This window comes from Marinilabilia salmonicolor JCM 21150, assembly GCF_000259075.1.
Classification (GTDB): domain Bacteria; phylum Bacteroidota; class Bacteroidia; order Bacteroidales; family Marinilabiliaceae; genus Marinilabilia; species Marinilabilia salmonicolor.
The window spans coordinates 1-115,343 of record NZ_AJKI01000008.1; the positions used below are offsets into that span (position 1 = coordinate 1).

General features: G+C 40.2%; 98 protein-coding genes and 2 tRNA genes (1 of these 100 running past the window's edge). 56 read left to right on the forward strand and 44 right to left on the reverse strand.

The features are described 5' to 3' along the window. Positions 1-195: 195 nt before the first annotated feature. The gene (locus tag W7W_RS22810) at positions 196-1,980 is read left to right on the forward strand and encodes a transporter substrate-binding domain-containing protein (RefSeq protein ID WP_010662868.1); all 1,785 of its coding nucleotides are present in this window, start codon (positions 196-198) and stop codon (positions 1,978-1,980) included. 83 nt (positions 1,981-2,063) lie between these two features. On the opposite strand, the gene W7W_RS0105750 is transcribed toward W7W_RS22810, so the two are convergent. From W7W_RS0105750 to W7W_RS0105765, 3 genes are all read right to left on the reverse strand, one after another. Continuing rightward, positions 2,064-2,315 (reverse strand): hypothetical protein, encoded by a 252-nt coding sequence (locus tag W7W_RS0105750; RefSeq protein WP_010662869.1) that lies wholly within the window; start codon positions 2,313-2,315, stop codon positions 2,064-2,066. Positions 2,316-2,490: 175 nt separating this feature from the next. Continuing rightward, positions 2,491-2,862, reverse strand: coding sequence for a phage holin family protein (locus W7W_RS0105760; protein WP_010662871.1), 372 nt, complete (start codon positions 2,860-2,862; stop codon positions 2,491-2,493). A gap of 235 nt (positions 2,863-3,097) precedes the next feature. Further along, positions 3,098-3,376, reverse strand: coding sequence for a YtxH domain-containing protein (locus W7W_RS0105765; protein WP_010662872.1), 279 nt, complete (start codon positions 3,374-3,376; stop codon positions 3,098-3,100). 344 nt (positions 3,377-3,720) lie between these two features. Here W7W_RS0105765 and W7W_RS0105775 point away from each other — a divergent pair, with 344 nt between their 5' ends. From W7W_RS0105775 to W7W_RS0105795, 4 genes are all read left to right on the forward strand, one after another. Beyond that, complete coding sequence (locus W7W_RS0105775; RefSeq protein ID WP_010662874.1) at positions 3,721-5,943, forward strand: RelA/SpoT family protein; 2,223 nt, start codon at positions 3,721-3,723, stop codon at positions 5,941-5,943. Between the two features lie 223 nt (positions 5,944-6,166). Further along, the gene (locus W7W_RS0105780; protein ID WP_010662875.1) at positions 6,167-7,291 is read left to right on the forward strand and encodes a universal stress protein; all 1,125 of its coding nucleotides are present in this window, start codon (positions 6,167-6,169) and stop codon (positions 7,289-7,291) included. Between the two features lie 339 nt (positions 7,292-7,630). Continuing rightward, complete coding sequence (locus tag W7W_RS0105790; protein ID WP_010662876.1) at positions 7,631-8,662, forward strand: threonine aldolase family protein; 1,032 nt, start codon at positions 7,631-7,633, stop codon at positions 8,660-8,662. A gap of 72 nt (positions 8,663-8,734) precedes the next feature. After that, entirely contained in the window at positions 8,735-9,388 is a 654-nt protein-coding gene (locus W7W_RS0105795) for a rhomboid family intramembrane serine protease (RefSeq protein WP_010662877.1), read from the forward strand. A gap of 84 nt (positions 9,389-9,472) precedes the next feature. Here the strand turns inward: W7W_RS0105795 and W7W_RS0105800 are convergent, their stop codons facing one another. Both W7W_RS0105800 and W7W_RS0105805 read right to left on the reverse strand, forming a co-directional pair. After that, positions 9,473-11,020 carry an oxaloacetate decarboxylase subunit alpha gene (locus tag W7W_RS0105800; RefSeq protein ID WP_010662878.1) on the reverse strand — a complete coding sequence of 516 codons (1,548 nt, stop codon included), beginning with the start codon at positions 11,018-11,020 and terminating at the stop codon, positions 9,473-9,475. 23 nt (positions 11,021-11,043) lie between these two features. Beyond that, entirely contained in the window at positions 11,044-11,424 is a 381-nt protein-coding gene (locus tag W7W_RS0105805; RefSeq protein WP_010662879.1) for a biotin/lipoyl-containing protein, read from the reverse strand. Positions 11,425-12,436: 1,012 nt separating this feature from the next. Here W7W_RS0105805 and W7W_RS0105810 point away from each other — a divergent pair. The 16 genes from W7W_RS0105810 (at position 12,437) to W7W_RS0105890 (ending at position 28,427) form a co-directional block, all read left to right on the forward strand. Continuing rightward, on the forward strand, positions 12,437-13,684 hold the full coding sequence (locus W7W_RS0105810) for a CinA family nicotinamide mononucleotide deamidase-related protein (RefSeq protein WP_010662880.1): 1,248 nt from the start codon (positions 12,437-12,439) through the stop codon (positions 13,682-13,684). 135 nt (positions 13,685-13,819) lie between these two features. Continuing rightward, positions 13,820-14,062, forward strand: coding sequence for a 50S ribosomal protein L28 (rpmB, locus tag W7W_RS0105815; protein ID WP_010662881.1), 243 nt, complete (start codon positions 13,820-13,822; stop codon positions 14,060-14,062). Positions 14,063-14,079: 17 nt separating this feature from the next. After that, positions 14,080-14,268 carry a 50S ribosomal protein L33 gene (rpmG, locus tag W7W_RS0105820; RefSeq protein WP_010662882.1) on the forward strand — a complete coding sequence of 63 codons (189 nt, stop codon included), beginning with the start codon at positions 14,080-14,082 and terminating at the stop codon, positions 14,266-14,268. 11 nt (positions 14,269-14,279) lie between these two features. Next, entirely contained in the window at positions 14,280-14,432 is a 153-nt protein-coding gene (locus W7W_RS23120; RefSeq protein ID WP_010662883.1) for a DUF4295 domain-containing protein, read from the forward strand. 163 nt (positions 14,433-14,595) lie between these two features. Beyond that, complete coding sequence (locus tag W7W_RS0105830; protein ID WP_010662884.1) at positions 14,596-15,300, forward strand: C39 family peptidase; 705 nt, start codon at positions 14,596-14,598, stop codon at positions 15,298-15,300. A gap of 31 nt (positions 15,301-15,331) precedes the next feature. Beyond that, the gene (locus W7W_RS0105835; RefSeq protein WP_010662885.1) at positions 15,332-16,843 is read left to right on the forward strand and encodes a RimK family protein; all 1,512 of its coding nucleotides are present in this window, start codon (positions 15,332-15,334) and stop codon (positions 16,841-16,843) included. A gap of 11 nt (positions 16,844-16,854) precedes the next feature. Beyond that, positions 16,855-18,090, forward strand: a complete 1,236-nt coding sequence (locus W7W_RS0105840; protein ID WP_010662886.1) for a carboxylate-amine ligase — start codon at positions 16,855-16,857, stop codon at positions 18,088-18,090. 207 nt (positions 18,091-18,297) lie between these two features. Further along, the gene (locus W7W_RS0105845; protein WP_029510393.1) at positions 18,298-20,340 is read left to right on the forward strand and encodes a TonB-dependent receptor; all 2,043 of its coding nucleotides are present in this window, start codon (positions 18,298-18,300) and stop codon (positions 20,338-20,340) included. A gap of 436 nt (positions 20,341-20,776) precedes the next feature. Beyond that, complete coding sequence (locus tag W7W_RS0105855; protein ID WP_010662888.1) at positions 20,777-21,070, forward strand: hypothetical protein; 294 nt, start codon at positions 20,777-20,779, stop codon at positions 21,068-21,070. Between the two features lie 9 nt (positions 21,071-21,079). After that, positions 21,080-21,370, forward strand: a complete 291-nt coding sequence (locus W7W_RS0105860; RefSeq protein ID WP_010662889.1) for a cell division protein ZapA — start codon at positions 21,080-21,082, stop codon at positions 21,368-21,370. Positions 21,371-21,495: 125 nt separating this feature from the next. Next, a complete protein-coding gene (gene rny / locus W7W_RS0105865) occupies positions 21,496-23,025 on the forward strand; it encodes a ribonuclease Y (RefSeq protein ID WP_010662890.1) in 1,530 nt (509 codons plus the stop codon). An 81-nt stretch (positions 23,026-23,106) separates the two neighbouring features. Beyond that, positions 23,107-24,099: an SDR family oxidoreductase gene (locus W7W_RS0105870; RefSeq protein ID WP_025006913.1), complete on the forward strand. Its 993-nt coding sequence runs from the start codon at positions 23,107-23,109 to the stop codon at positions 24,097-24,099. A gap of 114 nt (positions 24,100-24,213) precedes the next feature. Next, complete coding sequence (gene gmd, locus W7W_RS0105875) at positions 24,214-25,329, forward strand: GDP-mannose 4,6-dehydratase (RefSeq protein WP_010662892.1); 1,116 nt, start codon at positions 24,214-24,216, stop codon at positions 25,327-25,329. After that, entirely contained in the window at positions 25,329-26,417 is a 1,089-nt protein-coding gene (locus tag W7W_RS0105880; protein ID WP_010662893.1) for a GDP-L-fucose synthase family protein, read from the forward strand. The genes gmd and W7W_RS0105880 overlap by 1 nt, the downstream gene beginning before the upstream one ends. A 24-nt stretch (positions 26,418-26,441) precedes the next feature. Continuing rightward, positions 26,442-26,891, forward strand: coding sequence for a DUF4625 domain-containing protein (locus W7W_RS0105885; protein WP_010662894.1), 450 nt, complete (start codon positions 26,442-26,444; stop codon positions 26,889-26,891). Between the two features lie 360 nt (positions 26,892-27,251). After that, positions 27,252-28,427: a MalY/PatB family protein gene (locus tag W7W_RS0105890; protein ID WP_010662895.1), complete on the forward strand. Its 1,176-nt coding sequence runs from the start codon at positions 27,252-27,254 to the stop codon at positions 28,425-28,427. A gap of 394 nt (positions 28,428-28,821) precedes the next feature. Here W7W_RS0105890 and W7W_RS0105895 read toward each other — a convergent pair whose 3' ends face one another. Beyond that, the gene (locus W7W_RS0105895) at positions 28,822-29,727 is read right to left on the reverse strand and encodes a DMT family transporter (RefSeq protein WP_010662896.1); all 906 of its coding nucleotides are present in this window, start codon (positions 29,725-29,727) and stop codon (positions 28,822-28,824) included. A 280-nt stretch (positions 29,728-30,007) separates the two neighbouring features. Here W7W_RS0105895 and W7W_RS0105900 point away from each other — a divergent pair, with 280 nt between their 5' ends. Further along, on the forward strand, positions 30,008-30,631 hold the full coding sequence (locus W7W_RS0105900; RefSeq protein ID WP_010662897.1) for an energy transducer TonB: 624 nt from the start codon (positions 30,008-30,010) through the stop codon (positions 30,629-30,631). 3 nt (positions 30,632-30,634) lie between these two features. On the opposite strand, the gene ndk is transcribed toward W7W_RS0105900, so the two are convergent. Next, the gene (gene ndk / locus W7W_RS0105905) at positions 30,635-31,060 is read right to left on the reverse strand and encodes a nucleoside-diphosphate kinase (protein WP_010662898.1); all 426 of its coding nucleotides are present in this window, start codon (positions 31,058-31,060) and stop codon (positions 30,635-30,637) included. A gap of 213 nt (positions 31,061-31,273) precedes the next feature. Here ndk and W7W_RS0105910 point away from each other — a divergent pair, with 213 nt between their 5' ends. The 10 genes from W7W_RS0105910 to trpB all read left to right on the forward strand — a co-directional run bounded on the left by W7W_RS0105910 (position 31,274) and on the right by trpB (position 44,260). After that, on the forward strand, positions 31,274-32,305 hold the full coding sequence (locus W7W_RS0105910; RefSeq protein WP_010662899.1) for a DHH family phosphoesterase: 1,032 nt from the start codon (positions 31,274-31,276) through the stop codon (positions 32,303-32,305). After that, positions 32,302-32,838: an FKBP-type peptidyl-prolyl cis-trans isomerase gene (locus W7W_RS0105915; protein WP_010662900.1), complete on the forward strand. Its 537-nt coding sequence runs from the start codon at positions 32,302-32,304 to the stop codon at positions 32,836-32,838. Before W7W_RS0105910 ends, W7W_RS0105915 begins: the two co-directional genes overlap by 4 nt. Positions 32,839-32,934: 96 nt before the next feature. Further along, the gene (locus W7W_RS0105920) at positions 32,935-33,474 is read left to right on the forward strand and encodes an FKBP-type peptidyl-prolyl cis-trans isomerase (protein ID WP_010662901.1); all 540 of its coding nucleotides are present in this window, start codon (positions 32,935-32,937) and stop codon (positions 33,472-33,474) included. Positions 33,475-33,621: 147 nt separating this feature from the next. Next, complete coding sequence (locus W7W_RS0105925; RefSeq protein ID WP_044084526.1) at positions 33,622-34,314, forward strand: NigD1/NigD2 family lipoprotein; 693 nt, start codon at positions 33,622-33,624, stop codon at positions 34,312-34,314. 211 nt (positions 34,315-34,525) lie between these two features. Further along, positions 34,526-35,962 (forward strand): MFS transporter, encoded by a 1,437-nt coding sequence (locus W7W_RS0105930; RefSeq protein ID WP_010662903.1) that lies wholly within the window; start codon positions 34,526-34,528, stop codon positions 35,960-35,962. Between the two features lie 75 nt (positions 35,963-36,037). Beyond that, positions 36,038-37,015 carry an ROK family protein gene (locus W7W_RS0105935; protein ID WP_010662904.1) on the forward strand — a complete coding sequence of 326 codons (978 nt, stop codon included), beginning with the start codon at positions 36,038-36,040 and terminating at the stop codon, positions 37,013-37,015. A 605-nt stretch (positions 37,016-37,620) separates the two neighbouring features. Then, positions 37,621-38,187: a TetR/AcrR family transcriptional regulator gene (locus W7W_RS0105940; RefSeq protein ID WP_010662905.1), complete on the forward strand. Its 567-nt coding sequence runs from the start codon at positions 37,621-37,623 to the stop codon at positions 38,185-38,187. Between the two features lie 241 nt (positions 38,188-38,428). After that, positions 38,429-40,984, forward strand: a complete 2,556-nt coding sequence (locus W7W_RS0105945; RefSeq protein ID WP_025006912.1) for a TonB-dependent receptor — start codon at positions 38,429-38,431, stop codon at positions 40,982-40,984. Positions 40,985-41,009: 25 nt separating this feature from the next. Then, the gene (locus W7W_RS0105950) at positions 41,010-42,821 is read left to right on the forward strand and encodes a hypothetical protein (RefSeq protein ID WP_010662907.1); all 1,812 of its coding nucleotides are present in this window, start codon (positions 41,010-41,012) and stop codon (positions 42,819-42,821) included. 227 nt (positions 42,822-43,048) lie between these two features. Further along, on the forward strand, positions 43,049-44,260 hold the full coding sequence (gene trpB, locus W7W_RS0105955) for a tryptophan synthase subunit beta (RefSeq protein ID WP_010662908.1): 1,212 nt from the start codon (positions 43,049-43,051) through the stop codon (positions 44,258-44,260). 128 nt (positions 44,261-44,388) lie between these two features. Here trpB and W7W_RS0105960 read toward each other — a convergent pair whose 3' ends face one another. Beyond that, a complete protein-coding gene (locus tag W7W_RS0105960) occupies positions 44,389-45,279 on the reverse strand; it encodes a tetratricopeptide repeat protein (protein ID WP_010662909.1) in 891 nt (296 codons plus the stop codon). Between the two features lie 331 nt (positions 45,280-45,610). Here W7W_RS0105960 and W7W_RS0105965 point away from each other — a divergent pair. The 4 genes from W7W_RS0105965 (at position 45,611) to W7W_RS0105980 (ending at position 48,470) form a co-directional block, all read left to right on the forward strand. Continuing rightward, positions 45,611-45,683: transfer RNA gene (locus W7W_RS0105965), tRNA-Trp, on the forward strand. A 10-nt stretch (positions 45,684-45,693) separates the two neighbouring features. After that, positions 45,694-45,781 (forward strand) — tRNA-Ser (locus W7W_RS0105970). 249 nt (positions 45,782-46,030) lie between these two features. Beyond that, positions 46,031-47,245, forward strand: a complete 1,215-nt coding sequence (locus tag W7W_RS0105975) for a site-specific integrase (RefSeq protein ID WP_010662910.1) — start codon at positions 46,031-46,033, stop codon at positions 47,243-47,245. A gap of 304 nt (positions 47,246-47,549) precedes the next feature. After that, positions 47,550-48,470, forward strand: a complete 921-nt coding sequence (locus tag W7W_RS0105980; RefSeq protein ID WP_010662911.1) for an MBL fold metallo-hydrolase — start codon at positions 47,550-47,552, stop codon at positions 48,468-48,470. Between the two features lie 388 nt (positions 48,471-48,858). Here W7W_RS0105980 and W7W_RS0105985 read toward each other — a convergent pair whose 3' ends face one another. Then, entirely contained in the window at positions 48,859-49,377 is a 519-nt protein-coding gene (locus W7W_RS0105985) for a hypothetical protein (RefSeq protein ID WP_010662912.1), read from the reverse strand. A 521-nt stretch (positions 49,378-49,898) separates the two neighbouring features. On the opposite strand from W7W_RS0105985, the gene W7W_RS0105995 reads away from it, so the two are divergent. Further along, positions 49,899-52,877, forward strand: coding sequence for a DEAD/DEAH box helicase (locus tag W7W_RS0105995; protein WP_202947197.1), 2,979 nt, complete (start codon positions 49,899-49,901; stop codon positions 52,875-52,877). Positions 52,878-52,907: 30 nt separating this feature from the next. Here W7W_RS0105995 and W7W_RS0106000 read toward each other — a convergent pair whose 3' ends face one another. The 5 genes from W7W_RS0106000 to W7W_RS0106020 form a co-directional block, all read right to left on the reverse strand. Further along, positions 52,908-53,429: a type II toxin-antitoxin system VapC family toxin gene (locus W7W_RS0106000; protein WP_010662914.1), complete on the reverse strand. Its 522-nt coding sequence runs from the start codon at positions 53,427-53,429 to the stop codon at positions 52,908-52,910. A gap of 4 nt (positions 53,430-53,433) precedes the next feature. Further along, the gene (locus tag W7W_RS0106005) at positions 53,434-53,781 is read right to left on the reverse strand and encodes an STAS-like domain-containing protein (RefSeq protein ID WP_010662915.1); all 348 of its coding nucleotides are present in this window, start codon (positions 53,779-53,781) and stop codon (positions 53,434-53,436) included. 4 nt (positions 53,782-53,785) lie between these two features. Then, positions 53,786-54,649, reverse strand: a complete 864-nt coding sequence (locus W7W_RS0106010; RefSeq protein WP_010662916.1) for an ATP-binding protein — start codon at positions 54,647-54,649, stop codon at positions 53,786-53,788. A 231-nt stretch (positions 54,650-54,880) separates the two neighbouring features. Beyond that, the gene (locus tag W7W_RS0106015; RefSeq protein ID WP_025006911.1) at positions 54,881-55,060 is read right to left on the reverse strand and encodes a hypothetical protein; all 180 of its coding nucleotides are present in this window, start codon (positions 55,058-55,060) and stop codon (positions 54,881-54,883) included. A gap of 25 nt (positions 55,061-55,085) precedes the next feature. Further along, entirely contained in the window at positions 55,086-55,718 is a 633-nt protein-coding gene (locus W7W_RS0106020; RefSeq protein WP_010662917.1) for a DUF6266 family protein, read from the reverse strand. Positions 55,719-56,215: 497 nt separating this feature from the next. Between W7W_RS0106020 and W7W_RS0106030 the strand changes: the two genes are divergently transcribed. The 8 genes from W7W_RS0106030 to W7W_RS22820 all read left to right on the forward strand — a co-directional run bounded on the left by W7W_RS0106030 (position 56,216) and on the right by W7W_RS22820 (position 67,473). Beyond that, positions 56,216-57,754, forward strand: a complete 1,539-nt coding sequence (locus W7W_RS0106030) for a type I restriction-modification system subunit M (protein WP_010662918.1) — start codon at positions 56,216-56,218, stop codon at positions 57,752-57,754. After that, on the forward strand, positions 57,751-59,388 hold the full coding sequence (locus W7W_RS22815) for a restriction endonuclease subunit S (RefSeq protein ID WP_010662919.1): 1,638 nt from the start codon (positions 57,751-57,753) through the stop codon (positions 59,386-59,388). The genes W7W_RS0106030 and W7W_RS22815 overlap by 4 nt, the downstream gene beginning before the upstream one ends. A gap of 140 nt (positions 59,389-59,528) precedes the next feature. Next, positions 59,529-59,924, forward strand: a complete 396-nt coding sequence (locus W7W_RS0106040) for a GxxExxY protein (RefSeq protein WP_025006910.1) — start codon at positions 59,529-59,531, stop codon at positions 59,922-59,924. A gap of 26 nt (positions 59,925-59,950) precedes the next feature. Then, positions 59,951-60,676: a DUF3800 domain-containing protein gene (locus W7W_RS0106045; RefSeq protein ID WP_010662921.1), complete on the forward strand. Its 726-nt coding sequence runs from the start codon at positions 59,951-59,953 to the stop codon at positions 60,674-60,676. Further along, positions 60,663-61,172, forward strand: a complete 510-nt coding sequence (locus W7W_RS0106050) for a hypothetical protein (protein ID WP_010662922.1) — start codon at positions 60,663-60,665, stop codon at positions 61,170-61,172. Before W7W_RS0106045 ends, W7W_RS0106050 begins: the two co-directional genes overlap by 14 nt. 130 nt (positions 61,173-61,302) lie before the next feature. Further along, on the forward strand, positions 61,303-64,509 hold the full coding sequence (locus tag W7W_RS0106055; RefSeq protein ID WP_010662923.1) for a type I restriction endonuclease subunit R: 3,207 nt from the start codon (positions 61,303-61,305) through the stop codon (positions 64,507-64,509). Between the two features lie 12 nt (positions 64,510-64,521). Further along, entirely contained in the window at positions 64,522-65,040 is a 519-nt protein-coding gene (locus W7W_RS0106060) for a hypothetical protein (protein ID WP_010662924.1), read from the forward strand. A gap of 12 nt (positions 65,041-65,052) precedes the next feature. Further along, the gene (locus W7W_RS22820; RefSeq protein WP_010662925.1) at positions 65,053-67,473 is read left to right on the forward strand and encodes an exonuclease domain-containing protein; all 2,421 of its coding nucleotides are present in this window, start codon (positions 65,053-65,055) and stop codon (positions 67,471-67,473) included. 5 nt (positions 67,474-67,478) lie between these two features. Here the strand turns inward: W7W_RS22820 and W7W_RS0106070 are convergent, their stop codons facing one another. From W7W_RS0106070 to W7W_RS0106140, 13 genes are all read right to left on the reverse strand, one after another. Further along, positions 67,479-68,420, reverse strand: coding sequence for a DUF1643 domain-containing protein (locus W7W_RS0106070; protein WP_010662926.1), 942 nt, complete (start codon positions 68,418-68,420; stop codon positions 67,479-67,481). A 29-nt stretch (positions 68,421-68,449) separates the two neighbouring features. Then, positions 68,450-69,067: a restriction endonuclease gene (locus tag W7W_RS21795; RefSeq protein ID WP_010662927.1), complete on the reverse strand. Its 618-nt coding sequence runs from the start codon at positions 69,065-69,067 to the stop codon at positions 68,450-68,452. Positions 69,068-69,126: 59 nt separating this feature from the next. Next, the gene (gene istB / locus W7W_RS0106080) at positions 69,127-69,846 is read right to left on the reverse strand and encodes an IS21-like element helper ATPase IstB (RefSeq protein ID WP_010662928.1); all 720 of its coding nucleotides are present in this window, start codon (positions 69,844-69,846) and stop codon (positions 69,127-69,129) included. Beyond that, a complete protein-coding gene (locus W7W_RS21800) occupies positions 69,833-70,618 on the reverse strand; it encodes a Mu transposase domain-containing protein (RefSeq protein WP_010662929.1) in 786 nt (261 codons plus the stop codon). Before W7W_RS21800 ends, istB begins: the two co-directional genes overlap by 14 nt. A gap of 149 nt (positions 70,619-70,767) precedes the next feature. Beyond that, positions 70,768-71,787, reverse strand: a complete 1,020-nt coding sequence (locus tag W7W_RS0106090) for a tyrosine-type recombinase/integrase (protein ID WP_010662930.1) — start codon at positions 71,785-71,787, stop codon at positions 70,768-70,770. Then, entirely contained in the window at positions 71,787-72,707 is a 921-nt protein-coding gene (locus W7W_RS0106095; RefSeq protein ID WP_157202445.1) for a tyrosine-type recombinase/integrase, read from the reverse strand. The genes W7W_RS0106090 and W7W_RS0106095 overlap by 1 nt, the downstream gene beginning before the upstream one ends. 52 nt (positions 72,708-72,759) lie before the next feature. Further along, positions 72,760-74,019: a site-specific integrase gene (locus W7W_RS0106100; RefSeq protein WP_010662932.1), complete on the reverse strand. Its 1,260-nt coding sequence runs from the start codon at positions 74,017-74,019 to the stop codon at positions 72,760-72,762. A 71-nt stretch (positions 74,020-74,090) separates the two neighbouring features. Then, positions 74,091-74,927 (reverse strand): IS21 family transposase, encoded by an 837-nt coding sequence (gene istA / locus W7W_RS21805; RefSeq protein WP_010662933.1) that lies wholly within the window; start codon positions 74,925-74,927, stop codon positions 74,091-74,093. A 288-nt stretch (positions 74,928-75,215) separates the two neighbouring features. Next, complete coding sequence (locus tag W7W_RS21810) at positions 75,216-75,641, reverse strand: restriction endonuclease (protein WP_010662934.1); 426 nt, start codon at positions 75,639-75,641, stop codon at positions 75,216-75,218. A gap of 314 nt (positions 75,642-75,955) precedes the next feature. Further along, positions 75,956-78,319 carry a DUF262 domain-containing protein gene (locus W7W_RS22825; protein ID WP_010662936.1) on the reverse strand — a complete coding sequence of 788 codons (2,364 nt, stop codon included), beginning with the start codon at positions 78,317-78,319 and terminating at the stop codon, positions 75,956-75,958. Between the two features lie 11 nt (positions 78,320-78,330). Beyond that, positions 78,331-80,106 (reverse strand): DUF262 domain-containing protein, encoded by a 1,776-nt coding sequence (locus W7W_RS0106130; protein WP_010662937.1) that lies wholly within the window; start codon positions 80,104-80,106, stop codon positions 78,331-78,333. A 90-nt stretch (positions 80,107-80,196) separates the two neighbouring features. Continuing rightward, on the reverse strand, positions 80,197-81,813 hold the full coding sequence (locus W7W_RS0106135; protein WP_010662938.1) for a PDDEXK-like family protein: 1,617 nt from the start codon (positions 81,811-81,813) through the stop codon (positions 80,197-80,199). Between the two features lie 212 nt (positions 81,814-82,025). Then, positions 82,026-83,213 carry a leucine-rich repeat domain-containing protein gene (locus tag W7W_RS0106140; RefSeq protein ID WP_010662939.1) on the reverse strand — a complete coding sequence of 396 codons (1,188 nt, stop codon included), beginning with the start codon at positions 83,211-83,213 and terminating at the stop codon, positions 82,026-82,028. A 121-nt stretch (positions 83,214-83,334) separates the two neighbouring features. On the opposite strand from W7W_RS0106140, the gene W7W_RS0106145 reads away from it, so the two are divergent. Continuing rightward, a complete protein-coding gene (locus W7W_RS0106145) occupies positions 83,335-84,987 on the forward strand; it encodes an ATP-binding protein (RefSeq protein ID WP_010662940.1) in 1,653 nt (550 codons plus the stop codon). Between the two features lie 107 nt (positions 84,988-85,094). After that, positions 85,095-85,754, forward strand: coding sequence for a metallophosphoesterase (locus W7W_RS21820; protein WP_157202446.1), 660 nt, complete (start codon positions 85,095-85,097; stop codon positions 85,752-85,754). Between the two features lie 67 nt (positions 85,755-85,821). Here W7W_RS21820 and W7W_RS0106155 read toward each other — a convergent pair whose 3' ends face one another. From W7W_RS0106155 to W7W_RS23450, 9 genes are all read right to left on the reverse strand, one after another. Beyond that, positions 85,822-86,196, reverse strand: coding sequence for a GxxExxY protein (locus tag W7W_RS0106155; protein WP_010662942.1), 375 nt, complete (start codon positions 86,194-86,196; stop codon positions 85,822-85,824). 72 nt (positions 86,197-86,268) lie between these two features. Then, positions 86,269-86,922 (reverse strand): FtsZ/tubulin family protein, encoded by a 654-nt coding sequence (locus W7W_RS0106160; RefSeq protein ID WP_010662943.1) that lies wholly within the window; start codon positions 86,920-86,922, stop codon positions 86,269-86,271. A 199-nt stretch (positions 86,923-87,121) separates the two neighbouring features. Further along, the gene (locus W7W_RS0106165) at positions 87,122-88,018 is read right to left on the reverse strand and encodes a helix-turn-helix transcriptional regulator (RefSeq protein WP_010662944.1); all 897 of its coding nucleotides are present in this window, start codon (positions 88,016-88,018) and stop codon (positions 87,122-87,124) included. A gap of 103 nt (positions 88,019-88,121) precedes the next feature. Continuing rightward, positions 88,122-89,651 carry a hypothetical protein gene (locus W7W_RS0106170; protein WP_010662945.1) on the reverse strand — a complete coding sequence of 510 codons (1,530 nt, stop codon included), beginning with the start codon at positions 89,649-89,651 and terminating at the stop codon, positions 88,122-88,124. Between the two features lie 11 nt (positions 89,652-89,662). After that, positions 89,663-90,523, reverse strand: a complete 861-nt coding sequence (locus W7W_RS0106175; RefSeq protein WP_010662946.1) for an FtsZ/tubulin family protein — start codon at positions 90,521-90,523, stop codon at positions 89,663-89,665. A 223-nt stretch (positions 90,524-90,746) separates the two neighbouring features. Further along, positions 90,747-91,799 (reverse strand): DUF6371 domain-containing protein, encoded by a 1,053-nt coding sequence (locus W7W_RS0106180; RefSeq protein ID WP_010662947.1) that lies wholly within the window; start codon positions 91,797-91,799, stop codon positions 90,747-90,749. Positions 91,800-91,921: 122 nt separating this feature from the next. Continuing rightward, positions 91,922-92,983, reverse strand: coding sequence for an AAA family ATPase (locus tag W7W_RS0106185; RefSeq protein ID WP_010662948.1), 1,062 nt, complete (start codon positions 92,981-92,983; stop codon positions 91,922-91,924). Between the two features lie 31 nt (positions 92,984-93,014). Next, positions 93,015-93,134 carry a hypothetical protein gene (locus W7W_RS23125; RefSeq protein WP_234408667.1) on the reverse strand — a complete coding sequence of 40 codons (120 nt, stop codon included), beginning with the start codon at positions 93,132-93,134 and terminating at the stop codon, positions 93,015-93,017. 26 nt (positions 93,135-93,160) lie between these two features. Further along, positions 93,161-93,301 carry a hypothetical protein gene (locus tag W7W_RS23450; protein WP_157202448.1) on the reverse strand — a complete coding sequence of 47 codons (141 nt, stop codon included), beginning with the start codon at positions 93,299-93,301 and terminating at the stop codon, positions 93,161-93,163. A gap of 367 nt (positions 93,302-93,668) precedes the next feature. Between W7W_RS23450 and W7W_RS21825 the strand changes: the two genes are divergently transcribed. From W7W_RS21825 to W7W_RS0106215, 4 genes are all read left to right on the forward strand, one after another. Beyond that, positions 93,669-93,905: a DUF4248 domain-containing protein gene (locus W7W_RS21825; RefSeq protein ID WP_010662949.1), complete on the forward strand. Its 237-nt coding sequence runs from the start codon at positions 93,669-93,671 to the stop codon at positions 93,903-93,905. 542 nt (positions 93,906-94,447) lie between these two features. Further along, the gene (locus W7W_RS0106205) at positions 94,448-94,942 is read left to right on the forward strand and encodes a hypothetical protein (RefSeq protein ID WP_010662950.1); all 495 of its coding nucleotides are present in this window, start codon (positions 94,448-94,450) and stop codon (positions 94,940-94,942) included. After that, positions 94,935-95,348, forward strand: coding sequence for a helix-turn-helix domain-containing protein (locus W7W_RS21830; protein ID WP_010662951.1), 414 nt, complete (start codon positions 94,935-94,937; stop codon positions 95,346-95,348). The genes W7W_RS0106205 and W7W_RS21830 overlap by 8 nt, the downstream gene beginning before the upstream one ends. A gap of 10 nt (positions 95,349-95,358) precedes the next feature. Beyond that, the gene (locus W7W_RS0106215; RefSeq protein WP_010662952.1) at positions 95,359-95,781 is read left to right on the forward strand and encodes a hypothetical protein; all 423 of its coding nucleotides are present in this window, start codon (positions 95,359-95,361) and stop codon (positions 95,779-95,781) included. A 230-nt stretch (positions 95,782-96,011) separates the two neighbouring features. On the opposite strand, the gene W7W_RS21835 is transcribed toward W7W_RS0106215, so the two are convergent. From W7W_RS21835 to W7W_RS0106260, 8 genes are all read right to left on the reverse strand, one after another. Continuing rightward, the gene (locus W7W_RS21835) at positions 96,012-96,257 is read right to left on the reverse strand and encodes a type II toxin-antitoxin system TacA family antitoxin (RefSeq protein ID WP_010662953.1); all 246 of its coding nucleotides are present in this window, start codon (positions 96,255-96,257) and stop codon (positions 96,012-96,014) included. Between the two features lie 132 nt (positions 96,258-96,389). Next, complete coding sequence (locus W7W_RS0106225; protein ID WP_010662954.1) at positions 96,390-97,337, reverse strand: HipA domain-containing protein; 948 nt, start codon at positions 97,335-97,337, stop codon at positions 96,390-96,392. After that, entirely contained in the window at positions 97,330-97,668 is a 339-nt protein-coding gene (locus W7W_RS0106230; protein ID WP_199898062.1) for a HipA N-terminal domain-containing protein, read from the reverse strand. Before W7W_RS0106230 ends, W7W_RS0106225 begins: the two co-directional genes overlap by 8 nt. Next, positions 97,658-97,870, reverse strand: a complete 213-nt coding sequence (locus W7W_RS0106235; RefSeq protein ID WP_010662956.1) for a helix-turn-helix transcriptional regulator — start codon at positions 97,868-97,870, stop codon at positions 97,658-97,660. Before W7W_RS0106235 ends, W7W_RS0106230 begins: the two co-directional genes overlap by 11 nt. A 989-nt stretch (positions 97,871-98,859) precedes the next feature. Then, entirely contained in the window at positions 98,860-99,966 is a 1,107-nt protein-coding gene (locus W7W_RS0106240; protein WP_010662957.1) for an MBL fold metallo-hydrolase, read from the reverse strand. Positions 99,967-100,458: 492 nt separating this feature from the next. Beyond that, positions 100,459-102,786: a glycoside hydrolase family 20 protein gene (locus tag W7W_RS0106250; RefSeq protein ID WP_010662958.1), complete on the reverse strand. Its 2,328-nt coding sequence runs from the start codon at positions 102,784-102,786 to the stop codon at positions 100,459-100,461. Between the two features lie 207 nt (positions 102,787-102,993). Beyond that, the gene (locus W7W_RS0106255) at positions 102,994-103,371 is read right to left on the reverse strand and encodes a RidA family protein (RefSeq protein ID WP_010662959.1); all 378 of its coding nucleotides are present in this window, start codon (positions 103,369-103,371) and stop codon (positions 102,994-102,996) included. A gap of 760 nt (positions 103,372-104,131) precedes the next feature. Continuing rightward, a complete protein-coding gene (locus tag W7W_RS0106260) occupies positions 104,132-106,846 on the reverse strand; it encodes a putative LPS assembly protein LptD (RefSeq protein ID WP_234408666.1) in 2,715 nt (904 codons plus the stop codon). A 222-nt stretch (positions 106,847-107,068) separates the two neighbouring features. Here W7W_RS0106260 and W7W_RS0106265 point away from each other — a divergent pair, with 222 nt between their 5' ends. The 5 genes from W7W_RS0106265 to abc-f all read left to right on the forward strand — a co-directional run. Further along, positions 107,069-108,199 carry an N-acetylmuramoyl-L-alanine amidase family protein gene (locus W7W_RS0106265; protein WP_010662961.1) on the forward strand — a complete coding sequence of 377 codons (1,131 nt, stop codon included), beginning with the start codon at positions 107,069-107,071 and terminating at the stop codon, positions 108,197-108,199. Positions 108,200-108,347: 148 nt separating this feature from the next. Further along, positions 108,348-109,595, forward strand: a complete 1,248-nt coding sequence (locus tag W7W_RS0106270) for an MlaD family protein (RefSeq protein WP_010662962.1) — start codon at positions 108,348-108,350, stop codon at positions 109,593-109,595. A 297-nt stretch (positions 109,596-109,892) separates the two neighbouring features. Beyond that, a complete protein-coding gene (gene dnaA / locus W7W_RS0106275; RefSeq protein ID WP_010662963.1) occupies positions 109,893-111,344 on the forward strand; it encodes a chromosomal replication initiator protein DnaA in 1,452 nt (483 codons plus the stop codon). Between the two features lie 673 nt (positions 111,345-112,017). After that, entirely contained in the window at positions 112,018-114,468 is a 2,451-nt protein-coding gene (locus W7W_RS0106280) for a PBP1 and LysM peptidoglycan-binding domain-containing protein (RefSeq protein WP_010662964.1), read from the forward strand. An 11-nt stretch (positions 114,469-114,479) separates the two neighbouring features. Further along, a protein-coding gene (gene abc-f, locus W7W_RS0106285; protein ID WP_010662965.1) for a ribosomal protection-like ABC-F family protein crosses the window boundary here: on the forward strand, positions 114,480-115,343 show its 5' portion. Its footprint extends 1,107 nt past the window's final position; 864 of the gene's 1,971 nt are visible here — the first part of the coding sequence; it begins with the start codon at positions 114,480-114,482; the stop codon falls past the right edge of the window.

Here is a 115,343-nt window from a genome sequence, read left to right on the forward strand (position 1 = left end):
GTAAGCATTCATTGAGGTAGATTGCATCAGAGTAAAATGGGACTGGTGTCACCACGTGAATCCGGAATCGAAGCCATTTAATAGCAAGGCAGTCTGACAAATAAAGCAAAACTTTGTTCTATACGGATATAAAAAATAAAACTTTTAGTTGTCCTGTTTCGTAGATGAAAAAGCCTGAAACTAAATTATACTTTTTTGCTTCGATTTTTTGTTATATCTGTCTCTTTGTGGTTATTCACTCCTGTTTGGCCGGGGTGTAAAGCACAGGCAATTGATTTGAGTAAGGACGAAAATCCGGATTCCAGCACATTGTCATATCCTGAGTGGCAGGATTCGGTAATTCATGTCATTGGTGACCACAATTATGCTCCATATGAGTTTTTGAATGAAAATGGGGAGCCGGACGGATTTACAGTGAACATCATCAAAGCGGTGGCTGAGGTTATGAAACTCAATGTGGAGATTGAGTTGATACCCTGGAGTGAGGTGAGAACCTCTGTTGATAAGGCAGATTTTGATGTGGTTTCAGGCATGTACCAGACTCAGAAAAGGGATGCCAAAGCCGATTTTTCCATACCTCATTTTATAAGCTCTTATTCCTTCTTTGTTCGTCACGGAACAAGGTTGAATAATGATGAGGATTTTAACGATAAAGTAGTCCTTGTTCAGGAAGGAGATTTGGGACATGATTACATGGTCGAAAAGTATCCTCAAGCCCGACTGATTACATTTACCGATTTTGGAGATTTGTTTATAGCGCTTTCCGAGGGGATTGGTGATTGTGCTTTTCATTCAAGGCTTCAGGGATTGAGGTTTCTAAAAGACAATGGTATTGATAATGTGGTGGATGTTGGAAAGGCGGCCATTCAGCAAAAATACTGTATGGCTGTGGCTGAAGGAAACACTCAGTTACTGGCTGTTTTAAACGAAGGACTTAGCATTATCAAAACCAATGGAACTTATGATGCCATCTATCAGGAATGGTTCGGAGTGTATGAAAACACCTCCTTTTCCTGGAGGAGAGTAATGGTGATTGTGCTTTGGATTATTGTCCCCCTGGTTTTACTTGTTTTGATTTTTATCTTTTGGTCATGGTCTTTGAAAAAACAAGTTCGAAGGAGTACATCTGACCTGCAGGAAGAACTACAACGCAGGCAGACGGTACAGCATGAGTTGGAACTGTCACAAAGCAAGCTTGAGAATCAAAATATTCAACTTCAGCAGCACAATCTCAGGATTGCCACGATGAATGATGAATTAAAGGTCGCAAAACTTCATGCCGAAAAAAATGACAATCTTAAAACCGCTTTCCTGGCAAATATGAGTCATGAAATACGGACGCCAATGAATTCAATTATAGGTTTTTGTGAATTGCTTGAAATTGAGGCTGAAGAGCCAAATGTTCAAAAATATACCAGCATTATCTCTAATAGTGCTCAGCGATTGATGCGTTTGCTGGATGATATTATTGATATTTCAAAGATTGAAAGTGGGGTTATTGGTTTTTCTTTTTCCAATGTTCGTTTGAAGTTTTTAATTTCGGAACTGACCGATCAGTATCGGTATATAGCAGAAAATAAAGGTGTTAAGTTTGTCCTGGCAACCGATGAGGCTTGTAAGAATCTTGTTGTAAATACCGATGCCAGTCGTTTGGTTCAGGTTCTAAACAATTTTCTGAGTAATGCCATAAAACACACTGAAACAGGCTCAATAACACTGGGATGCCGCATGGAAAAGAACCATCTCAGGTTTTGGGTTGCCGATACCGGAAGGGGGATTCCCCGGGAGGATTTACCGCATGTTTTTGAGCGCTTTTATCAGGCTGGTAACCATCATGCAGGCGGAACCGGTCTGGGACTGGCGATTGCCCGCAGTATTGTTGAATATCTGGGAGGTGAGATAGAAGTGGAAAGTCAGGAAGGCAAAGGCAGCCGGTTTGGTTTTACTCATCCGCTTGATTTGAATCCCAAAATTCTTTAGCCTGTTCTTATTTTCGGTTTTCTCGGAGATCTTAATTAATAATTGCTGATCAATACAGGTTACGGATAAATATTTCTGCTTGATTACTTTCTTTTGCGACCAAAAAAGTACTCTTTAATTCTGTTTTTTAGCTCCATCAACATAGGTTGGGCCCATTCTGTCACCAAGGATGGAACCAGTCGAACGGGGTGCAAATAGTACCCAATTTCAAGTAATCTTATTTCCAGCTGCTTCTCTGTGTATTTGGCTTTATAGGCCAGATGCGTTTTTTGAGCTACGAGGTCACGGTAACTTTTTATGTGTCTGTAGTCGTTATTTTCTTTCTGTTTTTTCATAATTGAGAAGATTCGTGTCTTTGGTTTTATGTGTAACAGACAATTTTTTATGAATCCCAACCGAGCCTTTTGTGGGAAGATATCCTTTTATTGCTTGATCGGGTGATTCCTTTTTACAACATTTTTTTACGTTAAAAAAAAAGAGATAGTGGACCTCAAACAATTCATGTTGGTATTAATATTTGGAGTCGTCATCCTCGAACTTAGGAAACATCAATTCAATAAATCGATGAACAACGTGACGCTCGATAAGCTGTTTTCTCAGCAGCCAGAAAATAAGGGCCGCTAATAAGAATACTCCTCCCATTATGGCAAATCCCAGAGCATAAGAATCTAACCAGGTTCCAAGCAATAAGGCCGCTGCCAGAGAAAAAAACATGAAAACAAAGAAAAACAGGTAGAGCAAAACTGTTTTCGTCATGAAACTTGAAAAAAAACGGGATAATTCCCCTGCAATATGCAGTTTTACCAGATCCACACGAATTTGTAAATATTCCTCAAGCTCCTTTTTTAGTTCATCAATTTCGCTCGTTATACTTTCCTTCATCAGTATGAATTTTATCTAAGTTATTGGTCGGATGAAGCGCACATAAAAGCACTTACCGGTGTTCTTGTTGTGGCAAACTTCACCATGCCGCCTCATCAGTATTTAGTTTGTTTATTTGGAGTAAAGGAAACAATTTTCTCCTTAATGATGATTGCCAGATGCAATGTGCGAATTTTTCCTAAAATAAAAAAGTTGCTCCGTTAAGAACAACTTTTTTGAAGTCTTTTCTTTTTAATTATTTGGCTTTTTCAGGAGCTTTCCTGTATTCTTCCATTAGTTTTTCAATTCGGTTTTCCAGATCCTGAACTCTCTTACGGGCATCCTCTTTCATTTCAGTACCTTTTTCTTTAAGTTTATCCCGCATTTTATCCAGTTCTTCTTCCAATTCGTCAATTTTTATTTTTATCTGACGTCTTGTGTCCTCACCTGTTTGTGGTGCATATAAAAGTGCAAGGGCAGCTCCGGCTGCGGCTCCCAGTATAAGTCCTCCTAAAAATAATCCGGTATTCTTCATAATTTATTGGTTTTTACAATTTAACATTCAATTAATTTAAATATAGAGTTTTTTTTTGAGAATGTCAAATATGAAAGTGCAATCAGTTAATAGGATAACCCATAAAAAAGAGGATTGTTTTTTAAAAGTCCGCATTTTTAATTATTAGGTTATAATTCCGCTTTGATGCATTCCGTTTTCCTTCATAAAAAGCGGATGGTATTTGAAGAATAGACCAGGGATTTGCCCTTTGATGATGGTTTATATTTTGCTGTCGTTTTGGAGCCGTACGACCAGGTTTAACATTATTTTTGTCCCGGTCATCCATCGATTGTTTTATCTTTACCATTCAAAAGTATTTTGATATGCCCAATCTGAATAAACCGATATCACCGCAGGAGAGGAAGGATATATTACAGAGTTATAAATCCTTATTGGAAGCATCTGAAGCTATTATTCAACCTGGAGATGTAAAAATGATTCGGGAAGCTATTGCTGTTTCACTAAGAAAAGCCACCCATATCCGGCGCATTTCAGGAACTCCTGCATTGTTGCACTCTCTGGAAATCGCCCGTATTGTAGTGGAAGAGGTTGGTCTGGGCAGAACTTCCCTTATTTGCTCCCTGCTTTATGACGTTCTTCGCAATGGTGAAATTACCATTGAGGAGATTCGGGAGCAGTTTGATGATCATGTGGTTTTGATTATGGAAGGGTTGCATAAAGTCGCTGATTTGTACAATCGGAATACATCCATCAAAAGTGAAAATTTTCGAAAGCTGCTGCTCACCTTTGCACAGGATGTGAGGGTTATTCTGGTAATCATTGCCGACCGGTTGCGCACGATGCGTACGCTGGAACGTTACGACCGGCAGAGTCAGGAGGTTATTTCATCGGAGGTTGCCTATCTCTATGCGCCAATGGCCCACCGGCTTGGTCTTTATACCATCAAGTCAGAAATGGAAGATCTGGTGATGAAGTTTACCAATCGTGAAATGTATAAATTCATTGCCAAAAAACTCAATGAAACCAAACGGGCCAGAGATAAATACATAAGTGAGTTTATTGCTCCGCTAAAAAAGGAATTGAGTGATCAGGGACTGGATTTTGATATCAAGGGGAGGACCAAGACCATCAATTCCATTTTCCATAAAATGCGGAAGCAGAATGTAGAGTTTGAGCAGGTTTATGACCTTTTTGCCATCCGTATTATCATAGATACTGACATTAAAAAAGAGAAAGCAGAATGCTGGAAGGTTTATTCTATTGTTACAGACAAGTATCAACCCAACCCCAGTCGTTTACGCGACTGGCTTTCTGTTCCCAAGAGCAATGGTTATGAGTCGTTGCATACGACGGTGCTGGGGCCGAATCACAAGTGGATTGAAGTACAGATACGTACCAAAAGAATGGACGAGATTGCCGAGAAAGGACTGGCTGCCCACTGGCGCTATAAGGGCATCAAAAGTGAAAGAGGATTGGATCAGTGGCTTACCAATGTGCGTGAGATACTTGAAAATCCGGAAGTTAATGCAGTTGATTTCATTGATGACTTCAGGTTGAATCTTTACGAGGAGGAGGTTTTTGTTTTTACTCCGAAAGGCGATTTGCGGCGGTTACCTAAAGGTGCTACGGTGCTTGATTTTGCTTTCGATATCCACTCCGAGGTTGGGAAAAAGTGTGTGGGAGCCCGGGTCAATCAGAAAAATGTTTCCATTAAATATGAACTGAGAAATGGCGATCAGGTGGAGATCCAGACCTCCTCGAATCAGGAACCCAAACGTGACTGGTTGAGTGTGGTTAGCACTTCCAGAGCACGCACCAAGCTAAAACAGGCTCTGCGGGATATTGAATATAAGGAGGCTGAAATAGGCCGTGAGATGCTTGCCCGTCGTCTGAAAAACTGGAAAATGGAGCTGACCGACCAATTGATTGGTCAGTTGGTGAAACATTTTAGGTATAAGTCGGTGCACGATTTTTTCCGGGACATCGCCGAAGACAATCTGGATGCTGTTGCTGTGAAGGATTATATCCTGAAAGAGAGAGAGAAGGAGAAGGAACAGGCTGAGAACCAATTGGCCGGGCGAAGTGCTGAGAACTTTGTGACGCCGACAGATCATGAGGAGGAAGTCGGTCATGATGTCCTTTTGATTGATAAAAATCTGAGCAATGTAAACTTTCAACTTGCCAAGTGTTGCAACCCAATTTTTGGAGATGACATCTTCGGATTCGTTTCAGTCAATGGTGGTATTCGTATTCATCGTAAAAACTGCCCCAATGCACCTGATATGCGTCAAAAATACGGTTACCGCATTGTCCCAGCACGCTGGACCGGCGAAGCCGGAGGTTCTTATCTGGCTGCCCTTAGGGTTACCGGAGAGGATGATATAGGTATTGTAACCAATATTTCTCAGGTGGTTTCAAAAGATATGGGGCTTAAAATGCGCTCTATTAATGTCAATTCACACGATGGGGTGTTTGAGGGAACACTTTCGGTATTTGTGAATAACAAGCAGTTGCTTAATACTTTGATGAAGAAAATAAAGAACATCAGAGGCGTTTTTGATGTTTCCCGGTTTGATGCTGTTTAATTTCCTCAATAGTATTGTTTATCTCCATTGCCCGGTAAAACTATTTTTTTTTAACGAGATTGCTTCGCTTTGTTCGCAACATCCTGCAAAGTCCCGTCATTGCGATCGTAGTGAAGCAATCTCATTTTTTTCCCCGGACATCAATGATAGTTTATTTCTTTTCCTGTTGATTTTATCCTCGTTTTTTTCTAACTTAATTGAAGATAATTCAAAAATCTAAGCTATGAAGGACGATAAAATTATAACACTGGCTACCCGCACATTCGGACATGCAGAGATTATTCGATCTTTACTTGAAAGTGAGGATATTGAATGCTTTCTGGAAAATGTGAACCTGATTCAGGGGGCTGTCTCTGAGGGAGTGAAAATCAGAATCCGGGAAACGGATCTTGAAAAGGCCGTACAACTCATGGAAGAGGTTGAGAAACCTGAATTGATGAAGGCTGAGGAGCGGAAAAGAGGGCGTCCCGGTCGGTCTCGTATTTTGTTACCCATTGACTTTAGTGATTATTCTTCCAAAGCTGCGGAGATGGCACTCGATTGGGCTGCACGTTTAGACGCAGAAATTTTGGTGTTGCATGTATATTACAACCCCGTAATAAACACTCTGCCTTTTACGGAAGCTTATGTGTACGATACGAGTATGGATGAAATGCTGATTGATCTGGAGGAAAAAGCTAAAGAGGATATGAAGGGTTTTATGAGCCACATGAAGAAACGTAAAGCTGAAAAATCTTTCGACAATTTGACGGTTAAATCAAAGCTTTTAAGCGGGGTGGCGGAGGATGAAATTATTCATTTCAGCGAGGAATATCATCCTACCGTTATTATTATGGGCACCCGGGGGAAAGATCGTAAGGCTTCTGACCTGATTGGGAGTGTGACTGCGGAAGTGATGGAAGGGGCTAAGGTACCTGTCCTTGCGGTTCCTGAAGACTTCAACTATAAAGGGATCGACCAGATAAAGAAAGTATTGTATGCTACCAATTTTGAAGAGTCGGATTTTGTGGCATTGGACAAATTGGAGAAACTGGTTAAACCGTTGGATGTGTCCATTACTTTTGCTCATGTTTGTGAGAAATCATCAGCCAAATGGGACAACCTGAAAATGGAAGGCTTAAAAAAATATGTTTCTGAAAAGTTTCCCAAAACTCAAATTGATTTCGATCTGGTGAAGAATGAAGACTTTTGGGTCGGAATGGAGAGTTATGTCAGAAGAAAAGATGTGGATATTATTAGCCTGACCACGCATCGAAGGAATATTTTCTCACGAATTTTTAATCCCAGTGTTGGCAAGAGAATGTTGTTTCACTCTACTACACCATTGCTGGTTTTTCATGCCAGATAGTCCGAAATAGGCCTGCTTAATTTATGAATTGTTGTTTTTCTCAGATAGTTGGGCATCGGAATAAATAGTTTGTGAATAAAGTTGGTTAGAAATGATAAAGCCTGTTTTGTATGTTTTTTGCCTGCAATACAGGCTTTTTTGTGTCAAATATCTTCCGGGTGTGAAACAAGTATGACAAGGTTTGTTACAAAAGAACCTCTATAAAACCTGATCATGGGAGTTTCATCCGATCTTAATGAATGAATTTTATATGGATGAAAGTGGTCATTTTCGAAAAAGTAAAAAAGCATTACATTCGCATGACCTCCCGCCCGGTAAAAACTTATAAACAATACACAAATGAAGGGATTTGCAAGTGATAATAATTCAGGGGTTCATCCTGATGTAATGAATGCAATTATTGAAGTAAATATTGAGCATGCGGTCGGATACGGAGGTGATGAGGTTACATCCCGTGCGGAGGTACTTTTTCAGAAGGTTTTTGGTGAGCAGGCTAGGGTGTTCTTTGTTTACAATGGTACAGGAGCCAATGTCATTGCGCTTCAGACGATGACACGGCCATTTAACGCAGTGATTGCTGCGGATACAGCTCACATAAATGTGGACGAGTGCGGAGCTCCTGAAAAGCATACCGGGTGCAAAATGCTGACCATTAAAACACCGGATGGTAAGCTCACGCCGGAATTGATCACGCAACATTTACATGGTTTTGGTTTTGAGCATCACTCTCAGCCTGGAGTGGTATCCGTTACTCAATCCACCGAAATGGGGACTTTATATACCATTGAGGAGTTGCAACGATTGTCTGATTTTGTGCATTCCAAAGGACTGTTTCTTTACATGGATGGAGCTCGGATTTCAAATGCTGCTGCCGCGCTTGGGTGCGAATTCAGGGACATGACTACAAATGTGGGGGTAGATGTACTTTCTTTCGGGGGTACCAAAAACGGACTGATGTTTGGTGAGGCAGTGGTTTTTCTAAATCCTGTTTTTGTGGAACACGCAAAATACATTCGTAAACAAACGACTCAACTTCATTCCAAAATGCGGTTTATTGCTGCCCAGTTTGAGGCTTTTATGACTGAGGAGTTGTGGCGAAAAAATGCAGAGCATGCCAATTCTATGGCTGCGCTTTTGGCTCGTGAACTGGAGTCGGTAAAGGAGATTCAATTAACCCAAAAACCTCAGGCCAACGGAGTATTTGCCATCGTTCCGCCACATATTATTGAACCTTTGCAGCAAAAGTATTTTTTCTATATGTGGGATGAATCCAGAAATGAAGTGCGCTGGATGACCTCTTTTGATACCACAGAGGAGGAGATTAAAGGATTTGTGACTGAAATAAAGCTGTTGGTAGAGAATAGGGAATAGTCAGTAGGACTAAACTAAGAGCTGACAGCCACGAGCTATCAGCTAAGAGCTAACAGCCAACAACCAAATGTAATGACCAGCTTATCTGAACAACATATTAAAGCAGAACGGAAAAAGATACTATACAGTGGTGTTTTTCCTTTGTTTATGTTGTTATTGATGTTTCTGGTACATTCGGTTCAGGTGCTGGAGGATACACACTGGTTTTTTCTGGGGGTTAAACCTTTGTCAGTGGAGGGGCTTCCCGGGATATTTTTGTCGCCATTTATCCATGCCGACTGGGGCCATCTGGGTGCCAATGCAGGGCCATTTCTGGTGTTGACTTCCGTGCTTTTTTATGTGTATCGGGATATTGCGCTTAAGGTATTTCTTTGGATTTATCTGCTGGCAGGTATCTGGTTGTGGTTTGGTGCCCGTGATGCATGGCATGTGGGAGCGAGCGGACTGGTTTATGGAATAGCTTCATTTCTTTTCGTCAGCGGTATCATCCGTAATTATGTTCCGCTGATTGCACTTTCCATGATGGTGGTATTTTTGTATGGCAGTTTGTTTTGGGGAATTTTTCCGGTGGAATGGTTGGTGGATTATTCATGGGAGGCCCATATGTGGGGTGCTTTGGCCGGGGGCGTAACTGCTGTGGTATTTCGCAAAGAAGGTCCGCAAAAACCACCCCCTCCCGTGGAGGATGAATGGGAGGAAGAATCTTGGGAAAAGATTTCTGATTAGGTTTTTTTTAGCACCAACAATAAACAAAAACGCCCGGCTTTTACCGGGCGTTGCTGCTTTTAAACCAATAAGGAGAATTAGCTTTTAGCGGTTCAGGCGACCTGACAGTACCCACGGGCTAACAACCTGTCTGAAACCCCGAACGGCATACTGGGTGCCCGGTTCTGCTTGCGCAGCAACAGCTGCAGAAATCACAGCTGCCAATTCTTCCTCATTCTCTTCTTCACCATTGTTTTCTGCTGCAGGAGCTGCTTTTGCTGCAGGTTTTGGCTCTTCCGGCGCAGTCAGCGTGCCGTTCTTCCGCATTTCGAAGAACTTTTTAGCGACCTGCGGCAAAAGTGCATAGGTGAGTACATCTTCATCCTGAGTGATGAGATCTTTTATTTCTTCTCTGGTTTTATCAAGTTCCGGGGCAATAAGATCGGCCGGTCTGCATGTAATCGCCTCTTCGTCTCCCAGAATTTTTTTCTTGATTTCATCAGAAATGGGTGCAGGAGGGGTTCCGTATTCTCCTTTTACCACACCTTTTGACTCCTTTGGAACCATCTTGTAACGTTCCCCCATCAGTACGTTGAATACTGCTTGTGTACCAACAATCTGACTGGAAGGAGTTACCAGCGGCGGATAACCAAAGTCTTCGCGTACACGGGGCACCTCTTCAAGCACAGCTTCGTATTTGTCCATGGCATTGGATTGCTGAAGTTGCGATACAAGGTTGGACAACATTCCGCCTGGTACCTGATAAATCAGTGCATTGGCATCCACTCCCAGCATTTTGGGGTTGAGAAGGCCAGATTCCAGCCATTTGTCTTTCAGTGGACGCATATAAGCCGCAAGTTCACTCAGCTTAACAAGATCCAGGCCGGTATCCCGCTCAGTTCCCTGAAGAGAGGCAACCAAAGGCTCTGTTGCTGGCTGGGAAGTTCCGCCGGCCATAGGAGAGAGGGCTGTGTCTACAACATCTACTCCTGCTTCAATGGCTTTCAGGTAAGTCATGGAAGCCACTCCACTGGTATAATGTGTATGGAGTTGAACAGGCACTTTAACGGTTTCTTTAATCGCTTTGATGAGATTATATGCATCATAGGGCTTCAGAAGTCCTGCCATATCTTTGATACAGATAGAGTGTGCGCCCATGTCCTCCAGCCGCTTGGCATCCTTGGCGAACATTTCCAGATTGTGCACAGGGCTGGTGGTGTAACTGATACATCCCTGAGCGTGTCCACCTTCTTTGATACACGCTTTAATGGCGGTCTCCATATTCCGGGGATCGTTCAATGCATCAAAAATACGGATGATGTCCATTCCGTTGGCCACCGCTTTCTGGACGAAATACTCAACTACATCGTCGGCATAATGCTTGTACCCAAGGAGATTTTGTCCGCGCAGCAACATCTGCAGCGGAGTTTTTTTGGCCTTAGCTTTGATTTTCCGCAGACGTTCCCATGGATCTTCATTCAGGAAGCGAATGCAGGCGTCGAATGTTGCACCACCCCAGGCCTCTAGTGAGTGGTAACCTATATCATCGAGTTGCTCAATCATTGGGAGCATCTCTTCGGTTTTCATACGCGTGGCAATCAGTGACTGGTGCGCATCGCGAAGAATCGTTTCTGTAATACCAACTTTACCCATATACAATCAACAGTTTTCCGGGGTTATCCAATAATTATCAATTCCTGACCTGCTGCAATGGCATCGCCTTCGGCTACATTTATGGCAGCAACTTTTCCGTCAACGGGAGAAGTGAGGTCGTTTTCCATCTTCATGGCTTCAAATACCAGCAGTGTCTGGCCTTTTTTTACTTCATCACCTTCGGCAACCAACATTTTAAACACGCTACCCGGCATTGGAGCAGTTACCTTTTCTCCCCCTTTGGATGAAGTTTTTGGTTTTGAAGATTTAATCTGACTGGGACTTACTCCACTTTTCATCTTTGGTGCAGACTTCAGGGTCTGGAAAGCACCTCCGGAGGTTCTTACCTCTTCTACATCTACCTCGTACTGTTTTTCGTTTACGGTAATCAAATACTTTTTCATGACAGGTTGTTTTTAATTGTTTTCATTTTTATTTTGGCGTAAAATTAGATGTGTAGAATTAAAGAAAAAAATCTTTAATAATCATTAACTACCACAATAATCTAAATATGTATATAAAAGGAAGTGACAGTAATATAGGAATATGTAAGCGTTTTGTCATACTAATTAAAGAAACATTGCAGTAATTCATGTTTTAAAACATGAAAATTGACCATTAAAGTGCAATATTCTAACCCCCAAACAGGAGGTTATTTTTGCATTTATTAACTAAAATACAGAAATATTTCTTTAATTGATTTCTGAACCTGTCGTAGTATTCCTCGTTGGCCTTGGCTATAGCTATAAGTAGTACCCGTCTATAAAGTTGGCTTTGAGACTGAGTAGTTATGTGTCTGGTCAAAAAGTTTCAGTTGCAAGGCCTGCGAAACCCTTAAAAGCGCAGTTTACTAATCGCAGCAAATGGGATTTTATGGAAGACACTAAGTAGTGCCTGTCCATAAACTAAGCGTTTTTCACGTGTTTGAAATAGAAAGTTCAAATTCAAGGCGTGTGAAACATCTATGCCGCAGAATACTAATGTATTTGAAGATTTAGATTTTGAGCAACAACGCAGAAGTTGGACTTTATAGACAAACACTAAGTAGAGTCTGTCCATAAACTAAGCAAAATTTGTTTTTAGTCATGTTTCTGGTCAGAAAGTGCCAGTAGCTAGGCTTGCGAAGCCGCCAAAAACGGAGTTTACTAATCGTAAATGAGTATTTTGGCGGCAAGCGTAACGACGCAAGTGGTACTTTATGGACAGAAACTAAGTAGTGGTTACCCCAATTAATTTCACGGGCGTAATGCAGTCTAAACAAAAGCTATTCCGGATGTCAGGTGCGGTGAAATTATTATTCGGTAAAAGATTAACTTTGTATTTTGTACGGAGAGATTAGTTTAGATCTTATTTTCGCGGATTTCTAAACTCTTTTAACAGGACATTTTTAATCATTCATTCAAACTACTTTACCTGATGGTGGAAATTATTACAATAGGCGATGAATTGTTGATTGGGCAGGTGACAGATACCAACTCCGCCTGGATGGGGCGTGCACTGAATAACGCAGGTTTTGATGTTCAGCGCATAACTTCTGTCAGCGATAAAAAAGAAGAGATTCAGGAGGTTCTGGAAAAGGCTTCTCAGAGGGCTAAAATTGTGCTTATGACTGGTGGACTTGGCCCAACGCGCGACGATATTACCAAAAAAACACTGTGTGAATTTTTTGAAACCCATCTTGTTTTTAATGAAGAGGTATTTAATGATATTCAGACATTTCTGAAAGGACGGGTTAAAAATATCAATGAACTGAACCGGGAACAGGCTCTGGTGCCTGAAAAATGCCAGGTCATACGCAACAGTATGGGAACCGCACCGATTATGTGGTTTGATTACAATGACAGTGTTGTAGTGTCGATGCCGGGAGTTCCTTCTGAAATGAAACAGGTCATGACCAACAGCATTATTCCCAGGTTGAAACAAAAGTATCTCCCCGGTATTATTATCCACAAAACCATTCTGGTGCATAACATTCCGGAGGCAGTTTTGGCAGAGATGCTCACAGAGTGGGAGGATGGCTTGCCATCAGAGATAAAACTTGCATATCTGCCTGCTCCCGGAAGAATCCGTTTGCGCTTGTCGGCACGAGGTGCTGATGCTGAACTTTTAAAGGCTAAGATTTTCAAGGCTGTGGACGGGTTAATTCCTATCATTGGAGACAATATTTATGGTGAGGAGGATTTGCCTGCTGCCGAAATTTTCGCAGGTTTTTTTCGGAATACCGGAAAGTCTTTGGCACTTGCTGAGAGTTGTTCCGGTGGTTATCTGGCCCATTTGATAACTTCAGTTGCGGGTTCTTCCGAATACTTTAAGGGGGGCGTGGTTACTTATTCCAACGAAATGAAGAATCGTTTACTGGGAGTGAATGAGGAAGACTTGAGCAACTATGGAGCAGTAAGTAAACAGGTGGTTGAGCAAATGGCACTGGGAGCTCTTGATGTTACCGAAGCTGATTATGCCATTGCTACTTCCGGGATTGCAGGACCGGGTGGAGGAACAGATGACAAGCCCGTGGGGACGGTGTGGATTGCCTGGGCTGCTGCAGGGAAGAGGGTTGTGAGTAAACAATTCAGTTTTGGAAAATATCGGGAACGCAACATTTTGCGAACTTCAGAAACGGCATTAATTGAATTGATGCAGTTGATGAAGAAAGGTGACCTTTAAATCAGGAGAAAAATCGCCTGTTTATTGCTTTGTTGGGGCCTTGAAGAAAAATATAAAAGAAAAAGTTTGTTTGTTTTAAGAAAAATGCCGTATTTTGCGCTCTGTTTGAAAAACGTATCGAAAAACGGTTGAGCAATGTCAAAAGTTTGTGAAATAACAGGAAAAAGCTTTCAGGTAGGAAACAACGTTTCCCACTCAAAGAGAAGAACCAAAAGGAGGTTCAATCCAAACCTTTTCAATAAAAAGTTTTATTTACCCGAAGAGGACCGTTGGGTTAGCCTGAAGGTGTCTGCCTCAGGGCTTAGGTTGATCAATAAGGTGGGTGTAAAAGCTGCACTGGAATCAGCCAAAAAGAATGGTTTTATTTCAAAATACTAAAAAACGGAGGGTAAATTATGGCTAAGAAAGGTAAAGGAAACCGCGTTCAGGTGATTTTGGAATGCACCGAACATAAAGAGAGCGGAATGCCCGGGACTTCACGGTATATCAGTGTGAAAAATCGTAAGAACACCCCGGATCGTCTTGAATTGAAAAAGTATAACCCTGTTTTGAAGCGTTATACTGTTCATCGTGAAATCAAATAAAACAGTAGATCATGGCTAAGAAAGCAGTAGCATCAGTACAAAAAGGTGCAGGTAAAGGACATACCAAAGTTATCAAAATGGTGAAGTCATCTAAAACCGGATCTTACTCTTTTCAGGAAGATGTAGTGCCAAACGATATGGTTAAAGACTACTTTAAAAAGTAATTTCCTGTGCTCACGTTGTGAGACGTACGATACATAAGCCCTCTTCGGTTCTCCGGAGAGGGTTTTTTTATAGATAAATTGTCAGAAATTATTTTTTCTCATGCAGGTACATTCAATCTAAAAATGTTCTAATATTACATCCGTATTTTTTATCGATGTACGCATGGAAAACAGGCACTTTGTCAGCATACTTTCTCAGCCGGACGACTCTACCTGCGGGCCTACAAGCCTGCATGCGGTTTACCGGTATCTGGGAGAAAACCTTTCCCTGGATGAGGTGGTGAAGAGTGTGAATTATCTTCCTGATGGGGGAACACTGGCTGTAATGCTGGGAATGGACGCACTCAGGAGAGGCCTTAAAACCCGTATTTATTCCTATAATCTTAAGATGTTTGATCCCTCCTGGGAGCATTTGCCTTCTGACGAACTGATAGAACGATTGGAACTTCAATTGCGCTATAAACAGGGGAAAAAGTTTTACCAGGCAACGCGTGCCTATCAGCAATATCTTCACATGGACGGTGAAATAGTGTTTGAGGATCTGAACAGATCCATCTTTGAACGTTATTTGCATCGTGGAATACCTGTTTTAACAGGCCTGAGTGCCACTTACCTTTACAATTCCAAACGAGAATATACTGACTATAAAGACCGATCTGTTTATCATGATCTGAAGGGAGAACCGATGGGGCATTTTGTTGTTCTTAGTGGGATGATGGGAGAGGACGTCTTTATAGCCGATCCCTATAAGGAAAACCCGATCTCGGGTGATAATTATTACCAGGTGAATATTCATCGCCTGATCAACTCTATTTTGTTAGGCATTGTCACCTATGATGCCAATATGTTGATTGTTATGAAAGAGTAGTTCTCCTGTCTTTTAAATCTTTCTTTTTTCCGTGAAAAAAATTATTGTTATCAATAAACCCTCGCATTGGGTTTTGGATGTTCCAGGTGTAGAGGTGATTTCTCCCAGAACTTACTTGAGTGATTCCGGCTTTTCTAAACTCAGGAATGTCAGAGTTTTTAACCTCTCTAATGATTATGCTTACCAAACCCGAGGGTATTATGTCTCTTTGTTGGCTGAAGCGCGGGGACACAAAGTGGTTCCTTCTGTCAAGAACATGCTCGATCTTAGGGAAAGGGCGCTGGTCAAAAGTGTTTCGGATGATTTGGACGCTTTAGTTCAAAAGAGTCTGAAGCGAATTCGGTCGGGAGAGTTTGTACTAAGCATCTACTTCGGACAGAATATTTCCAATCAGTATGCACGATTGGCCAAAGAATTGCACAAATTGTTTCAGGCTCCTTTTCTGCGGGCCCGTTTTGTCCATAACGGACGGAAATGGGAGGTATATTCTATTCGTACCATTCCCTTGAAAGAGGTGCCTGAACACCATCTGCCGTATCTGGAGAAATTTGCCATCGATTATTTTGAACGGAAACGATATGACCTTGCCAGACCCGGCAAGTATATTTACGACTTGGCCATCTTGATCAATCCTGAAGAGCCATCGCCTCCGTCCAATAAGAAAGCACTTGCAGCCTTTGAAGAAGTTGCTATCAAACTTGGTTGTTATGTGGAGTTTATTACCAAAGAGGATTATGATCGTATCGGTGAGTTTGATGCATTGCTTATCAGGGAAACCACTGCCGTGAACCATCATACTTACCGTATGGCCCGAAGAGCCCAGAGTGAAGGATTGGCCGTTCTGGATTCTCCCGATTCAATTTTGAAATGTGCCAATAAGGTTTATCTGACAGAATTACTACGCAATGCAAAAATACCTACCCCAAAAACATTGGTTTTGCTGTCTGATAATCCACGGGATGCTGACTCACTGGGGTTTCCATGTGTTTTGAAACTTCCGGATTCTTCCTTTTCACAGGGAGTTGTTAAAGTCAGCAGCAAGGAAGAATTTAAAGAAAAGGTAAAGGAGATGCTGAAAACTTCTGACCTGCTTATTGCTCAGGAATTTATGCCTACGGAATACGACTGGAGAGTAGGGATTCTCAATAATGAAGTGTTGTTTGCATGCCGTTACTATATGGCCTCCGGACATTGGCAAATCTATAACTGGAATAGTAAAAAGAAGTCTGAAGTGGAGGGGAATTTTGATATTATGGATCCTTCTGATGCTCCTCATCAGGTTCTTGAAACTGCCTTAAAAGCGACCAGACTAATCGGAAACGGGCTTTATGGAGTGGATATAAAGGAGTTGGATGGGAAACCCTTTGTTATTGAAGTGAACGACAACCCCAATATAGATGCCGGCGTGGAGGATGGATTGCTGAAGGACGAGATATACAGGAAGATTATTATGTTCTTACTGGAACAGATAAATGGTTCTTCATTCAGACAATTGTCGGATGATAAGAACCGGAACAAGCAGGAAAAGAATTCCTTAATTTAGATATTCTGAAAATGACTCAAAGACATCCTTTTCATCTTTTTGATGTTACCGGTATTGAGCTTGAATATATGATTGTGAATCGGGATACGCTGGACGTCATGCCGGCCTGTGATCGATTATTGCAGCAGGTTACAGGTGAGATTACTTCTGATTTTGAAAACGGAGAGATCGCCTGGAGTAATGAACTGGTCAACCATGTGGTGGAACTTAAAACAAACGGTCCGGTAGCATCCACAAATGGGTTGCACAAGCTTTTTCATGCCAATGTGTTGCAAATAAATCATCTTTTACTCGGGTTTAATGCACAACTGTTGCCCGGTGGTGCACATCCGTGGATGAATCCTCACACGGAGACACACCTGTGGCAGCATGAATACAATGAAATATATACCCTTTACAACAGAATTTTTGATTGCCGGGGGCATGGCTGGAGCAACCTGCAAAGTACTCATATCAATTTACCCTTTTCAGGAGATGAAGAGTTTGGTCGCCTTCATGCTGCCATTCGAATGGTATTACCTTTAATTCCTGCCATTGCCGCCTCCACTCCCTTTTTGGATGGTCGGTTTACAGGCTTTCATGACAGCAGAATGGAAGCGTATCGTCACAATCAACAGAAAATTCCATCCATTGCCGGGGTGATTATTCCTGAGGCGGTTTTCAGTAAGGACGCGTATTTCCGGACCATTTTTGCTCCCATAATAAAAGATATTGCGCCTTTTGATAAAGGGAACGTCCTGGACAAGCATTTTTTAAACTCCCGGGGAGCTATTTCCCGTTTTGATCGCGGTGCTGTTGAGATTCGAGTGGTTGATAATCAGGAATGCCCATTGGCAGATCTGGCCATAGTGGATGCCATTACGGGATTGATAAAGTTGACTGTAGAGAGGGAATTTGCTTCTTATGAGAATCAGATGGGATGGCACGAAAACAGATTGGCCGCAATCTTTGGGGAAACAATACGAAAATCGGGAGCTACCTTAATTGATGACGTTGATTATCTGAAATTTTGGGGGTGTAACGATAAAATGATCACTGCAGGGGGGGTGTGGCATTTTCTTAAAACTTCTCTTCAGTCTGTAATGAATCCGGAATATTACCGGGTCTTCTCGGAAATTGTGGATTCCGGATCTTTGGCCCAACGGCTGCTGAAAGCGATGGAAGGAGATTTCTCAATGGCTAACTTTCAAAGTGTTTATCGTGAATTGGCTGGATGCCTGGGAGAAAACAGATTGTTTGGTGTTTGAGGAGATGAATTGACTGGTTGATTGTGAAACGATTATGACCCTTTGAAAGGTTGGATGTCACCAGAGAACATATATAAGTTCTTGTATGCAAGTTCCATTCGACCAAAGTTTTAGTGGCGTTTTTAAAGATTTTTTGAGTATTTTGAGATAGTTCAGGGGCTTCTTTATGGTTATCTTTGCACCTTTATTAATCTCAAAATATTTTTTATGATGATCAAAAAATTTATTTCAATTTCCAAAACGCTGGTGTTTACGCGATGGGAACATCGTAGTTATGCCGCATTCAATACCCTGAATCGAGAGGTGAAAATTGGTATGTTGGCAGCTTCATACTTTATTTGTCTTGGCTATATGAACACCTTTGCCCAAACTGAAACTGATTCCATTACCAGTAAAATCCGGCTTGCTGAGGTTCAGGTGACAGCTCACCGGGCGCCCTCACTCTATTCGGAGGTGGGACGCATGATTACGGTAATCCCCCGTAGTGAAATTGAAGCCCTGCCTGTTCAAAGTGTCCAGGGGGTTCTCAGGTATATGATGAATGTGGATGTACGTGAACGCGGGCCACTGGGTGTTCAGGCAGACCTTAGCCTGAGAGGGGGTTCGTTTGATCAGGTAATGATTTTGCTTAACGGAGTAAACATTACGGATCCGCAAACCGGTCATCATAATTTGAATCTGCCGGTTGATTTAAACAGCATTGAACGAATAGAGGTTATTGAGGGGCCTGCGGCAAGGGTGCACGGGCCCAATGCTTTTAGTGGAGCAATCAATATAATTACGGCTACCTCTAAACAAAATAAGATTTCTGCAGGTGTTCTGGGAGGTGAGTATGGTCTCTACGATGCCGGAGTAAGCCTGAATCATAACATTGGCAATAGCACCAGTTTTCTTTCTGCAAGTAAAGGTGGCAGCAGCGGATATGTCAACAACACCGATTTTGATCTGATGAATCTGTTTTATCAGTTCCGTTATCAACAGGATCATGAATCAATTAACTTTCAGACCGGATATACCACCAAATCTTTCGGCGCCAATTCTTTTTACAGTGCTACCTTCCCGAATCAATATGAGGAAACAAGGACTTTTTTCTCTTCCCTGGGGTTTGAAACCGGAAATGTCATTAAGGTAAAACCATCTCTTTATTGGCGTCGTCACCACGATCGATTTGAATTGTTCCGGGATGGAGATGATGCTTCCGACTGGTACACCAACCACAATTATCACCTTACCGATGTTTACGGGGGAAATATCAATGCGACTTTCCCCTGGATGTTGGGGAAGACTTCGGTTGGAGGTGAACTTCGGTCAGAAAATATCTGGAGCAATAATATAGGCAACGAACTGGAACAACCGCTTGATGTTCCCGGTGAAGATGGCGTTTACTTCAATAAAAGCTACAGCCGTACCAATACTTCTTTGTTTTTGGAACACAACGTCAAAATCGGGAATTTTTCTGTTTCAGGGGGTGTAATGGCTAATTTCAACTCAGGGCTTGATTACCGACTTAACTGGTTTCCAGGGGTGGACGTTAGTTACTGGCTTTCTCCTCGTGTTAAGTGGTTGGCCAGTTACAACCAGTCGCTACGGATGCCCACTTTTACTGATTTATCCTACAACAGTCCAATTCATGTGGGGAATTCTGACCTGGAGCCGGAAGAAGCTGCGACCATTGAAACAGGCGTGAAGTACGTGAGCCCTGCGATAGCCGGACATCTGAATGGTTTTTTCCGGCGGGGCAAAAACCTGATTGACTGGGGGCGGCCTGAAGGACAGGAAGAATACACCACCACCAATGTGAATGAAATTGATGCCTTTGGAGTAGAAGTGATGGCCACCTTGTTTCCCTCTGAATTGGGTCTTTCGTTTGTGAATAAGATAGACGTGGGGTATGCCTGGCTGGATCAGGACAAAAATCCTGAACCGGGCTATGAGTCCCGCTATGTGCTTAATCATGTGAAGCATAAGCTGAATGTGAGCATACAGCATTTGATAATCGAAAATGTGACTGCCAGATGGAACTTTCTGTATCAGGACAGAGTGGGAGCATATCAAAACTCAACCTCCAATAATCTGGTGGATTATACACCTTTTTGGGTTTCAGATCTGCGGGTGACCTGGAACAGGAAGAACTGGCGCCTTTTCGCAGAGGCTGCCAATTTGTTTGATAAGGAATACTATGATATGGGTGAGTTAGCACGCCCCGGCCGGTGGATTAAGGCAGGTATTCAATTGAAACTTGATTATTAAAAAATTGGGGAGCGATTCGCTTTGTAAATCGTTCCCCAATTGCTTTCTGGCAGTGCCTTTGTAATATATTTAACCATCCTCCAAAACATTGCCATCTCTCTACCTGACGAACGTTGTGGGTCAATCTTCAACTTTTTCCCTGACATCAATAAAAAATAAAATACTTTTTTCTGTTGCGAATTTTGGGTAATTATGAAACAATGTTAATTTTGTACTGGAATGTGCATAAAACCGATTTTTGTTTTACCTAAACAAATGGTTTAAATGAATATTTACAGAATGCTTTATTTTAAGGAATAAGCAGAAAAAGAAGTGTTTCTTATTGCTGTAGAGACCTTCAGTTTAAATTTGATTCATTACAGGTGGTAAACATCATGAGGTTGTTGATTGTTTGTGTCTGTAACAGGTCGAAGATAATATTACGAATAATTGAACAATGGTTGATCCAAATACAGATTTGGTTGTTGAATTGGGAACCCGGGTTGACCGGCTGGTGCAGCTGTATCGTGATGCAAGGCGTGAAAATGAAAGGTTGAAGAATGAAGTATCACAGCTTACCGGTCAGTTAAAGGAAGTTGTTAACAGCAAAACAGACCTGGAAGAGCAACTTGGGAATACCAAAATGGCAAAGGTACTGGAAAGTGCACCCGAGGATGTTCAGCAAACAAAGAGCAGGATTAACCAGATTGTGCGGGAAATTGATAAGTGCATTGCACTGTTAAATCGTTAAGTACGTTAAATGGATGACAAGCTTTCCATACGAGTAAATGTGGCAGACCGTTATTATCCCCTGAGAATAGACAGGGATGATGAGGAGAAGATCAGGAAAGCTGCCCGTCTTATTAATGAGAAAGTTTTACAGTATAAACAACGGTATCACGACAAGGATGTCCAGGATTTTCTGGCCATGGCCTCACTTCAGTATGTTATTAAGATGTTAGAACTTGAAAACAAACATGATCATTCACCGATTGTTGATGCCGTAAAAGACTTAAACGATAAAATTGATGCAATATTGACTGAAGAGTAGATATTTTTATTTAGATAAGTTGCCCGCACTTTTCCTGAATGTATTGATGCTTTGTGCATTGATGCTTTATTGATTTTCAGGATAAAGGTGCGGTTTTTTTGTATCATTAGTTTAAAAACGAAACAATGGAAATAGTAATAGCAATAGTTGCCTTTCTGGCCGGTGGCGGTTTGACATGGGTGCTGCTCAATACAGCACTTAAGTCCAAATCCCGCAAGGTTGTCAGGGAGGCAGAAGCAGAAGCCGAAGTAATCAGAAAAGATAAGATACTTCAGGCGAAGGAGAAATTTCTGCAACTGAAAGCAGAACACGAAAAGGAAATAAATGCCCGCAACTCTAAGATCGTTGCAGCTGAAAACAAGCTGAAGCAGAAAGAATCCACCTTCTCCCAGAAGATGGAGGAGTTGCAGCGTAAAAGGAAAGAGACCGACGCAATTCGCGAAAACCTGGATCAACAACTGGAGCTGGTTGAGAAGAAAAGTGAAGACCTGGACAGAACTCACAAAAGACAGGTGGAGCAATTGGAAGCCATTTCCGGAATGTCGGCCGATGAAGCCAAAGAGATGCTGGTGGAATCGCTTAAAGCTGAGGCAAAGACCGAAGCAATGTCGTACATCAATGACATCATGGATGAGGCTCGTATTAATGCAAATAAGGAGTCTAAACGTATAGTCCTTCAGACAATTCAGCGTACTGCTACCGAAACAGCCATTGAAAACTCCGTGACCATCTTTCATATCGATTCTGACGAAATTAAAGGTCGTATTATCGGCCGTGAAGGACGGAACATCAGGGCTCTGGAAGCTGCTACCGGTGTCGAAATTATTGTTGATGACACACCCGAAGCGATTGTGCTGTCAGGGTTTGATCCCATGCGTCGTGAAGTTGCACGGCTGGCATTGCACCAGTTGGTGACTGATGGCCGTATTCACCCCGCCCGTATTGAAGAGGTGGTAAATAAGGTGCGTAAGCAGGTGGAAGAGGAGATGATTGAGAATGGTAAGCGCACAGCCATCGATTTGGGGGTTCATGGATTGCATCCCGAGCTGATTAAGTTGATTGGAAAGATGAAATACCGTTCTTCTTACGGACAAAATCTCCTCCAGCATAGTAGAGAAACAGCAAATTTATGTGCCATCATGGCTTCCGAGCTTGGCTTGAATGCCAAACGTGCTAAACGCGCCGGCTTGTTGCACGATATCGGTAAGGTAAGTGACGAGGATCCAGATTTGCCACACGCAATTCTTGGTATGAAACTGGCCGAGAAATATAAAGAGAAGCCGGATATCGCCAATGCAATTGGTGCTCACCACGATGAGGTGGAGATGACCAGCATGATTTCGCCCATTGTACAGGTTTGTGATGCCATTTCAGGAGCTCGCCCCGGCGCCCGCCGAGAAGTGGTGGAGGCTTACATAAAACGCCTGAAAGATTTGGAGACACTGGCACTTTCTTACCCCGGTGTTTTGAAGACTTATGCCATTCAGGCAGGACGTGAGTTGAGGGTAATCGTAGGTAGCGAAAAGGTCAGTGATCATGAGGCGGATCAGCTTTCAGCAGATATTGCCCGTAAAATTCAAACCGAAATGACCTATCCTGGTCAGGTTAAAATCACCGTGATCAGAGAAACCCGGGCTATCAATTATGCAAAATAGATTGAAGAAAGAATGAAAAAAAGCGGCACATGCCGCTTTTTTTTTGGAAATTTGTCTGGGTTTAATGGAAAATTTTTACAAATGAGAGAAATAAGACAAAAAAAAATGTTGGTAACCGGTGGGGCCGGATTTATAGGATCCAATATTATTGAGAAATTGCTTAAACAGGACAATGAAGTTTTCTGCCTGGATAACTTTTCCACCGGCAAATATGAAAATATTGCGCCATTTAAAGAGAATCCTGCATTTACACTACTTGAGGGAGATATCAGAAATCTTGAGGATTGCCGAAAAGCTGTGAACGGGGTCGAAATTGTTCTGCATGAGGCTGCTTTGGGAAGTGTACCTCGCTCAATTAATGACCCCATTACTTCCAATGATGTAAATGTGGGTGGTTTTTTGAATATGCTGGTGGCAGCAAGGGATGCCGGAGTGAAACGATTTGTTTATGCGGCAAGTTCTTCAACCTATGGCGATAGCGAGGTGATGCCTAAAGTGGAAGATAAAATAGGTAAGCCTCTTTCACCTTATGCCATTACCAAATATGTGGATGAATTGTATGCCGATGTTTTTGGCAGACTCTACGGAATGGAATTGATTGGACTTCGGTATTTCAATGTTTTTGGTCCCCGGCAGGATCCCAACGGAGCTTATGCTGCGGTGATTCCCAGGTTTGTGAGTTCGCTGATTGATGGTAAATCGCCTGTTGTTAATGGAGATGGTACCTTCTCTCGGGATTTTACCTATGTGGCTAATGTAGTACAGGCCAATGAACTTGCGGCTTTAGTAGAGCTACCGGAAGCGGTTAACACGGTTTACAATGTGGCTTGCGGCGAGCGAACTTCCCTGAATGAATTGATTGATCACCTGAAGAATCTTCTTTCGGAATATGATGTTAAAATAGCGGATGTGAGCATTCAGTATGGTCCTGAACGGGCAGGAGATGTCCCTCACTCGCTGGCTTCAGTGGAGAAAGCGAAAACCCTTTTGGGGTATGAACCCTTGTTCAAGGTTGGTGACGGACTTAAACAGGCCATTCATTGGTATTGGGAGAATTTGTCCGGAAAAGGATAGGGAGTATCAGTTTTTTTGAATATTAAATTCTATAACGTTATTCTATGGAAGAGTAACGCAATTGTTGTAAATTTGTAGCTTTTTAAACGAAAACTGACCTAATCATAATAAGCGATGGCAAAAGTAGCACTCATTACCGGTATTACCGGACAGGATGGCGCCTATCTTTCGGAGTTTCTTCTGAAAAAAGGGTATATTGTTCACGGAATCAAGAGACGCAGCTCTCTTTTTAATACCGATCGGATTGATCATTTGTATCAGGATCCGCATGTGGAGCATCGCAACTTTTTTCTTCATTATGGTGACCTTACCGATTCTACGAACCTCATACGTATCATCCAGGAGGTTCAACCGGATGAGATCTACAATCTGGCAGCCATGTCGCATGTTCAGGTGAGTTTTGATACCCCTGAATATACTGCCAATGCTGATGGAATTGGTACTTTAAGAATTCTGGAGGCCATTCGCCTGTTGGGACTGACAAAAAAGACGAGATTTTATCAGGCTTCTACCAGTGAGTTGTACGGAATGGTTCAGGAAGTTCCGCAAACAGAAAAAACTCCCTTCTATCCTCGTTCACCTTATGCTGTGGCCAAACTTTATGGTTACTGGATTACAGTGAATTATCGTGAGGCTTATGATATGTATGCCTGCAACGGTATTTTGTTTAACCATGAGTCACCAATACGGGGAGAGACTTTTGTTACCCGGAAAATTACCCGTGCCACGGCTCGTATTGCATTGGGATTGCAGGATAAGGTCTTTCTTGGTAACCTGTCAGCTAAGCGGGACTGGGGACATGCCAAAGATTACGTAAAAGCGATGTATCTGATGCTTCAGCAGGATAAGCCTGAGGATTTTGTGGTGGCTACCGGTGTTACTACCGAGGTGCGTGAGTTTGTGAAGCTTGCTTTTGCAGAAGCCGGAATTGGGGTGGAGTTCAGAGGAGAAGGCGTTGAAGAGAAGGGTTATGTAGTTATCTGTAATAATCCTGAATATCAATTGGAAAAAGGAAAATGTGTTGTTGAGGTTGATCCTCGTTATTTTCGGCCTACCGAAGTGGAGTTGCTGATTGGAGATCCAACCAAAGCAAAAGAGATAATGGGCTGGGAGCCTGAATATGATTTGAAGGGTCTGGTGGAAGATATGATGGAAAGTGACCTCATGCTGATGAAGCGGGATAAATTTTTGAATGATGGTGGTTACCGAACGCTCAACTATTACGAATAATGGATAAAAACAGTAAGATATTTATTGCAGGACACAACGGACTTGTGGGGTCTGCCATCAGGCGTGAGTTGGAAGCCTCGGGGTACCACAATCTGCTTCTTCGTTCCAGAACTGAACTTGATCTCCTGGATCAAAAAGCTGTGGAACATTTTTTTGAAACAGAAAAACCGGAGTATGTATTTTTGGCAGCTGCCAGAGTAGGTGGAATTTTGGCCAACGACACCTATCGTGCCGAATTTATCTACCAGAACACACAGATTCAGAATAATATCATTCATTATTCATGGAAATCAGGCGTAAGGAAACTTTTGTTTTTGGGGAGCTCATGTATTTATCCCAAGGCTTGTCCGCAGCCCATGAAGGAGGAACACCTGCTGACTGATGTGCTGGAATATACCAATGAGCCTTATGCAATTGCAAAGATTTCCGGTATGAAGATGTGTGAATCCTATAATCTTCAGTATGGTACTGATTTTATTTCAGTAATGCCCACCAATCTGTATGGCCCCAATGACAATTACAATCTGTTGGGATCCCATGTATTACCGGCTCTGATTCGAAAAATGCATCTGGCAGGAATGCTGATGAACAATGATTTTGAGGGCATTCGTAACGATTTTACAGTGAATCCCGTAGAAGGAGTGGAGGTGAGCGGAAGTGATGATGAACTTGCGGACACATTGGGAAATTTTGGTATATTTAAAGCTGATAATACAGTGGAACTGAAGCTCTGGGGTTCAGGGACACCACGCAGAGAGTTTTTGCATTCCACTGATTTGGCACGCGCCTGTATCTTTTTGATGGAGCAGGTAAGTTTTAAAGACATCGTTAAAGAGCGGGGTCTTAAAGAGGTTAGAAACACGCATATAAATATTGGAGTGGGAGAGGATCAGTCCATCGCGGACCTGGCTTCCCTGGTTCAGAAAATTACCGGTTTCGAAGGTCGGATAGCGTGGGATGACACTAAGCCTGACGGTACCTTTAGAAAGTTACTGGATGTTTCCAGATTGAATAATCTGGGCTTTAAAGCATCTATTTCGCTTGAGGAAGGTATTGAGGCTGTTTATCAGGAATATAAATCCAAATAATTTGAAATTAATAATCTTTGTTTTATGAAAATGAACCGTTTAAATCCCCTGTTGTTTTTAATTGCTTTTATGGTATCGTTTGGATTTGTTGCCTGTGGTGGTGATGATGATGACAATAAGGAAGAACCTGTAGATACTGAAAAACCGGTTATTTCCCTTACCTCTCCTGAAAATGATGGATCCTATAGCAAAAATGTTGGTGATTTTTTTATTTCAGGTGAATTTACAGATAACGTTGCTTTGGATTCATGCACTTTTTCTTTGAGCATTTTAAAAAGTATTGATGATGAACCATGGAGTTCTGATCCTGTAGGGATTTCTATTACAACAGGTGATAGCTATTCTTTTAACGAAGAGTATTTTGGCAAAATTGAAGGTGATAGTAAAGAAGGAATTTACACATTGACTGTTGAACTAATTGATGCCGCTGGTAACACTACTTCGGAAAGTATTTCATTTAATATTACCGAATAGTAAGTTTTTAGGCCTACCTTATACATAAGACAGGTAAGGTCTAAATATTGCCCGTCCATAAAGTCGGGAAAGTTTGTAAAAAGTTATTTGTCTGGTCAGAACATGCCAGTTGCAAGCGTAACGCAGCAAGTGGTATTTTATGGGCAGACACTAAAACAGGTTGAAAGCCAGAGGACAATAGCCTGGGCATTGCCCAGAGTTTAGCAGTATCCACTTCCTTCCGTATTTTATTGGCGCATAGCGACCGGTAAAGAGGGTTAAATCCTTAATGATATCAAAAGACATCTACACCTTTGGGTGTGGGTGTCTTTTTTGTTATATTAACGGCACAGATTTTTTTGCTTATAAAAAAACAAGAAAATGAATTTTGACAAAATAGTTGACCGCAGTGGTACAAATGCTCTGAAATTGGAATTCAGAGAACGTTTATTTGGAACAGAGGAGGTTATTCCATTGTGGGTCGCAGATATGGATTTTAAAGCTCCGCAGGAGGTGGTAGAGACCATCCGGAAAAGGGCTGCTCATCCTTTGTACGGATATACCAACAGGGATGAGGATTTTTTTCAAAGTATAGTAAAGTGGCAGAAAAAGAGGCATTTGTGGCATGTTTCACGCGACTGGGTGGAGTTTATGCCGGGTGTGGTTCCCACTTTGATAATGGCCATTCAGGCATTTACCAATGAAGGAGATAAGGTGGTAATTCAACCGCCGGTGTATCCACCGTTTTTTGATGTGGTAAAGGATCATGGTAGAGTGATTGAAGAAAACCCGCTCCTGGATACTAAAAAGGGATATCGGATGGATTTTGAACATCTGGAAAGAATTACTGCTTCTGATGATGTCAAGATGCTGATTTTGTGTCATCCGCACAATCCCGTAGGCAGGGTATGGAACCGTGAAGAATTGACCAGACTTGGAACTATTTGTCAGAAAAACAAGGTGCTGATTGTTTCGGATGAGATACATGCAGATTTGGTGCATGGCGATCAGCCTCACCTGCCGCTTGCCTCCATCAGTCCTGAATTGGCTGAGAATACCATTACCTGTATGGCTCCCAGTAAGACTTTTAATATTGCCGGATTAAATACCTCTTATGTCATTGTACCCAATGAGCGACTTAGAAAGAGATTGCAACAAAAGTTACAGGCATACCACCTTTTTACCGGCAATATGTTTGGTGCCGAAGCGCTGAAATCGGCTTACAAAGACGGAGAAGTCTGGCTGGAAGCACTTTTAGAATACATCAGGGGAAACATCGAATATGTGATGGATTTTGTGGAGCAGAATATGCCGGAAGTCCGGATTCATAAACCTGAAGCCACTTATCTGATGTGGCTCGATTTCTCCGCCTGGGGAATGTCGGACGCTAAGTTGAGAAAATTTATAATCGAAGAAGCTGGTCTTGGACTTAATTATGGGCCCACTTTCGGAACGCAGGGCAAAAATTTTCAGCGATTGAATGTGGCATCTTCCCGAAAAGTTATTGAAAAAGCAATGGCTCAATTGTTGGAGGCCCGCAATCAGGTTGCGCGATAAACGCTCCTATGGAGCGTTGAGGGTGTTATAGTGCCGTAGGCACGATGCTTATTGTTTTCTGGGATTTTAATCCCGGGGCTTTTTTGGGTCTTTGTTTGTTATCCCCTGGAATAAATTCCAGGATTATAAGATGGGGCGCTCCTATGGAGCTTTGAGGGTGTTAAAGTGTTTTTTGCTGTTGCAGGGGGAGATTTGTTTTGTTTTTCAGTGTGTTCATCCTGATTTCTCAACCCTCAACTTTTATTTTCTTCTGCCTTCTGCCTGACAAACTTCTGCCTGTTCTGTTATAAGATGGGTCGCTCCTATGGAGCTTTGATGGTATTATAGTGCCATAGGCACGACACATATTGTTTTCTGGGATTTTAATCCCAGGGCTTTGTTGTTGTTTGTGATTTTAGTTCCGGGGCTTTTTTTGGGCCTTTCTGTCTTTAATGAATTTTCGGTTTAATACTGGAAATAGAAAAACGGCGGCCAGTATGGTCAGTGTTCCCAAATAAAAACCTCCCGACATTAATTCTGATTCTCCAAAAAATACAAATGCAAGTAAAATTCCGTATATGGGTTCCAGATTAATGGTCAGCACTACAGTATAAGCCGACAAAACATCCATTACTTTTACACTTTCAGCAAAAGCATAGGCCGTACACACTACGCCAAGCAGCAGGAGAAAGAGCCAGTCGCTCCATACTGGGAGTTGTAATCCTGCTTCGAAGGTTCCGCTAAAGAGCATATATAAAGTGATGCCGGCAAATCCTCCCCCCATTTCATAAAAACTAATGACCAGGGGCCGGTGTCGGGTAATCATTACCTTGTTGAGAACAGTAAATAACCCGGCCAGAAATGCTGATATAAGGGCGGTTATAATGCCTGTAATGTGGTCGGGTTCGAATTGGAAAATCATATATAAGCCCACGATGATGAGGAAACCTGTAGCGACTTCCAGCCATACAAGTGGTCTGCGCACCAGGGCGGGCTCCAATAAACTTGTAAAGAGGGTCGTTGAGGCCAGACAGCCCAGAGCAACCGATATGGTGCTTATTTTGATGGCGTGAAAAAAGGTAATCCAGTGAAAGGCAACCACAAAACCAATTCCAATGAGTTGCACCAGGGTATTATGGTCCACAGATAATTTTCGTCCCCTGATTTGAAGTAATATCCCCAATGCCAGAAATGCTATCAGCATACGATACCATACCAGCTGAATGGCGTCCAGGGTGATGAGTTTCCCTAAAATGGCAGTGAATCCGTATATGAATACCACCAGGTGAAGTTTTAACAGGTTCTTTGTTACTGTTTGCATGCTGTGGAATAATTAGTGTTTGTCTATAAAGTCCAACTTCTGCGTTGTTGCTCAAAATATAAATCCTCAAATACATTAGTATTCTGCGGTTTAGATTTTTCACACGCCTTGAATTTGAACTTTCTATCTCAAACACGTGAAAAGCGCTTAGTTTATGGACAGACTCTAACTAGGTTGCAAATTTGTTGTTTTTATTTTGTTCAGGCAATGACCTTTACCCTTGTTTTGGTATAATTATTGATGATTTTATCAAAACCTAATTTTATCAAAACCTACAGTCATGAAAAAAATCAAATTACTTACCGGCATCTTATTGTTTTGCTTTCTGAGTGTTGCAAATTTTTCTGCTGCTCAATCCGGAGAGGTTGCTCAGGAGGTCGATAAAGATGCAAAGTTTAAAGGAAGTCCCCGAATAATTGCCTCGTTTCACGAGAAATATATGAATTATCCGGATGACGCCCGTTTGGAAATGCTTGAAGGAACAGTGGAAATTGAAGCGATTGTGACCACTGATGGGAAGTTGATGGAGCCTGAAATTGCGGTTGGTGTTGATCCCCTTCTGGACAGCGAAGCATTGCGCCTGGTGAGGTTAATGCAGGAATGGAAACCCGCGAAAAAAGATGGTCAGGAGGTAAATTCCCGTGTCCGCATTCCCGTAAAGTTCAGTTTGTCTGACGAAGAACGAGCATTCATGCAGACACTTAGGAACAACGGTCTTACAGATAAAATGCCTCTTTTTGTGATTGATGATAAGGTTGCCAAAGCCTACATCGAAGTCCCGCACTATAATGTGAAGTCAGTCAGGGTGTTAAAAGGCGAAAAGGCCTTAGAACAGTATGGGCCCGATGCAAAAAACGGTGTTGTAATTATCACTACCAAACGGGGGACACCTCCGGTGAGATAAGAATCAACTAAACTGATCCATTTCACTAAAAAAGAACCACGCTTCCCGCATAGCATTTTCGTCACTGTCTGAACCATGTATGGCATTATGCGTTTTCGATTTTGCAAACATTCTTCGAATGGTGCCTTCTTCTGCTTCAGCAGGATCGGTGGAACCAATCAGTTTTCTGAAATCGGGCACGGCATTTTCTTTTTCCAGGATGGCAGCAACAACCGGACCTGATTTCATAAAAGTCACCAGTTGCTTAAAAAAGGGTTTTTCTTTGTGTTCTTCATAAAAAATTTCCGCTTTTTCTTTCGGCATCTGGGTCATTTTTAATGCAATGATCCGAAAACCCGCATGTTCAATATGTGCCAGGATATCGCCCACGTGATGCTCTTTAACTGCTACGGGTTTAATCATTGTAAGTGTAAAGCTTCCTTTTTTCATTATCTTGTTTTTTGTTAGAAGTCAATTGCGTTCGGAGAAACTATTTTTTTAAGATTGCTTAGCCTTGTTGCCAATAGCGATTTTTTTAAGCTTTTCAACCAATAGTGTTCTAAACATTTTTATTTTTTTTCCGGACACCAATGATTAAAAATAGTAATTTTTCGGTAAGGACGGTAATTTATTACCTTTGCATTTTATATGTAATTAATGCCGATGGATTTTAATAATGAACATTTATCCCGTTTCAGGGAATTGATAGATAAATCTTCCTCCATTGTTTTGATTCCACACAAAAACTCCGATGGTGATGCGATCGGGAGTATTCTGGGATGGTGGAACTTGTTTCAGAACATGGGAAAAAATGTCACGGTGGTCGTTCCTGATGAAGTTCCCGAAAATCTTCGCTGGATGCACGGAGCCTCAGATATTTTGGTACATGAGCACAGTGGTGAAAAAGTTGTTGCAGCCCTTAAAAAGGCTGATCTGTTAATGTTTCTGGATTTTAACAATGTGAAGCGAACAGGGGATTTGGCTGATGACCTGGCCGCAGTGTCCATTCCTCGCGTGATGATTGATCACCATCCCGACCCTGAAGATGGAATTGCCGAGGTGCTCTTTAGTGAAGTTTCGGTTTCATCGACCTGTGAATTGTCATACCATCTGATAAATGCTTTGGAGTGGAATCATCATATTTCGCTGGAAGCAGCAGGATGCTTTTATGCAGGCATAATAACCGATACCGGGGTGTTGAGTTACAATTCTTCCAATCCCCGGACCTATCTGGCGGTTGCGGATCTGGTAAGTAAAGGGATTGATAAAAGTGTGATTCACAGGGAACTTTTTCAGAGCAATTCTTTAGGGCGGATGCGTCTTCTTGGGCACGTTCTTTGTAATAGAATGGAGTTGATGGAAGAAAATGGGGCTGCCTTTATCTCATTGTCGCTGGATGATCTGGAGAAGCATGGTTATCAGCCCGGAGATACCGAAGGCTTTGTGAATTATCCGTTGGGAATCAAAGGAATTGGTATTTCTGCGATGTTTAGCGAAAAAGAAAAGGATAAATTTGTGAAGGTCTCCTTTCGTTCGAGAAATGAAATTCCGGTAAACAGTTATTCGGAGCAGTTTTTTTCCGGTGGCGGGCATGTGAATGCAGCTGGCGGCGAATGGCACGGTACACTTGAGGGCGCAATTCAACGTTTCAGGGATACTATGCCGGACTTTGCACGAAAAAATAGAAACAAATGAGATTATTTCCATTTATACCTAAAATGCTGATTTTGTTTTCCATGATGCTTATCAGCAGTTGTTCCGGATCTCAAAACAGAAGCGAAAAAGGGAAAAAATCAGAAATACCGCTCGAGACTTACATTAACATTAATCGCTCATTGGTCTCGCGCGAACAGGATAAAATAAAGGCTTATCTCGATTCTGTGAACCTGGATATGAAAACCACCGGCAGCGGATTGTGGTATATCATTGATGAACCGGGAGAGGGCCTGCTCATTGAATCCGGGCAAACGGTTCGAATGGATTACCGCATAAGATTACTGGATGGAACGGTTTGTTACGATTCAGATAATAGTGGCCCTCGTGAATTTATGGTTGGTCGCGGAGGCGTTGAATCCGGTTTGGAAGAGGGGGTGCTATTACTCAGAGAAGGCAGCCGTGCAAGGTTTATCATGCCACCTCATCTGGCACACGGATTAATTGGCGATGATGCCGAGATTCCGGCACGGGCCATCATTCTATATGATGTGTATGTAACCGACGTCAGATAAAACAATGGATTTTGACAAGAACCCGGCAATTATGATGTTTTGAGTGTTCTTTAAAAATAACTTAATTTGTAAATCAAAATAATAAGCAATAACCACATGAAGCGAAATGTTCTGAACCTGCTGATTCTGATCAGCCTGATTGCCGGAAGTGTTTTAATGAATGCTTGTGACGAAGGATACCGTATCAATACCAAAGAAATGATCCGGGAGGAGCAGGAATTGATGGATGAGTATCTGGAGATTTTTGTGAATGACACTGTTGTTGAGACCGGAAGAACTTTTAACTATCTTGATTCTTTGGGATATGTGTTTTTTGAAACAAGGGAAGGAACCGATGATACCGTAAAAATCGGTAAGAAAGTCGGCATTCGATATGTTTATTATGTGATTGCAAGAGACTCAACGGATACTCCCGGGTTATACATAGATCAATCTAATTATGAACGACCGGAACCATTGGTTTTTACTGCTGGCGAGACAGACGTTTATAGCGGGGTTTTTCCAGGTCTGAATTACGCCGTCACAAATATGACTTATGACTCCAAAGCATGGGTGTTTATTTCTTCCAGCCTTTGGTCACGACAGGATTATACCCCGCGTGTACTTGAGCTGGAGGTGACTTATCTGGAAAAATAAGTTCTCTGAACGCAACCATCTGTTTTCTTTTTCATCTTTCTTTCGAAAATGCAGGTGATTATAGGTGTTTACAAATGATAACACCAACATCATCTCATTACAGAGTTTTTGAATTACATTTTGTTTAATTTTTCAGAGGAGAGAATTATGAGAAAGTTTCTTTTTGGATTATCCGTTGCATTGTTTTTGGGAGTTGGTTTTACTTCCTGCCTTGATGATGATCAGGAATCCACCCCTATGCGTTACCTGGAAATGGGGATTGTAAAAATGGGGGATACGGATGAAATTCGGGTGTTTACAGATTCAGAACTGTTGCTGGAGTTGGATTCATACCCCACAGGATTTGATTATGAAGAAGATCAGCGGGTGATGATTCAATATTCGGTTAGCAAACTTAATCAGGAGAGTGAAGATTACGACTATCTGGTTGACGTATCCAGTGTGCAGGAGGTGAGACTTAAGGATGTGATTGAGTTGAATGAGGAGAACAGAGACACCATTGGCGATGATCAGATTTACATCAATGAGGTATGGGTCAGCGGTGATTTTCTGAATGTGGACTTTTATTTTTATGGTGATGGTGAGGTTCATTACATCAATGTGGTAAAAGATCCTGAAGAACAAACCGATGATCCCTCAAAAGTGTATCTTCAGGTAAGACACGATGCCCGTGATGATGATATGCTTGAGCGTTACCGGGGAATTATGAGCTTTAAGTTAGCCCCCCTGCAAGTGGCTGATCTGGATGAGATAGAGTTGATCTTTAAAAATCAGGGATTTTACGCCATGCCTTACTCGCAGATTGAGGTAGATTATGAGTATGGTGAAGAGGAAGAATAAGTCAGATTAGAAAACATTTGAAAAGGTGTGCATTCCCAAAATGGAAGCACACCTTTTTTTGATTGATATAGTCAGGGGCAATGTGTTTTGGCATTTTTTTACCCTTGTTAGTAGGTGTATGGAGAATTTAGTGCTGTTAAGTTTTGTAAAAAAAGCAAATTTGCGGTATTATTGCAATTGAGAAATTCACACACAAAATTTAATAAAACTTATGGAACAGAAAAACAGTAATTACGGACTGGGCATGGGTGTATTCGGTGCCGTCTTCTTTATTTTTGGTTTTGCAACCACCTTTATTGTTACGATGACAGCCCCTGTGAAAGCCATTTTGGGATTACCCGAGTGGGCAGCGCAGTTATTGTCATCCGCCTTTTTTATTACCTATCCGATTCTTTCAATTCCTTCCGGGAAACTGGTTGCTAAAATAGGCTATAAATGGACGGTAATTCTTGGTCTTCTTTTGATGGGATTGGGAAGTTTGGTTTTCTGGCCTGCTGCTCAAATGGCTTCAGGATTAAATGAAGCCGGAGATGTTTGGTCCAGCGCAAAGATTGTTTCTTTCGGAATGTTTTTGGTAGCGACTTTCATTTTGGCTGCAGGAGTTGTTTTTCTTCAGGTGGCTGCCAACCCTTACGTTACCGCTTTAGGGCCTGAAAGTTCTGCTTCCAGTCGTTTGAATTTAACACAGGCATTGAACTCTATTGCAACCATGATTGCTCCCTGGATTATTTCCGTTGCTATCTTCCGTGGGCTGAGTGAAAGCTTGATGAGTGCGAAAGAATATGGTATAGCAGCTGCTGAGAGGGTTCCAATGCCATTTATTACCATGGCTGTGATTGTTATAGCAGTGGCTATAATCTTGTTTACAATAAAACTTCCGGTTCTCACTTCAGAGAAAAAAGAAGGTGCTAAAAAGAGTGTATGGCAATACCCGCATGTATTGCTGGGAGCTTTTGCAATCTTTGCTTATGTGGGAGCTGAAGTTGGTAACGCAGGTTTGATTGTAAACTACCTTAAAAATTCCGGTGGCATTGATCCGGAGGTTGCTTCAACTTATGCAGCTATTTATTGGGGAGGCGCAATGATTGGCCGATTCTTTGGTGCCATCATGTTCTCAGACATGAAGAGTAAGGTGAAAAAGTATGGAATGGTGGTTCTTGTACTTGGATTAGCGTTGCTTTCCGGTGCATTTGTTACTGCCGACGGATATTCTTTCGATTCATGGAATTTCAATGCCGGTCTTATTTTTATGGGGGTTGCTTTTGTGAACTTTATCATTATGCAGATAGGCTCCGGAAAAGCTGCCCGTACATTGGCAGTTTTTGCTATAGTTGCCGCATCACTGGCACTCATCACAACTTTGACTACCGGTCAGGTGGCATTGTGGACCATTATTTCAATTGGGTTGTTCAACTCAATTATGTTCCCCAATATCTTCTCTCTCGCTGTTAGAGATCTTGATGGAGAAGAAATGGCCTCTGCATCAGGAATTATTAATTCATTGGTTGTTGGTGGTGCCGTAATTCCTCCTATTATGGGTGGAATTGCCGATACTGTCGGTTATACATGGGCATTTGTAGTACCTGCTATTTGTTACCTTTACATTTTCTTCTATGCAGTGAAGGGACACGCCATTCGTACAGAATAGTACATTTTAAAAAACAGATATTAGCCGGAAGGGTAACAACTTCCGGCTTTTTAACTTTTTCAAAAAAATATATCAATGAAGAAAATTGCAATAGGAATTGACATTGGCGGTACTAACACAGTTATTGGTGCTGTTGATCAGGAAGGGAATGTGATGGTGAATCGTACCATTGATACCCCCAAGCACGGAGATTTTGATAAGTATATGGCAGATCTTTCATCTGAGATTAAAGAATTGATAAATTCTTTGAAGCTGATGAATGAAGAAACCGAGATTTTGGGAATTGGTTTGGGTGCCCCCAATGGTAATTATTACAATGGTACCATTGAATATGCTCCCAACTTGTCCTTCAAAGGGGTGGTTCATCTGGTGGATGGGCTTAAAAAACATTTTCCCGATTCTTATGCTATTGCACTGACCAACGATGCCAATGCGGCAGCCATTGGCGAGATGGTATATGGGGGGGCCAAAGAGATGAAAAATTTTGTAATGTACACCCTGGGTACCGGAGTTGGAAGTGGCATAATTGTAAACGGTGATCTGGTTTACGGTCACGACGGTTTTGCCGGTGAATGTGGACATACCACTCTTATTCCCGGAGGTCGTGTTTGTGGATGTGGCTCTCTTGGACACCTGGAGGCCTATTGCTCAGCTCCGGGAATGAAACGGACTGCATTCGAGTTGCTTGCTCATTACAACGCAGAAGATAGTTTGCTGGCGGATAAATCATTTAAAGAGCTTACTTCCAAAATGATTTATGATGCTGCCGAGAAAGGCGACAAGATTGCACTTGAAGTGTTCCAAAAAACAGGAGAGTATCTTGGTCAGGGACTGGCTGATACAGTCCATCATCTCGCTCCGGAAGCCATTTTCCTTTTTGGAGGACCTACTGCTGCAGGTGATTATATTTTCAAATCTACTTATGAAAGTATGAACCGGCATTTATTGCCAATTTTCAAAGATAAGATTAAGATTCTTCCTTCTAAACTTAAGTTGGGCGACGCTGCCATTGTTGGTGCCAGCGCCCTGGTATGGAAAGAATTGGAGAAATAAGGATGAGCCCGGTCTGAAAAGGATCTTTATTGCCAAACTCTTCGTTCTTTAAAATTTTTGAATCCTCATTAACATTGGGTTAACTCCGGTACAAAAATTTTAAACGCCTTGATTTTGACAAAAATCTACCTTTTTCTACCACACTCAAGAATATATTTTACTTATTCAGATGGAAAAATCGTTTCGTGAATTCACGGGACGATTTTTTTATGTGGAAGACACTCCATCCCGCATGCTCCATGCTGACCCGTCTTAAAATTTTGTTTGCGGATTAATGATTAATAATTTGATAATTCATTAATTATTGCAACGCTATAAAGCATCCCCATCACTTTGCCGGGTTTCTTGCAGCCTCTTCATTGCTTAATAATATAACTGGACACCACCGTATCTTTTCATAATTAGGTTTTCCATAATCTTTTTATTTAAGGTGCCACCCCTGACGGGGCTTTTCCGCTCATTGCAACACTATTGCTACCAACCTTTAGCTAACAGCCTCCAACATCCACCCTCTTCTTTTTTGTTAACAAATTACTAATTTTATCTCTCAATGGGATTTCTAACTTTCAAATTCTATATTTTTACCCCAAACATAATTCAAGCCGATGACCAGGATCTGTACTAAAGAGAACATATACAAACAAGCCACAAAGCTTTTTGTAAAACGGGGTTTTTCTGCTCCGGTAAATGAAGTTGTTAAGAAAGCCGGGGTTGCAAAAGGTACCTTTTATCACTATTTTAAGAGCAAAGATGAACTAATTGTTGAGTTGTATAAGGTTCTGATGTTTGAAATAGAAAATAACTGTGTGACGGAATACAGAGGAGAATCGGCCAGGGAATATTCGTTCAATGTGTTTGGAGCCATAGTGAAATGGTTCATCACGCATCCGCACAAGTTTAATTACATCGTAATATTTGAAACCAGCCCATACATCAAAGAGGTTGTGGGAACAGTTGATGAAACCCTGAAGGGGCCATTGGCAAACACCATGAAAAAAGTGGATATGGGAATGCTGAAAGCCTATCCTCCTGAGATGATTACCTTTTTTGATTTCTCTTTTACACGGGCTGCTGCCAATTACTTTTTGAGCTTTACTAACCCTAAACAATGCTTTGAAGAGCGTTTTCGAATGGTCTTTGATATGTATTGGGACGGGGTTTCTCAGGATTGAAACGAACCTTATCAATAATCCCGACCCTTTGATAAGGATTTAACACAATATTAATAAAAAATTTACCGACCATTTGGTCGGTTTTTCGCACTTTTGTATACGAAAATGAGGTTTATCATTGTATTGGAATGTGAAAAATCCTTAATTGATTGTTGTTTGAACCTGCCCAAATATCTGACAAAGATTGATTTGAATGCCAAAATAAAACGTAAAAAGCAACCTTTAACATGTTTTGTTACTTATGAGAAAATCAAGTTTTTTATTCCTGATGGCTTTTCTGCTGTTTGTATCGGCAGGGCTAAATGGCCAGGTTACCGTTACCGGTAAGGTCATTGACAAAGAAACCCGCGAAGCTCTTATCGGAGCGGCAATCGTGGTTCAAGGTACCAGTCAGGGTACGGTTACCAACCTGAACGGATCATTTAAGCTTTCCGTGAAACCGGAACAGCAGACCTTGCTGTTTGCTTATCTGGGTTATGTGGATTTAACCAAATCTATTAATCCCGGAAATGAAGAAACCGTTGACCTGGGCGTAATTGAGATGGAATCGAGTACAGTAGGACTTAATGAAGTTCTTGTGTTAACTTCTTTTGCGCGTGATAAAGAGACACCGGTGGCGCTCTCCACTATCGAACCTGCTACTATTGATGAGAAGTTGGGTTCCCTGGAATTTCCACAAATATTGAAGTCCACACCTTCGGTTTACGCTACACGGGGTAGTGGTGGTTTTGGTGATTCCCGGATTTATCTTCGAGGATTTGATACCAATAACATTGGAGTACTGATCAACGGAGTGCCTGTAAACGATATGGAAAATGGTCGTGTATACTGGTCCAACTGGTCCGGACTTTCTGATGTAACTAAAACCATGCAGGTGCAGCGTGGTCTGGGAGCTTCCAAACTGGCATTGAGTTCTGTTGGGGGTACCATCAATATCCTTACTAACAGTACTGATGTGGCTAAAGGTGGTTCTGTTTATACCGGAGTGGGAAATGATGGCTACCGCAAGCAAACATTTTCAGCTTCCACCGGTCTGATGGAGAATGATTGGGCTGTTTCTCTGATGGGTGCACACACCTATGGAGATGGTTACATCAATGGAACCAATTTTGATTCCTGGACTTATTTTATGAATGTATCAAAAATTATAAATGATCAGCATCGTATCTCATTTACTGCTTTCGGTGCTCCACAGTGGCACAATCAGCGCGGAACAGCTTCGTTGATTCAAGCTTATCGTGACGATGCCGACGGTATCCGTAGAAATCTGAGTTACGGAATCCGTGACGGAGAAATTTATGGTGGTGGATATGGTTACAATGAGTATCACAAACCTCAGCTTTCTTTAAATCATTACTGGAATATTAATTCAAGCACCATTCTTTCTACTGCTCTTTATGCTTCCATCTCTCAAGGTGGAGGGCGTCGTGTGGATGGAGAAAACGGAGATTGGCTGAATATTGATTACGATACCGGAAGTCCTACTTCCATGACACTACAAACACCCGACGGATTACTTGATTTTGAGGAAGCAGCCCGCAGAAATGCTGAGTCTGAAACCGGTTCTAAAGCAGTGGTGGGTATGAGTGTAAACCAGCATCAATGGTATGGCTTGCTCTCCACCTTGAATAAAGAACTGGGGAATATTAATCTTACCGGTGGTTTTGATGGTCGTTACTATATTGGGGAACATTACAAAGAGATTACCGACCTGCTCGGGGGTAAATATTTCCTGGATAATTTGAATCAAAATCGTCCTGAAGGTACGCCATTGAAAGAAGGCGATAAGTATTCCTATCACAACGATGGGGTAGTTGCCTGGGGAGGATTGTTTGGTCAGGCTGAATATATCGGCACCAACTATTCTGCGTTTTTGACGGCTGCAATTTCTCAAAAAAGTTATCAACGCATTGATTACTTCCAGTATGCTCCGGGGAATCAAAAATCTGATTGGGTACATTTTAATCCCTGGAGTGTAAAAGTGGGAGCCAACTATAATGTCACTGAAGAGCATAACTTCTTTGTAAACGGTGGTTACTTTACACGTGCTCCTTATTTTTCTACCATTTATCTGAATTATACCAATGAAGTTAACGATGGTGCGAAATATGAGCAGGTGCTTTCGTTTGATGCAGGTTACGGATTTTCTCTTCCCAACTTCAGGGCTCGTATCAATGGTTACTGGACCAACTGGAAAGATAAAGGGCTGGTGAGATCTTTTGCTGGCGAAACTGCGAATATTCCCGGTATCAATGCTATGCATACAGGTATTGAATCTGAAATTTTCTGGAAGCCTGTGCCTGAACTCTACATTAAGGGGATGTTCTCCTGGGGTGACTGGATCTGGGAAGATGACGTGAACTTCTCATTGTTTGATGATAATAACCAATTGCTGGGCGAGTATTACGCATATATTGGCGACGTCCACGTGGGTAACTCAGCACAGATGACATCATCGTTGAGAGTGGATTATGAAGCATTTCCCGGACTGAAAGTGGGAACTGATGTCAATTATTACGGAAAGAACTTTGCAGAGTTTGATCCTACCAACAGAACTACCGAAGGGGTGAAGGAAGACTCATGGCAGTTGCCCGATTTTGTAACGATGGATATGAATATGAAGTATGATTTCCACATCGGTTCTTTGGAGGCAACCGTTTATGGTAATGTAAACAATCTGCTCAACACAGAATATATTGCTGATGCCAGGGACGGATATGATCATAATGCAGGTACTGCATTGGTTTATTACGGCTTTGGTACTACATGGTCAACCGGACTGAGAATTAAATTCTAAAACTTCATTAAAGAAAAAGATTATTATGAAAAAACTATTATATATTCTGGCGTCTTCGATGTTTCTTCTGTGGAGCTGTGAGCCACTGGAGGATACCTACGAAGAACTTGACAAAGAGCAGGGTGCCTATAGTGAGAATGTATCAGTGACGCTTGCTGATGACGACTATAACACGGTATCCACCATTGCAGAGAAACTGGGTAATTCTGATGCTTCCGATTTTATCGATGACAATCTGGCGTTTAGTGAGCAATACCCGGCTGCAGATTTCATCCCTTCATTTCTAGGGGAGACTTACCTGGCTTTGAACAAAGATTCCAGAGCTAATGTGACATTTAATTACATGCAGGGAAATCCGGAATATGTTTCAGCTTATGTTCCCGGAGACAATTCTGAACTGAGTGTATATTCAGTAAGTTCTGAGGATTATGCCGCCATTGGTGGGGATGTTGCCGCTTATGAAATGTTTTTTGCATCCAATCCTCCCGAAAATAACCTTCCTACAATTCTTGACAGTCAGTTTCCAGATGCAGAAGAAGGGAAAAAGGTGTTAGCGCAATTCAAGTATGCCGAGGAGGTTTCTTCCAGCCCAACTGTTGCTTTCACAGTAACAAGTGAGGACTATCAATTAATCGTTGACTCTGTTGCAGCAGACCCTGAAAAGAGTCATTTGATCAGCAGTTATGGGAATGATGAGTATTATTATGGCGCAAATGCTCACTATGAAAACTTTGATGCTAATTTATACAGACGAGTTGAAGGTGGGCGTTATGAGCAGGAAGAATATTTTGATCTGACAGAAGAAGAAGGTGAGGCTTTAATTTCTCAACGTATTCAGGAGGGCATACAGATTTTGTTGCGAACCAAATATCCTGATGCCAAAGCTACTATTAATGGTAATCAAGTCTATTACATTGTTACTTATGATGTTTATGGTGGAAATTCCGGAACGTATAATGTTTCGTATGTAGTTGCAGAAGAGGGAAGTCCTGCAACTTTTGAATTGCTGGATGAACCTACCACTGAACCTTTGGCCTATTCTTCATCTCCTACTGTTTACGATGGTGTTTATTATGCATTTGATGGTAATACCTGGAAGCCAGAAGAGGATGTTTACTACCTTTCTTCAGAAGATTATAACCAGATGGGAGCACCTGGAGATGACGATGAATTTTCCTCTTCAGCTGCACCTGATACCTACTTGCCAATCTATATCCAAATGTTAAAACCTTTTGCTCAGGAGGGAGATAATGTTGTAATTGGTTACAAATATAATAGCGATTCTACGCCAACTCGGGCATCCGAATATGTGTTTAACGGTGCCGAGTGGCAAAATAGTTCTAGAATTATGGAACGCAGTGAACAATTCGTGCACAATGGCTCAGAATGGGTGTTTGATCCTACTGTTGTCTTTACAATGGCCACAGAAGATTATCAATACATTGTGGATTATGTGAAGACTGAGATTGATGGAGGTTCCGATTACCTGAACAGCTACGGAACTGGTGAATACTATTTTGGTGCCGATGCTTATTATGAAAACTTTGATCTCCGACTGGCCAACAGGACTGAGTATAACATTCCTGGATTCGAAGGCCTTTCTATCGAAGATGCTATAGCTCTTACATATGAGCGTTTGGGTGAAGCAGTTGAAGTAATGCTGATGGAGAAATATCCGGATGCAACAGCCCAGGTTAACGGTGTGGATGTGCATTACATTGTAACGGTCGATACTTATGAGAACGATCTTAGCCGTGGAAAATATACCTTTGATTTCCAGTGTGTGAAGAGCGGACCAAATCCTGAGTTTGAGTTAGTGGAGACACCTGAATTTTAAATAATCAGAACATAGTTTTGAGATTTTAAAACAAATTAATATCTTGCACACTCATTTGATAACAAATAGTAATATGAATAACAATCATTCACATATTTGGTGGCGGGAACTGGACTCATAACAGGTGGGACAGCCGTCAATTTGTGTGCAACAATATCAACAAAGAAACCGCAGGCTTTACCACCTGCGGTTTTTTTGTTTTTAAGAATTAATTTAATATTACCGTTATGCCAGAAAATTACTTTAAAAAATTTCCCGACAAAGAGGGATTCTACAAAGAGTATGGAGGAGCCTTTTTGCCTCCGGCTCTGGAAGAAGAGATGAAGAAGATTACCGATGCATACTATGCCATCAGTAAATCGCACAATTTTATTTCGGAACTCCGAAGCATCAGGAAACATTATCAGGGACGACCCACACCAGTTTATTACTGTAACCGGTTATCTGAAAAATATGGAGGTCGCATCTACCTGAAACGAGAGGATCTGAACCACAGTGGTGCTCACAAGTTGAATCACTGTATGGGGGAAGCCTTGTTGGCCAAGTACATGGGCAAGAAAAAGCTGATTGCCGAAACCGGCGCCGGTCAACATGGAGTGGCATTGGCCACAGCAGCTGCTTACTTTGGCCTTGAGTGCGAGATTCATATGGGAGAGGTGGATATTGCTAAGGAGCATCCCAATGTGGTGCGGATGGATATTCTGGGAGCCAAAGTGGTACCTGTGTCTAGAGGTTTAAAAACACTGAAAGAAGCCGTGGATTCAGCTTTTGAAGCTTATGTGAAGGATCCTGTCAATTCTATTTATTGTATTGGCTCAGTTGTGGGTCCGCATCCTTTCCCAATGATGGTTCGTGACTTCCAACATGTGGTGGGTATCGAAGCCCGTGAGCAGTTTCAGGAAATGACTGGCGAATTGCCCGATAGTGTGGTGGCTTGTGTCGGTGGCGGAAGTAATGCCATGGGAATGTTTTCGGGTTTCATGAACGACGATGAAGTGGATTTATTTGGGGTAGAGCCAGGTGGTCGCTCCATGAAAACGGGCGATCACGCTGCAACAATGGTTCAGGGAAAACCGGGAACCATCCATGGATTTAAATGCTATCTACTTCAGGATGAGGAAGGAAATCCCAGTCCGGTGTATTCTGTGGCCAGCGGATTGGACTACCCCGGAGTGGGACCGGAGCATAGTATGCTCAGAGATATAAAACGTGTCAATTATGATGTGGTGAATGATCAGGAGGCCATTGATGCTTTTTTTGAGCTCAGCAGACTGGAAGGAATCATCCCGGCGCTTGAGAGTGCCCATGCTGTGGCCTATGCATTAAAGCTTGCTCAAAAAGACCCCCGCAAATCTGTTTTGGTTAATTTGAGCGGTCGTGGCGATAAGGATATTGATTTTGTGGTAGAGAACTATGGCAAAGATTATGGAATAGGATAGAGTATTATTTTGTTTTACATAGAAAAGGCTGTTGAGAAAATGATCGCAACAGCCTTTTTTCTCATTTTTTTTATCGGTATGGGGTAACAAAACCTCTATTCACTATTCTCTAAGCTCTATTCTCCAATTTACCGCTGATTCTCCAGCAACATATCCATTTTGGAGGCCTCTTCTTTCATGTCCAGGCGTAAGTATATATTTTTTAGATATCTGATGTATTGCTGGTTGTCCGGATCTTCGGCATGCAACTTCTCAAAAAGCTCTCTGCTTTGGCGGAACATGGAAGAAATCTTTTTCAACTCTCTTTTCAGGTAAACGTAGGCCGTGTAATTTTGGTCTTTGTTGTATTTGGACATTTCTGCCTTATACCAATTTTCGGCTCTTTCGGTGATGTCCATGGCCTTCCATTCCATTGCCGGTTTAAAATCCGGGTTCCCTTCCAGTATCTTGTTGTTGATTTCGCGTGCTTCCTCCTCTTTCCCTGTAGCTTCGAGTGCTTCCACGCGCATAAACATGAATCGGGGATCGGTCAGCGAAGGCATTCTTTTTGCCCTTTCCAGTGCTTTCTCATACTCTTTACGTTTCATCTCAAAGGCAAAGAGTATTTGTGAAACTTCAGCTTTCTTTTCTTCAGATTCCAGCTGGTCGTAATGATCTGACCACAAATGGTATTCTTTGTCTGTTTTTCCAGTTTTGTTGTAAACTTCAGCCAACATCTCCACTGCTTCAATATCTCCTGTTTTCTCTATGTTTCTGCGGAGGATTTCTTCTGCTTTGGTGTAATTCTCCATCTCCATAGCGGCATTCCCGGCCATCTTCAGGTATTCCGGTTTTATATTGCTTTCTTTGGTTTGATGGTATTTCTCAAGTTGGTTGTATGCAGTTAACACTCCCGGATAATCCTTCGTCTCGTAGGCCTGACTCATGCTGGTTTGATATCCCTGTACCTGTTTCAGAGGGTTACAGGCAGCTATAAACATCATCAGCAAAACGGGTAAAATGAGATTTTTTGAGTTCATCGGTATCTAATTTTGAGTTTATCGTTCTTAAATAACTTATGCATTTCCTATGCCAAAAAGTTTGTGTTCCGGCAAAGGCAGCTAAATTAACATGGTATATTCAGCAAAACAAATGCCTGAATGTAAAAAAAGCAAGAAAAAGTTATACTAAATCCGTTCTGCGTGTATTGAAAGAACGTTTGAATGGATGACAGAGTTCAATTTTTATTGTTTAAGACGATAAAAAAACTTGATTGTCAAAAGCTTGAAATTATATTGAAAAATATCCATAGAAACGTTGGGTTGTATGGTACAAAAAAACTATTTTTGCACCGCACAAACGCTAAAATACACGGGTGTAGCTCAGTTGGTAGAGCACTGGTCTCCAAAACCAGGTGTCGGGAGTTCGAGCCTCTCCTCCCGTGCAGTATTTTAGGAGAGTTGGCCGAGTGGTCGAAGGCGCACGCCTGGAAAGTGTGTAAACCTCAAAAGGGTTTCGAGGGTTCGAATCCCTCACTCTCCGCTGGGAACATAAGCAAAAAGAAGTAAAGCCCTGTAAGTCAACACTTACAGGGCTTTTTTATGTGCACAACGGTGCAAAAAAGGGCTAAAAAACGCATATTTTTGGTGGACTTCCGGTGGACTTTATAAAACCCGATTTTAGTCCACCAGAAACGGTTTTAAATTGCGCTCAATCGCCCTGTATTACTGCCTTTCAGAAACTTTAAAAATGAACTCATAGCAATAGTTTTAACCTCAAAAATTAACTGTTATGAGTGGACTTGAGAACGTCAGAATCCTGTTCTTTATTAAAAGAACAAAACTGCTTAAGAATGGGGAAGCATCCATTTTTGTCAGAATCACCATCAATCAGGAGCGCACAGAGTTTGCCGCCAAAAGAAGTGTAAAGCCCAAACACTGGAGCGACATCCAGCAGAAGGTTAAAAAGAATGCGCCGGAAGGGGAAGCGATCAACGCAGCTTTAGATCATTTCAAAAAGCGCATAGCCTCAATTGTGGAGTACTTATCCTACGAAGAGGTAGAAGTTACTCCCCGGTTGTTGCAAGAGAAACTGCTGGGCAAGAAAGAACAAAAGCGCACCATCCTCAGTGTTTTTAGAGAGCACAATGAAAACGCAAGAAAATTAATGGGCATTGATTTTGCCAAAGGTACCGTGGAGCGATATGAAACCAGCTACAAGCATACCAAAGATTTTATTCGCTGGCGCTACAAGCGGGAAGACCTGGCTCTGGATGAGCTCAACCAGCAATTTGTAAAGGATTATGAGCTTTACTTTAAAACAGTGCGCAACTGCGCTCACAATTCCACCACCAAATATCTGAAAAACTTTAAAAAGATAGTCAGGATTGCCTTGGCAAATGGATGGTTGAAGAAAGACCCGTTTGCTACCATTAAATTCAAATTGAATCAGGTGGATGCTGTTTACTTAACCGACACTGAACTAGAGGCTATTCGCCAAAAGGAATTGCGCATTGAGCGCATTGACCAGGTACGTGATATATTTCTCTTTTGCTGCTACACCGGACTGGCATTTTCCGACGTAAAAACCCTCAAACCGGAACATCTGACAACAGACAAGGATGGTTTTCTCTGGATATATAAGAAACGTCAAAAAACTCATCAAATGAGCACCATTTTTGTCATCGATGCTGCCCGGCGGTTGCTGGAGAAATACCAGGACAAACCGGAATTGCTGGATAAAGGCATATTGTTGCCGGTTTTGAGCAACCAAAAGATGAACAGCTACCTGAAAGAAATTGCGGACCTCTGTGGCATTGTAAAACCTATTTCAACGCATACTGCCCGTCACACTTTTGCAACAACGGTGGCATTGGAAAATGACATGCCCCTGGAGGTGGTTTCCAAAACACTTGGTCACTCCAATATTAAAATGACGCAGCGCTATGCCCGTACAACGGAAAATCTGATTAAAAAGAATATGTTGAAACTTGCCGGGAGGTATTGATTCATGACTTTTGAATAAAACAAAAAGCGCAAATTTTCAGTTTTAAACAGAGAGATGCGCTTTTTTTTATTTCTATTGTTTGTTGATGGTTAATTGAGGGGAAGGGGGACATTCACTACTACCCACTTGTAATAATTGTTTTGGGTCTTTTGTTATTCTGCAAAGTCCATTTTGTTGCTATTCATTAAATAAAGGAATGAGGTCGCAATAGCCTCATTTTAATTATTTTATTTACATTTTATTTGACTTGGATTAAAGAATAGACTAACTTTTGACTAAGATAAGAAAAACATAAACTAATAAAATGAATCCCGGCAACTTACACCGCTATTTTATATTGCTGATCTTTTTCTTTTTTTCAGTCTGTAACTGGGTGTATGCTCAGAATGCAATGCTAAACACAAAAGAGATTAACCAAATAGCCGACAAATTTTATTTATTAAGCCAATATGGATGTAATATTGTAGTTATGGCAGGTCCTGAAGGACTGCTGTTAGTTGACTCAGGGACTAAAGAATATGCATTCAAAACCGACTCTGTAGTGTCAACTATTTCAGATAGCTCAATAAAATATGTATTAAATACTCATTTTCATTTTGATCATGTGGGAGGAAATATGAAGCTTTCCGAGACCGGAGCTACCATTATTGCAAATGAAGAAACAAGGAAACGTATGTTATCTGAGTGGAATATCCCTGAAATCCAGGGAATGAAATATCCGAAAGTTTTACCATATTCTGATAAATATTTACCAGTAATTTGTTTTGAAGATTCACTTAAACTATTTTTTAACAATGAAATAGTTCAGGCTATCAGCTATCCAAATGCTCACTCAGATTGTGATGTGATTTATTACTTCCAGGCTTCAAATATCATTCATGCAGGAGATTTATTTTTTTCCAACGGGTTTCCTGTTATTGACATTTATTATGGAGGAACAATCGCAGGTTACATAAGAGCAATTGATAGTATTTTGGAACTTTGTAATGAAAAGACAATTATTATTCCCGGACATGGTGTTATTTCTAATCGTCAAAAATTAAACGATTATCGTAATATGTTAGTTGAATCAAAAATCAGAATTTTTAAACTTATTAAGGAAGGTAAAACTCTAGATGAAGTAATTGCTGCAAATCCTACAAAAGATCTTTTAAAAGAAGGGGAATCATGGATACCCATTAATATTTTTGTTAATACTGTGTACCAGGATTTATCAAAAAAATAAAATCGAATTAAAACTTTGCTTCGAATAACCGGTTATGTCAGTCTCAAACAATTCTTATTAATTTCAAAACAATTCTCTGGGCCGTCTTTACTGCCACTTTCCCGTTAATTAAAGTTTTTATAATTCAGAGTATTAGCCTGATCATTAAATCCTTTCCGAAGGCTTATTGTTGCCTGATTGTCACTATTCCAGTAGGTCTATGTGCAATCATATCATGCTTAATTTTGTTCAGAAAATATTTTTCTTTCCGTTTAAATATCTTCTTGTTATTCTAAAAAACTGGTTTTTAAAAGAATATGGTTAATCATCGGTTTGAATATTATTAGTCTTTCAGGGTGGATTTCACTTCCGCCTAATAAAATAGGTGTTGATTTCAGTAAAAGGGATATCAGGAGGTTTTCTTTTTAAGGGTAACGATCAACCCTTTATTGTTCTCTTCAAATGAAACTTTGGAATTCATATAATCAGCGATTTGCTCATGCATAATTCTCAAATAGGTGATGTATTCCTCGTAAGTTACATCGAATACCGACCCGTTTTCCTTAAGCCATGAAAATAAATTTGTTGTTTCAAAGACGACATGTACATCAGATTGTTCCAGGATTTTCACTTCACCAATAGGGCTGTAGCAATAAAAATTATAAAGGCAGCCCTGTACAAAACCTTTAAATTCTTTCTCTGCTGGCCAGGTTGTTTTAAACAAATTGCCAACATGGGTGGCTACCTCTTCCACTGTTTGTCCCATTTGTTTTGCGTAGTTTATTTCAGATAATAAGATAAAATTTGCCTGACCAACCATCCTTTGATACCGGGCACTGTCGGGAAGAGTGGGAACAGAAAATTCTGTCTGTGAAAAAACCGGATCGAACAGAAGGGTTAACATTAAAATAAATGCTGTCTTTTTCATGTTTTTTGTTTTTAGTTACGAACGAATCAAAGAAATAGTGAAATCAACACCGGAATTGGAATATTTTTGTTTTGGTAAAATAAATTGACTTTGCTGAACTTTGTTTAATGAGTTTTACGGATTAGGAGAGTGTAAGTTAATGTTGTACATTGCTTTTTGTCAATGAATTAAAGGTTAAGAATACGAAAAAATGCATTGGAACGTGTAATGCTCATTGCCACCTGATTGTGGTGAAAGATGAATAAATTAAGAGAGGATTCGGGTAGCGCCTTTGGTCAAAGTAGAAGCATATTTTTAGAAAGTAGAATCCGTGATAGCAGGCATAATTAAGCGCTTTTAATTTAATATCCAGGTAATTATTAAATTATCCAATATCGCATATCGCGATATACGATATTAATCATTACTCTCTATTAAAATTTCCTTCAAATGGAGGAGATTTAAGCTTAACTTTATTTTTATTAGAATAAATAACCACAGATTATTATTTTCTTTGCTATCAAGAAAGCTTTACAACAATTTTGAGCGACCTAAAGCACCATATTGAACTAATACAGCAATTCTTCAGATGTCGTGAAGATGTATTCGCCATTCGCTGGGAAAAAGGCAGCAAAAAAGGTTACATGCCGGCTTATAGTTATGACCCTTATGCGTACAAGCAGCATAAATTTAGTGGGGGTACTTTAGCAACATTTAAAGACAAAACAAGAAGACCCCTCACCCAACATGAAATAAAACTTCACCTTGAAGGAAAGCAGTTCATTGGAATTTATCCGCTTCTGGAAGATAACACCTCGTGGTTTCTTGCTGCAGATTTTGACAAAGAAAACTGGAAGAAAGAATGCATTCTGTTTCACAATAAATGCAATGAAAACGGAATCCCGTCATACATTGAACGTTCCCGGTCTGGTAAGGGAGCTCATGTTTGGATTTTTTTTGAAAAACCACTTCCGGCAATCGAATCAAGAAAATTATTTATCGGATTGCTCAAAGAATGTGGCATCATTTCCGAATTCGATAAATATTCCAGTTTTGACAGACTATTCCCAAACCAGAATTACCTATCAGGAAAAGGATTTGGAAACCTGATCGCTCTTCCATTCAATAAATTAACATTAGAACAGGGAAATAACTGTTTCATAGATGCAAATACCTTTGAGGCATTTGAAAATCAATGGCAATACTTAGAAAGCATAAAACGTCTGCCCGAAGAAAGGTTTTACCAACAATTTTCTAAATATATATCCGCCCCATTGGCCTCTAAACCATCAGTACAAAAAGAGAGCGGTAAATTAAAAATCAAGCTGAGCAATAAAATCATTCTGAATCGCTCCGGTTTAACCTCTGACCTAATAAACTATTTGAAAGAGAAACTGAATTTTGCCAACACTGAATATTTCATAAAAAAGAAGCTTGGCAAAAGCACATACAAGATTGACCGATACTTTAACTTCATTGAAGAAGAGGACGATGAAATTAAAATACCGCGGGGAATGGCCGGAAAGCTGATTACCTTCTGTAACAAGAAAAAAGTTGATTTTGAATTTATCGATAACCGGAATAAACTGAAAGAAGTCCATTTCTCTTGTGATATTCAACTTAGAGAGCATCAAAAGCAAGCAATTTCAGCAACAGCTAAAAAAGACTTTGGGATAATTGTGTCTCCACCGGGTAGTGGAAAAACTATAATTGGTTTAAAGCTTATTGCTGAGAAGAAACAACCTTCTTTGATCGTGGTACACCGAAAACAAATTGCAGAACAATGGATAGACAGAATACAAAGCTTCCTGGGAATACCTAAAACTAAAATTGGTACTATCGGGCAAGGCAAAAGTAGAATTGGGGATAATGTAACCGTTGCCATGATTCAATCCCTTTCAAAGAAGTTGAGCACAAAAGGTAACGAAGATTTGATGAATTCATTCGGAACAATAATCATCGATGAATGTCAACATATACCTGCAAAATCTTTTTCGGAAGCTATTAACAAACTTAACACCTTTTACTTATACGGCTTAACAGCAACCCCGTTTCGGAAACATACTGACGACAAACTAATCTCCATACAGTTAGGAAGTATCATATTTGAGGTTGAATCAAATAAAGTTCAAAACGCTCAGCAAGCCAGGATAATTGTAAAGAGTACCGAGCTTGATGTTCCATTCAATTCAAAAACCGACCCATTTGAAACCCTATCTCAAATACTCATTCACGATTCAACCAGAAATACCCAAATTATTAATGATATCAGAAGTGAGATAAGTAATGGGAATAAGTGTGTAGTCATTACCGAAAGAAAAGAACACATCAATACGCTTTACCAGTTTCTTAAACAACACCACGAAACAGTTACCCTTAGTGGAGCGGATTCTAAAGCATCCAGAGAACAAAAATGGAAAGTTTTAAATGAAGGCCATTACGAAGTTTTAATAACCACCGGTCAGTTCTTTGGTGAAGGAAGCGATATTCAAAATGTATCCAGGTTATTTCTTGCTTATCCTTTCTCTTTTAAAGGAAAGCTGATACAGTATATTGGCCGGGTTCAACGCTCCGAAATAACTCCAACCATTTATGATTACCGTGATTATAAGATTGACTATCTCAATAAGATGTTTCTTAAACGGAATGCGCATTACAGAAAACTGGAAAAGCAGCGCTCCCTCTTTGATAATGCTGAAGATCAGCAAGACACCAAGCCTTTTTATACTGAAATCAGAGAACGGATAAAACTCAAATTTGATCAATTGGAGTTTCACTATGGAAATGTTCTTTTCAACTACATCGACAAAGAGACCGGTGAAGTCATTGAGTTTTCGATCGACAATGACACCATCAGACCTGAATTTTCCATCTTAAAACCTTATTTTTCCAGGCAATTGGGAGTCATAAATATTGAAGCGGATATTTATGCTGAATATAAGGATGGGAGCTTAATTGCTCAAAATGCTACATCATCAGATATTGACCGTATAAATTCTGAAATAATTGACAGTGTTAGGTTTCAATTCTTGAACCGGGAGATAATTGGGGGTAAAAAGCGTAATAATCCTAATATTGTAGATTTAAATAGTCTTCAAAATGACAACCAACTATTTAATTCTGAAGAAGAACTTATTAACGAGATACTGAAAGATGAATCGGTTAAGCATTACAGACAGATTAAATTTTTGCTAAAGCACCATCTATCTCACATCCTTAAAATCAGATTTGTACTGTCTCCCTTTTCATTTGTATTTTTACTGCAAGGGGAAGAAAAATATCACATAGTTGTTGAAACGCTTGTCACAGAAGAGGCAACCTATATCTGGAGCTTTGAAAAAAGCCGTTTGAAAGAGAATCTTAACATCATTAACAAAGATCTAACCACCATCCGTAATAAAGGGCGTCAATTCTTTATAGAAAATCAGCCTGAAAATTTCAATAGAATATTTCATGACTACTCAGATGTAAAAAAAGGGTTCATTGTCTGGAAAGGGCAATTGGAAGAGGGGTTGGTTTGAATATATGGTTATGCAATGCAGTTTCATGTTTTAATTTAATATGCGTGGATTGCCTGTAAGAATATCCAAACCGCTATTTTTGAAATCCTTATCATTTGTGAGCAACACCATCCCCTGTTCAGAACAGACTGAGGCGATAGCCTTATCAATAAAATCTAATTCATCAACAATAAGAAAACTTTCAATTAATTGCTTATCAAAGGACCTTTCAACCACATTAAAACGGCTCAGAATATCATTTTTGATAATAATATAAATGTCCTCCAACACATCTTTTCCGTCTTGGCTGTTTCTAAAATCTTTAAATTTTAAAGCCGGATTTATTTTTTGATGTTCAATCCTCACAACACGGTTTATCACTTCCGATAATATTAAGAAATCAATAAACAGCTTATTTCCTTGTCTCAATAAATTGTTAAAAACACGAGCATAATTTTTTTCAAACGAAACCTGACCTGTTGGCCAAAACAGATAAATCAATACATTAGCATCAACAAAAACATCTCTGTCCCTAAGCTGATTGAAATCCTGCAATTTGTAATTCGCGCCCATAGTATCAATCTTCAATTATTTCATCAATACTTCTTCTAAGTGCTTCGGGGTCTCTATAGTAAAGCTTTGCTGTATCAACTACCCTTTTTAGCGAAACTTTCCCCGATTCAGAAATTTCAGAAACCTTGAGATTTTCTTTAATGTAATCTTCTGGAAAATCTTTGTATAATTGACCAACGGCAGTGTTAAGAAATGCAGTAGTGAGCATTTCTATATTTTGAAAAGAAAGGGTTACTTTCTTTTTATCTGAAAACGCTTTGGCAATAAGCTCAAACACTTTTTGTCCATCTTCGGCTTCTACTCCGTAAACATCCCCAATAGTGTTTGCTATATTGATTGTTATATTTTTCATATCTTTAAAATATATCGTTTATGTCAATTTCACTTTTCAGTGAATAATTGTTTCTATCATCTGTTCTGAATTGCAAATTTACAATTGTTCCCGGAAATTCGCCATTGAATATCCGTAAGTCTTCACCATTATCATCAAATTGATAAAAACCATCATTACTTACAATCTGCATTTTACCCTTATTTATTCCTATAAACTCTTTAAGAACTGCTAAACCAATACCACCTGAAACACCTTGCTTGGTGGTTTTTTTATCTTGCACGGCCCACTTCAAAGCCTGTGTAGCAGAAAGACTTCTTCCAAATCGTCTATTAATTTTTTCTCTAAAACCAATGCCTATGTCAACGATTGTAAATTCTATCTTGTTCTTATTAGGAAAGAATTGACCACATGTATAGATAAAATTAGTTTCACTATGAATCTGGGCGTTGACAAATATTTCATAAATGGCTTCTATGATTTTTTCTTTCACCCCGTCCGACATCCTCGGTAAGTCGGTGTTGTGCCCTTCAATAAGCTCCTCAATCACATAATTTTTGAAATACTTTCCGTCAGTGGGTTTTAGTTTTTGGAACTTGATGGTCGTATTGTTTACATCAAGTGCTCTTTGTTTTCCGTAATACGTCAGAAAATCATTTTTTAACAGGATGGTTTCAATTTGTGGACTGAGATAATCAAAATGAATATCGTTTAGATTGGCTGTAAACTTATCCAAAACAGCCCCAAGAGCTGTACTCATATTGGCAGCAAAAAAATTATGGATTTCAAGATGGATATTACCAAACAATTTATCCTTATGTTGTTCAAAAAGAGAGATTAAGCTTTGATAGCTTTCGAATGTATTATTTATGGAGACTAATCTACTCATACAGTTTTTTGCAATATTTATTCCACTCTCTCCGCGCTTCGCCTAAAGACTTTTAATGAATAAAAAACGCCAACATCGTATATATACATTACATGTTTAGTAATTTTAAAAAGCGGAATCCGAATTTAATAAAAAAATCAGAATATTAAGAGGTGAAGTTTTATGAAAAGAATGGTTCTGAACAATTAAATAAAGATAAACTGAAATTATTATCTTAAAGAGCAATCCGGGTTAGCGGCCATTCCTGCCTTTATCATCCTCTCTTTTCAAAAAGTTGTTCGTTTTTTCAGCAATTCTTTCCAGATAGTTCATCAGGTTTTCTTTTGATTCGGTAGGCGTGGTTTCCAGGCCTAACCGAAAGGAGTCAAGAGCCCGATAGAATCGGTCAAATTGATTTTTAAGAACTTGCATATCGCTGGTTTCTTAATAATACCCCTTAACCAATCGTACCCACCCATCTTGTGTTACTTAGATTCATCTCGTCTGCACTGCGAAACATGATCCAAAGTTCCACCGGTCTTTGAGAGTCAGGAACATGCAGCAAAGTCTTCCCCTGATGTCTTTTAATGGTTGTAACCTGATAATCTGCATAGACAAAGGACTCTATGTCCTTCATACACCAGATTAAATTATCGGAGGGGTGATTGAAGCCCTCGCTTTGATTTTCGATTGACCACTCCAGTAATATCCCCTCGTCGGTTTTTTTCAAACTTACCGAATTGGGAAGTGTCAGGTCTCCTTTGCTGAGAACAACTTTTTCAGGATTAATGTATTGATCGGGGTAATTGCCTTCAATGGCTTCTTTCAGATTCAATGAAACAGCTGAGTGGTAGGTTGATCGTCCGGTTGAAATGTCTTTCATGGTAATGCGAACCAGGTCATTAAGATATCGTACCAGGTTTTGCGCCAGTTTTAGTCGTTGTCTTTGTGCCAATTGTTTTTCAGATTTTTTGTCTTTGTAGATAACCGGGCGGGAGCGGAGGTAAGTCTTACCATACATTTCGTACATAATTACATTGCCAATCCGGCCCTGCCCGGGCCCGTTGATACCTTGTTTTAATCGTGCCATTGTTTTGTTTGTTAGTGTCTTACTCCTAATATTCGTGTTTTTTTGGCAAAATAGTTACCAGTAATTTAACGCAAAATGGCTGCGCCATTAGCTTATCCTTTTAATAGTTTGGTTCTGGCTTGTCCAGGTTAGGTTATTTAATGTTTTTCTTTCTCAAAATGCTTTGTCACCTGCCAGTTTCTGATCAGGTTCCTAACAACTTCTTGGCAAGTTTACTACAAATTAATTTATAAGTTATTAATAAGTCATTATAAAGTCAAATCAAACTCAGTTATAATTGAATTTAATTAGACTTTAATACGACTTTAAAACGACTTTACTATGACTTTAAAATGGAGCTGTTACAACGCAGTTTCGATGCTGTCCCGATACAGATGCGGAGGGGAACTGACGGAAATACATATGATTCTCTGTATATCTTTCCTGAATTTCCGCCATTTTTCCCGAATGAAATGTTAATTTTACCCGAATAATCGAAAAAACTATACAATAAATAGATGGCTAAGAAAAACGGAAACGGCGCAAACGAAACGCTCGAACAAAAATTATGGAGAACCGCAGACAGGCTGCGCAATAATATAGATGCTGCTGAATACAAGCATGTGGTGCTTGGTCTTATTTTTCTCAAATACATTTCTGATGCTTTTGATGTGCTTTACGAAAAGCTGAAAGTCGGAGAAGGGGAGTATGCAGGAGCTGATCCGGAGGATAAGGATGAGTACGGCGCAGAGAATGTCTTTTTTGTTCCTGAAAAAGCGCGCTGGTCATATATTCAGTCACAGGGAAAAATGCCAAACATCGGCAAACTGATTGATGATGCCATGGATTTAATTGAAGCGGATAATCCCACCCTGAAAGGCATACTTCCAAAAGTTTATGCACGTCAGAACTTAGACCCGCAATCGTTGGGTAGTTTGATTGATACTATTGGTACCATTGCGCTTGGTGACGAAAAAGCCAGAAGCCAGGATGTTTTGGGACAAGTCTATGAATATTTTCTTGGCCAGTTTGCGTTGGCTGAAGGTCAAAAGGGTGGACAGTTCTACACTCCGCAGAGTATTGTGAAATTACTGGTTGAGATGCTGGAGCCATACTCGGGGAGAGTTTATGACCCCTGTTGCGGAAGTGGTGGAATGTTTGTTCAGAGTGAGAAGTTTATTGAACGTCACCAGGGACGGTTAGACGATATTTCGGTATATGGACAGGAGAGTAACCAGACCACTTACCGGTTGTGTAGAATGAACCTCGCCATTCGCGGTATTGATGGTTCAAACATCCGGTGGAACACAGAAGGTTCTTTTCTCAACAATGCGCACAAGGATTTAAAAGCCGATTATATCATTGCCAATCCACCCTTTAATGTGAGTGACTGGAGCGGCGATTTGTTGCGAGACGATCCCCGTTGGCAATTTGGTACACCTCCGGTGGGTAATGCCAACTTTGCCTGGGTTCAGCATTTCCTTTATCATTTGAATCCCAATGCCGGACAAGCTGGTTTTGTATTGTCCAACGGCTCTTTAAGTTCTAACTCTGGAGGCGAAGGACAAATAAGGCAGAACCTGGTGGAAAATGACCTGGTAGAGTGTATTGTAATGCTGCCAAAAGCACTGTTTTTTAATACCGGAATTCCGGCTTGCTTATGGTTCCTGCGTCGCGGCAAAAAGAAACGTCACGGAGAGGTGCTTTTCATTGATGCCTCGGAACTGGGGTATATGATTAACCGCAAAAACCGGGTACTTGCAGATGAGGATGTGATGAAGGTGGCAGACACCTATCATAATTGGTTGGAGAGTAAAGACAAATACGAAGATGTAAAAGGCTTCTGCAAATCTGCCACGCTTGAAGATATTCAAAAGCACAAGTTTGTATTAACGCCCGGCCGTTATGTGGGCATTCCCGATGAAGAGGACGATGGCATTCCCTTTCAGGAAAAGGTGGATACACTAACCACTCAACTACGTGAGCAAATGAAGGAAGCCCAAGAGCTGGATCAGGAAATTAAAACACAATTGGCTAAAATCGGGATTGAGTTATGAGTATAAATGTAATTTCATTAGCCGATACAACAAGCTTTATCGTAGATAACCGAGGAAAAACAGTTCCTACGGCAGATACAGGAATACCTCTAATAAAAACGAACTGTGTCACTAATAACCAATTATTCCCAAGAATAGATGGAGCCTTCTTTGTCTCGCAAGAAATATTTGATTCTTGGTTTCGTGCTCACCCAATACCTGGAGATTTAATTTTAACCTTAAAAGGGAGTCAGAATGGTGCAGTATGTTTAGTCCCAGACCCTGTGGGGTTTGTTATTGCACAGGATATGGTTGCTCTTAGAATTAACAAGGAAGTAATTAATCCATACTACCTATTGGCCTCATTGCGGACAAGAGAATTACAACATCAAATCAAAACTTTAGATGTTAGTGGAGTTATCCCTCATTTAAAAAAGACAGATTTTGATAAGCTTATTTTACCATACCCAAAAAGAGAAATCCAAGACTATATCGGTAATCTCTATTATAACCTAAGTATTAAAATTGACCTCCTTCGCCAGCAAAATCGAACCCTGGAAGAACTGGCCCAAACCCTTTTCAAGCGTTGGTTTGTAGAGTTTGAGTTTCCCTGCCTTCCTTCGGGCTATCGCCCTCAGGGGCAGGTAAACCTGGAAGAAATTGCTAAAGTTTGTACTTATAGTCGCGTTGGTGGGGCACCAGCACCTGATGGGCAAAGCTGGTTTGTGTATGTCTTGCTTTGTGAAGATGGCTCTTTTTATAAAGGAATGACCAATGACTTGTATCGGAGGTTTTATGAACATTACACAGGTGAAGGGGCTAAACATACCAAAATACATAAACCTGTTAAAATCATTCACTGGGAACAATTTAACACACAGGATGAAACCAGGGCAAGAGAGGAGGAGTTAAAGACGGGTTTCGGTCGTACATGGTTGCAACGAGAATATGATAAGCTTCAAAAGTTTGGTCACACAACAAGCGATGGTTTACCTGCGCACCAAACGAAGTTGGTGCCTGCAGGAAAAATGGTGGAGAGTGAGTTGGGGGAGATTCCGGAGGGGTGGCACATTAGCCGTTTGCAAGATATAACAGCATTAGTCTCTAGAGGAATATCTCCTAAGTATATGAATGAAGGTGGCATTTGTGTTTTAAATCAAAGGTGCATCAGAAATAAGTCAATTGATTTTTCATTAGGTAGAAGACACAACAATGAACTAAAAAATGCAAAATCTAAATTTATTAAACCGTTTGATGTTTTAGTGAATTCTACCGGTGTTGGAACTCTTGGAAGAACAGCAGTAGTGAAAAGAATAGAAGAAGAACCAACAACCGTTGACTCCCATGTTTCTATAATTAGAGCCAATGAAGAAAGGATTAATAAATTTTTTCTATCATACCTCATAACAGGAAAAGAGCGAGAGATTGAACATATGGCAGAAGGTTCTACAGGACAGACAGAATTAAGCCGTGCTAAATTAAACGAAATGGAGGTATTAATACCATCAAAATTACTTCAAAATAAGTTTGGTGAGATATCCTTTTTCTCTAGTCAGAAAATAAATTCAAATGAACAAGAAATCCAAATCCTTACCCAATTGCGCGACACGTTATTGCCGAAGTTGATGAGTGGGGAGGTGAGGGTGAAAGTCTGAAATGTGAAAAATGTCTGAACCATGATTTTTAGGATTTTCCTGATTACATGATTTTTTTCTTAAATCAGGGTAATCAAATTAATCCTTTAAATCATGGTTCAGACAATGATTTAAAAACCTTAACAAATAATTTTGTAATTATGCAATACAAAGACCTAACCTACAAAATCATTGGTTGCGCAATGGAAGTCCATAAGCACCTTGGAAATGGTTTTCAAGAAGTGATTTATCAGCGAGCTTTGGCTATTGAAATGGAGTTGCAAGGCATCAATTTTCAGCGCGAATTTGGAATGCCGCTGCATTACAAAGGTCAGAATATTGGCACCCGTCGCGTTGATTTTTTTGTAGAAGATTGCATTATGGTCGAAATAAAAGCGCTTGTGAATCTTGAAGACGTGCATCTGGCCCAGGCAATGAATTACGTGGAAGCCTACAATCTGGAAATTGGTTTGCTCATTAACTTTGGAGCCAAAAGCCTTCAGCATAAGCGTGTACACAATAATAAAATCTTAAAATCAGGTAATCATGATAATTAAGAATTTAATGAATTAAGGCAAGCTTTATGACTGAGTACAACATATACTGCGACGAAAGCTGTCATCTGGAATATGACCCTCATAAATCAATGGTGTTGGGGGCTGTTTGGTGTGCCAAAGAAGATAAGAAACAGCTATTTGACAGGATAAAGGAGATTAAACAAAAGCATGGTTTAAAACCTGAATTCGAAATAAAATGGAATAAGGTTTCAAAATCTAAAGCTGACTTTTACAGAGAATTGATTAATTTCTTTTTTGATACTGATAAGCTAAACTTCAGGGGATTAGTTGTGGCGGATAAAGGAGAGTTGGAGCATGGAAGATATGATCAGACACATGATCAGTTTTATTACAAGATGTATTTTGACATGCTGAAAATCATCATTTCACCCCATGCATCCTATTATATCTATTTGGACATTAAAGATACCCAGGGCTTTGAAAAGGTTCAAAAACTACATGATGTAATTTGTAATAATCATTACGATTTTTCTCAAAGCGTTATTAAGCGAATTCAGGAAGTTCGCTCAGATGAAGTAAGTCTGCTTCAAATAACTGATTTACTAATTGGTGCATTGTCCTATTTTTACCGAGGATTGACTGAAAATAAAGCCAAAGTAGAGCTTATTGACCTTATTAAAAGGCGGAGTGGTTACAGCTTGATGAAAAGCACGTTGCCGTCAGAAAGAAAGTTTAACCTTTTTGTATGGCATTCGGGCTACAGGAGGGGCTGGAATTATGGAGGTTTTTGAACTGCCTGAGTTAATTGAATTAAATGCATTTGGTGGAAGTTTTGAAAAATATATTGAAGCTGTTTATCAAATTTTTAAAAATGATTTTATTGATACCAAGCCTACTTTTCAAGGTATCAGACTGGGATTGAAAAAATATCCGCTGGTTGATAATAAGGAATACACATTCTATCATATGACTCATGAAGGAAATATAGAAAGTGAACGAACTCCCGATGTTAGACGAATGGAGCGTATTGGATGGCCCAGACCAATGATTGATGACTCTGAACACAGTTATTTGAAAGTTTGGCGAAATACCCGAAGAGGTAAGGGAGGTACAAAGAGCCGTATTTTGATTTTACATGAAGCCGAACAATATTTAGTCGTGTTGGATGATAGGGGAAATTACATTTTGCCGTGGACTGCTTATCTGATCAGAGGAAGAAGACAGCTTCAGAAGCATCTCAGGGAATATGAGACTTATAAAAAAGCAGAAGCCGCCAAGCGAACTTAACGGCTTCGTTTCTCTTTCAACGCTTACACTTTACAGATGGTTGGTGAGATATTTTAAATGTATTTAAACACTCTTTTATTTTACAAAGATATTGTAAATCTTTACACATTGTCAAATTTTCTTTACAAAAATGACCAAACTAACCGAAAACGACATAGAACTATGGGCCATTGAAGAACTGCAAAGCCTGGGGTGGGAATACTTGCACGGCGCAATAATTGCACCGGATGGGGATCATCCCGAGCGCAGTAGTTTTGGCGATGTGGTTCTGAGAGGGCGGTTGCAATCAGCCATTGACCGGAACAATCCGGAAATTCCTTTAGAGGCCAGGCAGGAGGCACTGAAAAACATTGAGCGCATTGCTTTTCCCGATTTAATGGTCAATAATCAGGCGTTTCATGAGATATTGACAGAAGGTTTTCCGGTGACGTACCGTAAAGATGGTGTGGAACGTGGCAACAGGGTTCAGTTGGTCAATTTCGAAAATCCGGAACAGAACGATTTTCTGGTGGTGAACCAGTTTACGATCATAGAAAACAATACCAATAAACGTCCCGATTTAATTCTTTTTGTCAATGGCTTACCCCTTGTATTATTTGAATTAAAAAATGCCATTGATGAGCATGCAACACTGGAATCTGCCTATCATCAAATACAGACCTATAAAGGAGCCATTCCTTCTCTTTTTAGCTACAACGCCTTTTGTATATTGTCTGATGGAGCCGATGCCAGGGCAGGTTCTTTATCCGCTGGGTTTACGCGTTACATGGCATGGAAAACCAGTGACGGACTTGAGGAAGCATCCACATTGACCAGTCAGTTGGAAGTACTGATAAAGGGATTACTCAATCCCGGTACTTTGCTTGATTTTATCAGACATTTTATTGTATTTGAAAAGTCCGGCACACAAGATCCGATAACCAAACAACTCGCTTATTCTACACAGAAAAAAATTGCAGCTTATCATCAATATTATGCCGTCAACAAAGCCATTGAATCAGTAAAAGAAGCCTCATCTAACAGCGGAGACCGCAAAGGAGGCGTGGTCTGGCATACTCAGGGCAGTGGAAAGTCTCTCTCCATGGTCTTTTTTAGTGGTAAGTTGGTGCTGCAGCTCAACAATCCCACCATTGTGGTCATTACCGACCGCAACGATCTGGACGATCAGCTGTTTGATACATTTGCCGCCTCCAAACAATTGCTTCGCCAGGTACCTGTGCAGGCAGAAAGCCGTGAACACCTCAAAGAACTCCTGAAAGTGGCATCCGGAGGAATAGTTTTCGCGACTATCCAGAAATTTCAACCGGAGGACGGCACCAATGTTTACGAACAGTTGTCAGATCGTACCAATATAGTGGTAGTCGCCGATGAAGCCCACCGTACACAATACGGTTTTAAGCCCAAAGCGGTGGATGTAAAAGACGATGGTGGCAATGTGGTTGGTCAGCGCCTGGTGTATGGTTTTGCCAAATATATGCGTGATGCGCTGCCCAATGCAACCTACCTGGGTTTTACCGGCACCCCGATAGAATCTACTGATGTGAACACCCCGGCCGTTTTTGGTCATTATGTGGACATCTATGACATTGCCCGTGCGGTGGACGATGGGGCTACGGTACCCATCTATTATGAAAGCCGTCTGGTGAAAATCAACCTGTCAGAAGAGGGCCAGCAATTAATAGAAGAATTAGACGCGGAATTAGGCGACGGAGAGACAATTCAGGAATCGTCTAAAATGAAATGGACAAAAGTCGAAGCCATTATCGGCAGTCAGGCACGACTGCAAAAAGTGGCAGAGGACATCGTATTCCATTATGAAGAGCGCACCAATAGCGGTATTGAAGGTAAAGCCATGGTTGTGGCAATGAGTCGCCGCATTGCAGTGGATTTGTACAACGAAATCATTAAAATACGACCACACTGGCACAGTGACAAACTGGACAAAGGAGCCATCAAAGTGGTTATGACTGCTGCTTCATCCGACGGGCCGGAGCTGATGAAACACCATACCACCAAAGAGCAGCGACGGTCACTGGCCGACCGGATGAAAGACACTGCAGATCCTTTGCGGATGGTTATTGTCCGGGATATGTGGCTGACCGGCTTTGATGCACCCAGTTTGCATACATTGTACATCGACAAACCCATGAAAGGACACAATCTGATGCAGGCCATTGCCCGCGTCAACCGTGTTTACAAGGACAAACCGGGTGGCTTGGTGGTCGATTACTTTGGCATTGCTTCGGATCTCAAAAAAGCATTGTCATTTTATTCAGAAAGTGGGGGTAAAGGTGATCCGGCGGAGGCACAGGAGAAAGCTGTTGGTCTGATGTTGGAAAAACTGGAAGTCGTCTCACAGATGTTTTCAGAGAAACCGGCAGAGAACACGCAATATGCTATGGCAGCCGATGATCGGGAGTTATACGGCAAATCCTTTGCCTATGAGAATTATTTTGATGCGTCAGTCAGGCAAAAACTGGAAATTATCCTGGCAGCTGTTGAGCATATTCTTAGTCTGGAAGACGGCAAAGACCGTTTTGTGCGTGAAGTAACCGCTCTCTCCAAAGCCTTTGCCATTGCACTTCCTCATGAAGAAGCCATGGATGCTAAAGATGAAATCGCTTTCTTTCAGGCCGTCAAAGCCCGTTTGATGAAGTTTGAGCCAACAACCGGTGGCAAATCAAACTATGAAATAGAAACGGCTATCAAGCAGGTCATCGACCAGGCCATTGTCTCCGAGCAGGTGGTGGACATCTTCGATGCTGCCGGCATCAAAAAACCAGAACTTTCAGTTCTGGATGATGAGTTTCTGGAAGAGATGCGCGACATGAAGCACAAAAACCTTGCATTGGAGGTTCTTAAAAAGCTTCTCAATGATGAGATAAAACTACGTGCTCGTCATAATGTAGTTCAAAGCCGCTCTTTAATGGAGATGTTGGAATCATCCATCAAACGCTATCAAAACAATCTGATATCAGCCGCCGAAATCATCCAGGAAATGATTGATCTGGCCAAAGAAATCAAAGAAGCAGATAAAAGAGGGGAGAAGCTTGGTCTGTCCATGGATGAACTGGCCTTTTATGATGCAGTGGCCAGTAACGAGAGTGCCAAAGACCTGCTGGGTGATGATGTTCTTCTGAAATTGGCCCGTGTGCTGGTGGAGCGCGTAAAAGCGAATGCCTCCATTGACTGGACAGTAAAAGAATCGGTCAGGAAAAAGTTAAAGGTCGTCGTCAAACGCACCCTTCGCCAATACGGCTACCCACCGGATATGCAAAAACTGGCTACGGAAACGGTGTTGCAACAGGCGGAGACGTTGGCGGAGTTTTGGAATTGAAATATGACAACTATGGCAAAAAGATTTAAAGCAAGACCTTATAAAACCGTAAATGGGCATTTGTATATTCTTTCGAACATGCCAATTTTGAAACCGTCAAAGGTTGATAAAATAATGATTGTGCCGGATGCAGTGATGGATGCATTAAACGAAAACTCCTATAAATACATATATGATGATGCTTTTATTGAGTTATTTAAAGACATGCCGACATTTAAGGACGTGAAACAAGTCATTGAAAAGCTTGAAAAAGGAGTATTAGAAGAGCAATCATCTGTAGAAATAGACAATTGGACCAAGTACCCGCTAGGAACATCAGGGACTAAAATAAGATCCTATTTGTATGATTTTTTACCAGCTGATTATTCTGTGATTTTTAAAAATGATAGTTCTATAGTAGTTAAAGATCTTGTTTTGCAAAGAAGCAAATCTCCAAAAGGATATACATCATTTGTAAAAACTGATGGAGAAGAGTGTTTTAAATTTCCCAATGCCAGTATTAAAAGTATTGAAAGATTTTCAAAAAAATAATAAGTCTTTTATATGATTGATAATAACCGTATTCCCATTGAGGAAAGTTATCCAGGAGAGTTTGAAGATGTTTCGTTTGATGGCTATGGAGCTAAATGTCTTTCTGAAGGTGAAAAATATGTAGGTGAATTTAGAAATGGGGTATATAACGGGAGAGGCATTTATACATGGCCTGAAGGGAAAAAATACGAAGGGGAATTCAAAGATGGTCAACCCAATGGTTTTGGGACTGTAATTTATTCTGATGGTAGAAAGTATGTAGGAGAGCTTAGAGATGGTCAACGATATGGTAAAGGAACTTTATCCTTTCCAGATGGAAGTTGTTATGACGGGGAATTTAAGAAAAGTAAATTTCATGGTATTGGGATTTTGAAGCTTCCAGATGTTAGTTATTATGAGGGGGGCTTTAAAAAAGGTTTATGTCATGGTATTGGGATTTTAAAGCTACAAGATGGAAGCCGCTATGAGGGGGAATTTAAAGATGGTGATTACAATGGAAAAGGAACATTCATCTATGCGGATGGAGCAAAATATGAAGGCGAGTTTCGAGATGGTAAATGCAATGGTTTAGGAACTGTAACATTCCCAAATGGAAGATATTATAAAGGTGAGTTTAAGGATAACAATTTTAACGGAAGTGGAATTTATATCTGGCCGGATGGTCAAAAGTATATAGGAGAATTTAAAAATAATTTATTCAATGGTTCTGGTACTTTAACACATCTAGATGGTCGATACTATGTTGGTGAATTTGAGAACGGGAAGTATCATGGTAAAGGATATTTTATTCATCCTGACGGACTCAATTACTTAGGAGAATTTAGGGAAGGAAAAATAACTGGGTTGGGGCGTGGAACATTGATTCTGGAGGATGGAAGATCTTATGAGGGAGAATTTAAAGAAGGTAGGATCAACGGAACTGGAGTAATGTCCCACCCAAATGGAGATAGATTCGAAGGAGAATTTAAAAATAATAAATATCATGGGAAAGGTGCTTTTTTTTCGTTTGACGGAGAAAAGTATGTGGGACAATTTGAAAGCGGTGAATATAGTGGGGTTGGAACATTGTTTTTGCCAAGCCGCGAAACAAAAGTGGGTAATACAAACTATTGGTCATTAGCCGAAAATTATGAAGGTGAGTTTAAGAATGGAGGATATCATGGTAAAGGCACATTAGCTAGATCCAACGGAGAGTTTTACGAAGGGGAATTTTTGGATAATGAATACGAAGGAACTGGTGTTTTAAAATACCCAGATGGTAGGTGTTATGAGGGAGAATTCCAAAATTATGAATTTTGTGGTAGTGGAACATTAACTTATCCGGATGGGAAAAAGTACATAGGCGAATTCGAAGACGGTGAGTTCAATGGAAACGGTACCCTAACTTATCGGGATGGAAGTTATTATGAAGGAGAATTTAAAGACGGTCAGCTTACGGGGCAAGGAATGTTATACCATCCCAATAGGGGAAAATATGTAGGCGAGTTTAAGGCCGGTAAACTTGATGGAGTCGGAACACTTATGTATCTTGATGGTAGTCTTTACGAAGGCGAGTTTAAAAATGGAGAACCCCATGGCAAAGGGATATTGAACTTTTCAGAAGGGGGATATTACGACGGAGAATTTGTGGACGGAGAATTTGGGGGGAAAGGGTTTGTAGATTATTCTGATGGGAGTAGTTATGAGGGAGAATTCATGCGTGGTGTGTTTGATGGTATTGGAACTTTTACTGATTTATATGGTAATATTCAGGAAGGGGTCTGGCAGCTTGGGCAATACTGTGGGAGAATTCAAAATTCTGTTTTGGAGGATGAAAGTGAGGTGGACCATGATGAAACAAACGAAACATCCCACACTAATATTTCTTACTTATTTTTTGATACTGAAACTTCGGGCTTACCAAAAGATTATGATGCCCTAGTTACTGACTTAAATAATTGGCCTCGATTGGTACAACTCGCATATGTTGCATTTGATAGAAATGGCAATCGGATCGCTGCTGAAAATTATATTATTAAACCGGAAGGATTTGTGATTCCTGATGAAGCAGCACGAGTACATGGCATTACGACAGCCATTGCAAAAAGAGATGGGCTGCTACTTGAGGATGTATTAGAAAATTTCAGCTCTCTTATTGAAGAAGCAGATTCCCTCGTTGCCCATAACATAGCGTTTGATGAGAAAATAATTGGTGCAGAATTTATTCGCAATGGAATGGAAAATAGTATTCCTCTCAAAAGCAAAATTTGTACAATGATGTCAACGAAAGAGTATTGTGCTATAAATGGTCCCTATGGATACAAATGGCCTTCCTTGTCGGAATTATATTACAAATTATTTGGAACTTATTTTGATGAAGCCCACAATGCGGCAGCGGATATAGAAGCGACTGCAGAATGTTTTTGGGAATTGAGGAGTAGAAAACTCATTTAGCTTCTTCAAAATTCCTTTTTTTGTATTTTATCCAGATATTCTTTTATATCAAACCTTTTCAAAATAAGCCCCTTCGGTGCCCCTTTAATACTCCTGGGATGTCCCTGTTGGGTAAATTCGCCTAGGCGAAGCCAAACAATATCATCTCTTTGGTTCAGTTCAGTGTAAATTTGAAACAATGAATAGCGGCTGTTGAAATCTTTGATGATGCCATCGCCCCAAGTGGCAAGAATATTTACACACCCCCTTTCAAGGTCTTTTTCCGGAATAAGAGATTGTATTATTTCAGCATTTTCAAAAAATGGTTGTCGGCTGGGCTCCTGGCCTCTCTCATAGGGAAAGTCAATTTGTTGACGGGTAAGATTGAATAGTATGAAACTGTCATAACCATAAAACTTACTCAGGGAAACAATACGACTAATCGTATTTTTTTCAGCAGCAGTTCCCGGAATATCTGCATTAAAGCCAATGACAAAAAGCGTATGGTCTCCCTTTATACCGGTGGCGTAGTTGCAATCGTTATGTGCAGTCGGAATGGTGAAAAGTTTATCGTAGCTAAATGTGGTTAACGGATTGATTCCAGGTATAATTTTATTGCCCTTTTCTATGGCATCCCGGAATCGTTTTTTTAATAATGGAATATTGCTTTCTTGCCAAATATTTAGGTCAACACACCCTCCTGACATGCCAAACTGGCCGTAACGATCTATGCATTGATGACCATCTTCCATCCAGTTCTCGTTTTTTCTTCCTCTCTCTCTTTCTGGTAGAGCTTTCCCGGTTAGTTGATGGAATAACTGATACAACATCTTCTCAAATTGGTCTGCACTTTCCGGCACCGGGAGATAACTTACGGCAATAGACATATCCCGCCAAAGGAAAGGGTCTCCTCGAAGGCCGGTTTTTACTTCGTGGTTTATATGGAAGAGATCTGAGAGTGTTGTCATTGATAGTATTTCAGATATGGATAAATGTTTTATATTGGCCAATATATCTTTTTAAGTGGCACCAATGTTTTTGATTCATTATCGAAGTGATCGTAATACTGAATAATCAACTCAACAAGCATATCTGAATCCACCAGCGTCAAGGGCACATTTGACCTTTCTGCTTCATATTTTGCATCTTTTGAGAACCCACCAGTTGAGACATATAAACCTTTATCGCTAGCTCGCAATCCACCCAGGAAACTGCGGATCTCTTGTGATCCCATTGATCCTTGTCTGTGTTTTACTTCAACCAATATTTTTGGATTTTCTAATCCTAATCCGTCCGGAGAAGCAATAATATCTTTACCTCTGTCTGCACCTTTAGGACTTATTCTGGTTTTATATCCCATTGCTCTTAAAATGCCTGCCACAAGTTCCTGCATTTCTTCCCAATTAAGAGCTACAACCTTGTCTTTGATAAACTCGTGTGATTTAGCTATGAAATCATCTTTTATTACTTCCTGAGATTCTTCTTCTATTTCATCGGTTTCTTGTTTTACAGGTTTCCCTTCAAGTAATGAAAATAATTCTTCTCTTGTCTTTGGAGGGATATCAAAAATTGTCAAAGTGGCGCCCTGGATATTCCGGTGATGCTGACCCCCCATTCCGGTGATATTGACCCCCTGCTCAGTAATGGTTCAAAGAACGAGATGGACTGACAATATTACCGTTTTTTTCTTAAACTTTCACCTCTCAATTCGACTCTATGAGAAGTGTGGACAATTCTATCTAAAACAGCATCCGCAACCGTCTCTTCTCCAATGATATCGTACCAATTCTCAACGGGTAGTTGACTGGCTATAATTGTTGAAGCTTTTCCATGACGATCTTCAATTATTTCCAGAAAATCCATTCGTTGTTGCTGCTCTAAATGAGCCAGGCCAAAATCATCAAGTATCAGAAGATTAGTTTTTGCCAACTTTTCGAAAAAGTTGATTATGGTTCCTTCGACCCTGGATAATTTTGTTTTCAGAAAGAGTTTTTGGGCATTAAAATATGCTACTTTATATCCATGAACACAAGCCTGATGCCCCAGTGCTGAAGCTAAATAACTTTTTCCACAACCCGATGCTCCCGTTATGAGTATTGATTCTCCTTTCGTGAGAAAATCGCCGGTAGCAAGATTAGATATAAGTCCATTGTCAAGCCCTCTGGAGGCATCAATGTATAGTTCTTCAATAGAGGCCTGATATCGAAAACGTGCCGATTTACGAAGCCGTTCAAATCGTTTATTCTCACGATCCTGCTGTTCTGCTTGTAGCAAAACTTCAAGTCCTTCATTTAAGGTAAGTTCATGCTGTCTTCTGGTTTCCACCAAGGCTTTCCAGCTGCGCTCCATTCCGTGTAAACGCAAACTGGTCATTCGTTGTTCAAGTTGTTTCATTGTTATTAAAATTTAATGTTGATTGTTTGTAATAATCTTTCCCACGGATATTTTCATGTTCCGGCAAAGCTTCTTTCTTAAAGCTTTCAGGGATTTCCGTCATCTTGTTTTTAATGATATTATCGATAAATCTATAAGTATATTGCTCAACTTTCATTGCCATGGAACAGGCTTTTTTAAATGTCGCTTCAGGTGTCTTTCTTCGTAAACTCAATATTCCCTGACAAGAACGATATACCTGCTCGGGGTGCCTTTTCTGTGCAAACATCAAAGAGAAGAGTTCATGCAACTCTGGACTAATCTTCAATGCCTTTTGCAGATAATATTCAGGACTACGATCCAGGTAATGTTTGTGCGTGGAACACAAATGATCGGGGGTGCTTGAGTAGCCTGGATGATATACCCTGGGATGAACTGCAACAAGTTTTCCTTTGATATAAAAATAGACCATAGAACGTGTGTAGATGACTTTAACTTTTGAGCCAATATACTGATATGGAACGCTATAATGACGTTTATCCTGCTGAAGAAGGACATGGTTGTGCTTGCCAACTGTCAATTCTCGGTAATGTTTAATCTCAAAAGGCTCATCCGGTAAGGGTCTTAATAAAGGCTTCTCGGTGGATAAGAACTGTTCCTCACGGCAATACTTCTTTTGCTGCATTCGTGTTTGATTATGATCCCGGGTCTTTTCACAGATGGCTGCATTCAAGGAGTGAATGTCAAAGAATTGAACTTTTCGCAAGCGTGCAAAGACGCGTGTGTAAATCATTTTTACCTGGTTTTCCACGAGTGCTTTGTCTTTGTTATGGAAATATTTCCATAAACAAGATTATAGAAACAAAAACATTATGCAAACTATTCAAAACAAACAGTTGTTTCCTATACTATTAGGTCATGAATAGTTTGCATAATTTATAGCTATTTGCCAAGGTTTTCCAACCATTGTAACAGTCCTTTATTTTTTTGCCAGGATGGTATTTTCTTTGGAGTCGGCGATACACTTGTTTTTTCTATGGCCTCCCTTTTTTGCTTATTATCTATCCTTGCGTATATTTCAGTCGTTGTTACTGACCGATGCCCCAGAAAATCCCGTATACACACCAAATTAACTCCGTTTTGCTGAAGCATCATTGCTTTGGAGTGGCGAAGTGAGTGTGGGCTTATCTTCGGAGGAATCAATGAGGGGTTAATCTTTCTGGCCATTGCGGCATATTTTTTCACAATCACGGTTATTCCCATGCGGGTTAGCATATCACCTCTACCATTGTTAAAAAGAGGGTATAGGTTGGCATAATCATCCAATAGTTGATTTTCCTGCATGTAGGCTTTCAGTAATTTTGAGCTTTGTTCAGAGATCGGGACAATCCGTGTTTTATTTCCTTTGCCGGTAATCCTCAAGGTTGTCGGTTTCCCTAAGTTTACCCTTGCCGGAACGAGGCTTGCGATTTCCTGCACCCTGGCCGCACATTCATACATGAGGGATAACAGCGTCAGGTCGCGCCTGCCCTTTGGTCTGGATGTGTCAGGTTGTGCAAAGAGGAGTTTTACCCCGTCCGTTGTCAAGTAAACAACGGGAGGTCTGGAAGTCTTTTTGATTTTTATGGCCAGTATCCGTTGCCATTCGCTTAAATGGTCCGCCGATCTGTAAAGAAGAAATCTAAAAAAGGAATGTATTGCTGCCAGGCGGGCATTTCTTGTTTGCACGCTGCATTTTCTTTCTGTTTCGATCCAGCCGAGAAAAGCGATAACGCGCTCCTGCGTGATATCCTTAAAATCAATCCTGTCAGCGCCGACATTGTATGTGTCGCGCATAAAGATGAGAAAAAGCGTCATTGCGTCCCGGTAGGCGACAACTGTATTGGGAGAGCAACCCCGTTCCCCGTCGAGATACTTACCTAAAAAGTCTGTGAGATATTTTGCAAAATTGGTTGGTTTCATCAGTTCCGATATTTAAGTTTAGGATAGATATAAGAGCAAATGCCGTCTGTCTTGTTTAGCAAGTCCGGATACATTTCAGAAGTCATCCTCACGTACCCGTCTGTCGCGGCAAGAGACTGATGCCCCACATACGTAGACAGTATGGGCAGTATGTAATAAAGGTCGTTCCCTTCTCTCGAAAGACGACTCATGGAGTTGACACAAAAACTGTGACGGAGATCTTGTATCCTTGGCCCCACGATATCACCACGTTGCTTAATCCCTGCTTTTTTCAATATGGTCTTCCACCAGTAAGAAAAGGATTTTCCTACGCAGGCGCGGCCATTGAGTTTGACAAAGAAGTAATCGCTGTGACGGGGGAGCAATTCCCGATACTTGCGGTATTGTGCACAAACGTCAGCCAACGAACCGGATATCGGAACAATCCTGTCTTTCCCATTTTTGCACCCTTTCAGCACCAAGTAGTTTTGCTCCAGGTCCACATCGTTACAGTGAAGATTGAGCGCTTCGCCAATCCTGATTCCGGTTCCCGCAAGCATCCGTACCAGTACAGGGAGGATCATTAATGTGCTTCGGGCATGTTTGTCATACAATACCAGGGAATCACATGCCCGGTATATATCCCGAAGCTCCCGGTCAGAGTATATGTAGGGGATGAAAGTGTCGTCATGCTTCGAAGGCAGTTTTAGGGGAATGTATGTTTCGTAACCAATATTGAAGATGTATATGGAAAACTGCCGGAGAAAACAATTTCTGTGGCTCCACGTGTCGGTCGCCTCATTGGGTCGTCTTTGGCACCATTCGTCGGCCAACTCTTTTGTTATCGTGATGCTTGCAAGTCCTTTTCTGTTGGCAAAATCATCAAAGGCGAATAAGCTGTATCCGGTGGATATTGATTTAAAACCAAGATTCCTTCTCATACGGAGAAAGTCCCATATGAAAGGAGCGAGGATACCGTTCCGTTGTTTTAGATTACCCATAAAAAACCCCTCCTTTCTGCATATAAAAAGATTCGGGAACAGGTGGCACATCAAGGGCACATTGGCGCAGGGATTCAATATCTATCCTAAGGTAACACATGGACGATTGGGTACTTTTATGGCCGAGCAATTCAGAGATAACAGGGAGAGGCGTCTTGTTTTCCAAAAGAAAACCGGCCATCGTATGACGTAGAGCATGTGATCCGTGTTTCCTTTCACCTATATCTATACCGGATTTAAGTATTGCAGTGCTTGCTATCCTTGATACTGCTTTCGGGCATATCGACGCATTGGGAAATTTATCATACAGAAACACAGCGCGGCTTTCGGAGGCGGGACGGGCATACTTGATATAATCAATAATCGCTTCCCCCACTTCTGCGGGGAGCAGGAGTTCCACGGTTTCCCCTGTCTTGAACTGTTTGAACGATATCGTATTTGTTGACCATAGTATGTCCCCAAACTCCAGGGAACTGATGTCCGAAGCTCTCATTCCCAACCTTGTCGCAAGCATTAGCACGGCATAACCTCTTTTGCCGTTAGCCGTGGATCTGTCTACCGATCCAAGTATTTTAGATACTTCGTCCCGCGTGTAGGTCGACGGGAGTTTCGGTTGCTTTTTATAGTTGTCCCTTGGGACAACCAGGGATAAATCGGCGCGGGTCTTTCCTAAATCATACAGATACCTCAGAAAACTGCGGATCAGGGATAAGGTTAGATGTTTCGCCCCGGCTCGGCTTGGAAATAAACTTGTGGAATAATTCATGATCTCGAGAGGGGATATCTGCGATGGCGTTAAAATAGTGTGTCCGTTCAGATACTGGAAAAAATGGTGTAAATACCACGAGTGGTTTCTCAATGTCTTACTGCTTAGCCGCATCGACCTTTTATATTCGACATATTGAAGGATGAGCGACCCGATTTTACCTGTGAATTTTAGCGGTTCCCTACGGGAGATTATCTCGATCATTTTCCCGGTTTCGGCAAACTGGGCCAGACACAAAGCGCACCGTAAACAATGTTTTTGATGTTTTGACAGTTGAGAAATTGTTTTTGACCCATAGGTGATTTTCAGATATCCGGTAATAACATCTGAACTACATTTAACGATACCGTTACTGTCCATATACAACTTGATTTTTCTCCAAATCCAGTTATAAATAATTATCGTTTGTTTACTCCGCTTGATACCTTCCAGGTATTCAGAGGCTGCTTTTGTTAAATCTTCAAAAGATAAATAATCTGTATGCATAACATGTTCTTTTAAAGGACAGCGACATTGCTGACACTTTCCTAAATTTAGGAAGATTGTTATGCAAACTTTCAGAAGAAGAATAAATTGATTGTCAATACTTTAATTAAATTTGTTGCTATAATGTTTTTGTTTCTATAATCTTGAGGACTACATACACGCGTTGGCACAACGGCTGTTTGGTAATGGTTGGCAAAATCTTCTAAGACCTGGTTAATGACAGGCTCATATCGATCGGACTTGACTATGGCCGATTTAAGATTGTCTGGCACCAATAGCTCAGGAACGCCCCCAAAGGACTCTAAACAGCATCCGAGGGCGTAAATAAAGTCTTCCACGCATTGACTTCTAACAGCCATAACAAAAGCATAATCGGAGTAAGGAAGACAAGCCACGAAAACTTGACATATAACAACCTCACCGGTCTCACGATCTATATAATGCGTTGTTTTTCCGGTGAAATCGATATATATCTTTTCCCCTGGTTTATGGGGTATAACCATTGATGGATTGGCAACTTTCTTTTGTTGAGCTAAATGGAAGCAAAATTGAGTATAGCTATAACCTTCAGGATATGTCTGGCGATATTCCTCCCATAGAAGATGACGGGTAACACCTTTTTTCTTCAATTCCTCAAATAAATAAGGAATTTTACCGATGAAATGGTCGTAACGGATATTTTCCTTATAGGATGGATTGCCTGCATGTAAGCGGGCCTCTAAGGCCGGGTCTTCAAGTGCTAACAAAGATGGAATATCCACCTCTAGCATGTCTACTTTACGAAGATAGGACCTCACCGTATTAAGGCTCACTTTTAGAATACGGGCGATTTCCTTTTTCTTTTTGCCATTAGAGTGTAATTGCAAAATTTGTTTTACCTGACTCATACGTTTTGGTTTTCCGGCCATCTCATTTTTTCTTTAAAGGTTTTATAATCAAACCTCTAAATAACCAAAACCTGAACTGAGATTAAATACGATAGGGGGTCAACATGCTCCGGAATCTTGAAAGCCCGAGACTCTCAAAGGGGTTAACATGCTCCGGATTTCTTTGCCTGTGGCCACCAAAAATAACAAGGGGTCAACATGCTCCGGAATTTTCCGTATTTTTGACTTAAAGGGGGTCAGCATCCGCCGGAATGACATGCTTTTTTGCTATGAAAAATGGCGGATTTTTTGCCGGATTTGGGGGTCAGCTTACCCCGGATTATCCACGCCCAATGTGTTTTTCGCTGAGGTAGATAAATCATCACGTTGAACTTTACCAATCCACTTGATATCGCGCATGTGGAAGTATTCAGATAGTTGGTCAGTAAATTTATAGTCCGATACTATTTCGCCGATAGAGTAAGTCCGTTCTGAGGGGTTGTAGGTTAATACACAATCCCCTTTTTTAAACTCATTTAAAAATCTGTACACCTGCCCAGCACTACTTATTATTTGGCCATTTTTGTAACCAGGATAGTTTTTCCGAATGAGCTCTTTAAGTTTATCAAGGCTATCAACTTTCGTCAAATCTCCAGTTTCATTCCATCCAATAGCAATAATGTTTTTTGTCAGGAAATCGTCAACCAAAAATCCACCTTCACCGGCTCTTACCATCCATAGTTGATTCTTATTCATTAGTATGAAATTTATCTAAGTTATTGTCTTTATGGGAACTCGTCTGTTGGGAATTTATACATTGTCTTTTGCGGCATCCTTTGCCATACTCGTTAAAAAGTACATTGGAGAAAACATCCCCGAACTGTTTCAACGTTATTAATGCAGCCACAGGGTCAGAATAGATAAGAAGTTCTGCAGAGCCTTCCAGATTACCTAATAATGTGAATTCGTCTTTAAGAAAGTCAAAGTTGGTTTGAAGCTTCATAGATTAAAGGTTCAGTTTAAAGCTGAAAATGGAATGCCAAAAATAACAAAACATTTGAATTTTGGGGTTAATGAGCAGGGGCAGATAAAAAATCAGAAACCAATTTATCTATTACCGAGTTAATTAATTCTATCTTATCACTCCCAATCGATGTATTTTCTCTTTCCCTGAATTCGTCAATACTTATGCTATCGCCAATTATTGTATCAAAAGCATAAGGTTTACTCCAGTGTTCTGAAGTAGTGTAATCGATTCGGCTAACTCGTTTTACTGCATATCCACAAATAGAATTTGCCAACGAAAAGGGTATTTCCTTGATAAGTTTATTTCTGTGGGATAGATCGTAAGATGCTAATCCATTACCAGTGCCATTTTCAGTTCCTCTACCATCATGAAATGAAAGTAAAACACCTTGTTTTTCTGCGTAAAGGACCTTTAAAATAAGCCAGGCTTTTAAATGCTTTTCGGAGCTAAAAGTTTCATCTGTAATATCAAAAGAATCATAATTTAAGGATTGTCTTATTCTTGATTTAATTTCGGCTAACAGACTATCCGGGTTACTTGTTTCGAGAAGTGAATAAAAATTCTTTTCATGAAGATATTCAAAAAAGTTTTTGTCATTTAAATCTCTCCATGAAAACCAAGCGCCTTTCATTCCTGAACAATAATCAATATGTCCAATAGTAGGATAGCTTGTAAGATTTAGGTTTTTGAAAAGTCTGAAATGATTGGATAATTGGGGTTTATCAATGCTTCCATTTTTAATTAAACAATCAGAAAGGGTCTTGAATAACTCAAAGTATTGTTGAATTTTTTCGAATTTAATTTCCTTAGTGCCATTTGCCAGCCATAAAACAGAAAGGTCTCCATATAATTCCTCATGGTCTTCCCACATCTCAACTGTTTCCCGATGATTAATTTTCAAAATATCTTTATTTTTCTCATCTGAGTTATACCATTCATTAAGTGGCACACTCGATGTTGTTTTGAAATTGTTTTCATTTTCTTTGGTTTTAAATCTCAGTATATCTGCTTCATCTTTTGATTTTTCGATGATCTGAATAATATACCTCCAATCTACCACGTTATTTTGTAGTTGGTCACCATCAAGGTAATTTTTACGAGCTCTTATCTTATCAAAATAGTTTTTTCTTATACGTCTTAGGAAAGGGTTAAATAGCTTCGGCGTTTTAAATTTTTGCAAGTAAGCAATTAATGGTAAAATTAATTGAGTTTGGTCTTCTTTTTTTATAGATCGAAACCATGTTAGGGAAAAAGGTTCAGATACTACCTTTTTTATAGTGTTCAGGACTTTTTTATTTTTGGGTTCATTACTTAAATTAATAAGGTTTTGAAGAGCTAAAAAATAATCCTGTATAACATCGGTTTTTACACTGTTTTCCCACTTGCTTAATTCTGTGTTTTCTTTGTTGGTTTCATCAACTTTTGGTTTATTGGTAAAAAGTTCACGAGGATTTAGTTCATAGGAATTATTATTTTTCCATGATTTTTCTTGTAACAGTCGTATTTGCCAATACCAGATAAAAAAATCGTTCATAGCATCATCAGAGGTTTGTTCTTTGGGGCTTCTTCTGTTTTTCCAAAACCATTCCTCTCTATCTTCCCATTCTATGGATGCTTTTTTCTGTTTGCCACTATCTTTAATATTTCCTAAAATAATTGGCTTGAGATTTTCTGTTGCGGTAAGTGGTTCACCTGTTGTGTTAATCACTACGAAGGTTTCTTCTCCCCTGGTACGGTTTCCCAAATCATAATACAGCAATTGAAGATCATGAATCAAAAAATTTCCAAAAGCTCTTATTTCAAATTGTGGATTGGATTTCTTAAAATCTGTTATTTGATTGTCAATTGTTTTAAGCGCAGAAAGCATGCTTTGAATACTGGCATCCAATTCGTATTCTGAAAAATACCATGGTTGGCTTTTTATTTGTTCAGTTGGTGTCTCACTTTCCTGAAAAAATTCGCACACCAGATCACTTAAAAAGTATAATGTTGTTTCGCGAATTGCATATTGGAGGTAGGGTTCTTTATCGTCATCATGTAATTCCTCCTTGGAAATAAGAGTATTTATGAATTTATTATCGGTTTTTTTATTGATTATACCCAAAATAAGAAAAAGTGTTGTAATGCGTTGTTGGCCATCACATAATTGTATGTGATAACGGGGATTTTCATACCCATATATAAGACCCAGTGTCAATTTTTTTTCATTATTTTCTAAGAATGATGTCAACAGGTTATCCAGAAATCCTGATACCAATTCCTGATATTTATTGGCATCCTTATCCCAGGCTTTATCTCCCCAGCAATAATCTCGCTGCAAATCGGGGATGATTATTTTATTTTTTCCGGAAAACAAATGAGATAGTGTATATTCTTTACCGCTTATTAGCTTAATGTTATTGTCCATTTTTGAGAATTTTATAATTTGATGTTGTAATCTTTTTTAAAGCCTTCAATGAATGCTTTTTGTTGTACCTGGATTTCTTTTATTTTCCATTGGGAATTGGAGAAAACAGAAATTGAGTGTAGAAGGTTTCTACTTTTAAAACCTTTACTCACATCAAAATATATTATTTTCTTTTCCAAGAAAGGTCTGTTGTTGAATTTTGAATTTTCATTTTTATCAAGTAGAACCAGATTTCCAATGCAGTGCTCTGATGCCCCCGCTTCAAAATCAAATCGGTTCAAATATTCAGGGTTATTCTGAATTTCCGCAATATCTAAGTTTATATTATTTCCATCCTGGTATTTTTCCTTACCTTCCTCATTAGGGACTTTGTGGTAAACTTTAGATTTTGGGAAAATGTGTTCCAGGGATTGGTTATCAATTATGCTGAAATCAAATTTACGGCCTTTTTCATTGAAGAGTTTATTGTCTTCCTCTATATTTAATCGTAATAATTGTTTTAAAGCCAAGTCTTTTGCATAAAGGTAAACATAAGGGCCAGATAGGTGTTTTAAGGCTTCTTCTGCTTTAGCTTCTTTAGTTTCTTCATCTTCTCTTAAAGAATTGGCTCTCGTAATTTGTCTGTGAGTAGCCCCAACTAATCTCCATTTTGTGTAGTCATCTTTATAATTTTCTTCATTCTTCTTCTGTAAAAAATGGTCTATTATATTGAACTTGTCTTCAGAATTATTGGAACAGAACAGAGCTAATCTAAGATTGTTATGAATCTTTGGAATATTGAAAACATCTTCAAATGATTTCTGTAAATCTCGAAGTTCTTTGAAAACAAGTTTTGTTTTCTTTTTCTCTTCATTGTCGCCGTTACTTAATAACTTTTTGAAGTTGTCGAAAGAGAATTTAGTGTTTTTATCCTTAATGGTTTCAATGATTTCGGGTTTGGTCCGATAGTAAAAATCCAGAAGAAGACCTAATGGTTTTTCTGTATTGAAAAAATCTTTAACATCCTCTCTGTTCCACCAATAGAGCCATTTGTCCCATTCCCGGGCATAACGACTTCTAAGAGCATTTGTTTCCCAGTCAATCGAAATTATTTCTTTCAACTCATGGAGGTTATCGTCTATTGAGGTAGTAACCGTCTTTTCTTCGCGAACAGGTAATGATACCTTTCTCAGCATTTCTGCTTTTACCAGTTCCTCCTTTAGCATAGATGCCTTGGAGCCATTCATCATTGTAAAGGTCTTAGTGGCCTTATCATTATCGATAATAATGTAGAGAAGAGTTACTTTCTCCAATAGAAAATTATATATTTCCTCTTTCTTTTTATTTTCAAAGTTTTCGAGTTTTGATTTTATTTGATTTATGGCTTTTTTGAAATAATGAACATCTTGACAAGAGTCTTCAGGATCGAAATTCAGATAATCAAAATTATCATCTTTGATATTTTTGATAAATTCTTTTGATTTTTCCCGTATGTCGTATTTTAAGTTAATATTTTTGATGCTGTTATAATTTAATAGGCACAGCATGAAATATAATGTAGTGGTTCTTTGCTGGCCGTCAATTATAATTATTTTATCATCTTCTTCTGCAACTGTTATTCCTTGCAAGAAGTAAGGCTGTTCTTGATCGGCATTAATTATATCATCACAAAATTTTTCAACGGCTGATGGTTTACCGTCTATCTTAACCGCCCACTTATAGCCTCTTTGGTAGTTGGGAATTACAAAAATTTTGTCCTTTTGGAAAAGAAATTCGTTAATAGTTTTGAAGGAGGTTTTATGTTCCATTTTTTGATGTTTAGCTTCAGAATTAAGGCCCGGGAAGGGCATATATAAGATGGCAACCCTAACCGGGTCAGATTACTATTATTCTATTCCTTAATTCTGAGATGAAGTAAGTTGCTCTTCAATAGTTTTAATAAGGGTTTTTAATTCATTGTAAGCGTAGGCTTGGGAGGTTTCTTTGTAACCATACCAAAAATCATCTTCTTCAAATCCCGCAGGTTTGAGAATAGGATCTAGGAGTTGTTGAATTTTCTCCTGTGATGCTTCATCTTGAGTCCCCTTATGAGTGTTAACACCCAGGTATAATTGTTCTCCTTCTTTTTGAAGCAGAATTGGAAACGCCAGGTTTTCATGCTTAAATAATATACCTCCCAACAGGTTTTCATGTTCATCAAATTCTTGGAAAACCTCATATTCTTTCTCTAAAGATGATAAAGTGGTTGACAGAAATGACTCGGTCGGGATGGTTAGTTTAGTCACCTTTTTTATAAGAGTTTTTAGATTTTCATACCCATTTTCAACCGGTGTTTCTTTGTAGGCATACCAGTTTTCATTTTCATCAAATTCTTCTTTGGCTTTTAATGGTTCAATTTGTTTTGTGATTTCTTTCTTCTTTTTGTCTTCTGTAGCAATTCCATAACATAAAGCATCTTCATCCATTTCCATAACTACCTGAAATGGTTTCTCATTGTAATATAAATAAACTCCGATACATGGCAGGTTGTCTTCATTTAAAATATCATTGTATTTTTTAAGCTCACTAAAATCTTGGTTCAAATTCTCCAAGCAGTGCTCGAAGTATTTTTTTACTTCTAGTGATTTAATATCGTCGAGTTGAGTATTTAGCTCCGCTATAGCTTCAATTTTTTCATTCACTTTTTTAATGTTTTCAGCGGATTCTTTTCCAAATCCCAGTTCTTGTTCGATGTGTTTTTGCAATTTTTTGTTCATGTCTTTGTGTATTTTTCTTGAGTTAAAAATTCCTTCTAAATAATCAATGTATTGAGTTGTGGCTGATTTTAGGAAATTATCATTTATTTTGGTGCATCCTGGTAAAATCTCTTTTTGAAGCCAAGGCAGAATATCATCCTTGAATGTCAGGTGAAGGAATCTTTCTGCAAATTTTTCTTTGTAATCTATTTTGTTCAGTATCCAACTTTGATCTTCAGGTTCTTTATTTCTGTCCCTTGTCAGGTAAATCACAAAAATATTTTTGTCATGGCATGGTCTTTTACTGTTTTTGAGCACCTCAATGTAACGTGCTAGTTGGGATGGTTGGTCACTTGCATAATTGAATTTGTTTTCAATAATTAGGGCAAAATCTTCATCTCGGATTAAAAGATCAATTCTGTCTTTTTCTGTGGTAATTTCTGACTTCTTTATCTTGAAATGAAAGCTGGGTTTCTTCTTTTCCAGATGGTCTAAAAAGCTTTTCAGCACCCACCGGTTTTGTTTGTTTTCGTTCTGGTTTAACAAGCTGGCAAGAATACGGCTATTGTCATTTTCTTTTGGATTTGCCTGTTCGAATACATTGATATGGTAAGGGAGCTTATTTTTTTCTTCTTGATGGATATTATAGAAAGAATTCATCAAGTTTATATTATGATCAAATTTCTTTTTATCAATTTCAAAAGATTTATTTGAAATGTCGTTGACGAATGAAATGGATGCTGAGATCTTAATCTCCTGTTCTTTTGTTTTGTCATTCATTTAATTAAGGTTAAAATGATACATGTTATTGATTTTTCAACTTAAAATGATTGTTTGTCTAAAAGTATTAAAATATTATGTTCTTACCTTATATTTGACTCTATTTTTGATTATAAATAGTATAGAATGGTTTTGCCCAAAAGTTTCACATTAAAAAATCAATCCTTCTTAAGTTATGTTTTTAATTATTTGTGCTTTCATCAAGTTTCCATTTAGGGATAAGTGGGAATTATCAGAGTTATTTTCACTTTTTTTTCAGAATTTATCATCAAATTCTTACACCCCTGCATCACCAGCCCCTGCATCACCAGCCCCACATCCACCCAAATCTCCTCCATATCCAGTATATCCTGCCAGGAAAGATAAGTATGGTCATAAAGTTCATGAAGCAGCCAGCAGTGATGCTGATGTTTAAGGGGATGGTCAGACCGGAAGAGGAATTCGTTGTGGTTTTCTTCCAGGAACCACTGTAAAGAACCACTTTCACTATTCTCCCCGGGGGAAGTATTACCCTTCTCAAAATCATGTTTGGTAAATCCCATGGTTGGGTGTCCGGAATAGATGGGAATGCCCTCCATTTCAGGAATGTGGCTGTATTTATCAGAAGCATAAATGTCTAACTTGAAGTCAATTTCATAATCGGAAACGAATGGTTCTGTTTCGATTTGTTGTTGGGCGAAGGCACAGAGGGTTTGGGCCTGTTTGATGGCTGCCCTGTATTTTTGATTGAGCAGGGTGTTGATCTGCTCAATTTTGGTAACCTGGTAGGTGGTGAAAGGGAATTCGTTGTTTAGTTTAATTTGGCGGTCACGCAGAAGATTGCGGTAGTGATGGTATTCAGACCGGGTAAGATCGTTGTTGCTGGATTTGATCAGGAATGGAAGGAGGGGGTCGGTATCTTCTTGCTTTTTTGCCTGCAATGAATCTGATAGTATTATATTAGAACGCTGGCGGTTGGAAACCGCCAAACCTGAGCGCTGCAGGCGGTCACAGGCTATAAGGGTTATTTCTTTTAGCGGGTTTCCGGTGATTTTTAGGGTATGAAGATTATAGCAACCGGAAGAATCAAATTCTGAAAGCTTATTGTTTTTACAGGTCAATTCTTCCAGGTCAAAACAGTTTTTAGTTGACAGAGAGTTAATCTGGTTATTGTCCAGGAATAGGAAAGAGAGTGCCTGAAAGTCATCCAGATTTAGTTTTCCGGAAAGGTGTTTTTTGTTGCTCCAGTTGATCATGAAGCAGTCTCCATCGTCGTTCCATACTATTCCTTCCCAGGTTTCCGGATTATCACGGTCGTAGTTTGAGGAAATGATCTCTCCGTTTTTAAAACTCGGTTGGGTGGAGGCATGCTCCAGGAAGGTTTTTAGCTTTTCGGTCTCGTGAGGATTGAATGTGCTCATGGTTGAATGATTTTTTTCAAAAGTACAGGCAGGGTATGTCAATCCGCGGCACCCCTTTAAAGAGAATCGTCAGTCACAAAATGGCACAGGGTGGTTTTAGCTTTGTAAAAAAATCAGCGATATGAAACTACAAACGAACTATCCGTTACTGGGCTATCTTGAAGAAATAAACGATAAAGTAAGAAAGAGCCGTTTAAAGGATCCCACTTTTTCCGATTATGGTGAAGAGATGGGAGTTTTATGCGATTATTTTAAAGTGAATCGCTTTCAGGCTGCATTTCTGGCAGTATTGTTTGATAAGGGGCACGATGGTGAGAAAGTAGGTTTTGATGATATAGTTAGACATCTGGACTGTAGTGCTTTGCGGTTATTAAAATTTCAGGACGAAATAGCCGAACTCGTCGATCGAAATTTTATAGGACAAAAGAAAAGTTCTGACGGCTTCCGGCGAAAAAGAAAAGTTCCGGTGTATCGTTTGAACAATGATTTATTGGAGGCTGTGCTTAAGAATAGACCCATGCCGGAGTTGCTGAAAGAAACGTATGAAGATATTCTGGATGTACTCGGCGGTATTGCTGATTTGGAGCAAGAAGATGATCTGGAGGAAATGGACTTATTGTTGGCAACCCGTGATATTGTGGCAGATAATCTTGATTTTCCGCTACTGAAACATATCCAGGACTTGAAGCTGCCGTTGGATGAGCAATACATTCTGTTGACTTTGTTTTGGAGTGCCATAACCGGAGAAGGATCACGTAACCTTAACAGATTGGTTCAGGATGTACATGGTAACTCTTCGGAAAATATTAAGTGCAGAAGAGATTTTGTTTCCGGGAAAAACAAACTGGTGAAGATGGAGCTGGTTAAAACTTCCGATGCTGAGTTTTTTGATGATGCGGAAATTATGTTGGCTTCCAAAGGCCGCAATTTGCTAAAAGAGCATGGTGTGAAAATAATGGGGGGAGGTAAGCGGAGTGACGTGCTTCGCACGAAAGATATAATATTTCGGGAATTATTTTTCGAAGAAGAAACCAATCGGCAACTAAGTCTATTAGAACAATCATTGCAGGAAGAACAGTTGAAAGAAATCAGAACAAGATTGAAACAGCGCGGATTGGCAGAAGGGATTGCCACTCTGTTTTACGGAGTTCCCGGGACCGGTAAAACCGAAATGGCCAAACAGTTGGCCCGTGCAACCGGTCGTGACATAATGAAGGTTGAAATCAGTAAAACTAAGTCAATGTGGTACGGAGAGAGTGAAAAAATCATTAAGAGGGTGTTTGCTGATTATGCTGATTTTACAGAAGATTGCGAGCAATTGCCTATTCTGCTCTTTAATGAGGCAGATGCTGTATTTAGTAAGCGCCAGAGTATTAGCCAATCGAATGTGGTAAAAACAGAAAATGCCATTCAGAACATCATTCTTGAGGAGCTGGAAAACTTCAAGGGCATTCTGATTGCTACCACCAATCTTCAGGACAACCTGGATGGTGCTTTCGAGCGTCGTTTCCTGTTTAAGGTCCAATTCAGAAAACCGGGCCTAATCAATAGAGCCCGAATCTGGGAATCGAAATTGAACTCGCTTAGCAAGGAAGAAGCCAGAATGCTTGCTTCAAAATATGACTTTTCGGGTGGAGAGATCGATAACATTGTTCGTAAATGGGAAATCCACAGTTTAATTAATGGGGAAGCTGATGTTTTTTCTTCCATCGAAGGTTTTTGTAATGATGAGCGGCTGGGAGAGAAGACACGAAGTATTGGCTTTGGGAGATGAGGGAATGTTAAGGCAGAAGTGAAACAGTTAGAAGGCAGAAGAAAATGATGTTTAGGAATCATTGATGCTGTGTTTTCTGGAAAAGAGAAATGAAAAAGGAATCGGAAATGAAACCATCAAAGACTTTCAATAAAACAATGGATATAACAGTAATCGGAGATACGCATGGTTGTCATCGTCAACTTGACCTACAGCCAGGAGAAATGCTAATCCATACAGGTGATATCACCGCCTACGGATTAGAGCATGAATTCCTGGATTTTCTGGATTGGATGGAAGCTCAACCATTCAAGTACAAATTATTTGTTGCAGGTAATCATGATCTGTATTTGCAGAATAACAAAGAGCTGGTCAGGGCTTTGATACCTGATGGCATTATTTATCTGGAAAATGAGGTAGTAAAAATTAAAAAATTAAAAATTTACGGAACTCCGGCTTCCCTTTTTCAAGCAGGTATGGCCTTTAATTTTCATCCTGGCCAGGAAATTAAAAAAGAATGGGATAAGATACCCGGGAATATCGATGTTTTAATTACCCACATGCCTCCTAAAGGGATTTTGGATAATGGCTCTGGTTGTCCCCAACTTTTGGAGAAGGTTGACAGAATCCGGCCCAAATTACATCTGTTTGGCCATATCCATGAGGGCCATGGGAAGTATGAGGGTGGGGGAACGACCTTTTGCAATGCAGCGGTGAGTAATTCGCCAGATTTTGTGAGGGAAGCGGGGTATAAGATTGAGCGGGGAGGGTTGAGAGTAAAGGTTTAATGATGAAAGAGGAGTAAGTATGTCTTTTCCAAAATGTCTGAACCATGATTATATCTGATTTTCCTGATTACATGATTTTGTTGTTATGGACTCTTTTAAATTGTAATGATTTGGCACCAAAATTAATGAGTAGGCCGATGGGGAGGTTGTAAGCCTCAACATAATTCATGGCCTGGGCGAGGTGAACATCTTCAAGGTTGATAATTGCTTTTATTTCAACCATTATTTGTTCTTCTACAAAGAAATCGACGCGGCGTGTTCCAATAACGTGATCCTTGTAGTGAATTGACATTTCATGTTCACGTGAAAAATTGATGCCCCGGTTTTCGAGTTCAATGGCGAGTGCTCGTTGATAAATGACTTCCTGAAAGCCATTGCCAAGAATCCGGTGGACTTCCATGGCTGCACCAATAACATCGTGGGTTAGTTCTTCGTGTTGCATCGCTCTTTTATTAAATTATTTAGAAAAATCAGGTAATCCTTTAATCTTTAAAATCAAGGTTCAGACAATTTTTTATAAAAATACCATTCCCCTACAAACTTCCCAAAACTCCCTGTCACCACGAGCAAAAGCGTTACTAAGTATCAGGTCCCTATACTTATGTTTGAGTGAATCAAGTTCAAAATATTTTACCTGTGGAAGGTGCTTAATGGCACTTAAGGCTTTTGTGGCATTTTTACGCCTTTTTGTTCCTTCAAAAGTAAAGGGCAGTGAACAGATGGTTTGGAAATTCTTGTTTTCTGCATGAAGCACAAGCGTTAGCTCTTTGGCAAGGTTTGATGCTGTAAAGCCTCCCAGACCAGCCAGTAAAATAATTTTATCATTGCCTTCCATCAATTGAAGAACTTCATTGGTTAGTTGGATTTTTTTACCTGGTTCGGGAGGAAGATGGAAAGGATCCCCAAAAGGATAAATTACCTTACCGGTGGGAGGAATCTGAACGAATTGGATTCGCGGATCCAGTTTTTGAGGCTTATAGTATGATATGCACGTATATTTCCCTTTTGGGTTCTGTTTTAAGAAATGCTGAACAATATGGTAACCACCTTTACCCAAACCAATAACGTGAGTTGGTGAGGTTGATTCTGTTTTACCGAGTAACAACTGAGGTGAGGCAGAAATGGCTCCAATAGCCATGATCGTTTTTAGTGCTTTTCGACGGTTCATGATGTAGAGTTTTTTAAGGTTTGAGAAAAGAAGGTGCCATGTTTTTGAAAAGAATAGTCTTTCTGACTTTATCTGTTTAGGACGAACCTGATCTGGAGAATCCCATCTGTAAATATTTGATTTGGTGTTATTATACCCGGCGTTATTATAGTTGGATGTTTTTTGAATTAGGGATTCTTTAAACTTTAATTTGCTACTCTTAATACAAGTCCATAGCTTCCTGATGATATCTTTTGACTTCATGAATTAAGCTGTCCGGTTGTAAGACTTTAACGCGTGGCCCCTGGGATACAATTTCCTGCACAAAATCTTCAGTGATGAATAGTTTCATACTGAAAAGAATTTCTTCTTCTGTTTCTTTTACCACGTCCTGGGAATGATGGAGCTTTAAAGACCGTATATACTCAGCCTGAGGTTTTCGGAAAGCAAGGAGTACTTCTTCTGGTTTAAAGTTACCACCACTGATGATGCCAAAGCTGTATTTGAACATTTCGTTGACATCGAAATCTTCAGGTCGCTTAAATTTTTCATTGGTTATTTCCAAATCGGATAGCCGATCCAGGGCGAAGGTGCGGATTTCTTCTTTTTCGGCATCCATAGTTATCACATACCATCGATTGATAGACTCTTTCAAAGCCAGGGGTTCAACATAACGTGTACGTTTTTCATCTATCCAGTATTTTTGGTAGGTAAAGCTTACCCGCAGGTTGTTTTGAATGGCGTGTAGCAAACCGTTCATGTTTTCGGTACCACGAGGCCGCCTTTTTTCATAATCTATATACTGGGGCAGGCGATTGGTCATCTTGAGCGCATTGAAGGTATCAAAAGCCTCAAGCAACCGGGCATTGGCTTCGGTGTTATCCACTTCTTCAATGTACCAGGCATTTCGTGAGAAGTTGAATTTTATGGAGATGCCGTACAAGGATTCAATGTTCTCAATGTCACGCTGAAATGTGCGTTTTGAAATATTGAAGTCATATCCCTGGAGTTCCGATTCCAGCTCCAGTTTGTCTGCAATTTCTTCGAACGATGCATCACTCTTTCTCAGACGATTGATGATGATGGTGTGTCTTTGTATTGTCTCTCGTGTGGACATAAGCTATTTATTTGAATTTTGTATAAAGGTAGTGAAAGGGTGCGACAAGACGGGTCGTACCCGTGGGGTAATTGTTTTATTGGTGAATTGCAATTTGTTAGTACTAAAAGGCAGGCTCGTTCAACTGATCCTGAAGCATTTCTAAAAGAGAAGACTTATCGGTGAAGTAGCTTACGCCTAATCTGTCGCAAAGAAATTTGAACAGAGAATACCCGTTGAGTTCTTCTTTTGTTTTGACATAGCAGCCTTTATTTTCCAGAAAGCTCTTTATACAATCCATTTCAGGGATTGCCTCCAGAATTTCTTCGGTTGTTTTTGTTTGGATTTCTTTATTGATGTTGACCAGCACAGCACTTACGCCGGCCTCCTGAGTGGCCTTAGTCAGCTCTGACATATTTAATTTCAGAAGCAAGTTCTTAAACATTGCTTCGTAGTGATCACCTGGGTTGGCTTGATCTCCTGTTTTTTTTAGAGAGGATTCCTTCAAAAAATCTTTATCCAGACTGGCCATACAGTAGTTGAAAAAATCATCAGATTTTCTTCTGATTAGTTCATTCAGCAATTCCCGGGAGCCTATTTTAGACAGGAGATAGCTTTGATCAGTCTCTAACTCTACAAACATATTACTGATGTTCATTTTTATTTTGTTGTAAAGACTTTCACTAACAGGCCGTTTGTTATGTTGGAACAATCCTTCCCGGGGTTTATTGTCCGTAATTTTTAGCTCCCGCACTTCCAATGTTTGATCCGTCTTTTTTATTTCTTCCAAAAATCCCTGTCCAGCCTGGAATAAATGATTGTATTTCCTGGGATGGGGAAAATGGAAATCATCAACAGGGTAATTATGAAGGTAGTTTTGCTGGAAAAAGAATTGATTTTCAGATTTTATGATTTGAGCGGCCATTTGGGTGATTAACTCCTCTGATATCTCTACATAATTGGATGTGATGGCTTCCTCAATTTCAAACCACTGCATGTAGGTATTTTTACTTATTTTGAAGATAACAGGCTCCGGAGTGTCGATGAATAGAACAAATAATTCTTTATCAGTCATGCGATCCCAGGTCCTTTCTGTGTCAATTCCTTGATTCCAGAACTCTCCTGAGTAATTATTTATTTGGTTTTCTATTCTAAGAAGATCCTCAAGGTTTGTAACAAGGCGGTAATTGTCATCTAATATGGGATTGCCAATGTATTCTAGGTTGTCGGGTAAAGAGGAGTATTGGTTTAATCCTTCAATAATATATGTTTCCAGGAAAGGGTTTATCTCACTGCTCTTTTGATAAGCACTATCAATAAATTTCTGAAACGGTATGCTGTGAATGTAGCGGAAAGATAGAGAAACGATGTTTTCCAGAACTTCCTTTGAAGGTTTTGATGCCTTCAATATTTTTTCTGCTCCAAGTATTAGTTCTTGTGAGTAAAAGACCGGATTTTTGAGGATGCATTCTGAAAAAACTTCCGCAGAGACTTTACTGCGTAAGTTGTGATTGAGTAAATAACTGTTCACAATATCATCAGGCGAATCAGTTTCTATATTCTTTAGAACGATGTCCATGTTCGGCAGGTCTAGAATGATCTGTGGATGAGGGAAAGATTCGAAAATTGAACCCCAAAAAGATTGTTTGTTCATGGTTAGTGTTTTTAATTTTGTTTACTGGCAATGATGGTTGTTTTGATCCTGTAATCTGAGGAATGCCCCATTCCTGCCCCCCAAATAATTGAGGTAGTTTCATTAAGGAGGCTTTGCAGGTAATCAGTCATTTCACCAACCTCGTCCATGGTGACCTCTTTGCTTCCGGAGTGGATAAAGAGCAGCGCTTTATCGCAATTCTTCATTTTATTAGCAAAAGCATTTTTGACGGATTGTGCTGCGCTGTTTTCATTATCTGTAGTTCCTTCTCCTAAAAAGACTTCCGAGGAATCCTTAAATACAGTCTCCAAATCATGAATCTCCAAGGGCAATGGATGGGATTGATCAGTAATTTCGGAAATGGTTTTGATGATCCCTTCTGCAAAAGAAGCAAACTTTCCAGGCCTCGAGGTTTTTTCTACATTAGAAGGTAGGCCTACAGAGTCCCAATAAAAAGAGGCTTCAATAAACTGTATTAGATTATTTTCGTCTCCTGGTTGCATACTTCCTGTTTTGAAAAGCTCCGGAAGAATGGCAACAGTTAGTTGATTGTTTTCCTTTGCGAGTTGAGCCAGGAGGGCAGTTGCTTTGTGGTTCCATTTTTCTTTTGGTTCTGTTATGAGGAATACTATGCCGGTTCTTTTGGAAAATAATGCTTTCAGAGAATCCCTGTCATTTATCGAGTATTCGGTGATACTATTTAAATCCTCATCCAATTGAATTTTTCCCGAAATATATGGATTTTCAAGAGCTTTGGATTGGTGGTGACATAGATACAACTTTGTGTTTTTGATGTTGGCATCAATTAGACTTCTGGCGCTTTGACATGCAAAGTCACCGATGGCGATAACCAAAGATTTCGGATTGTCCATAGCGATCAATTTTGTAGTTTTTCCAAAGTTAGGGTTGCTGTATGCCAAAACATGACGTAGGAGGAGGGAGTAAAACAAAAAAAAACCGCCCCACTACACCTAGCAAGACGGTTTTTATAATTAGTTGCTGTTGAAACAAAACTAACACCAAACCCCCAAAGAGAAACATCTTAATTCTAAGAGTTTGAAGGAAAGACGAAGCAGTTGCACCGAAGATAAATCTTTAAATTACAAAAGCTTCTTTTGTATTCGCTTTTACAAGACTTAATCGATCCACCAGCATTTTCAAAGCCGGGTTCTGTTTAATCATTTTCGCCAATATTTTGTCTTCATACGACTTTAAGGGGTCAATTTTAATGGGAAACATTTTTTCTTTAATGAAATAGTCTGCAATATCGAAACCGAATTCCCGATCTAATGGAGAACAATACTGTTCAAGGATGCCGGATACCTGAACATCCATTCCGTTTTGAATAAGAACCGCAGCCTTCTCCTGCCATTTTTCCCAACCGCCCAGGTCAGGGTAGAGCATAATCTTTCTTCCTTCCAGAGCTTTCATCTTTGAATAACTCAAATTACTAAGTCCTCCGGTGGCCATCCAGCAGTAGGCCGGATAAAAACCGGTCATCAAAACAGCGGTTTTCTCACTTTCAACGATGGCAACATGTTTTGTGCCGGCTTTAGGCAATTGATGAAGGCCAAATAAACATTGCTCAAGATGATAATTCTTCAGTTTTAAGATTTTGTGCACCCACTGAATGTAAGCGACATCTCTTTTAACCCGTTTTCCTGTTTGAGGATCGTAGAGCATGATTTTTCCCGTTCGAATTTTGCCGTTATTATCCAATTGCCAGAAGACGGTGGCGCCCGGCCAATGCTTTGATGTTCCGATTTTAAATTCATCAATCAGGAAAGCAATTTGTTCCTTGTCAAAAAGCCGTCCCAGGAAGGAAATGAAATTGTTTTTATCGTAATGAATTAATGATTTACTGAAAATCTCATACGAAATAAATGACGGGTCAACAGGTCTGCCAGCATCTATAGATTTCTTGAGAAGAGGCTTAAATGAAATATTTTTCCCCAAGTTGTGCTGATCTTTAAAATACTCCGTTACTGAATAATGATAACCACATTTCACTTCCCTGTCACATCGCCCAACAATTTCGGGTAGATACTGTTTTTTCTCAAAATCGTAATATCTGACAAACCTTCTCTTTTGACAGGCCGGACAAAGGAATTTTCTGGATGATTTATCAAGGGTTATAGTGTATTCCATTATTGAAAATTTTATCGTAACAGGTGTAACAGGTGTAACAGTCGTAACAGTCGTAACAGGTGTAACAGGTGTAACGGGTGTTACGGATGAAACGGTTGTTACGGCTGTTACGAAAAGATAAATCAGCTCAATCCGGCTCGTTTTAAAACACGCATAACCCTTGTCTTATTGGTGTTTAACTGCTCTGAAATCATTTGGTAACTCAAACTGGGATTACTCTTTTTAAGCTCCACAATTTGCTGGTCCAGCTCTTGAACCTCTTCTTCGGTTCGAACTTTTAAGTGGTTAAATTCATAATCATATTCAATAAACCGGAACTGAACCATCGCATCTTCTTTTATTATTTCCGTCACCACCACGTTGGTTGTATCAAACCTGACAGCTGCATTTCGGACTTTGATTTGCTTTAAATACCTTTGATTGTTTTCATTGTTGCTTTCACCGATCGCAAAACAACTGTCCACAAAGTTGATCAACATCTTGGAACCCTGAAGGTCATTCTTTGTGAGTGGTTTGGTCAGGTCTCTTTTCGGAGTATGGGCCAACACCAGGATGGAAACATTATACTTCCTTTTTATGCTCTTCAGGCTTTTCATGAGTGGGAGAGCGTCCGATGCTTTTTCAGTACCTGTTCGCAGATAGGTTAGATTATCAATAATCAAAACTTCGCTTTGTTTACTGGATAAGAGTTGTTCAAGACTGATGTTAATGTATTGTTCCATATCCGCAACTCCCTCCGGGAGTTCACAATCAGGATTGATTTCAGCACGAAAGAATCGTTTACTAAAATGATAGCTCTTCTTTTCTTCTGAATATCTCAACTCAAACTGTTTGTCAGACAATTCGAAATCGCAATACAAAACCCGCATTGGTTTTCCGGTAAATCGGAAACCCTCAATGGGAACTCCTTTTGAAATGCTATCAGCAATCTGAACCGCCAGAATTGATTTCCCCACATTGGTATCGGCAAAAAGAACGCAGAGCTCATTCTCAAACCAAAACTCGTCAAAAAGCATTTTGGGAGCAGGCCTTAATCTGGCCTGCTCAACCCATTTATTGGCTTCTTGTATTATCAGGGCACCAGAAGCATTCTTTTCGCGTTCAAAATTCGCATTAATTGCATAATGATCTTGCTTCAAATGATCCAGGGAAATGAAGCCTTCAGGAAAAATATTGTTATTCATACAGCAACTCAATTAAAATCCAATATTTTACCTAAACTGCCTCATTTACCATTTTACAAGAGATGGATTCCAGATACTCCTCGATATCTCTGGCCTTATAGTAAATTTTCCGGCCTGCCTTTCGAAACTTGATGGTCTGATTGTCCCGCATATTTTGCAAGGTGCGTCTGCTGACATTTAATAGCTTACATACCATTTGTCCTTAAAACCATCATTCTTTGCCACATTAATACTGTCAATCTTCTCATTTAAGTGATCCAGCTTACCCAATAATTTATTGAAAAGATGCTCGTCAACGATTACAACTGTTTTGCTCATGGTTAAAATGTTTTTAGTTCGTGAATTTTGAGATTCCAAACCTAGGCAACAAGGCGCATTCGCGTTATAGTAAAAGATTGTACATAAAAGTACGAGGCGATAAAAATTAGTAGTGGATAGTATTGTATCGTATTTTATCTTTTTTACAAGTTTTTATTTGCAGGAAAGTAAATATTATTGAGCACATATTTCAAAAAATCCAAGTGCCATTTTTTTCGGGAAATGAAGTTTATTACGATATATTACGATTTGGTAATTGCCTTTAGTGGTGTTTTTTACGATATGTTTTGATATATTTCAAATTTTGTTTTTTGCATTTTATTTCTCTATAATTACCACCGGAATTATTCAAAATAACACCTTAAATATGGCATTTTTCAGGACTATTTTAAAACAAGATTTAGCCGGGAAATTATACCCGCAAAGTTCAAATGTTAATGCAGCTATGCAGTTACTTCGAAAAGAGATTAAGCATTCACCGGCATTGAATAACCAGCTGAATTTGGTGACCAGAAACAGACGGGCACATTATTACACCCATAAGGAGTTGGAGGTCATCCTGAAGCACTTCTGCATTAGTCAGGAAGAATTTGAATTGCTTTGAAGTTTGTTGACCAAACACAGGGCAAATATCGCAGAAAGCGGCTCAAAAGTACTGTTAGTACGAATAAACAGACCGCTTTTGAGCGCTTTTTCATGCTTTGGAGGACATTAAGAGATTATTTAACTTATATGCAGAGGTTATTTCACCGGCTTTTGAGTACTTGGCTCATTTTGCAGAGTATATTCAGAGTGCTTATTGAGTACTTTCCGGAATAACATGAGTGCTTTTTGACTACCTGGCCAGTTTTTAAGAGTGCTTTGACGAAATCATTACCAATATGAAGACATTAATTGTAGTACTTTGGGTAAGGTCGCTTGATTTTGGAGAGTATATTTTATTGTAACTGATAAGGTGATTTAATCCTCTGAATAAGTTGATATCTATACAACTTTCCTTTAATTGGATTGGATAATAGTTTTTTTATTTTTGTTTGGTGAGATTTTTTGAAAATTAGACAATAAAGGCAGAGCTTACCAAAGCAGGAGTAGGTAAGAAAGGGGTCTAAATATTTTAGTTATAAGTAAAATTGATTTATATTTGCGATGAAATTCCGAATCCAAAAGCTGGAACAATTTACAGGCGAACAAGCTGGAATATATTCCATATTTCTTGAAGATGAACAACAAACGATGTTTGAACGTTTTCTTAAAGAAAATATTAGTTTATTTAAAAGTGAAATAATTGACATAACCCAAAGAATAAGAGCAATAAATGAAAAAACCGGTGCCAGAGAGCAATATTTTAAATTTAAGGAAGGTATTCCCGGTGATGGAATTTGTGCATTGTATGATTTACCGGAGAAACATTTGAGGTTGTATTGCATACGTTATGGTAGTTCACTTTTAATATTGGGTGGGGGTGGATTAAAAGAAAAAGACATCCGGGCTTTTCAGGAAAATGAGAAATTGACAGAAGAAAATTATTTTTTGCGAGAGGTTTCGGACTTAATAACGGAGCGCATAAAAGACGGAGAGATAGAGTATACTGCAGATTACACACAATTAACAGGAAACTTAGATTTTAATACAGATGAGTAATAAAAATCAAAACAGCAATATTTTATCCGATATATTGTCGGAGATCACCCCGGAAGAGCAAGAGAGAACCAATAAGCGTATGTTGTTGGCTGCCAGAATTGATGATGTCCGACGGATAAAAGGCTGGAACAAGAAAGCGTTTGCTGAAATTATGGGACAACAACCATCTGTTATAACAAAATGGTTGAGCGGAACGCATAATTTCACTACAGATACTTTATTTGAACTGGAAGAAAAGCTGGGAATTAATTTAATACAGGTAGAAAAGGAAGGAAAAACTTCTGAGATTAATCTATTTTTTCAGTTAAAGGGGCAAGAAATTAATGAAGGAATTCATAACAGCGGTGAGGATATTCAGATTTATGGAGATCAATTTTTTATTTCACAAACCTCAATGGAGTGTTAAATAGGTTCTTATGACAGATTCTGATATTGGTTTTCGGTTGAAGAATATTGAATTATTGGATTTTAAACTGCATTATCCGGAAAATCCTTTACCGGAAAAGCGATTTTATGATTTCAATTTAAGTATCAATCAAAAATTAGATAAGGAAAATAAGCTGGTGAAGGCGGTTCCATCGGTAGATGTTGTAATGGTTGAGGGAGATAAGCGAACAGTTCAGGCCAGTATCAAAGTCAGTTGCGTTTTTGAGTTGCAGGAGGTTACTCCTTTTCTATCAGATGAAACCGGCGAAGTGGAGTTGGCGAATAGACTTATTGTATCTATCAATTCTGTAACCATCTCTACCGTCCGCGGGATTTTATTTTCAGAGTTGAAGGGGACCTTTTTACATGGTGTTAATCTTCCGTTGGTTGATCCCGCCCATTTTAAAGTTTGATATAATTTTCTGTTCTTTTGTTTCTTGACTTAACAAAATTCATCACTGCTTTTTTATATATTAAATACTCGTAAGTGCCTGAAAATATTGGACTAGATTTGAGTTTGTTCCTTGTAAATTCTGTTAATGAATTTTCTTCACAAGTGAAGTTCTTCCTGCTATGTGTTTTTTCTAAAAGTTGAATTTTCACAAAGACTCCATTTGAGATTTATACCTATTAGCTGCTTCAATCAAATCCGGATTTGGTTTACTATCTCCAAATATCGCATCAAAGAATATATTTCTCTATCCCTTTCACTGAGAATAATCCGGTTATTCTTTGCAACAATTTCTTTAGCTTGCTTTTTAACAACCCGGACAATAAAACTGCTTAAGGATTTATCTCCACTTAATTTTTGTGCTTTTTGAAAAATCTGTTTATCATGCGATGAAATCCTTATCTCAATTCTTTCATCTTTATTTAATTGCGTTTCCATAATACTTCATTTTTTTTACAAATGTATAGTGTTTTATAGTATTAGGTGGTTTTCTTCAATGAACCCCAAGAAACGAACATCCCAAAGAATTTCTTTAAAGTTTTAAAATAACAGAGTTATCTAAAGTTGGGATTACGACCAAAGTCGTTTAGCCCTTTCCTCAATTAACTCTCGGTACTCAACTTTTTTCTCTTCAGGTAAAAACGAATCATCTATAAAATCAAGCACTTTAGGCATGGCTTTTTGAAATCTCTTATAGATATTATCAATTTGCTTCTGGTTTAGTTTCAGACTATCAGCCAAATGCTTAAAATCACCGGATTTAAACTTACGCTTTCTGCCATTCAATGTTAACGCCAACTCTTCCGGATCATCTTTTTCTGAAATGACCAGCCGGGTGGATAAAAGATCATAAGCCGGGGCCAACTGGGTCAGTCCATTTTCTAAATCTATCAATGAGAAGTTTTTCAGGTGCATATCAGCATTCCCCGTTAAGAACGAAAACAGCGTTACCTCAAAAAACATTTGCGCATCAAACAATGGGTTCGATGAATGTTGCATTATGACCTTTCCAACCTGTTCCATGGAGCCTTTGTACTTGTCCTCAGTCAATCGCTCACTTAACTGGCACAAATCTTCCATGGGCAGTTTCCTTCTTCCAACACGATCAATTCTTTTGGTAATATAAGCCAGTTCTCCTGACTTAAGCCTGATTAAAGAATGTGGGACAACCTTAATCTTAAAGAGTTCGGCTAAATGCATGGTTAAATCTTCATTTTCCGGCAGGTTGGCAAATTGATGAGTAGGTGGTTTCAGGATGTAGTTACCCAAAACACCAACCAATATCAGTCGGTTCTCATGTCTCCTGCCTGGTTCAAAATGAAAAGATAACTTGGCTTGCACACCTGGTACCGTTACATGACTCTGTACTACCTTTTTCGCCAATTCATGCATTTGGTCTAATGAGTAGTCCAGAACAGGAGCCTTTGCTGCCCCAAATATCTTTCTGGAGCACCTGGCATGAAAGTCATTGTCACTTTCTTCTAAAGGCTGATAGCAATATAAACACTTGTTACTCATTATTCTCTTCATTAAACGGTACCACGGAAACTGCGCCAATACAATCTTTACAGCAGGCTAAAAGCAGGCCCATTCGGTCATTAGCCTTCAACTTCCAGTTATCTACGGCCACATCCAGCAACCAACCTTCCGGAATCAGACCATCAAAAAAGGGAAACATCGTATTCGATGAATAAGGATACTCAGATATTGGCAAGGTTTTACTTACCGGCCATTTCTCTTCTTTTGATAAATATTCTTTATCATATGAGAAACGATACCCTGTATCTGTCTCTTCAATAATTCCGGCAAAATCGTCCTGGTAAAAAACTTTTCCTTTTCTATGCATCATTCAATAGTTTACTTTCAACAGGGGCCAGTTCATGACCAAACAAAGCCAACACTTCATTCACTTTATCCATTCTCAAAGTTTCTTTACCTTGTTCCAGGTCACGGATAAAACGCAAACCCACTCCGGCACGTTCAGCCAAATCCTGCTGAGTGAGCCCAAGCTGCTTTCTGCGTTGTTTTACAAATTGTATGAGATTTTGCATGGTTTATACCTTTTGAGGTATAAATGTAGTAAATATTTTGAATTTATACCCGATGGGATATAAAATATTTTTTAATTGTGTATTTATACCTTATAGGGTATATTTATTTATTAAGAAAGCTTAATCGTAATATCCTTTTTTGATATTCTTTTTGGCATCGCCCCAAAAAGAATGAAAAAGTCTCTGACAATTATTGTTTTAAATTAAAACGGGAGCAAAGCTATATAGTGGTACAGTCCATTTTTTATTAAATCGCTGGCCATATCTAGTATATGGGCATGTATCATTTTTAGTAAATAGTGACATCTTATTCTTTATCAAATAATAATATCCTAAAAGAACTGACTGTCCTAATTGGGATTGACCTTGGCAGGTAAGCCTAAAAACAAGGTTGTTTTATCGAAAAATCGTCTTTGTTTGAATCTCGCGCGCGGAGCAAGAGAGATGAGTTTAGACGATTTCGATGAAAGAACCGTAGTTTTTAGAGCGCAAGCTGGCTAAGTCTTGACTTTCTTTGTCCCGAAATAGGTTTTTGTTGGTTTTGGAAAAGTAAAACCTTACAAAGCCATAATCGGGATCAGGGTTTTAGGGATGAAATCCCTTTTTAGCGAGTAATTTTGATAGTTCTGCAAGGAAGAATCTTTTCATTGCGTATCTGTTCAAAAAAAAATTAAGGCCAATTTTCCTACCCAAAAAATTCCCCAAAATTTTAACATTTAGGTTCGAATCCCTTTTTGAATAAATATTACCTTTGAAGTGAAATAGAGTTCATTTCGAAGTGAACATAAGAGGCATAATTAACATAATCCTGGTGGACTTCCAGTGGACTTGCCTTTTTGCTAAAATAAAGTGTTGAAAGTGAGTGCTTTAGGGCTTAAAGTTCATTTCCCTCACTCTCCGCAAAAAAGCCATCCTTTTAAGGGTGGCTTTTTTTGCCTTTAAGAAGGAAAGGTTGGAACAACGGTGGAGTCGGGGCTAGAATGACTTGTTCATTTCCACCAATTGGTTGTAGAGCTCATCCCGGGCACAACTTTTTCACCCATAACAGGGGTGACCAGATCAATGCCATTTTCTTCAGCCCTGTCGGAGACCATTTGAATGGATTTGTTCCATGGATGCAAGGCCAAATCAAAGGTTCCCCAATGGGTGGGGAACAGGAGCTTTGTATTCAGATCCTTACACAATTGAATGACCTGGTCAGGAAACAGGTGGGTTAGGGGCCAACCATTGTTCCAGCCATCTATTTCCACAAAAGCCAGGTCGAAAGGACCGTATTTTTCACCTATCTCTTTCAGATGCGCACCATACCCGGTATCACCACTGCTAAATATGTTTTTGTCTTTACCTTTAATCGCATAAGATGCCCAGAGGGTTTGGTTACGGTCAGAATTACTTCTTCCTGAGTAATGGATGCCGGGAAGAGCCGTAATCGTTATTGAGTCAAAGGTGGTTTCCTGATTCCATCCTAATTCGGTTATATTTCTCATTGGTACGCCCCAACCTTCCAATCTGGCACCTACTTCAAGAGGCGCAATAAAGTGAATGTCTCTCTTTGCCAGTAATTTAATGGTTGCTGTTTCCAGATGATCATAATGGTCGTGGGTAAGGATGACCAAATCAATTTCCGGAAGATCTTCCCTCTTTATTGGCGACTCATCATATCTTCGGGTAATTATTGGCAGGGGGCCGGCATTCCTGAATACAGGATCGAATAGGATTCGTTTTCCATCCAGTTCAAGAATTAAAGTAGAATGCCCAAACCAGTAAGTAGCAAAATCAGCCGGGGTTTCTGAGAAATCATTTTTAGTAAGCATTTGTTTCGGGAAGGAAGTCTTCGGGGCATAAGGTGAAGTTTTGAAAAATCTCGAAAATCCCGGATCTCCTCCGGTGGTTCTTTCCGGATAATGAGTCAGCTTCTCGGGACTGATGAATTCTCCGGTTTCTGTAGAATAATAGTTTAAGCCACCATATTTGGTATTTCGTTCTTCAAGGGAATCGATACTGCCAAGTTGTTCGTTTATATAGAAAGCAATACCTCCTGCAAAAATCAGAAGCACAATAAGAACCCACAATGCCGCTTTGAAAATTTTTCTCATAGTTGATAAGATATTATTTGTTTTGGTGTTGTTATTTTCAGTTCTGTCGAACATTTTAACCGGACACCCACGATTAAATGTGAATATCACTCAGGTCAGATCAATAACAGTAAAGCAGTTGTTCCTGTTCAAAAGTTTTTGAAATGGGCAAAAATCCTGTCAGGAAGTATATAGAGTCTGGTCATAAACTAAGCGTTTTTCAGGTGTTTGAGATAGAACGTTCAAATTCAAGGCGTGTGAAAAATATAAACCGCAGAATACTAATGTATTTGAGGATTTAGCTTTTGAGCAACAACGCAGAAGCTGGACTTTATAGACAAACACTACTTAGACATTCAGGAAGCTGTATGTCCCATTTGGAGGAGGTATTGAATTTCTTCAACAAATTTTATTTAGGAAAAATGGAAGGGAATAATTCGGTGGAATGGGCAATAAAGAGTTTGATTAAAAGTGCAAAGGCCCCGTGAGTTGGGACCTTTGCATTATCTGATTTTATTTTATCACAATTTCATCAACAAAGAGATATCCCGGCATGCCGGCACCTCCGTGCCATTCCGGCATTGATTTTTCTGATTTTCCAATGATTTTCACATAGCGTGCTTTGACAGGATCAAACCGGAGTACGTGATTCTTAATTCCATCACTGTCATTTTTTTGTAACGGATCATAATCACGTGAAGCTAACGTGCGGAAACTTTCGCCGTCATCTGACACCAGTACTTTAAACTGACGCACATCAAATATCCAGTCACCTTTTACAACGTTGGTTGTCAGAGCAGCTTCACGGATCGTTACCGGCTCGCTTCCCAGTTCAATAACAGCTTCCAAATCGTTTCCACGAAATGCAATCCACCTTCCTGTGCGGTAGTTGTTGTTGCCATTAAGACCGTCCACCAGTGTGGAGATGCCGTCATATCCGTATTGTTTGTCAATGGGTTGGAGTGATTTGATGGGTTTTGTTGTTGCCAGATTGAACGAGATCGATTCACTGAAAACTCTGCTGGACTCTCCGTTGAAATAGGTTCTGGCCATAACTATGGCATCTTTGTCCACCTTAATCACTCCTTTGTATTTGGGAGAATGTTTTACAGGAGCTGTTCCGTTAAGCGTATAATAAATATCTCCTTCTGTTAAAGATGAGAGGAAAACATCGATGGTATTGTCTTTGGCATTGGGAGCAAATTCAGCATTCAAATCAAAAATGTGTTTGGCATAATTGTAATCATTGATTTTATAGATTTCAATGAGCTTCAGTAACCTCTGCAGAAAGTCTTCATAGTTTCTGTTTTCAGGCTCCATCCATTGTACTTCACTAAGAGCTGCCATCCGCGGAAGAACCATGAATTGAGCATGTTCAAATACAGGGATGTATTCTGTCCATAAATTGGCTTGTGCCCCCAGGATATGTTTTCGTTGCTTTTTTGAGAGAACCGAAGGCACCGGCTCCAGACTGTAAACTCTTTCCACGGGAGAATAGCCACCAATGGCCAGGGGGTCACGTGCAACATCGGTAGATTGATAATGGTCAAAATAGACATGTGAATTGGGAGTCATAACGACGTCATGTCCCTGCTTTGCTGCTTCGATGCCACCGGACATTCCTCTCCATGACATGACGGTTGCATTGGGTGCCAGTCCGCCTTCCAGGATTTCATCCCAGCCAATCAGCTTGCGTCCGCGATCGTTGATTATTTTTTCCACCTGACTGATGAAATGGCTCTGCAAGCGTTCCTCTGCCGAGTGATGGTCATCAGCCTTAAGGCCAAGCTCTTTTATTTTTGCCTGACAGGTGGGACATTCTTCCCATCTGCTTTTGGGGCATTCATCTCCACCGATATGTATCATTTCGGACGGGAAGAGATCCATTACTTCATTGAGGACATTTTCTACAAATTTCAGTGTCTTATCCTTTCCCACACACAATACATCTTCCGAGACGCCCCATTGTGTCCATACTTCGTAAGGTCCGCCGGTACAACCCAGTTCGGGATAAGCAGACAATGCTGCCAGCATATGTCCGGGCATATCAATCTCAGGAATGATGGTAATGTGTTGATCTGCTGCGTATTTTACGATTTCTTTGATCTCATCCTGTGTATAGAAGCCTCCATACGGTTCTCCGTCGTAACGGCCGCTGTTGCGTCCAATTACTGTTTCTTTACGCATGGAGCCGACTTCGGTCAGTCGCGGATATTTTTTGATTTCTATCCGCCACCCCTGATCCTCGGTAAGGTGCCAGTGAAATCTATTGATATTGTGGAGCGCCAGCATGTCAATAAAAGTCTTGATCTCTTTCACAGAGAACATGTGCCTGGCCACATCCAGCATCATTCCTCGGTAGGAAAAACGGGGGGTATCCTTAATTACTGCTGACGGGAAACTGATACTGGAGCTCTTTTTAACAGGAAGTGATTTTCTAAGTGTCTGAATTCCGTAGAACACCCCTGTTTCAGAGGCTCCGGTGAGGGTAATGACGTCACCGGAGACATTGATTTCATAGGCTTCTGGGCTGTCTGATTTCAGTCCTGTTTGAAGAACAATGCGGCTACTTCCTCCCTTGGTGGCGATAATGGTTTCTATCCCTGTTTGTTGTTTAATGTATTGTTGCAAAAAACCGGCATTGCGACGCATTATCTGAGAATCGTCGCCCGTAACGATTTTTGTTTCCCGGGTTAATTCAAACGGAGATTCCTGGTTTTGAATGATTTCCATGGGCAATGGCACCACCCGGTAATCAGCGGTGTTTTGGGCATTGGATATTCCTGAGAGAATGCTCAGAAAGCCTAGTGCCAGTGTCTTTAAAATGCTCTTTTTGATCATGTCTGTTTTTTTGATTTTATTATTTTATCCATTGATGTCCGGTTGAAAAATTGAGATTGCTTCTCAACGTTTGCAATGACGGGTCTTTGCAGGGTGTTGAGTGTTGGTAGGGGGTATTATGTGTTATGGACAAAAATAATAAAAACAAATCGTGTTTTGTAAAAAAATAACAAAAGATGAATGAATTTTTGCAATTTATTGCTAATCTTATCTTGCTGCCACCGCCTCTATCTCCACCAAAGCCCCCAAAGGCAGATCTTTAACAGCAAACGCTGCCCGTGCAGGAGGATTTTCAGAGAAGTATTGTCCATAAACTTCGTTCATTGCTTTAAAGTTGGCAATATCGCTTAAAAGGCAAGTAGTTTTCACTACGTTTTTGAAAGTACATCCGGCTTCAGAGAGGATAGCGTCCAGGTTCTTCATCACCTGTTCTGTCTGGCTTTTGATATCTCCTTCTATCAGTTTTCCCGTTTCAGGATTGATGGGTACCTGTCCGGAAATATAAATCATGTTGCCGGCAATAACTGCTTGACTATAAGGCCCAATGGCTTGTGGTGCGTTTGGGGTGGAGATGATTTTTTTCATGGTTACTGAATTTTGTGTTTAGTCTGAATAATTCATGGATTTTCGTTATGAGATGCTCAAATATCAATAAATTCAAGAAACCACAGTCAAATTTGAAGAAGGAAATAGTGAACTATTTTCAAATTAAATTTGCTGAGGACTCTTGAATTTCGCTGGTAGTTGAGTATCGTAATAGATAATTTGTGAATTAATCAGGTTAGAACCTTACTTCTAATATTCGTGTTTTATTTGGCAAAATATTTCTAAAATGGCTACGCCAATTTTTGCTTGGCGTCCACGAATTTTACGAATTACACGAATTTATACCCTGCGGGCGAGTGTTGCTATGCAACACTTTTTTAAGAACAGCTTGCAGTTCAATTAATTCGTAACGCTCGGCTATGCCGCTTGCTTGCAATATTTCGTGGACGAAAAAAGTAATTGCGAAGCAATTAGCTTATCCAGCTAATTCTCATTTGATTTTTTTTACTTGTTTGGTTCTGGTTTAGGGTTTTGGGAATTTTTTCAGAGTTCTAAATTTAAGCGAAAGAAGTGAGTATGGCAACGATTGTTTCAAAAAACATGTGAAAGTTTTTGCATGAGAGTTCCATCCGACCAATTCCTTAGATGAATTCTATACTGATGAGGTATCTGTGATGAGCTGAAAATATACTTTGTTTGCTTTCTCTATATCATCACCTGGAATTAAGATGCGAACAAGAATCCAAATAAACAAGCTGGCGCCTACGAGCCAAGAGCTACGAGCTAACAGCAAACCGTGTTAAAAACTGCCAAATCCCGGGTTGTCACGGGGGTGACTGCGCTTTTCGTATTTCAGGTCGCGAAGCATACTGCTGTTTACCGAAATGGTGAAGAAATAAGACTTGTAGGAGCCCACCGGTACCAGGTTAAAACTCATGCTCCAGCAATGCAGATCTCGGTTGATACGTACATTCGTGTGCGAAATTTCCTTTCTGTCCAGGTTATATCCTGTGCTGAAATTAACGGACCATTTTGGTGTCAGCGTCACATTTCCATTCAGACTGATGTCGGCCGTAAATTTCTTGTCGTATGCCATTTTCTCGGTGTTGAACTTATCCTGTACAATCCTCATATTGTAATTCAGTGATAAGTTCCATGGCATAGAAAAAGGTGCATATTCGGGGGTGGGAGCGTTCGCTGCCGGTTGTTGTGTATCCCCCTGTGGCGGTAGGTTTTCGGGAGGCATTTCACCATCCGGGAAATCTGAGTTATCGCCTTGCTGGTCTTGTTGATCATTCTTCTTCTGGAAATCCTTGGACCCGAAATTCAATCCGAAACTCAGGCTCGCATTTTCAAGTCGTGCTATTCTTTTTTTATCATTCCAGAGCAGTGTGTTTACCCTTGTGGGATTTTCCCGTTCATCCAGTTTAATGGTATAGGGATCAAAAAGGGCATTGAAATTGACTGCGGTACCCAGTACTTTGGTTCTTCCACTCATATTGATTCTTGACCAGTTCATCGAGTCGGCCAGAAAATTATAGGAGGTGCTGAGGTTTAAGGACTCCAGAATGGGGATTTTTTTGAATCCGGTGCTGTCTTTCCGGCTTTTAATCTTCATCTCCAGGTTGTTATTGAGTCCAAAACTCATGGAGCCTGACTCACCCCGTCCGGGGACACCGTACATTGATCCTTCATAGATGGAGTAGTCGTGTCTTACAATTTCATCTCTGCCGGCATCGTAATATTCAAACCAGTCGTAATAACCGTATTTGGGATCACCAAAGTCGGGACTGTAGCTGAAGCTGACTGAGGGGGTCATCATATGGCGGATGGCCTGAATGCCCTCGCCAAAAAGCCAGCGGCTGGGGCGAAAAAAAGTATAAAGTTTTGTTTGGGTTCCCACACTGAAGTTGTAATCATAAACCCGGTTAAAGCCCTGTGTGGTGTCAGAAACGACTACCCGTTGTTGTTCTTCGTCGTAAGATTTCTCGATGGATTTAAAATACCACCTTTCTTTATAGTTGAAACTGGGAGAGAAGGTGAAGTGTCTGAGAAACTTAAAGTTCATGCTTACCGGAATGGAGTGTTGTATCCCGTTTTTCCAGTCCTGAGCAAGGTTGGAATCCATAAGTTCACTTTCTTTGGTGGAAATCCGGTTACTGGCATTACCTGTATAGCTCAGACTTATTTTTTCATACCAATTCTCTTTAGATCCCACTTTATTTTTGCTTTTGAACGGGTAGATCCGGTTCATGGTCAATGTCAGGTTCGGAATGGTCAGGTCAATAGTGGTATCACGACTGTTTTGTGAGTGCTGGGCATTGGCTGAGAAATTAAATGGCGTTCCGGGAAATTGTCTGGAATAGGAAATGCTGGATCGTTTGGTGTTGGTTGCCAGCTGTCTCGGGTTGATAATGCTTCCCACATTATTGCGGTCGAAAGAGCTGGTGGAGAAATTGACACTGGCCGAAAAACGACGGTAGGGGTTGGCTTTGGAATCCTGACTGTGCGACCAGTTGATGGACATATCCGTACTTTTGCTGTAGTCGGGCAGCTCTTTTTCGCTGGAGATATTGGTAATGTACTGAAAGTTGAAATTTCCGGAGAACCGGTATCTTAGTTTGTATTTGGACGACATGCGCGTCCCCCAGGAACCGTTGGTGTAAATGTCACCGGTTAGGGATAAATCAAAATAATCGTTCGCAGCCCAGTAATAACCTCCGTCACGCAGAAAAAATCCACGGTTGCTCTCTTCACCATAGGACGGAAGAATAAAGCCGGAGCTGTAGGTAGAAGAGCTGGGAACAAAACCAAATGGAACCACGAATGGCATAGTCACATCCTCAATTACCAGATAGGCAGGTCCGGTGATGATTTTTTTTCCGGGAATGACCTTTGCTTTGGTCATATTCAGATAAAAGTGCGGATGGTCATGGTTGGTACAGGTGGTGTATTTTCCGTTTCTCAGGCAATACACATTGTCTTCCAGCTTCTTAGCCCGGTCACTGACCACATATCCTTCACCTTGTTCGGTAACCACGTGTTCAATAATGGCTTTTTCGGTTTCAAAATTGTAACGAATCGAACGCATGGTATACTCTCCACTGGGATCTTTAAAGATTGGAAGACCCGTCTCTGCACCTGTTGAATCAATCCTTCCTGTGGCATATGCGAGACTACTGTCCAGGTCAAGTTCTATCTGATAGGCAGTAAGCAATACATCCTGGTAACTGACACTGGCATCACCATATAGAAACACCTTTCCCCCGGTAAACTTTACCGAGTCGGTAGCTGAATAGTCCACTTCAGCTTCTATTACAGGCGGACGGGACTCTTTGTTTTGTGTTGTGTCAGTTGCCTGTGATAAAGTGTCGGAAACAGCTACCGAAACACTGTCCTGTACCAGTGGGTTCTGAGCATTGGATTTTACTGAACTTGTCAATAAAAGAAGTAGGGCCGAAAAAAAACCGGTCCTGACTATAGAGAGGCTGTATCTGTATTGTGTTGGTATCAAGATGGATATAATTCTAAGCTGTCGAAAAAGGTTTATTGACATTTCAAAAATCAGCACAAAAATAAGGTAAAAAACGGTCTTTAGGGTGCTTTTTACAGCAAAATTGAGGCCAAGACATCGGATGGCTCAAAAAACAGTCGATTCGCAGAAGTTTTTTTATTTTTGGGATGGTATTTGCATTTAAAAGCTGCAAATTTGCATCAGTAATTATATTTTTCTGTTATGGAGAATTGTCAGGTACTTTCATATATTCGACATAAATCATTTTTATTTCTGGCTTTTGCTGTGTTGTTCCTATCGTCTTCTTATCACTCAGCAGCACAGACACAGGAACCTGTTCAGCTGAAAACGGTGATTCTGGATCCCGGACACGGAGGGAAAGACTCCGGAGCAGTGGGGCGCACCAGTAAAGAGAAAGATATTGTTTTGGAAATAGCTTTACAGGTAAAAGAATATCTGAATCAGTATCTGCCTCAGGTTGATGTGGTAATGACTCGGGATCAGGATGTTTTTGTTCCTCTGAATGAACGGGCAAAAATTGCCAATGAGAGCGATGCAGATTTATTCGTTTCTATCCATGCCAATTCCATTTCCACCTCCCGGATTTATGGTGCCGAAACATTTGTTTTAGGGTTGCACCGGTCTGAAGAAAACCTGGAAGTCGCTAAAAAAGAAAACTCCGTAATTGTTTTAGAGGAGGATTATAAAGCAAAATATGAGGGGTTTGATCCTAATTCCACTGAATCGTATATCATTTTCGAACTGATGCAGAATGTTTATCTCGACCAGAGTATTGGTTTTGCCTCTGCCGTTCAGAAACAGTTTCGGGAAAGAGTTGGACGACATGATCGTGGAGTCAAGCAAGCCGGATTTCTGGTACTTCGTGAAACTTCCATGCCGGGAGTTTTGGTGGAAGTCGGTTTTCTCAGCAATCGTGATGAGGAACGTTTCATGAATTCCAAAAACGGTAAAGTTTATCTGGCCTCAGCGATTTACAGAGCCATCAGGGATTATAAAGAACATTTTGATGAGGTGAATTCAAAATTAGTGACCAATAATTCCCCAAATGTGAATAAAGTGCACGTTACGACCGATGGTGAGATCGAAGCATCCACTTCCCCGGTTCAATATCGTATTCAGATTGCAAGTAGTAAGAAGCAACTGGAAACCAATCAGGAGTTTTTTAAACAATTTGATTCCGTTTGGGAGTATCAGGAGGGGGATTATTATAAATATACAACGGGGCTGGCTGCAAGTCATGATGAGATTCTTGAAAAGTTGCCTGAAGTAAAAAAAATGGTTCCTGATTGTTTTGTGGTGGGTTTTAAAGATGGGAAACGAATAATTCCCTAACCTGCTTTATACACAAACATCAAAATCCGCATGCCGCTGAGACTTCAGTTTAGGAGCATGGGTACGCATCATAAGCACAGGGGTATGATTAAAGGAGTTGCGGGTTTCATCAGACCAAAGACTTAACCTGATTCAAAAAAGACAATCGATGATAAAACTTAAAAAAGAGTATAAAATTGCAATCACAGTTGTTGCTGCCCTGGTTATTTTAATCTGGGGACTGAGTTTCCTGAAAGGGAAGAATATCTTTAATTCAGGAGATCTGTATTACGGCGTTTATTCCAGGGTTAACGGACTTACCGAAGCAAGTCCGATTCACTATCACGGATACAAAGTGGGTTCGGTAATGGAAATTCAATTCTATCCCGAGCGGGAAGATCGTTTTGTGGTCGTATTCTCACTGAGCAAGGAAATGTCCCTGAACGAAAATACACTCGCCCAGATTTATAGCTTTGACTTGATGGGGGCTAAAGCTGTGCGTTTTGTTGACAATGGGGCAGGAGCTTTATTAATGCCCGGCGATACTTTAAAAACCGACATTGAAAGAGGATTGACTGCCGAACTGGCGCCTATCAAAAACAAGGTAGAAAATCTGGTGGTTCGGATGGACAGTACGCTGAACAGTTTATCCGGCGTTTTTTCCAATGAAAACAATGAGAGTCTGGAAGAGGGTATGAAAAGTTTCCGGGCGATGATGAGAAATCTGGAACAAACCACAGCAACGGTCAATGCTTCGCTGGGCAATGGGGGAGCTCTGAACCGTACACTGACCAACATTGATTCGGTTACCGGGGTTCTGGCCCGACAACAGGATAATATTTCCTCAACTATGGAAAATGTGGCCGGGTTCAGTAATCAATTGGCAAAGGTACATCTTGACAGTCTTGCGGCAGGAATTGATTCCAGTCTCACATTGGTTAACACATTGCTTCGACAGGCACAGGAGGGAGAAGGAAGTCTGGGGTTATTGCTTTCGGATGAAGGTCTGTATTATAACCTGATGGATGCCTCTGCCAATCTGGACCGGTTACTTGCCGATGTTCGTCACAATCCGGAACGATACCTGAGTATTTCTGCAGTCGATTTGGGCAAAGATGTTTATCTGAATGTTTCTGATGAACGGGCCGAACAGCAGGGAATTGTTTATAAGGTTGAGATTGCCCGATCTAATGAACCACTCCAAATCAAGAATCAAATGATAAAAGAGAACTATCGTATTTTTGAGGATACTGATGGGAATAAATACACTTACACTATTGGTAATTCTTCTTCCTATGCGGAAATAAAGGGCATCCGGGATGAAATTATTCATCAGTTTCCCGATGCCGAAGTAGTCGCATTTAAGGATGGGAAGGCCATTCGACTAATTAAAGCCCTTCGACAAACCGGAGAATAACAGCTATTTTATTGTTAAATAGAATAGGCAAAAAAAAGATTTTGATGAAAATGATGATTTTTTTCAAAATTCGGTTCAACCACCTTTAATTCAAGTGTTTGTGTGTGTTAACTGAAAGTTAATTTTTTTTAGTTTATTGCTGAATATCAATGCCTTATACATGGTTAATTTCAATGGTTTGACTATTAACGGGATAAAGTGATTCCTGAAATTTCAACCCTTAACCCATTTTTTTTTCCAGTTTTTTTTAGCAAATTTTGTCCTTACCGAAGCACAAATTATTAACATATTGTAGAAATGGAAGGCATAGAAACCAAACTGGATCATAAGCAAATATGGGCTGAGTGTTTAAATTACATTCAGGCATCAATCCCGGTAAACGATTTTCAAACCTGGTTTGAACCCATTGTTCCACTTAAACTGGAGCACAGAGTGCTGACGATTCAGGTGCCTACTTATTATTTTTACGAATTCATTGAGGAACAGTATATTAAGCTGGTCGGGAAGGCGCTTCGGGAAATTATCGGGCCAGGAGCCAAGCTTGAATACAGTGTGGTAATGGCTCGTAAACAGACTCCTTCGGCTTCCAATTCCTATACGGTCAATTATCCTACAGCTGAACGTCATGATTTGCGTAATCGTGCTGTCGATAAAAAATACTCACGTCAGGAGCAACCGCAAATCAGAAATCCATTTATAATTCCCGGGGTAAAGAAACTGGATATTGATCCGCAGTTAAATCCTGAATATACGTTTGAAAATTTTGTGGAAGGTGATTGCAACCGTCTTGCACGATCGGCCAGTGATGCTGTAGCCAAAAATCCCGGTAAAACTGCTTTTAACCCCTTGTTTTTGTATGGAAACAGTGGTTTAGGTAAAACGCATCTGGCTCAGGCTATTGGTATTGAGGTGAAAAAGCAATATCCTGAAAAGACTGTTCTTTATGTAAGTGCCAATAAGTTTACCACCCAATATACAGATTCGGTGGCGCGCAATTCAGCCAATGATTTTATGCATTTTTATCAGATGATTGATGTATTGATCATTGATGATATTCAGGAACTTGCCGGAAAGGAAGGAACGCAAAATACTTTCTTCCACATTTTTAATCACTTGCATCAGTCAGGAAAACAGCTGATTTTGACATCTGATAAAGCTCCGGTGGCGCTCAAAGGGATGAAAGAAAGGCTTCTGACCCGTTTTAAATGGGGCTTGCCTGCAGATTTACAATCTCCCGATTTCAATACCAGGGTGGATATTTTAAAGACCAAGATATACAAGGACGGAATTTCCGTATCTGATGAAATTGTTCATTACATTGCTTCACACATTACCGACAATGTGCGTGAACTTGAAGGAGCATTGATTTCACTTTTGGCAATGTCAACGCTTAACAAGGCAGAAATTACACTTGATATAGCCAGTACCGTTGTTAATCGGTTGGTGAGTAAACCACAACGCGAGATTACCGTCGGTCAGATTCAACAGAAAGTTTGCGATTTTTATGGCATTAATATGGATGCTTTGCAGTCAAAAACCAGAAAGCGGGAGATTGTTCAGGCCAGACAGGTCGCCATGTTCTTTTCTAAGAATTTAACCAATTCTTCACTCTCGTCCATTGGCTCTCAAATTGGTCAGCGCGATCATGCCACTGTATTGCATGCCTGTAAGGCTGTGAAAAACCTGCAGGAGACCAATACCGAGTTTAAGCATCAGTTGAAAGAGATTGAAGGACTCCTGCGACAGTAAAACTTATTTTAATTCGGACACAATTTAATTTTTATGTCTTTTTGTTTCCGATATTACAATTTTCAGTTTGTAAAAACAGAAAGCCTCATCAGACATTTTGTTTGAATGGGGCTTTAGTTTTTTACCTGCTTTATATATAAAACCGGTAAGGTGTAAACAGTCTGAAAACCTGAGCAATATCCTGGGGGGCTTCCCCAGTCTATTGCTTAAAGACCGTCGGCCTTTTAAAAACAAACCCTCACCTTGTCACTCTGCGATATTATGCATTTTCTTAAAAGGGAAAGCCCTGCTTTTAGAAGGACTGATTAATTTATGAATTATTGTGGTGAGATGGTCAAACAGCAAAAAATATGAACAACAACAGATGAAACGAACATGATATATTTTAAGCATAAATATCACAAAAAAATATTTTTAAAAAATAATATGTGAGAGCGAAGCAGTTTCATTCGTTCTCAAATTTTATACTAATGAAACGAGCTTGGCAATGGTTGCCTATAAAGAACATATATAAAATCAATCATGTGAGTTCCATCCGGCTTTAGCAAACAAAATTTATACGGATGAATTAGTCAGGTCAATTCTTTCTTTTAAAAAGCATATCTTTGGTACTTTCTTTGATGATTTTTTGCGAATTTTGTGCCAGAATAAAACGATTTTGAAAAGTTTGATCATGTTAAATAGTACTTTCCGCATCAACAGTGTTTTTATTTTAGTTATTTGGTTGTTGTCAACGGGTTTTTCGGTTGCTCAGGGTCAAGAAGGTCAGTCCCCCGGCGAACACAGGATTGTTGTTGATGGGCACGAATATTTCCTGCATGTGGTAAAGCCGGGTGAAGGATTTTTTGCGATAGCGCGTCGGTACAATGTTACTCAACAGGAAATTCTTGAGGCCAATCCGGAACTTGAGGGCGGACTGAAAAAAGACCAGGTGATTAAGGTTCCGGTTATTGAGGGACGCAACGATAATAAAACCAATATGGTTCGTTCGGGTGATTATATTCTTCATACTGTAGAAAAAGGTCAGACCGCCTGGTTTATATCCCGGAAATATGGTGTTGAAGTGAAGGACATCTATGAAAATAACGCAGGATCAGAAAAACAACTGATTGTGGGAAGTATCATACGTGTACCGGTCAAAAAAGAAGAAGATCGTCAGGAGCATCAACAGGATGAGGATAAATTTGTTTATCATGAAGTTCAGCCCGGCAATACACTTTATTCACTTTCCCGACGATACGATGTAACAGTTGAAGAAATTTTACAAAACAATCCGGGGCTTCGCAGTGGCAGCTTGTTACCGGGGTCGTTGGTTCGAATTCCAAAGGTTACTGAACCTGATGATGCCGTGGTTTCTTCACAGCAGGAAGAAGCAGGTGTGATTCAGGGAGAGGGCTATATTTATCATGAAATTCGTCCCGGACAAACACTTTATTCTATTAGTAAACGATACCAGGTTGATCTGGATGTTATCCGTAATGCCAATCCTGATGCGGATACGGATGATTTGAAACCTGGCTATATGCTGCGTATTCCACGTCAGACCGACGAAGAGGTTGCGAAATCAGACCATCAGCAAAATCTTTTTGAACGTCATAAAGTGAAACGCAGGGAAACACTTTTCTCCATTTCACGTCAGTATAATGTGGATATGGAAACCATTCGTAAGGTGAATCCAACTGTTGATTTTTCAAATCTTAAAAAGGGAACAGAATTAAATATTCCAATGGATCAGTGGTTTGTCCAGAATCTCCCGGGAGTTGAGGAGCAGGGTGAAATGGCTGAAGGTGTGCCTGACTCACTGAAAGTGGAAAGATTTATTCCCACACGAAATCTTTGTGACAACAGAGAGGGGATTGGTTATTCCCGACCTGCCAAAGTTGCGGTTTTATTACCTTTTGCACTTGATGCCACCGATGAAGCCAATGTTATTGTCAAAGTCGAAAATGGTGATACCATCCGGACGCCCAGGAAATATCCTGTGATTTCTCGTCGGTCACGCATTTTTGTAGAGTTCTATGAAGGGGTTTTACTGGCTCTGGATGAATTGAAAAAGGAGAATGTCAATGTGGATCTTTCCGTTTACGATATTACCCAGAACAATGGAAATATTGAACTCCTGCTGAATTCTAATCCTGAGTTGAAAGAGGTGGATATTATTATCGGACCGGCACGTTCGGATGATCTGGAGGTGGTTTCCGACTTTTCTATTAAGCATCAGATTAAGTTGGTTTATCCGCTTTCCAACGTCAATCCTGTTCTTGACAGAAACCCTTATGTTTTCCAGGTCAATACCCCGGATACGTTGCTGTTTGATAAGATGGCCAATGAAATTATACGCCAGTCCGAATCATACAATCTTCTGGCCATCATACCGGAAGGTGAGGATCCTTATGCGTCTGCATTTCTGGATAATTTTCGGCAGAAGGTCTTTTTTAATGAGTTTTCGCTGAATAAGGATATGAATTACCGGGAATACCGGATGATGGGCAAAGAGGACATGACCAACCTGGAGGCTTTACTGGACCCCGTGAAGAAAAATTTTGTGGTGGTGCCCACCAACAGCGAGGCCACCCTTTCCAAGATAGTGCCTACGCTGGCAGGTATTGCAGAAAAAGGAAAGGTGAAAATTTCTCTTTTCGGGATGACTGAGTGGCTAAGGGCGCAGTCCATTGAGCCCGGGGATATGTTCTCGCTTAACACGCAGTTGTTTACATTCTTTGCCTTTGATTACGAGAGTGATAAAACACAGGATTTTATAGAGAAATACAGAAGTTGGTATCATACAGAGCCGCATGCTGTTTCGTCCTATTTCCAGAACTCTTCATCTTCTTCAGGATATTCGCGCTATGGCGCCTGGGGATACGACGTGGCTTATTACTTTATTTCATCTTTGACAAAGCGTGGTGAGTATTTTGAATTTTGCCCTGAACCGTTGCTGGATGTTCAGCCTGTTCAGTTTAATTTTTCTTTTAAACGCATCTCGAACTGGGGCGGCTTTTACAATGACGGAATTTTTCTGTTGAAATTCCTGCCCGGTTACAAGGTAGTCAGAACACCCGTAATTTCCTTCCAACCCATGATTCCCATCGGGGATGATAACAATGCTATTGAATCGTTTTAAGTTTTTTTTATATGGTTTCTGTTAACCAACTGACACTTGATTTTGGTACCTTTTTGCTTTTTGAGAATGTTTCGTTTCTGATCAACCCACGTGATAGAATTGGGCTTGTAGGGAAAAATGGTGCCGGTAAAACGACCTTGTTGAAGGTGATTACCGGAGCGCAGGAGCCCACATCGGGTGAGGTAACCATGCCTCGTGATTTTTCTGTGGGGTACCTTCCGCAGGTGATGAAACACGATGACCGCTTCTCTGTTTTTGAAGAGACAGAGCAGGCTTTTTCCGAAATTAAGAAACTGGAAAAGCAGATTGAAGAGCTTACTCATGCCATTCACCAACGTGAAGACTATCATTCGGATGAATATCTTTCGTTGATTGATCGGCTGACTGAAGCTACCGAACGTTTTAATATGTTTGGGGGCCACGATTACCGGTCGCGTATCGAGGTTACCTTAAAAGGCCTGGGTTTTAAACCATCCGATTTTCAGCGTCCCACTTCTGAGTTTAGTGGTGGGTGGAGAATGCGAATTGAACTTGCTAAGATATTGTTGCGAAAACCCGATTTGTTTCTATTGGATGAGCCAACCAACCACCTGGACATTGAGTCTATTACCTGGCTCGAAGATTTTTTGAAAAATTATAGTGGCGCGGTCGTGCTTATTTCGCACGATAAAGCTTTTCTGGATAATGTAACTACCAGAACCATCGAAATTTCACTGGGCAAAATATACGATTATAAGGCCTCCTATTCACAGTTTGTAACCCTGAGGCACGAAAGACGGGAGCAACAGATGGCCGCTTATCGCAATCAGCAAAAAAAGATTGAAGATACCGAGCAATTTATCGAGCGCTTTCGTTACAAGGCCACTAAGGCTGTG

Bases quoted from the DNA above. Each gene is read 5' to 3' on its own strand.
- ndk (WP_010662898.1), bottom strand. From the start codon at position 31,060: ATGAAAAAAGGAAGCTTTACACTTACAATGATTAAACCCGTAGCAGTT.
- rny (WP_010662890.1), top strand. From the start codon at position 21,496: ATGGAAATAGTAATAGCAATAGTTGCCTTTCTGGCCGGTGGCGGTTTG.
- W7W_RS0105750 (WP_010662869.1), bottom strand. From the start codon at position 2,315: ATGAAAAAACAGAAAGAAAATAACGACTACAGACACATAAAAAGTTAC.
- W7W_RS0105930 (WP_010662903.1), top strand. From the start codon at position 34,526: ATGGAACAGAAAAACAGTAATTACGGACTGGGCATGGGTGTATTCGGT.
- W7W_RS21835 (WP_010662953.1), bottom strand. From the start codon at position 96,257: ATGGAAACGCAATTAAATAAAGATGAAAGAATTGAGATAAGGATTTCA.
- W7W_RS0106030 (WP_010662918.1), top strand. From the start codon at position 56,216: ATGGCTAAGAAAAACGGAAACGGCGCAAACGAAACGCTCGAACAAAAA.
- W7W_RS23450 (WP_157202448.1), bottom strand. From the start codon at position 93,301: ATGAGCAAAACAGTTGTAATCGTTGACGAGCATCTTTTCAATAAATTA.
- dnaA (WP_010662963.1), top strand. From the start codon at position 109,893: ATGGAAGGCATAGAAACCAAACTGGATCATAAGCAAATATGGGCTGAG.
- W7W_RS0105775 (WP_010662874.1), top strand. From the start codon at position 3,721: ATGCCCAATCTGAATAAACCGATATCACCGCAGGAGAGGAAGGATATA.
- W7W_RS0106100 (WP_010662932.1), bottom strand. From the start codon at position 74,019: ATGCATACAGATTATTTATCTTTTGAAGATTTAACAAAAGCAGCCTCT.
- W7W_RS0106140 (WP_010662939.1), bottom strand. From the start codon at position 83,213: ATGAGCACATTCAATCCTCACGAGACCGAAAAGCTAAAAACCTTCCTG.
- W7W_RS0105840 (WP_010662886.1), top strand. From the start codon at position 16,855: ATGACTCAAAGACATCCTTTTCATCTTTTTGATGTTACCGGTATTGAG.
- W7W_RS0105760 (WP_010662871.1), bottom strand. From the start codon at position 2,862: ATGAAGGAAAGTATAACGAGCGAAATTGATGAACTAAAAAAGGAGCTT.
- W7W_RS0106060 (WP_010662924.1), top strand. From the start codon at position 64,522: ATGGCAAAAAGATTTAAAGCAAGACCTTATAAAACCGTAAATGGGCAT.
- W7W_RS0105910 (WP_010662899.1), top strand. From the start codon at position 31,274: ATGGATTTTAATAATGAACATTTATCCCGTTTCAGGGAATTGATAGAT.
- W7W_RS0106185 (WP_010662948.1), bottom strand. From the start codon at position 92,983: ATGAATAACAATATTTTTCCTGAAGGCTTCATTTCCCTGGATCATTTG.
- W7W_RS0105855 (WP_010662888.1), top strand. From the start codon at position 20,777: ATGGTTGATCCAAATACAGATTTGGTTGTTGAATTGGGAACCCGGGTT.
- W7W_RS0105975 (WP_010662910.1), top strand. From the start codon at position 46,031: ATGAGTGGACTTGAGAACGTCAGAATCCTGTTCTTTATTAAAAGAACA.
- W7W_RS0105845 (WP_029510393.1), top strand. From the start codon at position 18,298: ATGATGATCAAAAAATTTATTTCAATTTCCAAAACGCTGGTGTTTACG.
- W7W_RS0105935 (WP_010662904.1), top strand. From the start codon at position 36,038: ATGAAGAAAATTGCAATAGGAATTGACATTGGCGGTACTAACACAGTT.
- W7W_RS21825 (WP_010662949.1), top strand. From the start codon at position 93,669: ATGGCATTTTTCAGGACTATTTTAAAACAAGATTTAGCCGGGAAATTA.
- W7W_RS0106040 (WP_025006910.1), top strand. From the start codon at position 59,529: ATGCAATACAAAGACCTAACCTACAAAATCATTGGTTGCGCAATGGAA.
- W7W_RS0105870 (WP_025006913.1), top strand. From the start codon at position 23,107: ATGAGAGAAATAAGACAAAAAAAAATGTTGGTAACCGGTGGGGCCGGA.
- W7W_RS0106160 (WP_010662943.1), bottom strand. From the start codon at position 86,922: ATGAACCGTCGAAAAGCACTAAAAACGATCATGGCTATTGGAGCCATT.
- W7W_RS0105985 (WP_010662912.1), bottom strand. From the start codon at position 49,377: ATGAAAAAGACAGCATTTATTTTAATGTTAACCCTTCTGTTCGATCCG.
- W7W_RS0106135 (WP_010662938.1), bottom strand. From the start codon at position 81,813: ATGAATGACAAAACAAAAGAACAGGAGATTAAGATCTCAGCATCCATT.
- W7W_RS0106010 (WP_010662916.1), bottom strand. From the start codon at position 54,649: ATGAGTAGATTAGTCTCCATAAATAATACATTCGAAAGCTATCAAAGC.
- W7W_RS0106215 (WP_010662952.1), top strand. From the start codon at position 95,359: ATGACAGATTCTGATATTGGTTTTCGGTTGAAGAATATTGAATTATTG.
- W7W_RS21800 (WP_010662929.1), bottom strand. From the start codon at position 70,618: ATGATTTACACACGCGTCTTTGCACGCTTGCGAAAAGTTCAATTCTTT.
- W7W_RS0105915 (WP_010662900.1), top strand. From the start codon at position 32,302: ATGAGATTATTTCCATTTATACCTAAAATGCTGATTTTGTTTTCCATG.
- rpmB (WP_010662881.1), top strand. From the start codon at position 13,820: ATGTCAAAAGTTTGTGAAATAACAGGAAAAAGCTTTCAGGTAGGAAAC.
- W7W_RS0106130 (WP_010662937.1), bottom strand. From the start codon at position 80,106: ATGGAACATAAAACCTCCTTCAAAACTATTAACGAATTTCTTTTCCAA.
- W7W_RS0105885 (WP_010662894.1), top strand. From the start codon at position 26,442: ATGAAAATGAACCGTTTAAATCCCCTGTTGTTTTTAATTGCTTTTATG.
- W7W_RS0105780 (WP_010662875.1), top strand. From the start codon at position 6,167: ATGAAGGACGATAAAATTATAACACTGGCTACCCGCACATTCGGACAT.
- W7W_RS0106155 (WP_010662942.1), bottom strand. From the start codon at position 86,196: ATGCAACACGAAGAACTAACCCACGATGTTATTGGTGCAGCCATGGAA.
- W7W_RS0105795 (WP_010662877.1), top strand. From the start codon at position 8,735: ATGACCAGCTTATCTGAACAACATATTAAAGCAGAACGGAAAAAGATA.
- W7W_RS23120 (WP_010662883.1), top strand. From the start codon at position 14,280: ATGGCTAAGAAAGCAGTAGCATCAGTACAAAAAGGTGCAGGTAAAGGA.
- W7W_RS0106280 (WP_010662964.1), top strand. From the start codon at position 112,018: ATGTTAAATAGTACTTTCCGCATCAACAGTGTTTTTATTTTAGTTATT.
- W7W_RS0106225 (WP_010662954.1), bottom strand. From the start codon at position 97,337: ATGAGTAACAAGTGTTTATATTGCTATCAGCCTTTAGAAGAAAGTGAC.
- W7W_RS0106045 (WP_010662921.1), top strand. From the start codon at position 59,951: ATGACTGAGTACAACATATACTGCGACGAAAGCTGTCATCTGGAATAT.
- W7W_RS0106250 (WP_010662958.1), bottom strand. From the start codon at position 102,786: ATGATCAAAAAGAGCATTTTAAAGACACTGGCACTAGGCTTTCTGAGC.
- W7W_RS0105900 (WP_010662897.1), top strand. From the start codon at position 30,008: ATGAAAAAAATCAAATTACTTACCGGCATCTTATTGTTTTGCTTTCTG.
- W7W_RS0106175 (WP_010662946.1), bottom strand. From the start codon at position 90,523: ATGGACAATCCGAAATCTTTGGTTATCGCCATCGGTGACTTTGCATGT.
- W7W_RS0105880 (WP_010662893.1), top strand. From the start codon at position 25,329: ATGGATAAAAACAGTAAGATATTTATTGCAGGACACAACGGACTTGTG.
- W7W_RS0106005 (WP_010662915.1), bottom strand. From the start codon at position 53,781: ATGAAAAATATAACAATCAATATAGCAAACACTATTGGGGATGTTTAC.
- rpmG (WP_010662882.1), top strand. From the start codon at position 14,080: ATGGCTAAGAAAGGTAAAGGAAACCGCGTTCAGGTGATTTTGGAATGC.
- W7W_RS21795 (WP_010662927.1), bottom strand. From the start codon at position 69,067: ATGGGGGGTCAGCATCACCGGAATATCCAGGGCGCCACTTTGACAATT.
- W7W_RS0105810 (WP_010662880.1), top strand. From the start codon at position 12,437: ATGGTGGAAATTATTACAATAGGCGATGAATTGTTGATTGGGCAGGTG.
- W7W_RS0105860 (WP_010662889.1), top strand. From the start codon at position 21,080: ATGGATGACAAGCTTTCCATACGAGTAAATGTGGCAGACCGTTATTAT.
- W7W_RS21810 (WP_010662934.1), bottom strand. From the start codon at position 75,641: ATGAATAAGAATCAACTATGGATGGTAAGAGCCGGTGAAGGTGGATTT.
- W7W_RS0105950 (WP_010662907.1), top strand. From the start codon at position 41,010: ATGAAAAAACTATTATATATTCTGGCGTCTTCGATGTTTCTTCTGTGG.
- W7W_RS0105765 (WP_010662872.1), bottom strand. From the start codon at position 3,376: ATGAAGAATACCGGATTATTTTTAGGAGGACTTATACTGGGAGCCGCA.
- gmd (WP_010662892.1), top strand. From the start codon at position 24,214: ATGGCAAAAGTAGCACTCATTACCGGTATTACCGGACAGGATGGCGCC.
- W7W_RS0105895 (WP_010662896.1), bottom strand. From the start codon at position 29,727: ATGCAAACAGTAACAAAGAACCTGTTAAAACTTCACCTGGTGGTATTC.
- W7W_RS0106070 (WP_010662926.1), bottom strand. From the start codon at position 68,420: ATGACAACACTCTCAGATCTCTTCCATATAAACCACGAAGTAAAAACC.
- W7W_RS0106095 (WP_157202445.1), bottom strand. From the start codon at position 72,707: ATGAGAAGGAATCTTGGTTTTAAATCAATATCCACCGGATACAGCTTA.
- W7W_RS0106235 (WP_010662956.1), bottom strand. From the start codon at position 97,870: ATGCAAAATCTCATACAATTTGTAAAACAACGCAGAAAGCAGCTTGGG.
- W7W_RS0105920 (WP_010662901.1), top strand. From the start codon at position 32,935: ATGAAGCGAAATGTTCTGAACCTGCTGATTCTGATCAGCCTGATTGCC.
- W7W_RS0105890 (WP_010662895.1), top strand. From the start codon at position 27,252: ATGAATTTTGACAAAATAGTTGACCGCAGTGGTACAAATGCTCTGAAA.
- W7W_RS0106240 (WP_010662957.1), bottom strand. From the start codon at position 99,966: ATGAGAAAAATTTTCAAAGCGGCATTGTGGGTTCTTATTGTGCTTCTG.
- W7W_RS0105980 (WP_010662911.1), top strand. From the start codon at position 47,550: ATGAATCCCGGCAACTTACACCGCTATTTTATATTGCTGATCTTTTTC.
- W7W_RS22825 (WP_010662936.1), bottom strand. From the start codon at position 78,319: ATGGACAATAACATTAAGCTAATAAGCGGTAAAGAATATACACTATCT.
- W7W_RS23125 (WP_234408667.1), bottom strand. From the start codon at position 93,134: ATGCGGGACAATCAGACCATCAAGTTTCGAAAGGCAGGCCGGAAAATT.
- W7W_RS0106055 (WP_010662923.1), top strand. From the start codon at position 61,303: ATGACCAAACTAACCGAAAACGACATAGAACTATGGGCCATTGAAGAA.
- W7W_RS0105945 (WP_025006912.1), top strand. From the start codon at position 38,429: ATGAGAAAATCAAGTTTTTTATTCCTGATGGCTTTTCTGCTGTTTGTA.
- W7W_RS0106015 (WP_025006911.1), bottom strand. From the start codon at position 55,060: ATGCAAGTTCTTAAAAATCAATTTGACCGATTCTATCGGGCTCTTGAC.
- W7W_RS0105960 (WP_010662909.1), bottom strand. From the start codon at position 45,279: ATGAACTCAAAAAATCTCATTTTACCCGTTTTGCTGATGATGTTTATA.
- W7W_RS0105830 (WP_010662884.1), top strand. From the start codon at position 14,596: ATGGAAAACAGGCACTTTGTCAGCATACTTTCTCAGCCGGACGACTCT.
- istB (WP_010662928.1), bottom strand. From the start codon at position 69,846: ATGAAACAACTTGAACAACGAATGACCAGTTTGCGTTTACACGGAATG.
- W7W_RS0106270 (WP_010662962.1), top strand. From the start codon at position 108,348: ATGATAAAACTTAAAAAAGAGTATAAAATTGCAATCACAGTTGTTGCT.
- W7W_RS0105925 (WP_044084526.1), top strand. From the start codon at position 33,622: ATGAGAAAGTTTCTTTTTGGATTATCCGTTGCATTGTTTTTGGGAGTT.
- W7W_RS0106230 (WP_199898062.1), bottom strand. From the start codon at position 97,668: ATGATGCATAGAAAAGGAAAAGTTTTTTACCAGGACGATTTTGCCGGA.
- W7W_RS21820 (WP_157202446.1), top strand. From the start codon at position 85,095: ATGAAACCATCAAAGACTTTCAATAAAACAATGGATATAACAGTAATC.
- W7W_RS0106020 (WP_010662917.1), bottom strand. From the start codon at position 55,718: ATGGCACGATTAAAACAAGGTATCAACGGGCCCGGGCAGGGCCGGATT.
- W7W_RS0106265 (WP_010662961.1), top strand. From the start codon at position 107,069: ATGGAGAATTGTCAGGTACTTTCATATATTCGACATAAATCATTTTTA.
- W7W_RS0106205 (WP_010662950.1), top strand. From the start codon at position 94,448: ATGAAATTCCGAATCCAAAAGCTGGAACAATTTACAGGCGAACAAGCT.
- W7W_RS0106090 (WP_010662930.1), bottom strand. From the start codon at position 71,787: ATGAAACCAACCAATTTTGCAAAATATCTCACAGACTTTTTAGGTAAG.
- W7W_RS0105800 (WP_010662878.1), bottom strand. From the start codon at position 11,020: ATGGGTAAAGTTGGTATTACAGAAACGATTCTTCGCGATGCGCACCAG.
- W7W_RS22820 (WP_010662925.1), top strand. From the start codon at position 65,053: ATGATTGATAATAACCGTATTCCCATTGAGGAAAGTTATCCAGGAGAG.
- W7W_RS22815 (WP_010662919.1), top strand. From the start codon at position 57,751: ATGAGTATAAATGTAATTTCATTAGCCGATACAACAAGCTTTATCGTA.
- trpB (WP_010662908.1), top strand. From the start codon at position 43,049: ATGCCAGAAAATTACTTTAAAAAATTTCCCGACAAAGAGGGATTCTAC.
- W7W_RS0106050 (WP_010662922.1), top strand. From the start codon at position 60,663: ATGGAGGTTTTTGAACTGCCTGAGTTAATTGAATTAAATGCATTTGGT.
- W7W_RS0106170 (WP_010662945.1), bottom strand. From the start codon at position 89,651: ATGAACAAACAATCTTTTTGGGGTTCAATTTTCGAATCTTTCCCTCAT.
- istA (WP_010662933.1), bottom strand. From the start codon at position 74,927: ATGGCCGGAAAACCAAAACGTATGAGTCAGGTAAAACAAATTTTGCAA.
- W7W_RS0106165 (WP_010662944.1), bottom strand. From the start codon at position 88,018: ATGTCCACACGAGAGACAATACAAAGACACACCATCATCATCAATCGT.
- W7W_RS0105790 (WP_010662876.1), top strand. From the start codon at position 7,631: ATGAAGGGATTTGCAAGTGATAATAATTCAGGGGTTCATCCTGATGTA.
- W7W_RS0105805 (WP_010662879.1), bottom strand. From the start codon at position 11,424: ATGAAAAAGTATTTGATTACCGTAAACGAAAAACAGTACGAGGTAGAT.
- W7W_RS0106255 (WP_010662959.1), bottom strand. From the start codon at position 103,371: ATGAAAAAAATCATCTCCACCCCAAACGCACCACAAGCCATTGGGCCT.
- W7W_RS0106000 (WP_010662914.1), bottom strand. From the start codon at position 53,429: ATGGGCGCGAATTACAAATTGCAGGATTTCAATCAGCTTAGGGACAGA.
- W7W_RS0106180 (WP_010662947.1), bottom strand. From the start codon at position 91,799: ATGGAATACACTATAACCCTTGATAAATCATCCAGAAAATTCCTTTGT.
- W7W_RS0105940 (WP_010662905.1), top strand. From the start codon at position 37,621: ATGACCAGGATCTGTACTAAAGAGAACATATACAAACAAGCCACAAAG.
- W7W_RS21830 (WP_010662951.1), top strand. From the start codon at position 94,935: ATGAGTAATAAAAATCAAAACAGCAATATTTTATCCGATATATTGTCG.
- W7W_RS0106145 (WP_010662940.1), top strand. From the start codon at position 83,335: ATGAAACTACAAACGAACTATCCGTTACTGGGCTATCTTGAAGAAATA.